The organism is Sediminibacterium ginsengisoli (assembly GCF_900167075.1).
GTDB classification, from domain to species: Bacteria; Bacteroidota; Bacteroidia; order Chitinophagales; family Chitinophagaceae; genus Sediminibacterium; species Sediminibacterium ginsengisoli.
The window spans coordinates 143,554-258,896 of sequence record NZ_FUWH01000002.1 but is presented as its reverse complement, the minus strand read 5'-3'; the positions used below and the strand labels follow the sequence as shown (position 1 = coordinate 258,896).

General features: G+C 46.6%; 95 protein-coding genes (2 of these 95 only partly in view). 31 read left to right on the top strand and 64 right to left on the bottom strand.

Features of this window, described 5'->3' with window-relative positions; genetic code table 11:
- A protein-coding gene (locus B5D42_RS04220; RefSeq protein ID WP_078830195.1) for an ABC-F family ATP-binding cassette domain-containing protein crosses the window boundary here: on the bottom strand, positions 1 to 1,667 show its 5' portion. Its footprint begins 229 nt before the window's first position; only the first 1,667 of its 1,896 coding nucleotides appear in the window; it begins with the start codon at positions 1,665 to 1,667; its stop codon lies beyond the left edge, outside the window.
- A gap of 107 nt (positions 1,668 to 1,774) precedes the next feature.
- Positions 1,775 to 2,179: a hypothetical protein gene (locus B5D42_RS04215; RefSeq protein ID WP_078830194.1), complete on the bottom strand. Its 405-nt coding sequence runs from the start codon at positions 2,177 to 2,179 to the stop codon at positions 1,775 to 1,777.
- A 240-nt stretch (positions 2,180 to 2,419) separates the two neighbouring features.
- Here B5D42_RS04215 and B5D42_RS04210 point away from each other — a divergent pair, with 240 nt between their 5' ends.
- On the top strand, positions 2,420 to 5,212 hold the full coding sequence (locus B5D42_RS04210) for a M14 family metallopeptidase (protein ID WP_245825545.1): 2,793 nt from the start codon (positions 2,420 to 2,422) through the stop codon (positions 5,210 to 5,212).
- Positions 5,213 to 5,272: 60 nt separating this feature from the next.
- On the opposite strand, the gene B5D42_RS04205 is transcribed toward B5D42_RS04210, so the two are convergent.
- Positions 5,273 to 5,791, bottom strand: coding sequence for a hypothetical protein (locus tag B5D42_RS04205; protein WP_139366979.1), 519 nt, complete (start codon positions 5,789 to 5,791; stop codon positions 5,273 to 5,275).
- Between the two features lie 408 nt (positions 5,792 to 6,199).
- On the opposite strand from B5D42_RS04205, the gene glmS reads away from it, so the two are divergent.
- Together glmS and B5D42_RS04195 are read left to right on the top strand one after the other, a co-directional pair.
- Positions 6,200 to 8,038: a glutamine--fructose-6-phosphate transaminase (isomerizing) gene (glmS, locus tag B5D42_RS04200; RefSeq protein WP_078830191.1), complete on the top strand. Its 1,839-nt coding sequence runs from the start codon at positions 6,200 to 6,202 to the stop codon at positions 8,036 to 8,038.
- 22 nt (positions 8,039 to 8,060) lie between these two features.
- Positions 8,061 to 10,277 carry a DUF4954 family protein gene (locus B5D42_RS04195; protein ID WP_078830190.1) on the top strand — a complete coding sequence of 739 codons (2,217 nt, stop codon included), beginning with the start codon at positions 8,061 to 8,063 and terminating at the stop codon, positions 10,275 to 10,277.
- Positions 10,278 to 10,338: 61 nt separating this feature from the next.
- Here the strand turns inward: B5D42_RS04195 and B5D42_RS04190 are convergent, their stop codons facing one another.
- Entirely contained in the window at positions 10,339 to 10,938 is a 600-nt protein-coding gene (locus B5D42_RS04190; protein ID WP_078830189.1) for a porin family protein, read from the bottom strand.
- Positions 10,939 to 11,008: 70 nt separating this feature from the next.
- Positions 11,009 to 12,262 carry a metallophosphoesterase gene (locus B5D42_RS04185; protein ID WP_078830188.1) on the bottom strand — a complete coding sequence of 418 codons (1,254 nt, stop codon included), beginning with the start codon at positions 12,260 to 12,262 and terminating at the stop codon, positions 11,009 to 11,011.
- 232 nt (positions 12,263 to 12,494) lie between these two features.
- Here B5D42_RS04185 and B5D42_RS04180 point away from each other — a divergent pair, with 232 nt between their 5' ends.
- The 5 genes from B5D42_RS04180 to dapB all read left to right on the top strand — a co-directional run bounded on the left by B5D42_RS04180 (position 12,495) and on the right by dapB (position 16,511).
- Positions 12,495 to 13,202, top strand: a complete 708-nt coding sequence (locus B5D42_RS04180) for a metal-dependent hydrolase (RefSeq protein WP_245825543.1) — start codon at positions 12,495 to 12,497, stop codon at positions 13,200 to 13,202.
- 58 nt (positions 13,203 to 13,260) lie between these two features.
- Complete coding sequence (locus tag B5D42_RS04175; RefSeq protein ID WP_078830187.1) at positions 13,261 to 14,061, top strand: ParA family protein; 801 nt, start codon at positions 13,261 to 13,263, stop codon at positions 14,059 to 14,061.
- A gap of 32 nt (positions 14,062 to 14,093) precedes the next feature.
- Positions 14,094 to 15,026 (top strand): ParB/RepB/Spo0J family partition protein, encoded by a 933-nt coding sequence (locus tag B5D42_RS04170; RefSeq protein WP_078830186.1) that lies wholly within the window; start codon positions 14,094 to 14,096, stop codon positions 15,024 to 15,026.
- A 94-nt stretch (positions 15,027 to 15,120) separates the two neighbouring features.
- The gene (locus B5D42_RS04165) at positions 15,121 to 15,723 is read left to right on the top strand and encodes a DUF5683 domain-containing protein (protein WP_139366978.1); all 603 of its coding nucleotides are present in this window, start codon (positions 15,121 to 15,123) and stop codon (positions 15,721 to 15,723) included.
- A gap of 71 nt (positions 15,724 to 15,794) precedes the next feature.
- Positions 15,795 to 16,511 (top strand): 4-hydroxy-tetrahydrodipicolinate reductase, encoded by a 717-nt coding sequence (dapB, locus tag B5D42_RS04160; RefSeq protein ID WP_078830184.1) that lies wholly within the window; start codon positions 15,795 to 15,797, stop codon positions 16,509 to 16,511.
- Between the two features lie 15 nt (positions 16,512 to 16,526).
- Here dapB and B5D42_RS04155 read toward each other — a convergent pair whose 3' ends face one another.
- Positions 16,527 to 17,069: a hypothetical protein gene (locus B5D42_RS04155; protein ID WP_139366977.1), complete on the bottom strand. Its 543-nt coding sequence runs from the start codon at positions 17,067 to 17,069 to the stop codon at positions 16,527 to 16,529.
- A gap of 176 nt (positions 17,070 to 17,245) precedes the next feature.
- Between B5D42_RS04155 and B5D42_RS04150 the strand changes: the two genes are divergently transcribed.
- Positions 17,246 to 19,546 carry a tetratricopeptide repeat protein gene (locus tag B5D42_RS04150; RefSeq protein WP_078830182.1) on the top strand — a complete coding sequence of 767 codons (2,301 nt, stop codon included), beginning with the start codon at positions 17,246 to 17,248 and terminating at the stop codon, positions 19,544 to 19,546.
- Here B5D42_RS04150 and B5D42_RS04145 read toward each other — a convergent pair.
- The gene (locus B5D42_RS04145) at positions 19,541 to 20,413 is read right to left on the bottom strand and encodes an MORN repeat-containing protein (protein WP_176112897.1); all 873 of its coding nucleotides are present in this window, start codon (positions 20,411 to 20,413) and stop codon (positions 19,541 to 19,543) included. The two genes, B5D42_RS04150 and B5D42_RS04145, sit on opposite strands and share 6 nt — an antisense overlap.
- Positions 20,414 to 20,444: 31 nt before the next feature.
- A complete protein-coding gene (locus B5D42_RS04140) occupies positions 20,445 to 21,635 on the bottom strand; it encodes a tetratricopeptide repeat protein (protein ID WP_176112896.1) in 1,191 nt (396 codons plus the stop codon).
- Positions 21,636 to 21,741: 106 nt separating this feature from the next.
- On the opposite strand from B5D42_RS04140, the gene B5D42_RS04135 reads away from it, so the two are divergent.
- Together B5D42_RS04135 and B5D42_RS04130 are read left to right on the top strand one after the other, a co-directional pair.
- Positions 21,742 to 22,767 carry a WD40 repeat domain-containing protein gene (locus B5D42_RS04135; protein WP_078830179.1) on the top strand — a complete coding sequence of 342 codons (1,026 nt, stop codon included), beginning with the start codon at positions 21,742 to 21,744 and terminating at the stop codon, positions 22,765 to 22,767.
- Positions 22,768 to 22,851: 84 nt separating this feature from the next.
- Positions 22,852 to 23,520 carry a response regulator gene (locus tag B5D42_RS04130; protein WP_078830178.1) on the top strand — a complete coding sequence of 223 codons (669 nt, stop codon included), beginning with the start codon at positions 22,852 to 22,854 and terminating at the stop codon, positions 23,518 to 23,520.
- Here B5D42_RS04130 and B5D42_RS04125 read toward each other — a convergent pair.
- The gene (locus B5D42_RS04125; protein ID WP_078830177.1) at positions 23,517 to 24,050 is read right to left on the bottom strand and encodes a hypothetical protein; all 534 of its coding nucleotides are present in this window, start codon (positions 24,048 to 24,050) and stop codon (positions 23,517 to 23,519) included. The two genes, B5D42_RS04130 and B5D42_RS04125, sit on opposite strands and share 4 nt — an antisense overlap.
- Before the next feature lie 164 nt (positions 24,051 to 24,214).
- Between B5D42_RS04125 and B5D42_RS04120 the strand changes: the two genes are divergently transcribed.
- Complete coding sequence (locus B5D42_RS04120) at positions 24,215 to 24,625, top strand: RrF2 family transcriptional regulator (RefSeq protein ID WP_078830176.1); 411 nt, start codon at positions 24,215 to 24,217, stop codon at positions 24,623 to 24,625.
- A gap of 34 nt (positions 24,626 to 24,659) precedes the next feature.
- Positions 24,660 to 25,394 (top strand): DUF3575 domain-containing protein, encoded by a 735-nt coding sequence (locus tag B5D42_RS04115; protein ID WP_078830175.1) that lies wholly within the window; start codon positions 24,660 to 24,662, stop codon positions 25,392 to 25,394.
- Between the two features lie 67 nt (positions 25,395 to 25,461).
- Here the strand turns inward: B5D42_RS04115 and B5D42_RS04110 are convergent, their stop codons facing one another.
- Positions 25,462 to 26,418, bottom strand: a complete 957-nt coding sequence (locus tag B5D42_RS04110; RefSeq protein ID WP_078830174.1) for an NAD-dependent epimerase/dehydratase family protein — start codon at positions 26,416 to 26,418, stop codon at positions 25,462 to 25,464.
- Between the two features lie 148 nt (positions 26,419 to 26,566).
- Here B5D42_RS04110 and kdsA point away from each other — a divergent pair, with 148 nt between their 5' ends.
- On the top strand, positions 26,567 to 27,391 hold the full coding sequence (gene kdsA, locus B5D42_RS04105; protein ID WP_139366976.1) for a 3-deoxy-8-phosphooctulonate synthase: 825 nt from the start codon (positions 26,567 to 26,569) through the stop codon (positions 27,389 to 27,391).
- Between the two features lie 11 nt (positions 27,392 to 27,402).
- Here the strand turns inward: kdsA and B5D42_RS04100 are convergent, their stop codons facing one another.
- The gene (locus B5D42_RS04100; RefSeq protein WP_078830173.1) at positions 27,403 to 27,624 is read right to left on the bottom strand and encodes a PspC domain-containing protein; all 222 of its coding nucleotides are present in this window, start codon (positions 27,622 to 27,624) and stop codon (positions 27,403 to 27,405) included.
- Positions 27,625 to 27,888: 264 nt separating this feature from the next.
- Between B5D42_RS04100 and B5D42_RS04095 the strand changes: the two genes are divergently transcribed.
- Positions 27,889 to 30,156 carry an aconitate hydratase gene (locus B5D42_RS04095; protein WP_078830491.1) on the top strand — a complete coding sequence of 756 codons (2,268 nt, stop codon included), beginning with the start codon at positions 27,889 to 27,891 and terminating at the stop codon, positions 30,154 to 30,156.
- Positions 30,157 to 30,330: 174 nt separating this feature from the next.
- Positions 30,331 to 30,759: a small multi-drug export protein gene (locus B5D42_RS04090; protein ID WP_078830172.1), complete on the top strand. Its 429-nt coding sequence runs from the start codon at positions 30,331 to 30,333 to the stop codon at positions 30,757 to 30,759.
- Between the two features lie 223 nt (positions 30,760 to 30,982).
- Here the strand turns inward: B5D42_RS04090 and B5D42_RS04085 are convergent, their stop codons facing one another.
- From B5D42_RS04085 to B5D42_RS04075, 3 genes are all read right to left on the bottom strand, one after another.
- Entirely contained in the window at positions 30,983 to 31,480 is a 498-nt protein-coding gene (locus B5D42_RS04085) for a DinB family protein (RefSeq protein ID WP_078830171.1), read from the bottom strand.
- Positions 31,481 to 31,564: 84 nt separating this feature from the next.
- Positions 31,565 to 32,254, bottom strand: a complete 690-nt coding sequence (locus B5D42_RS04080) for a helix-turn-helix transcriptional regulator (protein ID WP_078830170.1) — start codon at positions 32,252 to 32,254, stop codon at positions 31,565 to 31,567.
- 30 nt (positions 32,255 to 32,284) lie between these two features.
- Positions 32,285 to 32,959 carry a 3-keto-disaccharide hydrolase gene (locus tag B5D42_RS04075; RefSeq protein ID WP_139366975.1) on the bottom strand — a complete coding sequence of 225 codons (675 nt, stop codon included), beginning with the start codon at positions 32,957 to 32,959 and terminating at the stop codon, positions 32,285 to 32,287.
- A 101-nt stretch (positions 32,960 to 33,060) separates the two neighbouring features.
- Between B5D42_RS04075 and B5D42_RS04070 the strand changes: the two genes are divergently transcribed.
- The 5 genes from B5D42_RS04070 to B5D42_RS04050 all read left to right on the top strand — a co-directional run bounded on the left by B5D42_RS04070 (position 33,061) and on the right by B5D42_RS04050 (position 37,231).
- The gene (locus B5D42_RS04070) at positions 33,061 to 34,269 is read left to right on the top strand and encodes a 4-hydroxy-3-methylbut-2-enyl diphosphate reductase (RefSeq protein WP_078830168.1); all 1,209 of its coding nucleotides are present in this window, start codon (positions 33,061 to 33,063) and stop codon (positions 34,267 to 34,269) included.
- Positions 34,270 to 34,386: 117 nt separating this feature from the next.
- Positions 34,387 to 35,034, top strand: a complete 648-nt coding sequence (locus B5D42_RS04065; protein WP_078830167.1) for an MCP four helix bundle domain-containing protein — start codon at positions 34,387 to 34,389, stop codon at positions 35,032 to 35,034.
- An 81-nt stretch (positions 35,035 to 35,115) separates the two neighbouring features.
- Positions 35,116 to 35,367 (top strand): hypothetical protein, encoded by a 252-nt coding sequence (locus B5D42_RS04060; RefSeq protein WP_078830166.1) that lies wholly within the window; start codon positions 35,116 to 35,118, stop codon positions 35,365 to 35,367.
- Positions 35,368 to 35,450: 83 nt separating this feature from the next.
- The gene (locus B5D42_RS04055) at positions 35,451 to 36,542 is read left to right on the top strand and encodes a sensor histidine kinase (protein ID WP_078830165.1); all 1,092 of its coding nucleotides are present in this window, start codon (positions 35,451 to 35,453) and stop codon (positions 36,540 to 36,542) included.
- Positions 36,539 to 37,231 (top strand): LytR/AlgR family response regulator transcription factor, encoded by a 693-nt coding sequence (locus B5D42_RS04050; protein WP_078830164.1) that lies wholly within the window; start codon positions 36,539 to 36,541, stop codon positions 37,229 to 37,231. The genes B5D42_RS04055 and B5D42_RS04050 overlap by 4 nt, the downstream gene beginning before the upstream one ends.
- A 53-nt stretch (positions 37,232 to 37,284) precedes the next feature.
- On the opposite strand, the gene B5D42_RS04045 is transcribed toward B5D42_RS04050, so the two are convergent.
- The 9 genes from B5D42_RS04045 to B5D42_RS04005 all read right to left on the bottom strand — a co-directional run bounded on the left by B5D42_RS04045 (position 37,285) and on the right by B5D42_RS04005 (position 49,077).
- Positions 37,285 to 38,418, bottom strand: a complete 1,134-nt coding sequence (locus B5D42_RS04045) for an efflux RND transporter periplasmic adaptor subunit (protein WP_078830163.1) — start codon at positions 38,416 to 38,418, stop codon at positions 37,285 to 37,287.
- A 2-nt stretch (positions 38,419 to 38,420) separates the two neighbouring features.
- Positions 38,421 to 42,788 (bottom strand): CusA/CzcA family heavy metal efflux RND transporter, encoded by a 4,368-nt coding sequence (locus tag B5D42_RS04040; RefSeq protein WP_078830162.1) that lies wholly within the window; start codon positions 42,786 to 42,788, stop codon positions 38,421 to 38,423.
- Positions 42,789 to 42,932: 144 nt separating this feature from the next.
- Positions 42,933 to 43,316 carry a hypothetical protein gene (locus B5D42_RS04035; RefSeq protein ID WP_078830161.1) on the bottom strand — a complete coding sequence of 128 codons (384 nt, stop codon included), beginning with the start codon at positions 43,314 to 43,316 and terminating at the stop codon, positions 42,933 to 42,935.
- A gap of 114 nt (positions 43,317 to 43,430) precedes the next feature.
- Positions 43,431 to 44,246, bottom strand: coding sequence for a hypothetical protein (locus B5D42_RS04030; protein WP_078830160.1), 816 nt, complete (start codon positions 44,244 to 44,246; stop codon positions 43,431 to 43,433).
- A gap of 47 nt (positions 44,247 to 44,293) precedes the next feature.
- The gene (locus B5D42_RS04025) at positions 44,294 to 44,836 is read right to left on the bottom strand and encodes a heavy-metal-associated domain-containing protein (protein ID WP_078830159.1); all 543 of its coding nucleotides are present in this window, start codon (positions 44,834 to 44,836) and stop codon (positions 44,294 to 44,296) included.
- 31 nt (positions 44,837 to 44,867) lie between these two features.
- Positions 44,868 to 45,254 (bottom strand): heavy-metal-associated domain-containing protein, encoded by a 387-nt coding sequence (locus B5D42_RS04020; protein WP_078830158.1) that lies wholly within the window; start codon positions 45,252 to 45,254, stop codon positions 44,868 to 44,870.
- Between the two features lie 128 nt (positions 45,255 to 45,382).
- The gene (locus B5D42_RS04015; RefSeq protein ID WP_078830157.1) at positions 45,383 to 45,778 is read right to left on the bottom strand and encodes an HYC_CC_PP family protein; all 396 of its coding nucleotides are present in this window, start codon (positions 45,776 to 45,778) and stop codon (positions 45,383 to 45,385) included.
- A 336-nt stretch (positions 45,779 to 46,114) separates the two neighbouring features.
- On the bottom strand, positions 46,115 to 48,118 hold the full coding sequence (locus tag B5D42_RS04010) for a putative porin (protein WP_176112895.1): 2,004 nt from the start codon (positions 48,116 to 48,118) through the stop codon (positions 46,115 to 46,117).
- A gap of 137 nt (positions 48,119 to 48,255) precedes the next feature.
- Complete coding sequence (locus tag B5D42_RS04005; protein WP_078830155.1) at positions 48,256 to 49,077, bottom strand: purine-nucleoside phosphorylase; 822 nt, start codon at positions 49,075 to 49,077, stop codon at positions 48,256 to 48,258.
- 163 nt (positions 49,078 to 49,240) lie between these two features.
- Between B5D42_RS04005 and B5D42_RS04000 the strand changes: the two genes are divergently transcribed.
- The gene (locus B5D42_RS04000) at positions 49,241 to 50,437 is read left to right on the top strand and encodes a hypothetical protein (protein ID WP_078830154.1); all 1,197 of its coding nucleotides are present in this window, start codon (positions 49,241 to 49,243) and stop codon (positions 50,435 to 50,437) included.
- Positions 50,438 to 50,444: 7 nt separating this feature from the next.
- On the opposite strand, the gene B5D42_RS03995 is transcribed toward B5D42_RS04000, so the two are convergent.
- The 6 genes from B5D42_RS03995 to B5D42_RS03970 form a co-directional block, all read right to left on the bottom strand.
- On the bottom strand, positions 50,445 to 51,038 hold the full coding sequence (locus tag B5D42_RS03995) for an SMI1/KNR4 family protein (RefSeq protein WP_078830153.1): 594 nt from the start codon (positions 51,036 to 51,038) through the stop codon (positions 50,445 to 50,447).
- 52 nt (positions 51,039 to 51,090) lie between these two features.
- The gene (locus B5D42_RS03990; protein ID WP_078830490.1) at positions 51,091 to 52,656 is read right to left on the bottom strand and encodes a hypothetical protein; all 1,566 of its coding nucleotides are present in this window, start codon (positions 52,654 to 52,656) and stop codon (positions 51,091 to 51,093) included.
- A gap of 386 nt (positions 52,657 to 53,042) precedes the next feature.
- Positions 53,043 to 53,729 (bottom strand): (d)CMP kinase, encoded by a 687-nt coding sequence (gene cmk, locus B5D42_RS03985; RefSeq protein WP_078830152.1) that lies wholly within the window; start codon positions 53,727 to 53,729, stop codon positions 53,043 to 53,045.
- A gap of 85 nt (positions 53,730 to 53,814) precedes the next feature.
- On the bottom strand, positions 53,815 to 54,360 hold the full coding sequence (locus B5D42_RS03980; protein WP_078830151.1) for a fasciclin domain-containing protein: 546 nt from the start codon (positions 54,358 to 54,360) through the stop codon (positions 53,815 to 53,817).
- Positions 54,361 to 54,421: 61 nt separating this feature from the next.
- Positions 54,422 to 55,063: an FMN-binding negative transcriptional regulator gene (locus B5D42_RS03975; RefSeq protein WP_078830150.1), complete on the bottom strand. Its 642-nt coding sequence runs from the start codon at positions 55,061 to 55,063 to the stop codon at positions 54,422 to 54,424.
- A gap of 123 nt (positions 55,064 to 55,186) precedes the next feature.
- Positions 55,187 to 56,281, bottom strand: a complete 1,095-nt coding sequence (locus B5D42_RS03970; RefSeq protein WP_078830149.1) for an Mrp/NBP35 family ATP-binding protein — start codon at positions 56,279 to 56,281, stop codon at positions 55,187 to 55,189.
- 260 nt (positions 56,282 to 56,541) lie between these two features.
- On the opposite strand from B5D42_RS03970, the gene B5D42_RS03965 reads away from it, so the two are divergent.
- The 3 genes from B5D42_RS03965 (at position 56,542) to B5D42_RS03955 (ending at position 58,840) form a co-directional block, all read left to right on the top strand.
- Positions 56,542 to 57,072, top strand: coding sequence for a carboxypeptidase-like regulatory domain-containing protein (locus tag B5D42_RS03965; RefSeq protein WP_245825541.1), 531 nt, complete (start codon positions 56,542 to 56,544; stop codon positions 57,070 to 57,072).
- Between the two features lie 92 nt (positions 57,073 to 57,164).
- On the top strand, positions 57,165 to 58,061 hold the full coding sequence (locus tag B5D42_RS03960) for a 3-hydroxybutyryl-CoA dehydrogenase (protein ID WP_078830488.1): 897 nt from the start codon (positions 57,165 to 57,167) through the stop codon (positions 58,059 to 58,061).
- 23 nt (positions 58,062 to 58,084) lie between these two features.
- Entirely contained in the window at positions 58,085 to 58,840 is a 756-nt protein-coding gene (locus B5D42_RS03955) for a YdcF family protein (protein ID WP_078830148.1), read from the top strand.
- On the opposite strand, the gene B5D42_RS03950 is transcribed toward B5D42_RS03955, so the two are convergent.
- The 3 genes from B5D42_RS03950 to ribD are packed head-to-tail and all read right to left on the bottom strand — an operon-like array spanning position 58,837 to position 61,399.
- On the bottom strand, positions 58,837 to 59,451 hold the full coding sequence (locus tag B5D42_RS03950) for an IMPACT family protein (RefSeq protein ID WP_078830147.1): 615 nt from the start codon (positions 59,449 to 59,451) through the stop codon (positions 58,837 to 58,839). The two genes, B5D42_RS03955 and B5D42_RS03950, sit on opposite strands and share 4 nt — an antisense overlap.
- Entirely contained in the window at positions 59,448 to 60,335 is an 888-nt protein-coding gene (locus B5D42_RS03945) for an EamA family transporter (protein ID WP_078830146.1), read from the bottom strand. The genes B5D42_RS03950 and B5D42_RS03945 overlap by 4 nt, the downstream gene beginning before the upstream one ends.
- A complete protein-coding gene (gene ribD, locus B5D42_RS03940) occupies positions 60,335 to 61,399 on the bottom strand; it encodes a bifunctional diaminohydroxyphosphoribosylaminopyrimidine deaminase/5-amino-6-(5-phosphoribosylamino)uracil reductase RibD (protein WP_245825540.1) in 1,065 nt (354 codons plus the stop codon). Before ribD ends, B5D42_RS03945 begins: the two co-directional genes overlap by 1 nt.
- A gap of 43 nt (positions 61,400 to 61,442) precedes the next feature.
- Between ribD and prmC the strand changes: the two genes are divergently transcribed.
- The gene (prmC, locus tag B5D42_RS03935) at positions 61,443 to 62,288 is read left to right on the top strand and encodes a peptide chain release factor N(5)-glutamine methyltransferase (RefSeq protein ID WP_078830145.1); all 846 of its coding nucleotides are present in this window, start codon (positions 61,443 to 61,445) and stop codon (positions 62,286 to 62,288) included.
- Positions 62,289 to 62,292: 4 nt separating this feature from the next.
- Here prmC and B5D42_RS03930 read toward each other — a convergent pair whose 3' ends face one another.
- The 5 genes from B5D42_RS03930 to B5D42_RS03910 form a co-directional block, all read right to left on the bottom strand.
- Positions 62,293 to 62,697, bottom strand: coding sequence for an ExbD/TolR family protein (locus B5D42_RS03930; RefSeq protein ID WP_078830144.1), 405 nt, complete (start codon positions 62,695 to 62,697; stop codon positions 62,293 to 62,295).
- 38 nt (positions 62,698 to 62,735) lie between these two features.
- Positions 62,736 to 63,419, bottom strand: coding sequence for a MotA/TolQ/ExbB proton channel family protein (locus tag B5D42_RS03925; protein ID WP_078830143.1), 684 nt, complete (start codon positions 63,417 to 63,419; stop codon positions 62,736 to 62,738).
- Positions 63,420 to 63,684: 265 nt separating this feature from the next.
- Complete coding sequence (locus B5D42_RS17980; RefSeq protein ID WP_078830142.1) at positions 63,685 to 64,146, bottom strand: hypothetical protein; 462 nt, start codon at positions 64,144 to 64,146, stop codon at positions 63,685 to 63,687.
- 72 nt (positions 64,147 to 64,218) lie between these two features.
- A complete protein-coding gene (locus tag B5D42_RS03915) occupies positions 64,219 to 65,142 on the bottom strand; it encodes an SPFH domain-containing protein (protein WP_078830141.1) in 924 nt (307 codons plus the stop codon).
- 43 nt (positions 65,143 to 65,185) lie between these two features.
- Complete coding sequence (locus B5D42_RS03910; protein ID WP_176112894.1) at positions 65,186 to 65,605, bottom strand: response regulator; 420 nt, start codon at positions 65,603 to 65,605, stop codon at positions 65,186 to 65,188.
- 192 nt (positions 65,606 to 65,797) lie between these two features.
- Here B5D42_RS03910 and B5D42_RS18235 point away from each other — a divergent pair, with 192 nt between their 5' ends.
- Together B5D42_RS18235 and B5D42_RS03900 are read left to right on the top strand one after the other, a co-directional pair.
- On the top strand, positions 65,798 to 70,576 hold the full coding sequence (locus B5D42_RS18235) for a PKD domain-containing protein (protein ID WP_176112893.1): 4,779 nt from the start codon (positions 65,798 to 65,800) through the stop codon (positions 70,574 to 70,576).
- Positions 70,576 to 71,631 (top strand): PorP/SprF family type IX secretion system membrane protein, encoded by a 1,056-nt coding sequence (locus tag B5D42_RS03900; RefSeq protein WP_078830138.1) that lies wholly within the window; start codon positions 70,576 to 70,578, stop codon positions 71,629 to 71,631. Before B5D42_RS18235 ends, B5D42_RS03900 begins: the two co-directional genes overlap by 1 nt.
- A 56-nt stretch (positions 71,632 to 71,687) precedes the next feature.
- On the opposite strand, the gene B5D42_RS03895 is transcribed toward B5D42_RS03900, so the two are convergent.
- The 8 genes from B5D42_RS03895 to fucP are packed head-to-tail and all read right to left on the bottom strand — an operon-like array spanning position 71,688 to position 79,776.
- Complete coding sequence (locus B5D42_RS03895) at positions 71,688 to 72,476, bottom strand: SDR family oxidoreductase (RefSeq protein WP_078830137.1); 789 nt, start codon at positions 72,474 to 72,476, stop codon at positions 71,688 to 71,690.
- A gap of 28 nt (positions 72,477 to 72,504) precedes the next feature.
- Positions 72,505 to 73,356 carry a fumarylacetoacetate hydrolase family protein gene (locus tag B5D42_RS03890; RefSeq protein ID WP_078830136.1) on the bottom strand — a complete coding sequence of 284 codons (852 nt, stop codon included), beginning with the start codon at positions 73,354 to 73,356 and terminating at the stop codon, positions 72,505 to 72,507.
- 32 nt (positions 73,357 to 73,388) lie between these two features.
- Complete coding sequence (locus tag B5D42_RS03885; RefSeq protein WP_078830135.1) at positions 73,389 to 73,955, bottom strand: LutC/YkgG family protein; 567 nt, start codon at positions 73,953 to 73,955, stop codon at positions 73,389 to 73,391.
- Entirely contained in the window at positions 73,939 to 75,324 is a 1,386-nt protein-coding gene (locus B5D42_RS03880) for a lactate utilization protein B (RefSeq protein WP_078830134.1), read from the bottom strand. Before B5D42_RS03880 ends, B5D42_RS03885 begins: the two co-directional genes overlap by 17 nt.
- Positions 75,321 to 76,052, bottom strand: a complete 732-nt coding sequence (locus tag B5D42_RS03875) for a (Fe-S)-binding protein (RefSeq protein ID WP_078830133.1) — start codon at positions 76,050 to 76,052, stop codon at positions 75,321 to 75,323. Before B5D42_RS03875 ends, B5D42_RS03880 begins: the two co-directional genes overlap by 4 nt.
- Positions 76,052 to 76,816 (bottom strand): SDR family NAD(P)-dependent oxidoreductase, encoded by a 765-nt coding sequence (locus B5D42_RS03870; RefSeq protein ID WP_078830132.1) that lies wholly within the window; start codon positions 76,814 to 76,816, stop codon positions 76,052 to 76,054. Before B5D42_RS03870 ends, B5D42_RS03875 begins: the two co-directional genes overlap by 1 nt.
- Positions 76,817 to 76,854: 38 nt before the next feature.
- A complete protein-coding gene (locus B5D42_RS03865) occupies positions 76,855 to 78,516 on the bottom strand; it encodes a UxaA family hydrolase (RefSeq protein WP_078830131.1) in 1,662 nt (553 codons plus the stop codon).
- Positions 78,517 to 78,534: 18 nt separating this feature from the next.
- On the bottom strand, positions 78,535 to 79,776 hold the full coding sequence (fucP, locus tag B5D42_RS03860; RefSeq protein ID WP_078830130.1) for an L-fucose:H+ symporter permease: 1,242 nt from the start codon (positions 79,774 to 79,776) through the stop codon (positions 78,535 to 78,537).
- A 284-nt stretch (positions 79,777 to 80,060) separates the two neighbouring features.
- Here fucP and B5D42_RS03855 point away from each other — a divergent pair, with 284 nt between their 5' ends.
- Both B5D42_RS03855 and B5D42_RS03850 read left to right on the top strand, forming a co-directional pair.
- Positions 80,061 to 80,927, top strand: coding sequence for an AraC family transcriptional regulator (locus B5D42_RS03855; RefSeq protein ID WP_078830129.1), 867 nt, complete (start codon positions 80,061 to 80,063; stop codon positions 80,925 to 80,927).
- A 33-nt stretch (positions 80,928 to 80,960) separates the two neighbouring features.
- Complete coding sequence (locus B5D42_RS03850) at positions 80,961 to 83,120, top strand: alpha-galactosidase (RefSeq protein ID WP_078830128.1); 2,160 nt, start codon at positions 80,961 to 80,963, stop codon at positions 83,118 to 83,120.
- Between the two features lie 7 nt (positions 83,121 to 83,127).
- Here the strand turns inward: B5D42_RS03850 and B5D42_RS03845 are convergent, their stop codons facing one another.
- Positions 83,128 to 85,149 (bottom strand): glucosidase family protein, encoded by a 2,022-nt coding sequence (locus tag B5D42_RS03845; protein ID WP_078830127.1) that lies wholly within the window; start codon positions 85,147 to 85,149, stop codon positions 83,128 to 83,130.
- Positions 85,150 to 85,312: 163 nt separating this feature from the next.
- On the opposite strand from B5D42_RS03845, the gene B5D42_RS03840 reads away from it, so the two are divergent.
- The gene (locus B5D42_RS03840; protein ID WP_139366974.1) at positions 85,313 to 86,869 is read left to right on the top strand and encodes a hypothetical protein; all 1,557 of its coding nucleotides are present in this window, start codon (positions 85,313 to 85,315) and stop codon (positions 86,867 to 86,869) included.
- Between the two features lie 94 nt (positions 86,870 to 86,963).
- On the opposite strand, the gene B5D42_RS03835 is transcribed toward B5D42_RS03840, so the two are convergent.
- The 18 genes from B5D42_RS03835 to B5D42_RS03750 form a co-directional block, all read right to left on the bottom strand.
- On the bottom strand, positions 86,964 to 88,091 hold the full coding sequence (locus tag B5D42_RS03835) for a glycoside hydrolase family 88/105 protein (protein ID WP_078830126.1): 1,128 nt from the start codon (positions 88,089 to 88,091) through the stop codon (positions 86,964 to 86,966).
- 19 nt (positions 88,092 to 88,110) lie between these two features.
- A complete protein-coding gene (locus B5D42_RS03830; protein WP_139366973.1) occupies positions 88,111 to 89,091 on the bottom strand; it encodes a glycoside hydrolase family protein in 981 nt (326 codons plus the stop codon).
- Between the two features lie 19 nt (positions 89,092 to 89,110).
- Positions 89,111 to 90,631, bottom strand: a complete 1,521-nt coding sequence (locus tag B5D42_RS03825) for a sialate O-acetylesterase (protein ID WP_078830124.1) — start codon at positions 90,629 to 90,631, stop codon at positions 89,111 to 89,113.
- Between the two features lie 16 nt (positions 90,632 to 90,647).
- The gene (locus tag B5D42_RS03820) at positions 90,648 to 92,441 is read right to left on the bottom strand and encodes an alpha-L-fucosidase (RefSeq protein WP_078830485.1); all 1,794 of its coding nucleotides are present in this window, start codon (positions 92,439 to 92,441) and stop codon (positions 90,648 to 90,650) included.
- A complete protein-coding gene (locus B5D42_RS03815; RefSeq protein ID WP_217698784.1) occupies positions 92,441 to 94,720 on the bottom strand; it encodes a PDZ domain-containing protein in 2,280 nt (759 codons plus the stop codon). Before B5D42_RS03815 ends, B5D42_RS03820 begins: the two co-directional genes overlap by 1 nt.
- A 97-nt stretch (positions 94,721 to 94,817) precedes the next feature.
- On the bottom strand, positions 94,818 to 96,008 hold the full coding sequence (locus B5D42_RS03810; protein WP_078830122.1) for an SGNH/GDSL hydrolase family protein: 1,191 nt from the start codon (positions 96,006 to 96,008) through the stop codon (positions 94,818 to 94,820).
- Positions 96,009 to 96,020: 12 nt separating this feature from the next.
- The gene (locus B5D42_RS03805) at positions 96,021 to 97,559 is read right to left on the bottom strand and encodes a DUF4955 domain-containing protein (RefSeq protein WP_217698783.1); all 1,539 of its coding nucleotides are present in this window, start codon (positions 97,557 to 97,559) and stop codon (positions 96,021 to 96,023) included.
- A gap of 60 nt (positions 97,560 to 97,619) precedes the next feature.
- Positions 97,620 to 99,044, bottom strand: a complete 1,425-nt coding sequence (locus B5D42_RS03800) for an alpha-L-fucosidase (RefSeq protein ID WP_078830120.1) — start codon at positions 99,042 to 99,044, stop codon at positions 97,620 to 97,622.
- A 141-nt stretch (positions 99,045 to 99,185) separates the two neighbouring features.
- The gene (locus B5D42_RS03795; RefSeq protein ID WP_217698782.1) at positions 99,186 to 100,490 is read right to left on the bottom strand and encodes a polysaccharide lyase 6 family protein; all 1,305 of its coding nucleotides are present in this window, start codon (positions 100,488 to 100,490) and stop codon (positions 99,186 to 99,188) included.
- Between the two features lie 31 nt (positions 100,491 to 100,521).
- Positions 100,522 to 101,718, bottom strand: coding sequence for a glycoside hydrolase family 88 protein (locus tag B5D42_RS03790; RefSeq protein ID WP_078830484.1), 1,197 nt, complete (start codon positions 101,716 to 101,718; stop codon positions 100,522 to 100,524).
- A 10-nt stretch (positions 101,719 to 101,728) separates the two neighbouring features.
- The gene (locus B5D42_RS03785; protein WP_078830118.1) at positions 101,729 to 103,606 is read right to left on the bottom strand and encodes an alpha-L-fucosidase; all 1,878 of its coding nucleotides are present in this window, start codon (positions 103,604 to 103,606) and stop codon (positions 101,729 to 101,731) included.
- A 37-nt stretch (positions 103,607 to 103,643) separates the two neighbouring features.
- Complete coding sequence (locus B5D42_RS03780; RefSeq protein ID WP_078830117.1) at positions 103,644 to 104,807, bottom strand: alginate lyase family protein; 1,164 nt, start codon at positions 104,805 to 104,807, stop codon at positions 103,644 to 103,646.
- A gap of 9 nt (positions 104,808 to 104,816) precedes the next feature.
- The gene (locus tag B5D42_RS03775) at positions 104,817 to 106,961 is read right to left on the bottom strand and encodes a glycoside hydrolase family 31 protein (RefSeq protein WP_078830483.1); all 2,145 of its coding nucleotides are present in this window, start codon (positions 106,959 to 106,961) and stop codon (positions 104,817 to 104,819) included.
- Positions 106,962 to 106,965: 4 nt separating this feature from the next.
- Positions 106,966 to 109,527, bottom strand: a complete 2,562-nt coding sequence (locus tag B5D42_RS03770; RefSeq protein WP_078830116.1) for a glycoside hydrolase family 95 protein — start codon at positions 109,525 to 109,527, stop codon at positions 106,966 to 106,968.
- Positions 109,528 to 109,530: 3 nt separating this feature from the next.
- Positions 109,531 to 111,990, bottom strand: coding sequence for a glycoside hydrolase family 2 TIM barrel-domain containing protein (locus B5D42_RS03765; RefSeq protein WP_078830115.1), 2,460 nt, complete (start codon positions 111,988 to 111,990; stop codon positions 109,531 to 109,533).
- Between the two features lie 67 nt (positions 111,991 to 112,057).
- Positions 112,058 to 112,735: a hypothetical protein gene (locus B5D42_RS03760; protein ID WP_078830114.1), complete on the bottom strand. Its 678-nt coding sequence runs from the start codon at positions 112,733 to 112,735 to the stop codon at positions 112,058 to 112,060.
- Between the two features lie 4 nt (positions 112,736 to 112,739).
- Positions 112,740 to 114,251, bottom strand: coding sequence for a RagB/SusD family nutrient uptake outer membrane protein (locus tag B5D42_RS03755; protein ID WP_078830113.1), 1,512 nt, complete (start codon positions 114,249 to 114,251; stop codon positions 112,740 to 112,742).
- A 9-nt stretch (positions 114,252 to 114,260) separates the two neighbouring features.
- Positions 114,261 to 115,343 carry the 3' end of a SusC/RagA family TonB-linked outer membrane protein gene (locus B5D42_RS03750; protein ID WP_217698781.1) on the bottom strand. Its footprint extends 2,034 nt past the window's final position, so only the last 1,083 of its 3,117 coding nucleotides appear in the window; the start codon falls outside the window, past its right edge; its stop codon occupies positions 114,261 to 114,263.

Below are 115,343 nucleotides of genomic sequence, written 5' to 3'. Positions count from 1 at the left end.
GCCGGTGTTTCAGCAACAGCTTCTTTCACCGGCTGTTGCTGTTGTTTTACGGGAACGGCATTGCCTTTATCTTCCTGCTCCTTCAGCCAGATCCTGTATTGGGTATAGTTACCGGGAAAATCGCGCACAGCACCTTCGCCTTCAAATACAAAAAGATGATCTACAAGACGATCCATAAAATAACGGTCGTGCGAAACGATCAGCACACAACCCTGGTATTCGCTGAGGAAACTTTCCAGCACTGCCAGTGTAGGCAGATCGAGATCGTTTGTAGGCTCATCGAGGATCAGGAAGTTCGGGTTGCGGAAAAGGATGGTGAGTAATTGCAAACGCTTTTTTTCGCCGCCGCTGAGCGATGAGAGATAGGTATACTGTTTATCCGGCGGAAAAAGGAATAATTCCAGGAACTGTGCTGCACTGAGGCTGCCGCCTTTTGCCAGCGGGAAACTTTCTGCAAAAGTTTTTACATATTCTATCACCCGCATGTCTTCTTTGATCACCAGCCCCTGTTGTGAAAAGTTGCCGAACACAACTGTTTCACCCACGTTGATCTTGCCACTGTCTGCCGGCTCCAGTTGTTGTAATATGTTCAGGAAAGTTGATTTACCAACACCATTCTTACCAATGATCCCTACCCTTTCGCCTTTACTGAAAGTATGATCGAACCCTTTGAGGATCACCAGGTCTCCAAAGGATTTGTATACTTTTTTCATTTCGATGATCTTTCCGCCCAGCCTGTTCATTTTCATCTGCAGCTGCAACTGTGCATCTTCGATCTTCTGTTTGGCTTTGGCTTCTATATCATAGAAATTATCCTGCCTGCTTTTGCTTTTTGTGGTCCGCGCTTTGGGTTGCTTGCGCATCCACTCCAGTTCTTTGCGGTATTCGTTCCTTGCCTTGTCTATGCTGGCCTGTTCGCTTTCGATCCTTGCTGCTTTTTTTTCCATGTAGTTCTCGTAATCACCCTTGTACACATACATGTTCTCACGCTCCAGTTCCCAGATCTCATCGCAGACAGCGTCCAGGAAATAACGGTCGTGGGTTACCAGCAGCAGTGTTACATTCTCTGCGGAAAGATAATGCTCCAGCCACTCGATCATTTCCACATCGAGGTGGTTGGTCGGCTCATCCATCATCAGTAAGGTATGCTGGTGCTCAAAACCCAGGTCGATCAGTGTTTTTGCCAGCGCTACCCTTTTGCGCTGGCCGCCGCTCAGATCACTCACCCGGTGCTGCAGGTGATGAATATTCAGCCTGCCAAGGATCTGTTTTACTTTTGCTTCAAATTCCCAGGCACCGAGTTCATTCATTACATCGATCGTTTCAGCTATCCTTGCCCCGTCTTCCGCTTCTACCGCTGCTTCGTATGCGCGTATAGCTTTGATCACGGGATGCTGTAAATGAAAAATATTCTCAAGTACGGATTTATACTCATCGAACTTCGGGTCCTGCTCAAACAGTGCAACGGTTACATCTTTATGGATCCATAATTTACCTGAATCTGGTGTTTCGGCACCTGCCAGGATGCGCAGAAGCGTTGATTTTCCTACCCCATTCCGGGCGATCAGTGCAATCTTGTCGCCCTCGTTGATATGAAAAGAAATATTCTTGAAAAGCGGGTTGATGCCATAACTCTTGGTTAACCCTTCGGCAGAAACATAATGCATGCGGCAAAGATACTACTCTGCGGGCGTTCGGCAGGCCTCAAAATGAAGCAGGGCAGACCCTGAGGTCCACCCTGCCCGGGTTATTCTTAGGATAGGAGAGACAAAGATCACTGGTAAGCCAGCGGCGGTACGGCGGGAAGCTCGTTGGCCAGGCGACGTAACACTTTCCTGGAATACCAGCAGCGGAACACCCGCTGCAATACAACAGCCCCGGCAAAAAACACGATATATCCCCCGATAAACCATGCACGCGGATGGTCGGAAAGAGTAATGATGCCTGATACGATCAGCAGCACATATAACACAGTTACACCTAAACCGGTAGAGGCAGACAACAAAGCATGCTGCATGGCATATTGCTTTACGATCTTGCGTTCGATCAGCCTGTTCTCTTCTTCAGTAAACTGGTTCAGCTGCACGCTGATCATCCTGCGCCGGATATGGAACATGCCGATCTCGCCGGCAATATGCCTGATGTCCGAAACATTACTGATGGTAGTGCGTTGTTCCATTCCTGCTTACTGTTGTTTGATTACGAGGTCAAAAGTATAAAGGCATAAAAACGCCCGCAAGGTGAAAAACACCCATTTTTTGAAAAATGCCCTTTTGAATACACAGATCACCAATTGCCTCTTCACCCCTGCTTTTTGCTTTTTCATCCGTTCAGCATCTCCCCTTCCTTTGCAAAAGGCTCCGGGAACCGGTCTGTTTTTAATTAATCGTTACATTTAGCCAATAAACCATAACTACTTATGATGAGAACCAGACTTTGTTGCCTGGTGGCTGTGTTGTTGCTTACGACCCTGTCCGCCTCAGCCCAAAACATTCCTTCTCCGAAAGAACATTTCGGTTTTAACATCGGCGATGATTACCAGCTGGCTAATTATACGCAGACAGAAGCTTACTTTAAAAAGCTGGCTGCTGTGTCTGACCGCCTGAAACTGGTTGATATCGGCGCCACTGAAGAAGGCCGCTCGCAATACATGCTGGTGGTATCTTCTCCTGCCAATCTTAAAAATCTCGACAAGTACAAACAGATCTCGCAGAAACTGGCCCATGCCGAGAACCTGACCGATGACCAGGCACGTGCACTGGCTGCAGAAGGTAAAGTGATCGTATGGATCGATGGTGGTCTGCATGCTAATGAGGTAGTAGGTGCGCATCAGCTGATAGAAATGGCCTGGCAGCTATCAAGCCGTCAGGACGCTGAGACCAAAAAGATCCTCGATAATGCGATCATCCTGCTTACGCATGCAAACCCTGACGGGCAGGAGCTGATCTCCAACTGGTACATGCGTGAATCAAAGCCCGAAAAGAGATCTTTGCAGCAGGTACCGAGACTGTATGAAAAATATGCCGGCCACGATAACAACCGCGACTTTTTCATGCTTAACCTGAAAGAAACACAGAATATGGGTCGCCAGCTCTTTATTGAGTGGTTACCACAGATCATGTATAACCACCACCAGACCGGCCCTGCCGGAACTGTTGTAGCGGGTCCTCCTTTCCGTGATCCGTTCAACTATGTATTCGATCCGCTGGTGATGACAAGTCTGGATGCCGTTGGTGCGGCAATGATCAACAGGCTGAATGCAGAGAACAAGCCAGGCTATACCCAACGCGCCGGTTCGCCATATTCAACCTGGTATAATGGCGGTCTTCGTACGGTAACCTATTTCCATAATATGGTAGGTCTCCTGACGGAGATCATCGGTGGTCCGAACCCTACCACTATTCCGCTGGTGCCGCAAAGGCTGATCCCGAGCAGTGCAAACCCTAACCCTGTGTTACCACAGGTATGGCGTTTCAGGAATTCAATCGATTATTCCGTATCACTGAACTATGGGGTACTGCAATATGCGATCCGTCACAGTGATGAGTTGTTATACAACTTTTACAAAATGGGGCGCAACTCGATCGAGCGTGGCGAAAAAGATTACTGGACGCTCTATCCGAAGCGTGCCGCGGAAGTGACCGAGATGCAGCAACGTAATACAGCAGCCAACGCGGCACAACGCCCCGGCGGCAATGCAGAAGGGCCACGCGGCGGCGGAGGCAATGCAGCATCATCAGCCAAATTCTTCGATTCTGTTTACAAGAACCCGGAACTGCGTGATGCAAGAGGCTATATCCTGCCTTCCGACCAGGCAGATTTTCCTACAGCGGCACGTTTTATCAATGCCCTGATCCGTACCGGCGTACTCGTACATAAAGCCAGCAGCGACTTCACCGTTGCAGGAAAAAAATACCCTGCGGGTTCTTTCATTGTGAAGAACAACCAGGCATTCCGTCCGCACGTAATTGACCTGTTCGAGCCACAGGATCACCCGAACGATTTCCAGTATCCGGGAGGTCCGCCGATCGCACCATATGATGCGGCAGGATGGACACTGGCTTATGAAATGGGAATCCAGTTCGACAGGATCACAGAGAACTTCGATGGTCCGTTCGAGCGCATTCCTTACGGCGAACTGCAAAGTGTAAAAGGAAAAGTAACAGGTGCTCCTGTTGCCGCAGGTTACCTGCTGAACAGTGCAGCCAACAATTCATTCACCGCTGTGAACGACCTGCTCAAAGCAGGTGTGGAAGTATACCGTTCTGCAGATGTGGTTGCAGGCAGCAATTTCAGCCAGGGATCATTCTTCGTTCCGGCTTCGGCTAAAAACAAAACACTGGTTGAGCAGGCAGCGGGCACACTCGGAATCGAGATCAGTGCGCTGGCCAAACGCCCGGCAGCACTCACCCGCATCAACCCTGCACGCATTGCGCTCTGGGATACTTATGGCGGTTCAATGCCATCAGGCTGGATGCGTTATATCATGGAACAATTCCATTTCTCGGCAGAAGTGATCTATCCGAAAGATATCGACACCGGCAACCTGCGTTCCAAATATGATATTATCCTGTTTGTAGGAGGTGCTATTCCTTCTGTCAATACCGGCGCCAGCGGTCGTGGCGGTTTTGGAGGTGGTGCAAGACAGGAAGATATTCCTGCAGAGTTCCACAAAATGCTGGGCAGGATCACACCGGAGAAATCTATTCCTGAACTGAAAAAATTCCTGGAGCAGGGCGGTAATATCCTTACCATCGGAAGCAGCACCAACCTCGCTTATCACCTGGGTGTTCCGGTAAAGAACATGCTTACAGAAATGGTGAATGGCCAGGAGAAAAACCTGCCGGGTGAGAAATATTATATACCTGGAAGCATCCTGCGTATGAAAGTAGATTCAACACAACAGGCTGCATGGGGCATGGGTAGCAATGCAGATGTATATTTCGATGCAAGCCCGGTGTTCAACATCCTGCCTGAAGCACAATCAAAAGGCAATGTGAAACCACTGGCCTGGTTCCCGGATGCGAAACCATTGCGCAGCGGCTGGGCCTGGGGACAGTCCTATCTCGAAGGCGGCATCACCGCTTTTGAAGCCGGTATCGGTAACGGCAAGCTGATCGCGTTTGGTCCTGAGATCACATTCAGGGCGCAGACACACGGCACATTCAAGTTCATTTTTAACCAGTTATATACAGCATCCAAAGCAAAATAAAGCCGGAGGCTGAGCAACTTAAATCCGTCATGTGGTTCATCCTGCATGACGGATTTTCTTTTATGGCTTATTAACAGCGATCAGCCGGTAGCCTTCCGGGAACTGGCTGAACCAGAATGCACCGTTTACGATCATTGCGCCCTGGTAATTGCGGAAGATCTCATTGAGTGGCTGCGCAGCAATCTTTCTTTTCATCTCAGCAGAAAAAATAACCGGCCAGGCTTTCAGAAAACCCGCTTTGTCTTTATAGGCTGGTAAAGGAAATTTTGTGTATGCCACTATACTGTCTTTCATTCCGGCCTGAACCCATACTTTCCAGTTCGACAGAAAATTTTTGAATGCAGAAGGATCGGTAAACCCGGCAGAACTCCAGGAAGAAGGTCGCGTACCATCTGCAAACAGCGTATCGGGAGCAGACAGATCATCTGTATGTTCCGGCTCGCTGATCACTTCCGCAACAGTGTCGCTTATTACCACCGTTTCTGTACGCCGGCTTTGCGATTCACATGCAGTTAAACAGGAACCTGCCAGTACGGCACACAAAAGAATATGGCTGATATTGATGTGGTTTTTGTTCATAGTTTTATTTAACTGGTTAATATAAAGTTCCCCTTGCATGATCTGACCAATATAGAACGGTTACTGGCCACAGATTGTCTTTTCTGCTTTTCGGACACAAAAAACGGATAATCTTTTTTATTTTTTTTCGCTTCCGGCGCGGCTTCAATATATAACTACATTTTTCTTCACCTGCTGTTTTTTGCAGGGAGTATTGCGACAACCCAGGTTTATTCACGCTATAATTTAGCAGGTTCCTGCAACTGTCTGCTTTTAAAGAACGCAACAAAACGCAATCATCTTCCAATACCTATTCTCTTTAGGTATCAAACGGTGTTTTCATGGTCCGTGTTTATACGTTCCGGATGCTGATGCTCCATCTTTTGCTGCATTAAAATAATTAATCTTGCATACTAATTTATTAAAATCATGTGTGGAATTGTTGGTTATACAGGCCCGCGTCAGGCCTACCCTGTTATACTTAAAGGATTGAAAAGACTTGAATACAGGGGGTACGACAGTGCCGGTGTTGCATTGCTGAACGATGGACAATTAAACGTTTACAAGAAAAAAGGAAAGGTTGCCGAACTGGAAGAATTCTGTACCGGTCAGGATCTGAACTCTCATATCGGCATAGGACATACCCGCTGGGCAACGCATGGTGAGCCGAGCGACAGGAATGCACATCCGCATCGCTCACAAGGCGGTCATCTTGCCATGATCCATAATGGCATCATCGAGAACTATGCACAGATCAAAAAAGAACTGCTCGGAAAAGGCTATCACTTTACAAGTGATACCGATACCGAAGTGCTGCTGAATTTCATAGAAGACATCAAGACCAATAACAACTGTACACTTGAAGAAGCATTACGCATTGCCCTGAAAAGGATCGTGGGCGCCTATTGTATACTGCTCGTATCCGACGATGATCCCGAAACCATTATCGCCGCAAGAAAAGGAAGCCCGCTGGTAATCGGCATCGGCAAGGGCGAGCATTTCCTTGCAAGTGATGCCTCACCTATTATTGAATATACCAAGGAAGTGGTTTATGTAAACGATTATGAGATTGCGATTGTAAGACCCGACGAACTGATATTGAAAAATATCGGCAATGAAAAACAAACGCCTTTCATCACCAAGCTGGATCTGGAACTGGCTGCCATAGAGAAAGGCGGTTATGAACATTTCATGCTGAAAGAGATCCACGAACAACCCGACACCATTTTCGATTGTTTGCGCGGCAGGCTTTTACCGCAGTCCGGGCAGATCATCATGAGCGGCGTTGACAATCACATCGATGCATTGAAAAACGCGCAACGCATCATTATCGTAGCCTGCGGAACAAGCTGGCATGCAGGTCTTGTAGCCGAATACCAGATAGAAGAATTATGCCGCATACCGGTGGAAGTGGAATATGCGTCCGAGTTCCGTTACAGGAATCCCGTGATCAATGAAGGTGATGTGATCATTGCCATTTCGCAAAGCGGCGAAACGGCCGATACGCTGGTGGCACTCGAAAGCGCGAAAGAAAAAGGCGCATTCATATTCGGCGTCGTGAATGCCGTAGGCAGCAGTATTGCGAGACTCAGCAATGCAGGTGCTTATACACATGCCGGCCCGGAGATCGGAGTGGCAAGTACCAAAGCATTCACCGGCCAGCTTGCCGTACTCACCATGATGGCCCTCAAGATCGGTTATGCAAAAGGAACGATCAGTGAAGCCAGATATATGCAGCTGATGCATGAACTGCAGGCCGTTCCGGAAAAAGTAAAAGAAATCCTTGCCGACACTTCTGTGATACAGAATATCGCGGCGAAATACAAAGATGCACACGATTTCCTTTTCCTCGGACGCGGTTATAATTTCCCCGTAGCACTGGAAGGCGCACTGAAACTGAAAGAGATCTCTTACATACACGCAGAAGGATATCCTGCCGCAGAAATGAAACATGGCCCTATTGCACTGGTAGACGATCAGCTGCCGGTGGTATTTGTAGCTACAAAAGATTCTTATTATGAAAAGATCGTTTCCAATGTACAGGAGATCAAGGCACGCAAAGGAAAAGTGATCGCAGTGGCAACTGCCGCAGACGACGTGATCCCGGGCATGGCAGACGATGTAATGTTTGTACCGGATGCCGATGAAGTGATCGCTCCTTTATTAAGCACCATCCCGCTCCAACTGCTCAGTTATTATGTAGGGCTCGCCAAAGGCCTCGACGTAGACAAACCCCGTAACCTGGCAAAGAGCGTAACTGTTGAATAACCCCCAAACCCAAATGGTCCGCATGGCTCAGAACCTGATCTCAAAAACACCGCTCGCTGCGCTTGGTTATAATTTTATCGGAGCGCAATATATACCGAAAGGCAAGGATGAATATTATCTCCGGAATACACAGAACAGCAACGGCATCGTGTACCGGCAGCTGGGCGCTTTTGAAATTGAGATGCTGGTCAGGAACGGCAACATCAGCGACAACTGGAATAATATCCTTGTCTCCGATGCCTTCAATCCTGAACTGGTACGGAACTGCAAGTTCTACGGACTTGTACGCATCGGTAAACTTGAACCTTACTGCCTTGGCTTCAGCGATCTGAAAGCTGCTGTGGGATTATACAATTCAACCATCATCAGCTGCGACTTCGGCGACAATGTGGTGATCGACAATGTCAATTATCTCTCGCACTATATCATCGGAAGCGAAGTGATCATTACCAACGTAAACGAACTTGTTGCAACCAACCATGCCAAATTCGGTAACGGCATTATCAAAAAAGACGAGACAGAAGACGTACGGATCTGGCTGGAAATATGCAATGAGAATACAGGCAGAAAAGTATTACCCTTCAACGGTATGCTAGCGGGAGATGCTTTCCTCTGGAGTCGTTATAAAGACGATACGGTTCTGCAGGAAAAATTCAAACAGTTTACAGAAGCGAAGTTTGACAACAAACGCGGTTATTACGGAAAGATCGGCAACCGTACGGTGATCAAGAACTGCAATATTATCAAAGACGCGTGGATCGGATCGGATGCCTATTTCAAAGGTGCCAACAAACTGAAAAACCTCACCGTTAATTCCGGCCCGGAAGGGAAAACGCAGATTGGCGAAGGCTGTGAAATTGTGAACGGCATTATCGGCTATGGCTGCAGGTTGTTTTATGGTGTGAAAGCCGTTCGGTTTATCATGGCATCTCATTCTCAGCTGAAGTACGGTGCACGGCTCATCAATTCTTACCTTGGTCATAATGCAACTATTTCATGCTGCGAAGTTTTGAATTCACTGATCTTCCCGGCACATGAGCAGCATCATAATAATTCTTTTTTATGCGCCGCACTGGTGATGGGGCAAAGTAATATTGCCGCAGGTGCTACCATTGGTTCCAATCATAACAGCCGGGGCGCAGATGGCGAGATCATTATGGGCCGCGGATTCTGGCCAGGGCTATGTGTAAGTCTCAAACATAACTCAAGATTTGCGGGCTTCACTATTCTTACCAAAGGCGATTACCCTGCCGAACTCGATATCCCTATTCCGTTTTCGCTCGTAAGCAATGACGTCAGCAGAGACCAGCTGGTGATCATGCCTGGCTACTGGTTCATGTACAACATGTACGCACTGGCCAGGAATGCATGGAAATATGCCGACCGTGATAAACGTACGGAGCGTACACAATTTCTCGAATATGATTACCTCGCACCGGATACCATTAACGAATTGTTGAGTGCGCTCACCCTGCTGGAAGAAGCTACAGGAAAAGCCTATGAGCGGACACTGGATAGCAGGCAAAAATACACCCGCGAAGAGACAATTGCTACCGGCAAACAATTGCTGGCATCAGGCAATAAGATTGTCGACAGTCTTGAAATCTCGCTCACCAATGTTGAAAACAGCAAGCGGAAAGTCATTCTTATAAAAGTGTCTGCTGCTTATACATTGTTCCGGGATCTGGTTATCTATTATGGCATAACACAGGTATTGCAGTTCTGCCGGAGTAACGAGGTCAAAAATTTTGCATCGCTGAAAGAGCAGTTACCGGCTTTCAAAAAAAGAAACAACTGGCTGAATATAGGCGGACAAATGATCCCTGCAGAAGACATTGATATTTTAAAAGAAAGGATCAGGAACGGAAAGACAAAATCATGGGATGATGTACATGATTTCTACCGTAAACAGGCAGATAAATACCCGGACCAGAAACTGAAACACGCACTGGCTGCATTACAGGAGATCAGTGGTATTGATGTCAGGAAGACCGACGTCCATCGTTTCAATGCATTACTCGATGCCGCTTTGTCCACAAAGGAATGGATGACAAAAGCCATTCACGATTCACGCGCCAAAGATTACAGTAATCCTTACCGCAGAATGGTGTATGAAAGCTTTGCCGAGATGATCGCTGTTATCGGCAAACCGGAAGACAACAGCTTTATCAGAGAACAGCTGAAAGCGCTGGCACATTTCAAAAAAGAGATTGCAGCACTGAAGAAAAATATGAAATAAAAAAAACGCAGTCAATCATGACTGCGTTTTTTTTATGCTCAGGATTAAGTTCATGCAAAACTTACAATAACTTAAGACCGAGACCAAGCTGGATCTGCTGGTTCTTCCATTTATCCTGATTATCGATATCATTGATATTACTCAGGCCAATATTGTAACGACCATAGATGCGCAGCATGCTCAGGTTCAGTTGTATACCACCCACCATGGAGAAGTCGCCGCTTTTGAAAGCTTCTTTTCCGTTCTGCAGGAAATCCTTATCCTGGCTTAAAAGTATTCCGAACTGAGGGCCGGCATTCAGGGTAACCAGGTTACCGATATTATAACGGAGCAGGATGGGGATAGAAAGATAATTCAGCTTGATCTTACCATTCGGATCTGCAGAAGGATTTACATACGTGGGGTACAAAGTATTGAAACTGGAACGTTGTGTGGTTGACTGATTGAACAGCACTTCCGGCTGAACACCCCATTTCTTGTTGAAATCTATTTCCATCCAGCCTCCTGCGTGGTATGAAAAATCAAACCCGTCTTTAAAGGATACACCGTCAACCTTGTTCAGGTTGGCCCCCAGTTTGGCACCCAGGCGGAATCCGCCCTGCGCGTAGGAAGCACCGGTGAAAACTGCAATGGCAAAGCATGCCAGTAATAATCGTTTCATAAGTTTCGCTTTTGTTTGATTTAGATGAATTCAATGATTGTGCCAGAAATTACTTACCGCATCTCACCCGCTATTTCCTTTCCAGCTGTATCACCGTGATCTCAGGCAGGATACCTACGCGTCCCGGGTAACCAATAAAACCAAAACCTCTGTTAATATATAATTTCTGTTCTCCTTCCGCATACAATCCAGCCCATTGCTTGTACATCCATTGTACAGGGCTCCACCTGAAATAGGGGTTTTCCACGCCAAACTGCATGCCATGCGTATGACCTGCGAGCATGAGGTTAATGTCAGGATATTTAACCCGTACTTCAGCATCCCAGTGGCTCGGATCGTGGCTCATCAGCAGTTTGAAAGGCGCCTGTTCTGTTCCGGGATACGCAAGTTCCATTTTTCCGTATTTAGGGAAATTGCCTTTTGCACCCCAGTTCTCGATTCCGAGCAATGCAATCTGTGCGCCTTCTCTTTCAAATAAAATATGTTCATTCATCAGTAAGCGCCAGCCCATATCTGCGTGCACCTTTTTAAGCTGATCGAGGTTCTTATTCTTTTCTTCCTTCGACGGCCAGGCAACATAATCCCCGTAATCGTGATTACCCAGTGTACTGTATACACCCATCGGCGCTTTCAGTCTGCCAAAAACATCCAGGTAGTCTTTCATTTCGTCTGCACGATCATTCACAAGATCTCCGGTGAACAGGATCATATCCGGTTTTTCCTGCAGGATCATGTCGATACCATGTTCAACAGCCTGTTTGTTCTGAAAACTTCCGCTATGAATATCGCTGATATGAACGATCCTTAAGCCATTGAAAGCGGCCGGTAAATCCGGGAAACCCAGTTTCACTTTTTTGACCTGGTAATTATATTTATTGCCGAAGCCATAGATCAGCGTACCGAACAGGGTAGTGCCCATTCCAAGCCCAAGCCAGCTGAAAAAAGTGGACCGTGGTATTGCCTGTCCCGCCCCTACCCCGCTGCCTGCCGCATCGCGCGATAATTTCCCGATCAGCCATACGGCCACCCGCCGGAGATCATCGGCTGCAAAAAATACCGATGCCAGCAGTTTCGCAAAAAACAAACCTACCAGTATGGCAAATACATAATTGCGGAAGATCTTCGATGTCTGTAACGACATCAGGTACGGGAATGTTACAACCGTAAGGATCGTAAGAGCTGAAATGATCCAGAAAACAACCTGGATGGTCATTCTTGTTTTATCGCTCGCATTACTGGTAACTGTTTTTAAAGCCTGGTATACATATAAGTCGAGAGCCAGCATGATCGCTGCAATGATCCACCAGGTAGTAGCGTTTCGCATGAGTTGATTGAATTGATCTGAATCAGAGACGGATAACATGCAAATTTATTGTTTCCCGGTATCACTATCGTTTTACCACTAAACATATACAATATTTAATTATACATAAAACTTTCAGAAGCTGCTTGAACCAAAAATCAGTTCACAAAACCGGGCGGGAAAGCTTCCAAACCTGTCAAATTGCCTAATAACTCCCGGTCAATGATGAAATCCTAATTACAAACCCGTATTTTTGACCACTTTCAAAGTACCGTTCAGCATGAAACTGACCTTTTACGGACATTCCTGTTTTGCCGTTACCATTAACGGAGCAAAGATCCTCTTCGATCCGTTCATTACCTATAATGAACTGGCGAAAGGGATCGATATTAATACCATTGAGGCGGATTATATCTTTTTATCGCATGGTCATACCGATCATGTGGCAGACTGTATGGCGATCGCTACCCGCACGGGTGCCAAAGTGGTGAGTAATTTCGAGATCTGCGAATGGATCGGGAAGCAGGGACACGCCAATACGCACCCCATGAATACCGGCGGTAAATGGAAATTTGATTTCGGTACCGTGAAATGTACCGCCGCCCAGCACAGCAGCGGTTTACCGGATGGCAGTTATGGCGGCAACCCGATGGGATTCCTCTTCATGACAACAGAAACGGATTTCTATTACAGCGGCGACACTGCACTCACCCTGGACATGCAACTGGTACCGCTCTGGGCAAAACCGGCGTTTGCGGTATTGCCTATCGGGGATAATTTTACGATGGATGTGGCAGATGCGATCCGCTGCTGCGACATGATACAGTGCGACAGGATAGTGGGCGTACATTACGACACATTCGGTTTTATCAAGGTAGACCGTGATGCGGCCATTCAGGCATTTGAAGCGGCGGGAAAAACTTTGCTGCTGCCGCAGATCGGGGAAACCATCGAGATCTGAGACTGACAGGAAGATTTATCATATTCAGGAAAACATTAAAGCCAAGAAGGCCCATATTATGGCGAGAATTATCGGAGTAGCCAATCAGAAAGGCGGCGTTGGAAAGACAACAACAGCCATTAACGTTGCAGCAAGCCTTGCAGTACTGGAATTCAGAACACTGCTGGTAGATGCTGACCCGCAGGCGAACAGCACCACCGGTGTCGGATTCGATCTGCATAATATTACGAGCAGCCTGTACGATTGTATGGTGAACAATACGCCTGCGGCCGATGTGATCCTGAAAAGCGATGTACCGAACCTGGACGTGATCCCTTCCCATATCGACCTTGTAGGTGCGGAGATCGAAATGATCAATTACCCCAACCGCGAGAACGTGATGAAAGGTATCATCGATGCGGTGAGAGACAAATACGATTTCATCATCATCGACTGCTCTCCTTCACTGGGCCTGATCACCGTGAACTCACTTGTTGCTTCAGACAGCGTGATCGTGCCGGTGCAGTGTGAGTTCTTTGCACTGGAAGGTCTTGGTAAATTGCTGAACACCATCAAAATTGTACAAAGCAGGCTGAACCCTGAATTACAGATAGAAGGCATCCTGATGACTATGTACGACGGCCGTCTGCGTCTCTGTAACCAGGTGGTAAGCGAAGTACGCCGACATTTCGACGAAATGGTATTCGATACCATCATACATCGTAATACCCGCCTCAGTGAAGCGCCGAGCGTAGGAAAACCGGTTGTATTGTACGATGCGGAAAGCAAAGGTGCCATAAACTACCTCAACCTTGCCAAAGAGATCCTGCAGAAGAACGGTATGACCAAAATGTCGAACGAAGAAAGGATCATCGAATAACCGGAAGCCATCCGCCATAACTGATTATTATCATGAGTACACCCAAACAGAATAAACAGAGTAAGGAACTGATCGGTAAAGGTCTCAGATCCCTGTTGCAGAATATAGATGCAGACCTGAAAACAACAGCAGGAACCTTAAAGACCGATGTGGTAGACCAGGCTACATCCATGGTGCGGATCCCGATCGGCGATATCCAGGTAAACCCCAAACAGCCGCGCCGCGATTTCGACGAGCAGGCTTTGAATGAGCTTTCGGCATCGATCAAACTGCACGATATTATTCAGCCCATCACCGTTTCCAAACTTGCGAGCGGCAAATACCAGCTGATCGCGGGTGAGCGCCGTTTCAGGGCATCGAAACTGGCAGGTCTGAAAGATATGCCGGCCTATATCCGCCAGGCAAACGACAAAGAACTCCTGGAACTCGCCCTGCTGGAAAACCTCCAGCGTGAGAACCTGAATGCCATAGAAATTGCGCTGAGTTATAAACGCATGATGGAAGAGCTCAACCATACACAGGAACAAGTGGCTGAGCGTATGGGTAAGGAAAGGAGCACTGTAACCAACTATATCCGGTTACTGAAACTTCCGCCCGATATCCAGCTTGCCATCCGCAGCGGCTCACTCAGCATGGGCCATGCAAGGGCACTGATCAGCATTGAAACAGTAGACAAGCAATTGTTCGTTTTCAAAGAGATCCAGCAGAAAGGTCTGAGCGTAAGGCAGACGGAAGAACTGGTGCGCAATCTTTACAAGAATGAAAAAGGCCAAGCTGTTAAATCTGCTGTAAAGTCTGACCTCCCGCCCGCATATAAGAAGATTGAAGATAATTTAGCTTCACATTTCGGAACCAAAGTAAAATTGACCCATAATAAAAAAGGGTACGGGAACATCAGCATCGAGTATTATTCCCTTGAAGAATTCAACAAGATACTGGATGCAATGAATGTGACCGTGAGCTGATCTTCTGATGAAAAAATACAGGCATTTTATATGGCTCTTCCTTGGTTGCAGCCTCTGCAGCCTTTTGCATGCTCAGGACGATAAACAATCGCTGATGAATGCAAAGCTGCTGTCGCCGCGTACCGACACTACCCCAGCGCGGAAACCTGCGCCTGTTACTATTACAGATACATCTGCACTTAAAAAGAAAGACAGTCTTCCACCCGTTGCCCTGCACGATCCGCGTAAGGCAACCCGTCGTTCAGCCATCATACCGGGCTGGGGCCAGGCGTATAACAAGCAATACTGGAAGATCCCGATCGTTTACGGGATCATCGCCATACCCGTAGGTCTGTTCATCTATAACAATAACTGGTATAACAAGACCAAAACCGCCTACGATGCATTATATCGCGCCAGTCAGGGCGACAGCAGTGGCATGGCCCAGATCGCACCAGAATTACGCGGACTGAGTGCAGCATCCGTACAGAGTTACCGTAACGCTTTCAGGCGCGACCGTGATTATTCTATTCTCTGGTTTCTTGCGGCCTGGGGATTACAGGTTGCAGATGCTACAGTATTCGGTCACCTGAAGCAGTTTGATGTATCGGACGATCTTTCCCTGAACGTAAAGCCCATTCTCAATACGCAAAGCGCCGGCGTTGGTCTTACGCTGAGCATCAAGCCTGCGGTAAAGAAGCAGCCGATTGCACGTTAAATCAAACAAGTAAGCAGATTTCAACCTAAGTTTGCCCGGGATTTCATCTTACAATCATTAACACTTTTAATATGAAAATAGCGTTGATCGGTTATGGCAAAATGGGCCAGGCCATCGAACAGGTGGCCACCGGCAAAGGACATGAAGTGGTATTAAAGATCGATATTGACAATGCACACGAGCTGAACAGCGAAAATGCAGCAAAGATCGATGTGGCAATAGAATTCACCGGTCCGCACAGCGCTTTTAACAACGTTATGAAATGCCTGGAGCTTGGGATCCCTGTTGTATGCGGCTCCACAGGCTGGCTGGAACACTGGGATGAAGTGAAAACATACTGTGAAAAGCAGAACGGCACACTGATCTATGCCAGTAATTACAGCATCGGCGTTAACCTCTTCTTTGAAGTGAACAAATATCTCGCCGGACTGATGAAATCGCATGCAGACTACAGTGTTTCAATGGAAGAGATACACCATACACAGAAAAAAGATGCTCCGAGTGGCACCGCTATCACACTGGCAGAACAGATCATGGAGCAGATCGTCTCCAAAACAAAATGGGTGAACGGCGAAACAACAGCGGCAAACGAGTTGTCCATTATTTCAGAACGCACAGACCCCGCTCCGGGAACTCATAAAGTAAAGTACAGTTCCGCGGTAGATGATATCGAGATCATCCATACAGCACATAACCGCCAGGGTTTTGCCGGCGGTGCTGTGCTTGCCGCTGAATTCACAGCCGGCAAAAAGGGAATTTACAGTATGAAAGAAGTGCTGGGCCTGTAAAGACCCGGCATTTTATTAATTGATCGTTCCTTTGAATTGTCCCTGTTCTGCGAAAGCTTCTTTACCGTTGCTGTTGTAACATAAAACATAGAACGTTCCTTCCACATAATTACCATCGAGTTTGGTGATCACCACCTCACCGCCGGCTGTCATGGCTGTTCCTGAAGCGCCCCTGTTATCAGATGAATAATTAAGACTTCCGTCTGCTGGTTTGGTATAATCTTTCGTGATAACGATCCCGCCATTCGATGCAGAAGGCCCGAACTGGATTTTACCTGTTGCGGTCACTTTCTTGAGCAGTGTGATGGTAATCGCTTCCTTACCGCCATCGCGGATAGCTGAAATACCAAAAGTTGTTATCCCTGCCACGGTGGTCTGCACAATGCCCGCCTGAGTGGACTTGAAGTCTGTTCCGGCATTTCCATCAAAACCGTAACGGCATGTAACCGTTGCACCGGTGCCTGTTCCGCCTGAAGTTCCATCATCTTTTTTGCATGATACGGCCAGTGTAAACATTGCAATCATAACTACATAAGTCCTGGAGAAAAATTGTTTCATTGTTTGGTTGTTTTTATGCTGCAAATATGTCCGGATAACAAGGGCCATCCTATACCCGGCACAGGGTATTTATTCATTAGGTTCATAAATACCGCACAGAGGGTATGGCCGATCAGTGATTTTATTTTCATTTTTGAAAAAACTCGATACTTCTCATCTGCTTACGACTACTGATTATGAGAAATAGAACAGGCTCCTTCCTGCTTTTACTGTTTTTGTGCTGCGTGAATGATCTTACGGCACAGACTGTCATCAATGCCGACAGTCTCAGACAGGCGCTGCCTTTGGCCAGACATGATACGGTACGGCTTCGCATCCTTCAGCAATTGTCTGTTTATTATTACCGTGGCGCGCGAAACCTTGATTCTGCAGTTGCGTACACCAACAGGTATATTACAGGTGCCAAAGGTTTTCCCGCACTTGCCCGTCCTGTTGCAGAAGCTTATAACCGGCTCGGCATTATCCGTTACCAGCAGGGAGAATATGAAAAATCGCTCGAAGCTTTCAGGAACCAGTACCGGCATGCCTTGCAATACAAGGACAGTCTCAATATGTCGAATGGAATCAATAATCAGGGCAATGTATATATTGAGAAAAGAGACTATACCGAAGCGCTGAAATATTATAACGAAGCTTTACAGATCAGGAGGGCCATCAGAGATAACAATGCCGTGGCACAAAGTCTTGCCAATATAGGTTTCATTCATAAAGACCTTGGCAACTACGAAAAAGCAACAGATTATTTCCTGCAGGCATTAAGGGTATTTGAGCAGATGAATGATGAACCGCGCACCGCAGATGTGTACAATTATCTTGGCACTGTAGCCATTATGACCAAAAGGTTCGACAAAGCCATCGATTACAGCAAACAGGCGCTCCGGATACAGGACAAACTCAGCCTGCCCAATAAAGGGATCAGTCTGATTTCTTTGGGAACAGCTTATGCGGAAAAACAGGATTTTGAAACAGCCCTTGCTTACCTCCTCCGGGCCAGAACGCATTATACGCCTCTCAACGATAAAAGGCAGCTGCTTCATATTACCACCAATCTTGCAGAAGTATACTTCCGGAAAAAGGAATTCGGGCTCGCTGAAAAGCATTATCTCGAAGCGCTTCAGCTGGCAGGCAATATCGGCAACAGGCGTTCTGTATCTACCTATTACCTGGGGCTGGCACAAGCGTATATCGAACAGCAAAAATTTACTGCCGCCAGGACGGCTATCGACAGTGCCGCAGTAAGTAGCCTGAAAAGCGGGAATAATGCAGAGAAGAAGCAGTATTATGAGATAGAATCCAAATATTATGAAGCCATCGGCAACCTGAAGCAGGCACTGGAACAGTACAGGTTATTTGTAGAAGCAAAGGATTCTTTACTGAACACCGAGAACAGCAAAGCCATTGCAGATCTCAATATCAGGTATGAAACGGAAAAGAAGGAGCTGAAGATATTGTTACTGGGCAAAGCAGACTCCATCAAAAGCCTGCAGATCAGTAATCAGCAGCTGGAGCTCACCAGGAGCCGGCTGGTGCTGGCAGATGCACAACTTGCAATTGCCAATAACGAACTCGAAATAAAATCGCAGGAACAGCAGATCCTTCGCCAGCAGCTGGATTCCACCCAAAAGGAAAAAAGTATCCAGTCGCTGAAAGAGTTGTCACGCATCCAGTTGCTGGAACTTGACAACCAGAAGCTGCTCGTTGCCAAACGGAATATCTGGATCGGCATTATTGCGCTCATGTTCCTTTCCGCATTATTGCTGGGTTATAGTTTCTACAGCCGCTACAAACGCAGGCAGGAAGCAAGATTACAGGCCACGATCCTGCAGCAGCAGGAACTGGCATCGAAAGCCGTGATCGAAGCGGAAGAGAAAGAAAGAAGCAGGATAGCCACCGATCTGCACGACGGCGTAGGCCAGGTAATGAGTGCTGCAAAAATGAACCTCAGCGCCATGGAGGGAGACCTTGCTTTTGCAGACCCATCCCATCGCGCAGCTTTTGAAAAAGTAGTTGCCATGATCGATGAAAGCTGCAAGGAAGTGCGGGCAGTTTCTCACAACATGATGCCGAATGCCCTGCTCAAATCCGGGCTTGCCAGCGCCGTGCGTGAATTCATCAACCAGATCGATGACCGCATCATACAGATCAACCTGTATACGGAAGGCTTGCAAAACAAGCTGGACAGCAATACGGAAACCGTACTGTACAGGGTGATACAGGAATGTGTGAACAATGTGATCAAACACGCTCGTGCGAATCACCTCGATATTTCACTATTCAGAGATGAAGATGGATTATCCGCCACCATTGAAGACAACGGGGTCGGTTTTGATCCGCAGGTGCAGAGAGGTAATGAAGGCATCGGCATGAAGAATATCCAAACACGTATCAGTTACCTGAAAGGAACAGTAGAATGGAATTCTTCGCCCGGCCAGGGAACAGTGATTGCCATCCATGTACCGCTTGCAAATTCCTTATAGTTTTACTTTAACGCTGCCTGTACCGCTGCAGGCGAGACAACGGCTGTAGCTGCCGAAAGATAAAGAGCGGTTCCCGTATTTATCTCTTTCAACCTGGCCGCCATAAACTGTTGAGTGGATCTTTCCTGAACCAAAACACTGCATGCACATGGTACTGGCAGAACCGCTGTTACCCTGGGCAGAAGCTGACGCTCTTGCATTTGCGGTAGCAGATGCAGGTGCCGGCTTAATCACGGCTTTACCATTTACGATGGAAACACTGGCTCCGTTGGTAGCTGTATAAACGCCGTTGTATTCTTTATCGTTCAGATAAGTTCCGGTATACTTTGTGCCATTGGCAAATGTATATACGCCTTTGCTCTTTTCGTTGTTGGTGAAAACTCCTTCATAGCGGTCTCCGTCTGCAAAACGGAAAATGCCTTTTCCGTGTCTTGCCCTGTTCACAAATTCACCGGAGTAAGTATTACCGCTGCTGAACCGGTAAGTACCGTTACCCGTTACACAATCCCCGCTGATGCAGTCAGGATCATGGCCTGACACTTCCTTAAAATCCTTTGCATCTACTTTCGCTGCGGCGTAATCCACTTTCACACCATTGTTATAATATACCTGTTCTTCTTTGCCGTTTTTATATTTTACAATCCCCTTGCCATTTTCCACACCTTTGGTAAAGTGTCCTGTATAGGTATAATCGTCATAGACCATCACTCCTTCCCCATCGGGTTTCCCATCCGAAAAATCGCCTTCATATACGCACCAGCCGTAATCATATTTACCTTTTCCGTTCACACAATTGCCTGATTTGCACTGCGCGGAAAGGTGCAGCGTGCAGGAACATAATGCCAGGCATAAGAGATACGATTTCATCTGTAATATTTTATGTTTGAGATTCTCATTATTACGGCGTTTTAACTGCAAGTTCTTTCGCCTTCCTGTTATCAGCATCGGCAAGATCGTTTTTACCGGACTGTTTGTACATAAATGCGCGGAGGCCGTACATCACGGGATCCATGGCATATTCATTCACGGCAAGATTCAGTACCGCAATAGCTTCGCTGAACTTCTTAAGATTACCAAGCGCTGAAGCTTTTACGATCAGTCCGTCGTGATTGAGCTTTTCTACCGCCAGGCATTTTTCTGCTGCGGCAAGTGCTTCGGTTTCGCGATTCAGCTTCAACAGTACCGACCCTTTCAGCGCATAGCTGTTTGCATGGCTGCTGGTAACACCAAGCGCTTTATTCACGGCAGTTAATGCGGCTTCGTAGTTTTTGGCTGCATCCAGGCAAAGCGCCATTTCATAATAAGCGTCCATTATACCGGGCCCGATCTTTATAGCTGACTCGAAATCGGCCAATGCTTTGCGGCTGTCTGACTGATCTGCATATAAACGCCCCCTGTTATTATACGCGTAGTAATTCTTCGGATCGATCAGTATCGCTTGCGAATAATCGGCTTCAGCTTCAGGGTATTTTTTCATCGCATAATAGGCACGTCCGCGCATGTTATATGCTGGTGCAAACCGGTTATTCAAGGAGATGAATTTATCATAGTCTTTCAATGCCTGTTCATACCTGCCGAGGGAAAGAAAATCATTCGCCCGGTCATAGTAGCTCATCGCATAATCAGCATTCAACTGTATGCACTTTGAATAAGCACCAACAGCAAGCTGTATATTACCGATCAGGTCAAGTGCATTTCCTTTAATGGCATATACCTGGAAGAAGGACGGATCTTTCTCTATTGCTTTATCTGCCAATTGTAAAGCCTCAGCGCCTTTTTCCATAGCAAGTGTAGTCCGTGCCATTACCACCAGGAAATTCATATCCTCTTTACTTAACCGCAGACCTTTTATTCCTGCCGTATAGGCTTTACCGAGCTGCCCTTTATTGAGATAAAGATTGGCAAGTGCATTCAGGCTGTACAGGCTGTTGCTATCCTTTTCCACTGCTTTTTCAAAAAAGCCGATAGCATTGGAGAAATTGCCTTCACGGAAAGCCTGGGTGCCTTTATCTTCCAATTCATTCACGGTCTGGGCAGTCAGTATGAATCCTGTCAGCAGATTGCAGACAAACAGGGCAATAGATTTCATGTGATACATTTTGGTAAAAGTAGAGTCCTGCCACATGCCATAAATACCCAGTGCAGGGTATTCTGCAGCAGTCAGGCTCAGATACTTTTACACAAACAAAAGATCCATGAAATCGCTTACCGCCCTTTTTCTTTTAACCGTTCTGTTTGCAGTGAAAACACAGGCACAGCTGAAAAGCAGTACATTGGTCGACTCTTCGGGCAACTATATTGAAGAGATCGTGTACAACGCCGGCAGTTCACTGTTTGCCGTTTTAACCACCTGTAAGGGAGACAATAATTGTACAAATCTCCAGATCTACGATAAAAGCCTGGTACGCAAAGCCAGTCTTACCATCCCGGCCAGAGCAGACTGGATGGTATTCAACCCAGCGTCTACATTGCTGCTGGTTGGCGGCAGCGGTTATTCAAGCCGGAAAGGTTGTGTATACCTGTATGATATAACCAGCATTGATAACATCAAAACCATTTCAGGCCAGGTTGTAGACGACCAGATAGAAGCCGGTGCCTTTTCACCCGGTGGAGAAATGTATGCCATCAGCGCAGCGAAGGCAAAACAGATCCTGGTGTTCAACACTTATGATCAGTCGCTTTCTACAAGAATTGCGCTGGATGCAGCTGCGCCCAAAATCAGTTTTTTCAACAATGAGGAGATCCTGGCCAATATCGGCTATTCACAATTAGAACTGATCAATTTTAAAAAGCAGCAATCTCCGGTACGTTTCACTGCACCCAACGATCTCGGCATTAACGGTTTTTATATTGCCAGGCAGGGATACCGGATGTTAGTGAGCACCATGGCCAGAATCTACCTGTACGACCTGAAGCAGATGAAAGACATTGCGTATGAAAGAGTGGGGAAAAACAGGGATGCATCTTACAGAAGCACGTATGGAAAAGCCATTTCTCCCGACGGTAATACTGCCGTTATGATCTATGCGCATAAAGTGCTTGTGCTTTATAATGATTTCAAAAAAAACAGGGAGATAGATTTTAAACAAAGGCCGGGTATGAAAGACAGCTGGTACCGGTTCAGCAATATTACTTTCAGTCCGGATAACACCAAAGTGCTTTACAGTATCGGCAACCAGCTGTACGTATCAGATTATACTGACTGGGTTCCGGGTAAATAGCACCCGCAGGCAGGCATCATTTGTTCGAATAAAAAAACAGTCCGATTTAAAATAAGCGGTATTTTTATCCCGCTTATTTTAAACATGACCCCATTGATCCCCATTGCAATAGTTGATGATCACCAGATCGTGATAGACGGGATTGCGGCGCTGCTCGATAAACATCCAGCCATCGTTATCAAGGCCACGGCAACATCAGCAACAGATATGATCCGGCTGCTGAAACAGGAACAGGTATCGATCCTGCTTACGGATATCATGATGCCCGGCATGAGCGGCAGGGAACTTGCAAAACAGGTAAAGGAAGCATATCCGTCTATCCGTATACTGGCTCTCAGCATGAGCGGACAAGGAGATGTGGTGAATGAAATGATCAACGATGCCGATATTTCTGGTTATGTGCTCAAGAACATCAGCAAACATGAACTGATCCATGCGATCGAAAAGATCGCGGCAGGCGGTATTTATTTCAGTGATGAAGTATTGAATGAGCTGCAGAGATTCAGCAGTCAGCGCCAGGAACAGGAAGAAGTAAGGCTAACGAACCGCGAGATCGAGATCATTCAATTAATTGAAAAGGAGTTTTCCAATAAGGAAATAGCAGACACGCTTTTTATCAGCGAAAGAACGGTAGAGACCCATCGCAAGAATATCTTCCGGAAAACCCAGACAGGCAGCCTGCTGGGGCTTGTCAAATATGCTTATGAGCATAAGCTTATCAACAGGAGCAGCACTTCCCGTAAAGACGCTTAAAGTTTGAATGCGAGTCCGCCTTTGAAAAGCAGTGCACTTGAATTGGCAGAAGCTCCGGGTTGTTTCCAGCTGTTATGGGTAAGCTGGAATTCGAACAGGCCGAGTTTAAGACCGCCGCCCAGTTCATAAATGAAATTGCTGGATTTGGCATCGCTCTTAGAATAGCTCTGGATCGCTACCCCACCGTTACCCAGTACAAACAAAGGACCGATAATGTTCTGCCGGATCCCGATTTTTAAAGGATTTACTTTAAGTGTGCCGTTTGGAATACCGCTGAGGTTGCTGATATTACTGTAGGCCTGATAGCCGATGGTACCAACCAGCATGGTCTTTCCAAACCCGATACCGCCGCCGAATTCAACGGCAACGCCGTTTTTATAGGCTTTCTTCATTTCATCGTTGGAAGGCGATGCGTAAGCACCATTGGCAAACAGCAGTACCCTGGGGCGCTTCAGCAGCTGGGCGTTTGCAGTGGAAACAGAGTATATTCCGCAAAGTATAAGTATGGTTACTTTAATGATGTTCCGCATGACTATAAATTAGGATGTAAAGAAAATGATTTTCCGATAAAAATCAGGCCAGGCAAGATATTAAAAATAGGTCGAATATTTATAGCAGCTATAACCTTTAATCGTTACATGAAGCAAAATTCAACAGAAATGACTTATTTCGCAGAATAATCTGAATCTCAAATATGTTATCGAAAAAAACACAATATGCCTTTAAAGCGCTTACCTTTATGGCCGAGCGAAAGCAGGAAGGCCCTGTTTTGATAGCAGAGATCGCAGAAAAAAAGAGAATTCCCCTCAAATTTCTTGAAAATATATTGCTGGAACTGAAGAAAGCCGGATTACTGGAAAGCAAAAAAGGAAAAGGCGGCGGTTATTTCTTCAACCAGGAACCTCACAAGATCCCCCTAGCACTTGTGATGCGGCTCATAGAAGGTCCGATTGCCCTGCTGCCTTGTGTAAGCCTGAATTTTTACGAGAAATGCACCGACTGTAACGAAAAAAAGTGCGGACTCAACAGAGTGATGATCGAAGTAAGGGATAATACCCTGAAAGTGCTCGAGAACAAAACCGTTGCAGACTTAGTAGCTGTATAAAGATTTTACAAATATCAAACCAAACCCATCTGTTATGAAAAGAATAGCATTACTGCTGTTATGTTTGCCCTTTTTTAGTGATGCCCAGGTACTCGGCCTCGGCAAGAATGCTGTAAAAGTGAACCTGAGCTCACTCGTACTCAAAAATTACAGTTTCTCTTACGAAAGAAGTATCACCAAAAGAATATCGCTCGGGCTCGGTTTCCGAACACAACCAAAAGGAAGTGCGCCATTCCAGGGTACGCTTGAGAACATCATCAACAGCTCCGATGTAAATATCAGCCGTTTCCAGATGGGTAATACCGCCTGGACACCGGAAGTTCGTTTTTACCTCGGCAAAGGCAATATGAGAGGGTTTTATATCGCTCCTTATGCACGTTTCGCAACCTTCGACCTTACTGCCCCTGTAAAATACACAGCATCTCCGGGTGGCGGCGCTCCGGCAGTTACCAAGGAAGCTGATTTCACCGGTAAGATCAAATCAACCTCCGGCGGACTTATGATCGGAACCCAGCACAGGCTGTTCAAAGTGCTGGTACTGGATATCTGGATCATCGGTGGCCACTACGGAACCAGCAAGGGAGATCTGAACTTCGCTGCACCGCTGAATAACGATGAGCAGACAGCATTAAGGCAGAACCTGAACAAGATCGATCCTTCGCCATTCAAATTCACTTACAATGTGAACGCTTCCGGCGCACAGATCGCATCAGACGGTCCATGGGCAGGTATCCGTGGTGCAGGTATCAACATCGGTTTCCACTTCTAATTGCACCACATCATTGCATAAAAAAGCTGCGACAGTATCGCAGCTTTTTTATGCCTGTATCTTAGAGTTATTCCTGGTGTGGCAGGTTACGCAACATGTCTTCCGTCATTTTTGCAAGATTATATTCCGGTTTCCAGCCCCAGTCTTTACCGGCAACACTGTCGTCTATACTTTGCGGCCAGCTGTTGGCAATTTCCTGGCGGTAATCAGGTTTATAACTGATACTGAAGCCCGGGATATGTTTACCGATCTCTTCAGCGATCTCTTTAGGCGAGAAGCTCATGCCGGCAATATTATAAGATGTACGGACTTTGATCTTATCAGCCGGTGCTTCCATCAGTTCCATTGTTGCACGGATCGCGTCGGGCATGTACATCATGGGCAGGTAAGTATCTTCCTGCAGGAAACACTGGTATTTTTTATTTTCAAGCGCTTCATGATAGATTTCAACCGCATAATCGGTTGTACCGCCGCCTGGTGCCGATTTGTAACTGATCAGTCCGGGATAACGGATACTGCGCACATCCACGCCATAACGCTGGAAATAATAATTGCACCAGAATTCACCGGCATATTTACTGATACCGTATACCGTTGTAGGTTCAATGATCGTTTGCTGCGGACACATGATCTTGGGAGAGGTAGGACCAAATACCGCAATGCTGCTTGGCCAGTACACTTTATGCAGTTTCTCCTCCCTGGCAATATCGAGCACGTTCAGCAGCCCCTGCATATTCAGGTGCCAGGCCAGGTTAGGATTTTTTTCGCCGGTGGCGGATAAGATCGCGGCAAGCAGGTAGATCTGTGTAATGTTCTGGCGGATCACCTGAACGTGAAGCATCTCCTTATTCATCACATCGAGACTCACATAAGGTCCGGTGCCTTCCAGCAGCGGATTCTGTTCGCGGAGGTCGGAAGCGATCACATTATTGTTCCCGTATTGTTTCCGGAGCGCAAGCGTAAGCTCCACACCAATTTGCCCGGAAGCACCGATCACAAGTATTTTATCTTTCGTGACAGACATAAGCAATCATTTAATGAAGTGCAAAGAAACTTAAAAAAACGAGCACTTGTTAGCATCGTCCACCCGATCCTCACATAAAGGCGTGGCTAAGAGATTTAGACGTGAAGGCCATATAAAAAACTGTAATTTTGCATTTCAAATCAGACTTATGATCCCATCGTTTATAGCAGATCTGACACGTAACCAATCTTACGACCAGGACAATTTCTTCCTTATTGCCGGCCCCTGTGTGGTGGAAAGCGAAGACCTGGTAATGGAAGTAGCGGAGCGGGTATCAGGCATCTGCAAAAAGCTGGGCATTCCTTATATTTTTAAGGCGAGCTACCGTAAGGCAAACCGTACAAGTGCAGGATCATTTACCGGTATCGGGGATGATAACGGACTCGCGCTGATCAAAAAAGCAGGCGAGCGTTTTCAGCTCCCCACCACATCGGATATACATGCGCATGAAGAAGCGGCCATGGCAGCTCCTTATATCGATATTCTACAGATCCCGGCTTTTCTCTGCCGCCAGACCGATCTTCTCATTGCAGCGGCCGAAACAGGCAAGGTGGTGAATGTGAAAAAAGGCCAGTTCCTGAGCGGGCCATCCATGAAATTTGCAGTGGAAAAGATCCGCAAAGCGGGAAATGACAAGATCATCCTGACCGAGCGCGGTACCACTTTCGGTTACCAGGATCTCGTGGTAGATTATCGTAATATTCCATGGATGCAGGAGCAGGGTGTGCCGGTGGTGATGGATTGCACGCACTCACTGCAGCAGCCGAACCAGACAACAGGTGTAACCGGCGGAAACCCGCAGCTGATCGGCACTATTGCCAAAGCAGCGATTGCGGCGGGAGCAGACGGACTGTTCATAGAAACACATCCCAACCCGGCCGTAGCCAAAAGCGATGGCGCGAATATGCTGCAACTCGATCTGCTGGAGCCGTTACTGGAAAAACTGGTAAAACTGCGTAAAGCTGTTATCTGAGCAGACGTGGATCACAAATGGCGTAAAGGGTTACGGCGGCCGGCAAGGATATAATTCTTCATATTGATCCAGAAAGCAAGGATCATATAGATCACAACCGGCGATCCCATGGTCAGGAACGATATATAGATGAACCACATCCGTATACGCGAACTGGCAATACCCAGGCGGTCTCCTATTGCCGTACAAACGCCAAAGGCGCGCAATTCAAGAAATTCTCTGATTTTCTGCATAGTTGTACTGATAACGGGGAATTCACTTGCAAATTAGGAAATTTCCCTATTGAACCCGAATCCCCGGATTATTTAACATTCACTGCTATTTCCACGGGCAAACAGCATGACAAAAGTTTGACATTGTTGCTCCTTATCCTTCCTTTTTTTCGTAGATTTGCGCCTGTCAGAAACAGCATTGAGCGGCTCTGAATGATGGCGGGCTGATTCATGACGGGTAAAGACACATTAGAATTATTAAATACACAATTTCAACTTTTAGCTATGGCTTTTGACATTCAAATGATCAAGAAAGTGTACGCTGGGATGCCGGAAAAAGTGGATGCTGCGCGTAAGGCGCTGGGCAGACCGCTTACCCTGTCAGAAAAGATCCTGTTCGCGCATTTACATACCGACCAGCAACTGGCCGACTTTGAGAGAGGTAAATCATATGTAGACTTTGCACCGGACCGCGTAGCAATGCAGGATGCAACTGCACAGATGGCCCTGTTACAGTTTATGCAGGCAGGACGCCCAAAAGTGGCCGTTCCATCTTCCGTACACTGCGATCACCTGATCACAGCAAGAGTTGAAGCAGCAGCAGATTTAAAGGTAGCAACTACAGAAAGCAAAGAAGTTTATGACTTCCTCGCTTCTGTATCGGATAAATACGGTATTGGTTTCTGGAAACCAGGTGCCGGTATCATTCACCAGGTAGTACTCGAAAACTATGCATTTCCGGGTGGTATGATGATCGGAACCGATTCTCATACCGTAAATGCCGGCGGTCTCGGTATGATCGCGATCGGTGTGGGTGGCGCTGATGCCTGTGATGTAATGGCAGGTTTGCCATGGGAACTGAAATGGCCAAAGCTGATCGGTGTTAAACTGACCGGCAAACTGAACGGCTGGACCTCACCAAAAGACGTAATCCTCAAAGTGGCCGGAATCCTCACTGTAAAAGGCGGAACCGGCGCAATTGTTGAATATTTCGGAGAAGGTGCAACCAACATGAGCTGTACCGGTAAAGGAACCATCTGTAACATGGGTGCAGAGATCGGTGCAACCACTTCTACTTTTGGTTACGACGACAGCATGAGCCGTTACCTGAAAGCCACCGACCGCGCAGAAGTTGCGGCACTGGCAGATGGCATTAAAGAATACCTGAACGCAGATCCTGAAGTATATGCAGATCCTTCCAGATACTTCGACCAGATCATCGAGATCAACCTCAGCGAACTGGAACCACACCTGAACGGACCATTCACACCAGACCTGGCTACTCCTATCTCTAAAATGAAAGAAGTTGCTGCCGCCAACGGCTGGCCTACCAAAATTGAAGTAGGTCTGATCGGAAGCTGTACCAACAGTTCTTACGAAGATATCAGCAGGGCAGTAAGCCTGGCTAAACAGGTAGAAGCCAAAGGCCTCACTGTGAAAAGCGAATTCACCATCACACCGGGCAGCGAACAGGTACGTTACACCATCGAGCGCGACGGTTTCCTGGAAACTTTCAACAAGATCGGCGCCAAGGTGTTTGCCAATGCATGCGGACCTTGTATCGGTATGTGGGACCGTGTAGGTGCAGAGAAAAAAGAAAAGAACACCATCGTTCACTCTTTCAACAGGAACTTTGCAAAAAGAGCCGATGGCAACCCGAATACTTTTGCTTTCGTAGGTTCACCGGAACTGGTAACAGCAATGGCTATCGCAGGCGATCTGAACTTCAATCCGCTTACAGACACACTCACCAACGATAAGGGCGAACAGGTAATGCTGGATGCTCCATCAGGCGATGAACTGCCGGCAAAAGGTTTTGCAGTGGACGATGCCGGTTACCAGGCGCCATCTGCAGACGGCAGCGGTATCACCGTAGTAGTAGATCCTGCTTCCAAACGTCTGCAGTTGCTGGATCCTTTCGCGCCATGGGAAGGCACTGACCTCAAAGGTCTTCGCCTGCTTATCAAAGCAAAAGGAAAATGTACCACAGACCACATTTCTATGGCAGGTCCATGGCTGAAATTCCGCGGACACCTCGACAATATCAGCAACAACATGCTGATCGGTGCGCTGAACTTCTTCAACGATAAAACGGATAATGTAAAGAATCAGCTGGATGGCAAATACGAACCGGTTCCTGCAACACAACGGGCTTACAAGGCAGCCGGCATCGGCACTATCGTTGTGGGTGATGAGAACTACGGTGAAGGCTCATCAAGGGAACACGCAGCAATGGAACCACGTCACCTCGGCGTAAGGGCGATCCTCGTTAAATCTTTTGCAAGGATCCACGAGACCAACCTGAAAAAACAGGGCATGCTCGCGCTGACCTTCAACGACAAGAACGATTACGATAAAATACTGGAAGATGACACTATCGATATCGAAGGTCTGACCAGCTTTGCACCGGGACAGCCGTTAACACTGGCACTGCACCATGCAGACGGTACTACTGAAAAGATCGTTGTGAATCATACTTACAACCAGCAGCAGATCGAATGGTTTAAAGCCGGCGGCGCGCTGAACATCATCAGGAAACAGGTAGCAGGATAATTCATATTCCGGCTTCAATCATAAAAGGATAGCGATCAACGCTATCCTTTTTTATTTACATGTGCCGCATGATATGTAACTGACATTCACATTTTTTTATCCTTTGATAATCCGCCATCCGTCAAATACCCGCTATCTTCACTGCCTTTATTCACCCTGCTTTTTTCAAATCACATGACCCTCAAGATCGTAACTGTTGCAGCCCTCGCCACATTTGAAGTGTACGCCGCCATACCTGCCGGCTTTGCATTCGAACTTTCACCCTGGATCATTTTCCTTGCCAGTGTTACCGGCGGGCTCGTTGGCGTATATGTAGCTGCATTCCTAGGCGACAAAATCAAAAAATTCATTGCCAGATACCGCAAACCCAAACCCAAAGAAGAGAAACCACCAACCGGCCTCATCTACCGCATCTGGGATAAATACGGAACAATTGGCCTCGGCTTTATCGGAACCATGACCGTTGGCGCACCCGTAAGCATCGGTGTAGGTGTAGGCTTCAATGTACCGCTCAAAAAATTACTTGTCTGGTGTTGCCTCGGCGTTGTGGTCCGTTGCGCTTTGTTTACTACGTTGGGACATTATGGGATGAAGTTGTTGTAAAGTGTAGTGAGGGCGAAGTGAGGGACACCTGCGGCGTGGGGAGGGCGAAGTGAGGGACGCCTGCGGCGTGGGAGAGCGAAGTGAGGACCTTTGAAGCAAGTGCGGCTATAGAAAGATCGTCAACACTTCAGTAATCATCGCATCTTACAGCATCAACTTATCCATCCTCACTTCCACCTACCTCCTCCTCACTTCGCCCTCACTCCCCTCACCCCAAACCACCCTACATCGTCTGATCATCCGCACTCGGCCCGTAACTGCCAGGAATAGGAATATCAAGCAAACGAAGGTATACGCCCAACTGAGCACGGTGGTGAATGAGCTGCGAAAGGGAAATGCGAATGAAATCCTTTTTGGATGATGAGGAATAGATCTCTTCGCCATTACGCAGGATCCATTCAGGCCAGAGGTCGGCATCGGTAGCTTCCTGTAATGCTTTACGGCCATTTTCGAGTGACCTTTCAAAATAGGCGAGCAATTCTTCTGTGCTGTTGATCACTTCAGGCGTGTATGGATTGTTGGAGAAGTCGAGTTCGGTGGTGTGCAGTACCATATTTACCCATTCCGGCAGTTCTGCGATATGCGTTGCCAGACGGATCAATGTCATGCTTTTGGTATGCGGCTGCCAGTTAAATTTGGCAAGCGGCACCAGCGCCAGCATTTTACGGGTTGTTACAGCTTCTCTTTCAAGTTCTCCGAGGAAAGATTCAACAAATGTCATTGTGGTTGTTTTTGGTTAATACCACAAAGAAAAAAGGGGCCACTGACAGCCCTATGGCAGCCGGTTTTTCCTTTTGAAAAAAAATTAATAACTAACCGGAAGCTGTTTCATATAATCGCCCAACGGCATGTGCTCTTTGATGCGGAAAGGCTGCCCCGTTTCAGTAACGGTTGTGATCCGCTGTACTTTAAAATCGCGGTATTGATGACGCATGTGACACCAGCCGATGAGATGCCAGCTGAATGCATAAAAGATCAGTCCGATCGGCTCAACATTCCTTTTGCTGGCCTCTTCGCTGTTGTTGGTATAAGTAATATGTACGATCTGCCTGGCGGCAATAGCATGTTGCAAAGTGGCCAGGTGATCTGCATTATTATATATTCTGTCAGGCACCTGCAACCTGATATTTCCGGAAAGCGCTTCCATATTGTCTTTCTGACCGGTGCGCAATACGGCTTTCACTTTATGGAGCGCAGAAGAATAATGGGTTTTAATGGATCTGTCTGCAAAGCCGGCAACCAACGCCTCCGTCAGCAATAATGCATTCGCTTCTTCTGTTGTAAAAGCTACGGGCGGAAGAAAATATCCCTGCACAATAAAATAACCTTTCTGCTGCTCGAAGCTGACGGGAATACCCGATTCGCAGAGCGCCTTAATGTCGCGGTAGACTGTTCGCACGCTGATGTTGAACCTGTCCGCTATTTTCTCTGCCGGCACATATTTCTTCGCCTGCAATAACGTTAGCATGCTGAAGAGCCTGTCGATCCTGTTCATGGCTGTAACTGATTTTGATGATCCTTGCGCTTACAGTTTGCGGATGCGGATATTCCTGAACCAGGCCTGCCCACCATGATCCTGTAATGCAATATGCCCCTTTGCAGCCATGCCATATCCTGCTGTATTCTTCCACTTTCCGTTCATTTTCTGTTGTTTCCAGGCATCGCTGTGAAATTCATATTCAGCTACTTTTTTATTATTGAGCCAGTGTTCAACATGATTGCCTTTTACGATAATCCGGGTTTGATTCCATTCGCCTGCTTTATTGGCCGCAGGTTCCAGGGGTGGATTCATGGCATAGTTGGCACCGGTTTTCTGCCAGGCTTCCAGTTTCCCGGGGTAGCCTTCGTCATCAATCAGTTGGTATTCCGGTCCGCTTTCATAAGATGAAGGATATTCTTCGGTTACCCTGTAAAGTATCCCGCTGTTTGCGGCAGGTGCTATTTTCCATTCCAGTTCCAGTTCAAAACTGTCGAACTCTGCATCAGTGATCAGGTCGGCATGTGTTATTCCCGCCCCGGTATTTCCTTTACAATAAAGCGTTCCATCGCTGACGAGCCAGGATGTGGCAGGTTTATGCTGGTATGTACGCCAGCCGGCCAGGGTCTTTCCATCAAAAAGACTTGTCCATTCGCCTTTTTTCTGGGCATTCAGTCCGCATAACAGCAGAACAGACAGACATAAAAGGGAAAACTGTTTCATAAGGCTATTATTGAGGTAATGAAGATAAGGAAGCTTATGCGCCTGAGCATGGAAAAAATGCCTTCCTCCTACTATTGGGCACATTGTCATAATTTTGTGCTATGAAGCAATTCAATGTTCCCTCAGGTTACCGCAGTACGCTCATCAGCGGTATCAAGAACAGGCGTAAAGAGCAGGATAAGCTGAAAAAAGATTTTACGCCTACCCTGCTCAACCTGGGCCCGTTACAGATTTACCTGGCCAGGCATTTTGGTTTTTGCTACGGTGTGGAGAACGCGATTGAGATTGCATTCAGGACCATTGACGAGAATCCCGGCAAAAACATTTTTCTCCTGAGCGAAATGATCCACAACCCGCAGGTAAATGCGGACCTGCAGCAACGCGGGGTTAAATTTCTCCAGGATACTTATGGCCGGCAGCTGATCCCTTTTGAAGACCTTACCGGCAATGATGTGGTGATCATCCCCGCTTTCGGCACCACGCTCGAAATTGAAACGCTGCTGAAAGCCAAAGGCATTCCTACCGAGAAATATGATACCACCTGCCCTTTTGTTGAGAAAGTATGGAACAGGAGCGAGCAGATCGCCAGGAAAGGCTACAGCATCATTGTGCATGGCAAACCCAAACATGAAGAAACAAGGGCTACATTCTCACACGCGTCCAGCCATACGCCAACAGTTGTGGTAAACGATATGGAAGAAGCTGTTGAGCTGGCGCGATATATCACAGGCGAAAAACCTGCCGAAGCATTTTACACCGCTTTTGAAGGCCGTTATTCACAGGGCTTCTCCATTGAAAAAGATATGGAACGCATCGGAGTTGTAAACCAGACAACGCAACTGGCCAGTGATACCCAGGCCATTTCCGACTATCTCAAACAGGTTTTTATAGAAAAATATGAGCTCAGTCCTGCCAATATCAGCGACCGGTTTGCAGATACGCGTGACACACTCTGTTACGCCACAAACGATAACCAGACCGCTGTAACAGCCATGCTTGAAACACCGGCAGACCTTGCCATCATTATCGGCGGCTATAACAGCAGCAATTCCTCTCACCTGGTAGAGCTTTGCGAAAGCAGGTTACCGGCTTATTTTATTGATGCGGCGGATAAACTTATCAGCAGGGAAACCATTCTGCACCGCAACTGGCGCACCAAAGAACAGCTGCTCGTAAATGGTTATCTGCCGCAAAAGGAACCGCTCAGGATCCTCATGACCAGCGGCGCGAGCTGCCCGGATGCTGTAGTGGAATCCGTGATCCGTCAGCTGGCATCTTTTTATGGCGTGGAAGATCGTATACAGCCATAAATGATCTTATACCCGGAGATTTAAGCTTTTCTTACCAATAAGCTTCCCGGAAAATTTCCCTGCGGTGAATAATACAGTAAATTAGAGGTACATCTTCGAACCTGTTAATCTTGCTGTATGAAAAAAGCCGCAGTTCCGCAAAGGATAAAGATCGCTTTATTGCTTGCGATGGTGTTTATCCTGGTTTTTGCGAAAAACCGGATGGATACGAAAAATGTATCCGCACTCGGACATTCCTTTACTTCCGTTTATGAAGACAGGCTCGTGGTGGAAGGTTATATCTTCCGCATATCCCATCTTCTCTACCAGAAAAAGATCCATGCAGATGAGATCACAGCAGGTACGTACCCGTTAGATAAAGCCGGAACACAAAACCGTGAAATAGAAACGCTGCTGACCAGTTATGCCAAAACCAAACTGACGCCCGAAGAAGAAACGCATTTCAAAGCCCTGACCGACAATATTCATTTTGCCCTTGCAGCTGAAAAGCAGTTAGCTGACCGGAAAGACAATTCGGCAGGCATAACTTCAGTTTTCAACAAATCACTCGAACAGGCTGAATACCAGCTGCATCAGTTATCGGGCATACAGATCAAGGAGGGGCAGCTGATGAATGACCATTCCAAACGTGTAATTGCAGGTTCAACACTGCTGACACAGTTTGAGTTGGGTATGCTGGTGATCCTCGGCCTCACCATCCAGGTGATGATCTTTACGGGTAAGACTGCCAAACAGCCTTTTCCTGAAAATCCGCAGCTGAACTGATATTTTCAGCCGATTCGCTGTATCTTCACGCTATATAGCTGAAGCTATCGACCAATATCCGAACCGTCTATTCCCCTGCAAATGTTTCAGAAAGTTCTTTTTTCTCTTACTGTGGCCGTTTTTTCCGGCCTGATCATTTTTATCATTACTTATTTTATATCCTGCGAGATCTATCAGCCAAATGAAACGGGTCCGCGCAAAAGCCTGCTGTCAACACGCCAGATGCAGGTATCCCTTGCCGTATCCTTTGCCACACTCTGTTTAACTTGCTGGGGAATGATGGTAAGATTCGACAAGATCAAAGCCTGGCTCGGCTCCAAACTGCACGGCTGATTACCGGCAAATTCTGCCTGCTTACCTTGTGTTGCCACAAATGGCAGACCGCTTGCTTAATTTTGATCAAAAGCAATCGGGGCATGAAGAATAAGGCAAGTACGATACTGGCACATGTTACAGGATGTCTCGTGTTCCTGCTGTTACCCGTATTGTTTTCACCAGGGCCGCAAACATTCAGCGAAACCTTACAGAACTGGCATACCCGCCGCGACCTGCTGATCGGAGCTCTGTTCCTCGGGATCTTTTACCTGAACCTGCAGGTGCTGATCCCCCGATTCTACTTCAGAAAGCGGTATGTAGTGTTTGTACTGCTCCAGGTAATCTGTCTGCTGGCAGCAATCTTTATTGCCAGCAAACTGGTCCCGAACGAATTTGCCGTCATGCGCAAAGCAATGCCACCCGGCGGAAGGTTTATGCCTGGTAAAATGATGCGCAACCGGGAAATGATGCGCGGGTTCGGGCCGAGAAGAAATGACAGCTCCTGGCAGTCCCTGCTGTTTGAAATGTATCACCATCTTTTTCTTTACCTGGTGATGCTGTTCTTTGCAATGACCATCCGGATCAACCGGCAATGGGAAAAGGCAAGACAGGAAAAACTTTCTGCAGAACTGTCTTATCTTAAAGCACAGATCAACCCGCATTTCCTGTTCAATACGCTCAACAGCATTTATGCGCTTGCAATAGACAAATCAGATCAGACGGCCAATGCTGTTATCAAACTGTCTGAAATGATGCGGTATGTGTTGAATGAGGCTGACAAGGATAAAGTACCACTTGATAAGGAGCTGGCTTATATCCGTGATTATATCGAACTGCAGGAAACGCGGTTTGCAGGTTCTGTCCCCATCTCCTTTGTAATCTCGGGAGACACGGACAACAGGGTGATCGCTCCGCTGATACTGATCCCCTTCGTGGAAAATGCCTTCAAGCATGGTGTGAATGCGGAAGAAAATTCAGATATCAAAATCGATATCGCCATAACCGACAACAGCCTGCAGATGGTGGTCATCAACAATAAGGTGACCATCGCCAGGAACAGGGAAGAACACAGCGGACTGGGGATAGAGAATACAAAGAACAGGCTCGAACTTATCTATCCCGGATCCCATGTATTGAAGATCAGTGATGAAAAGGATCGTTTTATTGTTTCACTCATATTACTGCTCGCATGATAAAAGCTATCGCCGTAGACGATGAACCGCTGGCATTGAAAGTGCTTGAAATGTTCTGCTCAAAGACCGATTTTATCGATCTCCAGCGAACATTCCATATGCCCAACGAAGCGTTGCGTTTTGTTCAGCAATCTCCTGTAGACCTGATCTTCATGGATATTAATATGCCTTCTATTTCGGGTATAGATCTCTACAAAGCCATTGAAAAACAAACCATGGTGATCTTTACCACTGCTTACAGTGAATATGCTGTGGAGGGGTTTAATGTAAGCGCTATCGATTACCTGCTGAAACCTTTTACACAGGAGCGTTTCATGACCGCTGTTCAGAAGGCCAGAGATTACTTCAATTACCAGAACGAAAAAGGAAAAGGCCAGGATCAGCATATTTTTATACGTGCCGATTACCGCCTGGTAAAAATCAGCCTGAATGACATCCTTTTCATTGAAGGACTGGACGATTATCTCAAAATACATTTATTGGGCCAGAAACCGATTGTGGCACGTATGACGATGAAAACAATACTGGAAAAACTGCCTGCATCACAATTTATCCGTGTGCACAGGTCTTACATTGTTCCGTTGCAGCGTATAGAAAGCATCCGCAATAAAAACATCACTATCAATAATACAGAGATCCCGATCGGCAGCAGTTATGAAGAACAGTTCTTAAAATCATTCAACAGGTAATTCCTGTAACAGCGTAAATAAAAATGGCCTGCAGTGCAGGCCATTTTTATTTACTATTCTTCACTTGTATTCTTCAGTTTTCCGAGCAGGGAATAACCATTGCCGGTTACCAATTTTTGTTTCAGCCAGTCAATACCCGGCTGATCTTTCAGTTCTACATAACCATTTTGCCGCGAGCCGGTTTCCACCTGCTGCATCATAAAATGATGCGTGTCTTTCACCAGGAAAACATATTCCTTCCCTTCATAACGCAATACCGTTTCTTCCGGAACAGCTATGGTTGGCTTAGCCTCGAGCCGGAAAGTACCGGTAAGGAACATACCCGGCAGGAGATCGTGGTTTTCGTTCTCGAAATGACAATGCACCAGGCCGCTCCGGTCGTCTTCAACATTCCTTGTTACCATCAGCACTTCCACTTCATATTGTTTACCGGGCTTATCGGCTAAGGCTACCATTGCTTTCATGCCTTTCCTGATCTGGTTGATATCCTTTTCAAAAACGGTAAGCGCTGCATGTATATCGTCCGGGTTTACCAGTTCGAAAAGCACGTCCGACGGATTTACATATTTACCGATGTTCACATTCACCCTGCTCACAAAGCCGGTAATGGGCGACCTGAGACTAATGGTTCTTGAAATATTTCCTGTATTCAGTTTTTCGGGATCGAGCCCTACAATACGCAGTTCTTCATCCAGTGCTTTGATCATCACCTGTTGTGTCTTGAATTCACTGAGCACCTGCTGGTAACTTTTTTTGCTGGTGGCATCATTGTCGCTCAGCTCTTTCTGACGCTGTACATCACTGGCAAGGAATTCCATTTTGGCTTTTGCTACCAGGAAATCCTGCTGCAGCTGCACATAGGCTTTATCCTCCATGGTAGCGATCACTTCGCCTTTCTTTACTTCCATACCTGGCAGCAGGTGTGAGTTTTTAAGATAGCCTCCTAACGGGAAACTTACAGATACCATGCTTTGCGGCGGCACATCTACCTTACCATTCACACGTATGGTACCATGCAGGGCCTTCATTTCAGGAGAGGCGATAGTCAATGCTGCATTTTTAAGCTGTGCATCCGTTAATGTTACATTGTTCTCAATAACAGCTTCCGATCCGTTTGCAGATTCAGCTTTCTTTTTTGTACCGCATGCTGTGAGCACAATCAGTAAGCAGATAAATATATACTTCATAATTAGTTGGTTGTATCGTTGTTTAACAAATAATCCAGCTCGATCTCCGCCAGCTGTATTTCTTTTAAAGCTTCCAGGTACTGCGTCTCAATGCTGATTGCCTGACTGAACAGGTTGCCCCATTCGATATAGCTGATCTGTCCTGCGCGGTACTGTTGTTCAGCTGTGCTGATCATTATGGCAGATTGTTTCAGACCATCCCTTCTGTAATATGCTGCCACGCCTGCATATTTCTGTTTTTTCCGTAACGCATTGTTCATTGCTGTCTGTAATACCAGGGCAGCTTTACCGGTATTGGCTTCCTGCAGGGTTTCATTGGCTTTGGCCGCTTCTACCGCTGCTTTACGTGCTTTGCTGAATACCGGCAGCGACAATCCAAGGGTTACGGACGAAAAGCGGCTGCCTGCGTTGAAGTAGCGTTCACTCTGGTCTTTGTATGCCTGCCAGCCTATGATAGACTGATTATTATATCCGATTGTCCATTCCGGTTTCAGTCTGGTCTTTTCAAGTGCAGTTTCAGCCGCAGCCCTTGCTTCCAGCTGTTTCTGATATTGAAGCTCCGGATGAAGCCGGAGAAGTGCCGTATCATGCACACGTTCTTCAGCTGACAATGTTTCTGAAGGGACTACCGTTTTTCCCAACCTTGCGAGCAGCTCAAGTTCTGCCTGCACCATTGCAATATCGCCGGCATTCATATCCAGCTGCAGGCGGCTCTGGAATGCATAATGGTCCAGGGCAGTTTTTTCAAGCAGGTTACTTTCGCCTTTTTCAAAACGCAAGGCGGCAATCTGCTGGTAACGCTTATAAATACTGTCTGTTCTGTTCAGCAGTTTTTCGCGGGCAAACAGGTATTGCAGATCGAGATATAATTGCTGCACCAGTTTTTTAAGCTCTGCTTTTTTAAGCAGTGTTTCTGCCTGTGCCGATGCCAGCCAGGTTTGCAGTACAGACTTGTAACTTCTGTATGTACCAGCCGCATTCAAAGGTTGTACAACAGAAAACCGTGAATCGAAGTTGAAACTGTTATAGTTACCTAATTCCGTAGAGAACTGGGTTTTGGGTATTTGTCTTGCTGTTTGCTGCTGCAGAAGATAGTATTTTTCCTGAAGCCTGCTTACCTGCATGGTTTGTGCATTGGCGTATGCGCTGTTCAATACTTCTGTAAGACTTGTTCTGCCTGTTGCAGGAGCCTGACTGAAAGCAGCGCTGCCAGACAGCAGCAACAACAGTATTACCAGTGTTTGTTTCATGGGGATCCTATTTTTTCTTTTTTCAAAAAGCAGGTATAAGGCCGGCAATACAAATAAGGTGAGCAATGTAGCCGATACAAGTCCGCCAATCACTACTGTAGCCAGCGGCCGCTGCACTTCTGCACCGGGACCATTACTGATGGCCATAGGCAGAAATCCAAGCGAGGCTACAGCCGCCGTCATCAGTACCGGCCGCAGCCTTTCTTTTGCAGCGAGAAGTATAACATCTTTCAAGGAGAGTTCAGCATCGTCTTTTTTACGGTTCATTTCCATTACCAGTACAATCCCGTTCAATACAGCTACTCCGAACAAGGCGATAAATCCTACACCTGCGGAAATACTGAATGGCATACCACGCATCCACATCGAAAACACCCCTCCGATAGCCGATAAAGGAATGGCAGAAAAGATCAGCAGGCAATACCTCAGTTTCCGGAATGCGAAGAAGAGCATCAGGAAGATGAGCATCAGTGCAACGGGCAATGCAATGCTCAATCGTTTTGTAGCATGCTGCAGATTTTCATATTGTCCGCCATAGGTGATATGATAGCCCGGCGGCAGTTTCAATGATTTTGTTTTTTCGGTCAGTTCATTAACGATACTCTGCACATCACGCCCTCTTACGTTGAAACCCACGGTGATACGGCGTTGTGCATCTTCCCGCTGGATCTGGTAAGGACCATCTTCAGAAGATATGCTGGCCAGTATATCCAGCGGCACCTGGCCACCACCGGGCAAGCCAACCATCAGGTTGCCGATCTGCGCTGCATCTTTTTTCTGAGTGCTGTCGAGCCTGATCGCAAGATCAAATCGGCGATCGCCTTCAAACACCACACCTGCAACAGCGCCGGCATAAGCAGCCTGGACGGTATTGTTGATATCGGCAATATTTGCACCGTACCTGGCAATGGCTTCCCGGTTATAACGGATCACTACCTGCGGCACGCCCGTTACCGTTTCAACATACAGATCGCGCGCGCCATCAATTTTACCGATCAGCGTACCGAGCTGGGTGGAATAAAGCGCCAGGCTGTCGAGATTATCGCCGAAAATCTTGCAGACCACATCCTGTCTTGCACCCGTCATCAACTCATTAAAACGCATTTGCACCGGGAACTGGAAGCCTGTTGAAACTCCGGGAACTTCTTCCAGTTTACGGCTCATTTTTTCTGCCAGTTCATCATAGCTATCTGCATTCGTCCACTCTTTTTTGTCTTTCAGGATCACCATCATATCGGCCTGTTCCATCGGCATCGGATCTGTAGGGATTTCGCCTGAACCGATCTTTGTAACAACTTTCTCCACTTCGTGGAAATTATCCAGCAACACTTTGGCTGTCTGCTGTGTGGCATTGATGGTTTTAGTAAGTGATGATCCCGGCAGCAGTCTGGTTTCAACAGCAAAATCGCCTTCTGCCAGTTTAGGTATGAACTCCCCGCCGAACGTTGTCATCAGCGCAACAGATAATCCGAACAATACCATTGCCGAAGCAACGATAATGCGCGGCCTTTTCAGGCTGCGGCTCAATGCTGCGTGGTACCAGCGCTGTAATTGCTTCATTACGCGATCGGAAAGATTTTCCTTATGACCCGTTTTGCGGCTGAGACAAAGTGCGCTCATCATGGGAACATAAGTAATAGAGAGCAGGAACGCCCCGATGATGGCAAAAGAAATGGTCTGCGCCATCGGTCTGAACATTTTCCCTTCAATGCCCTGCAGCGTAAGTATCGGCAGGTAAACGATAAGAATGATCACCTGCCCGAAAACGGCCGCATTCATCATTTTACCCGCCGCATGTGTTACTTCACGGTCCATTTCTTTACGGTTCAGAAATGCAGCACCGAGTCTGCCGCTGAGGCTTAACCTGTGCATCACGGCTTCCACAATGATCACCGCACCATCTACCAGCAATCCGAAATCAAGAGCCCCGAGACTCATGAGGTTGCCGCTTACCCCGAAAAGGTTCATCATGATCACGGCAAAGAGCATGGCCAGCGGTATCACCGAAGCTACGATCAGCCCTGCACGAAGGTTTCCGAGGAACAGTACCAGCACAAATACTACGATCAAAGCACCTTCGATCAGGTTCTGCTTCACGGTTCCGATCGCGTTATCAACCATTTTGGTACGATCGAGGAATGCTTCAATGATCACACCTTCCGGCAGCGAACGTTCGATGGCTTTTATTTTTTCCTTGATGCTGGTGATCACTTTTCCGCTGTTCTCCCCTTTCAGCATCATTACAACAGCACCGGCAACTTCACCTTTGTCGTTATAAGCCGTAGCCCCGTAACGGATGGCACTGCCGGCCTTCACGGTTGCCACATCCCTTACCAGCACCGGTATGCCGCTTTTGCTTTTGCTTACCACTATATGTTCTATATCGGCCAGATTGCCCACAAGCCCTTCCGTACGGATGAACAATACCGACGGCCCTTTTTCAATATAGGCACCGCCGGTATTACTGTTGTTCTCATTCAATGCGCGGAATACATCGCTGATGGTAAGGCCGAAGCTCTTCAGCCTGTCGGTATTTACTCCTACTTCATATTGCTTCAGTGCGCCACCGAAGCTGCTTACTTCCGCTACGCCTTCCGTACCCAGCAGTTGTCTGCGTACGATCCAGTCCTGGATGGTTCGCAGGGTTGTGAGATCATATTTCCCTTCGTAACCCGGTTTGGTCCTTACTACATACTGGAATATTTCACCGAGCCCTGTTGTTACCGGCCCTAATTCGGGCGTGCCCATTCCCTGCGGGATCTGTTCTCGTGCCTGGGCCAGTCTTTCATTTACCTGGGTTCGGGCCCAGTAGATATCTGTTTCATCATTGAAAACAATGGTAACGAGGCTGAGCCCGAAGCGTGAAAAGCTCCGCTGCTCAATGATGCCCGGTATATTCCGGGTAACCTGTTCCACCGGGGCGGTAATAAACCGTTCCACATCCGGGGCACCGAGGCTTGGTGCCGGCGTAATAATAACAACCTGGTTATTGGTAATATCCGGCACTGCGTCGATAGGCAGTTTCATCAGATCCCTTATTCCCAGTATAATCAATACAAGTATAAACAGGCCCACCACCATTTTATTGGCAGCTGAGAACCTGATCAGTCTGTTCAGCATGTAAATTCAGTTAAAAGGTACAATGCATGACGTATTGCTCTCTTTTAAGGATATATAGACGCATGCAGCATTACAACGGCGTTGGCCGGTCAACATGCATGGGTTTCAGCCGGCGTCATATTCCGGTTGACAAAAATATCCTGATCATACCTGTCGGGGCGGCTGAAAGATATCATGAGTGGCAAACCTTGGAACGAATACAGTATTGATCACTGCGTGGGTCTGCTTATGGTATTGGGGTTGAAAAAACTCGATATTGATCCGTTGCGGCGGAAAACTGTTGAATGCGATCACGCAGCAGTCGTTCACCGTTTTGAACGGCAGCTGCATATCGCGCTGGTAATCGTTATCCCTGATATCGGGACCGATGTAGTGCATTTTAAGGAAGGCGGTAAGTGTAATGCTATGATCGAGCGCTTTATGTTCTATGTAATGTTGCATCAGAACAGGAAGCTTCAATAACTGGCTCGCCTCGGTAGTACCGAAGAGGTAAATGCTGAACAATAATATTGCAGCCAGTTTTCGCATCACTCAAAGATAAGGGGATTGGTCCATGCAAACAATGCGTTGCCGCATTGCCAAGCTAAACGGCTGTATGTGCCGCCACGACCGGCTAACACATACAACCGCTGCTATGTATCTCTATTTCAGGGCATTCAGGAAGGTCCATTCCACACCCAATAACCAGCTTCTGTCGGCCATCCGGTTCATATTCCCGGCTAACTGAAACCTGTAACCCAGGTTTGCCTTTACCGTGCTGTTAAAGATCAGCTGAACTGCCGGCGCGAGGTCGGTAGCGTACCGCTTCTTATCCAGGCTGCTTTGTCCCAGCAACTCGAGATAGAGGTTCAGGTTGGTTTGCCCGTAGCTGGTATACTTTTTCGGCAGCACCAGGTAACCGGCAGAAAGTGAATAATTGATCGCTTCATAAGGAACCGTGTTTGCGGCGCTTTTATCATTACGGCCACTTTGCAGCGATTCGGTTAAGCTTACTGTAGTTGATATGGCCAGCTTATGCAGCAATTGCGTTGCGATCACACCAAACTGAACACCCGACTGATCCCCTTCAAGACCCAGTTCATCATACGGTGATTTATTCCGGCTGTAAGCAGCTTCTGCAAAAGCGGCCAGCCTGAAATGGCTGTACATTTCATCACTTGTATAAAAACGGTATTTGGCATAGGTACGCACACTTTCCCAACGCTGAGACGTGCTGTACATATCCGAAAAAGTGGTGGCGGCATGGATCATCAGGTTCCGGTTCAGCCCAAACATCAGTTCTGTGGTATGCCTGCTTTCCGTTCGCGACAGCAAAGGATTACGTAACCATTTTGCAGATTGTTTGATGCTGACCGATCTGGCGGGCATATTGCTGGCCGGTTCGGTAAAGACATAGAGTTCCTGTGCCTGCAGTGAGCCTGCAAACAATGCCATTAAAGGCAGTAATATAATTCTCATAAAACTAAGGTGAATTCCGGCGGCAATACACCGCCGGAATGGTTTTATCAAATGGTTACATGGTATACACGCTTACCTGAGTCATTTCCTGACGGACAACAGGAAGCCATGGTGCCTGTCTGGTAACATTTCATGCTGGTAAGCTGACTGTACTTCTTAAATGCTTTTGCAGAGATGAAGTTTTTGTCTACCAGTGTGATCGTTTTCTCACCATTCAATGTCTGGTCTTTCACATCAACAAAATGAAAGGTTTTATTGCCGATCGTTACATGGGCATCTTTCTTCACTTTGGTATCTGAAAAATCAGTGGTGAGTTTAAGTACGGCAACAGAGAACCCCGCGCCGGTCACCGCTTTGCTCAATGCATCCGGGTCTACGCTGGCGCCATTCTTAAAAACAATATTATAGGTGGAGCCTTCGATATCGGGCGTTACTTTTTCAATAAAGGGAATGGCGGTAAGTGCTTTGTATATCGCTTTGGAGCACATGGCACAGGTTAATCCGCTGGCCTGCAGGCTGGCATTCTTTATCTGCGCCTGAACAGCTGCGGACATAACCAGCAGCGCCATTGCTAAAAACAGCTTTTTCATTGGTTATAATTTTTAGGATCAGTAATGAGGGTTAGTTCTTTTCAGACTGTGGCTTATCATCTTTTTTATCGGCTTTGCGCTCGTACTGGCAGCACTCGTCCAACTTCATGTAAGCTTCGGTATTACCTTTAAGATCCTGTGTATCATAACCGGCGTCGGCTATTTTCTGCTGGATTTGTTTGCTCCCGGTTTTTGCAGAAGGATATTTTACGCTGAGGATATGCGTATCCTTATTCCAGACAGCAGTTGTTGCGCCGCCTTCTTTTGCAGCTTTTTCAATGTTTGATTTGCACATGCCGCAGTTACCCCAAACTTTGATCTCTTCCGATGCTACGGCAGATTTTGTTTTTGACTGGGCCATTGAAACAGTTGCAAACAGTATAAAAGCAATGCTGAAGAATAATGATTTTGTTTTCATATTGATGTGTTTTGAAAATGATGAAGGTTAAAACTAAAGATAGACTGATCCGGCAAGGCAGAACGGGGCATACGCTTCATTACAAGGTATAAAACAGTGCTGGCTTTACTTTAGCCGGGTTAACCGTATCAGATTCTGAAAACACAATACTGCAGGTAGATATCCTGCTCTGAACGCAAGGGAGGTGCGTGGGCATCGGCATACAAATCTGTATTGCCGTTAAAAAGCGGTGCGTCTAACAGGTTCAGTTGCTGACCAATCAGAGCAACCGGCGCCTGGAAAACAAAATCAGCATAAGTGGCTTTATGACTGTCGGCCAGTTTTACCACTTTCTGTTCTGTTTTGCAACAACCATCTTTAGCAACTGTTTTTTTCTTTTTGCCGCATTTACAGGTTGCTTCGGAAGCAAGCTGCTCCATCTGTACGGAGCTCAGTTTACCCATGCAATAATGCATATTCATTACTACACCACTGCTGATGGTGAAGTAGATGAGTGCAATTACAGCTATGAGTATCCGCTTCATTACTGCAAAAATAATGAAGGCTTCCGGTAAAATGTAAAAAAATCTGTTAACTCATCAGTTTACCACAGGTGTTCAGAAGATTAAGTAGCGTTTGATCCGAAGAGTCTGTCTAATGTGTGGGCATTGCCCCGCAGAGCAGTACAATGTTCCTCTTCTTTCGCTGATGTCTCCCGAAGAGAACTCTGGCAGCACGCACTTACGATTTCTAAAGCTGCTTATAGATTTCAACCTTCAGACGGTGTGTTGCTCAGGCCGCCGGGACTCTTCTTTGCGCCTGCGCTTCTTTGGCCTCTGCAAACACTGGTAGATTTATTAAATTCTTCTGAACACCTGTGATCAGTTCACGAAGTTCCACCAGATCCCCAGCCTGGTCCAGAGACCGGGATAAGGGTAAAGTCCGGATGCGAAGTTGTACTTACTGAATTCAAAACCTTTTTTAAGGTTGAGGGTATTCAGGTTTTCGAGGCGTACAAAGCCTTTGAAGCTTTTGATCCGGAAATTGAGGAAAAGGTTGATGTCGGGCCTGTTACTGATGCTTTGCGTATTCTGATAAAGGAACTGGCCCATGAAAGGCGAGTAATTATCCATTTTATAGGGCGTATTGTAACGCAGTTCCACACCGGTTGACAGAAACAGGTTGGTATAAAAATTCCCTTCAAATGCGATCCTGTTCCGGGTGAACAGCAGGGGCAGGTTAACCGGTGGCTGACCTGTGGTCTGCTGCAGGTGTATTTCCGTATACCAGTTCCAGTGCCTGGATAAACGGATCTTTTTTTCCGCATTCAGATGCAGAACATTGAACAATGCTGCTTGTTGCGCAGCATGGAACATACTGTCGAAATAGATATAATTCGTTACTGCAAAATATTCTGCACCCGCTTTGAATGAAGCACCCGGATTTTCATAAATACCGAACAGGCGGATCACATTCTCTTTGTTGAAACCACCGGCATTGAGTACGGGAAAATCGCTTTTCGGGTCAAGGATAAAGGATGGGCTGCGGTTTACATTCTGGAAACCGATATTCAGGTAACCAAGCCTGCTGCCCAGCAGGCGCTTCATACTGATCAGTGCTGCATAATCTCCCGCATTCAGTCCGTTCAGGTACAATTGCCCGTTCGCTTCAATGTCCCAGACCTGGTTGCGGGTGCGGTTACGGTATTCGCCTAATGCATAAATATTATGGTATTTGCTTATCGTAGTAGTGATATCGCCGAATGTTCCTTTCAGGTTCTGCAGGGCAATACCCGCTTTGAGGAACTGGCTCTGGTTGTTTTTATCGGGGAAAGAGATCAGCGCAAACTCGTTGGTAACGCTGTTCCACCTGTCGCGGAAGCTCAATCTTGCGTTATTGGGTAATACCACATTATAATACGTACGGTATTTGATCGAATCCACGGCGTTATCCAGGAACTGGTAGTCTGCACCTGTAATATTGAGAGTATGTTCTATGCGGAAACGGGGGTAAAATAATTTGATGGTAACAGAATCCGTAACCAGCGAATCTTTCTTGCCCAGATCGAAATGATGCCTGAACAGGATCGTTGAATTGCTGTAAATATTTCCTGTGTTTACAGTTGTATTGAAAGGATTCCGCGTGAAGGTACTCCCCTGCCCCAGCCTTGTTTCCAGTTCATACGGATCATTCAGGGCAAGACTGTCGAGCTTCCTTACATCCTGTAAACCGCCGTTTTCTGAAGAAGCACTTTTGTTGGAGAGATAGATGAAAAAATATTCATACTGCCTGTTCCTGGTCTGGTAATGCATCGTGGCCCGCATATTACCCTGACTGGCATTCTGGTTTTTCAGGATGCCAGGCGCATTTCCGAACCGGTACTCGAAAGAAAAATTGAAGTTGCTTTTGCGGTTCTGGGTATGGGTAATATTGAGCAGTTGTTCCGCTTTGCTTCCGATCAGGTACGACAGTTCGGTATACGGCCTTGTTGTCTGGTAAAACTTTGTGTTCTCGATCGTAAACTGGTAAGGATCATATTGGTGAAACCCTGCGTCGAACCCTGGTTTCATGAGCGGATTGAACAGGAACGACTGGGCAGCGGTAGCATAGTTTCCCAGCGTATGATAATTAGCCGGTAATGGAAACCGGGTATAAAAATCATTGATCGAAGAATCGATGATGCGGTTACGTGTTGAATCGAAAAAACGGTAAAAGATCGTAATGGAATCAGCGAATGCATCACGATGTTGCAGGGAATCGCTTCCTTTCGCTTTTTTGATCGGTCTGCCGGCACGGTCGTAAGTGATGTCCGGGTCGATCGTTTTCTGGGTACCGGGCCGGATCTGCTGGTTCTGCGCCATAGCCTGCTGAGTGGCAGCAGCCATACCACAACACAATAAACAGATCAGTATTTTTTGCACCATCGTAACGGGCATACCTTTTAAATATGTTGCAAAATATAAGATAGTACAGGGTTTTACGCCCAGCAGATAGCTGTAATGTTGTTAAAATAAGAGGTCGCCTACAGTGTTTTTACCAGTTCAGTGAACAACAGGGTGAGCTTGGGTTCCGCCGCTGCTGCAGCTTCAAGTACTTCCTGGTGCGTGATCACATTTTCTTCCTCACGGATGCCGAGGTCGGTAATCACACTCATGGCAAATACTTCCATACCGCAATGAACAGCGGCAATTGTTTCCTGCACGGTGCTCATCCCTACTGCATCTCCACCTAAAACATGAATCAATTTATATTCGGCGCGGGTTTCAAATGTAGGACCTGTTACGCCAAGGTAAACCCCCTGCTTCAGTTCTATATTATTCGCTTGCGCAATTCCTTCAACAGAGCGGATCAGTTTTTTGCTGTAGGGCTCGCTCATGTCCGGGAAACGGGTACCGAGGGAATCATCGTTTTTACCCAGTAACGGATTAATGGTGAAAAGGCTGATATGATCGTTGATGATCATCAGATCGCCTACTTTAAACCCTGGTGTAACCCCACCGGCAGCATTGGACAGCAGCAATGTCTGCACACCCAGCAAACGCATGGTACGCACAGGGTAAACTACCTGCTGGGGCGTATAGCCTTCGTAGAAGTGGAAACGGCCGGCCATCACCCATACTTTTTTACCGCCCAGTTCTCCGAAAATGAGGCGGCCCTTATGCCCTTCAACAGTGCTTACAGGAAAATGCGGAATATCATTATAGGAGATCTCACGCTCCACTTTTATTTCATTGGCCAGGTTGCCGAGGCCGCTGCCGAGGATAATACCGATCGCAGCATCACCCGTTCCCAATCCTTTGATATAAGCTACTGTTTCCTGTAACTGTTGCATGGTTTCAGACATAAATACTTAATTAGTGGGCAAATATACGGAAAGGTTCACCGTAGCGGATAAAGGAATCAGTCAGGTTACAAAAGGCAGATGCCGGCTTCATCATGAATTCACATAAATTTCACCCTATTTTCAAAATCATTAGCTACTTTCAGGCGTAGCTAAATGATATCGCATGGTTCCAGCTTTAAGAGAAGCATTTAATAAAGCCTTTACAGAAGAAAAATACCAGGAATACCTGGCTGATCTGGACAGCAAACATCCGGGGGCCATCGACTTCAGGGTGGCCGAGACCCCTGTTTTTATAGATCGGGAGTTCAGGGACAAGATGCTTTCTGCCTGTGAGAGCATTATCGATGTAATTACACAGTTCAACTTCAAAACACTCACTTTACACGCTATTCCGCCCGAACTGAAAGTACCTGGCGACAGCGGCCATACACATTTTATCGCTTTCGATTTCGGTATCTGCGAAGACGGCCGGGGCGGTTACGATCCGCAGCTGGTTGAAATGCAGGGGTTCCCGTCTTTATTTGCTTACCAGGCATGGCAGGATGAGGTTTTACGCCGTTATTTCAGCATTCCCGGAAATTACAGCACTTACCTCAATGGTTATACGGAAGCCAGCTACCTGAAATTGCTGAAAGAGATCATACTGGGCGATCATACACCCGAAGAAGTGATCCTGCTGGAACTGTTCCCGCACAAACAAAAAACAAGGATCGATTTTTACTGTACGGCAGACGCTACGGGGATACCGGTTGTATGCCTTACCGAACTGGTTCAGAAAGGACAGCAGCTCTTCTACATCAAAGAAGGCAGGCAGGTGCTGGTTAAACGCATTTATAACCGCGTCATTTTCGATGAACTGAGCCAGCAACCGGAAGAGGTACGCGAAAAAGGACGTATCCTGCTGGAAGAGCTGGACGTGGAATGGGTAACGCATCCCGACTGGTTCTACCGCATCAGCAAATACACATTGCCTTTTATCGATCATCCGTATGTGCCTTATACCCGTTTCCTGGCAACCGAAGCCCCGTTGCCCGAAGACCTGGAGAATTATGTATTGAAACCCTTATTTTCATTCGCAGGTCAGGGTGTAGTGATCGATCTTACACAGGCCGATATCGATGCCGTCACCGACCCGCATAACTGGATACTGCAGCGTAAAGTGCAATATGCAGATGTGATCCAGACACCCGGCGATCCTGCCAAAGCCGAAATACGTATTTTCTATTTCTGGAAAGAAGGCTGGGATCGTCCTGTAGCCGTCAACAACCTGGCTCGTCTCAGCAAGGGAAAAATGATCGGTGTGCGGTACAATAAGGATAAAGACTGGGTAGGCGGCTCTATGGCTTATTTCGAGCAGTAACGGCCACTTACATGGCGCTGGTCATTTCTGTATACCAGTTGCTTAATGATGCATCCATTTCTTCTATCAGCTGTATAAAAGAAAACCGTCCCATGGCATAAGGTACGGGTGTTTCACTGTCGGCCGCCGTGATGTATACTATATCATATTCATTACCGGGGTAAATGGTATTGGAGTCAAAGCAATACATGCCGCCGTCATAGGCATCTGCAAAAGGCAGTAAGCCTTTGTCGAGCGTAATATCCCTGCCCCAGTTGCAGATACGTTGCATGTTGTCATCGATCCAGCTGCGGGTATGTTTGAAGAAAGAGGCTTCGTGTGCGAAAAAAAGATCTACAAAGTGCTTGTAGCTAAGGAACATGATATAGGTTTCGGGCAAAGCGATACCGGTCAGTTTTTCATATTTGTCGAAGTCGGCAGCACTGATCGCCGCGCGCTCCGGTTTCCAGAAACACATGTCCTGTGACAAATGGTCTTTGGAATGATCCATCATGTAATCCGGGACCATATACATCCGGTTGAACAGGCCGTTGATATCCGTACCTGCTACCGTTAGCGCATGATCGATGCATGAAGTGATATACCGGTATTCCTCTATCATATTAGTACTGTAAAGTTATGGGAATCGGCATGGAGAATAATTGCCGGGTTCCTTATCCGATCACATGAACCCGTTTTTTTCGCTGCAGGTACTTCTGGTGGATGATCTCACTCATCGGCTTTTCAAGCACTTTACTTTCCACCCACGAGATAACATCCAGGTAGGCGAATGCACGCGTTTCGAAACGGCTTTTTTCAAATTGTTTGATGGTTTCAAGAAAACTGCGCAGTTCCTGCTTGAGTTTATAGCCCGGCCGGTGAAAAGAGTGCCGGAGAAACTTGAACATTTCTTCCTCGATCACCGTCAGGTTCTCCATGCGGGCCATAAAACGATATACAGAACGGATCAGCGACCCTTCTATCAATTCCACATTCCCCAGTTCATAGTGTGCCATCATGTGCAGCAGTCGTGCATAGCATTGCAGATCGTTACGCAGATCCACATGATCATTGATGATACGGCGGAGATAATCGATCGACATTTCATAATCGCCATTACCGAAAAACAGTGTGGCCATTTTGTAATTGAATACAAGGATCCTGTGTTTGTCGATATAAATAGCATTTTCTTCAAGCTGTTCCTCAATATAAGGTACGAGCGACAAGCCTTCCCGGAAAGTACCCGTCATCAGGTGCCAGTTGATCTTGGCACTGGTGATATAGATAAAAGTGTGTACCCGGAAAATATCGTGCATATTCGCCACCGGCGTTTGGGCAAAAACCTCGAAACGGCCAAGCGTATGCTGGAAACCTTCAAAATTACGCAGGTCAAAATGAGCATTCAGCACATTATGCAGACCTTTGATATAATGACCGGTTTCCACGGCAATCATCGCCTCCTGTTCATCAAAAAGCCCTACCCATTTCTGGCTGTATTTGTAATACATGAGAAAATCCTGGCGGATAAATGCATACCAGCAATAACTCTGGTAGAGATATAAACGTTCGTAAAAGCCGGTAAGCGCCCCTGCATTTTCCGGAAGATGCGATTTGAAATAGGTTTTTATATCTGTTTCGTCTGTTTCGTTACGTGCATGACCGTTTTTCACATACCAGCTGTACAGCTGCAGGGCAAGGTTCGATAACTGCGTGATCACTTTCCGCTTTTCATTCACTTCTATGGCTTCCGCAGTAAGGCGTTCAGCCCTGTCCTGCATACTCCTGGTGATATGGAGGGTTTCAATCTTCTTTTCGAGTGAAATTACCTGGATCAAAAAACTGTCCTGGTTATAGGCGAGCGCCAGGTCTTTCACCTTATCCAGGATCTTCAGGCTTTGGTGGTATAACCCTTTGTTATACAATATCCTTGCATGATCCAGCTGTTCATGTAATTGAAGGTCAATACTTTCTGAAGTCTTAAGCAGGCGAAGACTGGCCAAAACCTGTTTGTAAAGATGTGTTTTGAGGTTTGCCAGCTGTGGTTTTTCCACAGAAGACAGTTTTTTCAGCAATAATTTCTCGTCGTATTCGGAAAGTTTGTCCAGCGCATCGAATAACTGGATGATTTTCAGGTCTTCTTTAGCGGAATTTCGTTTGATGTATAGCTTGAAATTTCTTTTTTCCGACTTCTGAAGGGATCTTATCAATTGAAATAAAGGATCAGTTGAACGGTTGGGCATCATAAACTTTTTAAGCAAAAACTCAATACTACAAAGGGTTTCAGCCTACAGCAACCACTTTCAGCATAATAAATCCTTTCCAAAGTTGTTTTTTTTACTGCCATACAGTACTCTACATTTGTGATAGAATAAAACGATAGCAACAGCAAAATAAAGGCAAGCAATCGTAAAGCAAACAATCGAAGAGAACTGCAAAAGCAGTTAAAAATATACAAGGTATCCTGACAGATACATCAAGAGTTTTCGTATGGCAAGCAATCGTAGAGGTCGTTCCGTTTCCACGGAGGGACCCTTTTTTTTGCAATAATAGCCCAAGAACCGATATTTTCCACTTTTTTGGCTTCTTTTTTCAGTTCCTCCCTGAATTATTTTACTGAAACAGGCGGTCAGGCATTGATTTTTTCATGCGCCCAGTCCAGCGCGATCCGTAACTGTTCTTCACGTGTGAGGTTGCTGTTATCGAGAATGATGGCATCGTCTGCTTTTCTCAGTGGGCTGAACTCGCGGTTACTGTCGATATAATCGCGCATTTCGAGGTTATTCCGTACTTCTTCGATCGTGATATTCGGGTTTTTCGCGTACAGTTCCTTAAATCTCCGTTCCACGCGTACGGCCGGATCAGCGGTAACAAATATTTTGAGTTCGGCCCGGGGGAATACGGCGGTGCCGATATCACGTCCATCCATTACAATCCCTTTTTTCCTGCCCATTTCCTGCTGCTGTGCAACGGCAAACTCCCGTACATCCTTCAGCGCAGATACTGCACTTACATGTTCGCTTACCAGCATGTCACGGATCAGCGCTTCCACGTTTTCATCATTCAGGTACATATCGCTGATGCCGGTATGTTCATTATACTGGAATGAAAGACTAATCTCTGTCAGCGCGTTTTTAACGGCATCCAGGTCTTCCCAGTTGATGTGATTACGCAGAAAATAAAGCGTAATGGCCCTGTACATAGCCCCGCTGTCAATAAACACATAATTCAGCTTATTGGCCAGTTGCCTTGCCAGCGTACTTTTCCCGCAGGAAGAATAGCCGTCGAGTGTAATGATAATCGCTTTTTTTTTCATGAGTCCGTTGCTATGATCAGACGGGGCAAAGTTGCATAAAAAAACCGGTGTTAGTAACACCGGTTTTAAAATTTGCCATATCTGATTAAGGCATCAGAACCGTATCGATCACATGAATTACGCCGTTGCTCTGGTAAACGTCTTTGATAGTAACCATAGCTGATCCGCCCTTTTCATCAGTAAGTACAAGTTTGCCGTTTTTCATGGTAGCTTTCAGCACACCGCCCTGTACTGTTTTGATTACCGCAGTTCCTTTTCCTTCTGCGATCAGTTTTGCGATAGCCGCTGCATCCCATTTTCCGGCTACCACATGATAGGTAAGTACGGTGGCAAGCATTGCCTTGTTCTCTGGTTTGAGCAGGTTTTCTACTGTTCCTTTCGGCAGTTTATCAAACGCTGCATTTGTTGGTGCGAACACGGTGAAAGGGCCTGCACTTTTCAATGTTTCAACCAGCCCTGCTGCTTTAACTGCGGCAACGAGCGTGGTGTGATCTTTTGAATTCACAGCATTCTCAACAATATTTTTTGATGGATACATTGCAGCCCCGCCAACCTCTACGGTCTTTTCTTTCTGGGCCATAGATGCATTGATAATAACTGCTGACAGCATCAGCATGATGAGCTTCTTCATACATGTTCGTTTTTATTTTTTCGCTTAAGTGTTTACAGGAACATGTACGGAGGCCGATGTATTATGGATTGCCAATACCGAAAAGATCTTTTTTTCTTTTCTCCATTTCAGCAGCTATGGCGCGGGAATCGGCATCGCGTTGCTGCAGTTGCTCAATAATATGCTCAAAACTTTTCTGATCCCGGTTCTGGCTCAATTTGAATACATGATCCAGCGAGGCAACCCTGATCTCGAATGCTATAATTGCTTTCAGCATACGTTCCAGATATGCTTGGGGTAATTCTTTATACAAGGATGGTGAAGCAGGGTTCTGCTCAAAATGAGCGGTGAGTTCATCAAGCATTCCGGGTAATGCAGCAGCATCGAGAAAGTTGATTTCTCCGGCGGCATGCACCGTCATATAATTCCAGGTAGAAGCCTGTTGTTTATTCTCGTACCAGCTGGCACTTACATACGCATGCGGACCGGAAAAAACAGCGAGTACCTGCCTGTTATTTTCAAAAGCTTTATGATGATCCGTTTGTTTCATGATATGCCCCTGCAGATATAACCCGTCTTCCCGCTCTTTGATCAGCAACGGAACATGTGTGGCAACGGGCGTACCCTGGGCACTGGTTCCGGTAATAATGGCAAATGGATAATTACGTATGAATTCATACACTACCTGCGGGTTATGCTCTTTGTGATTGGGAAGATTATACATGCTTTAAAATTAGCCGGTTCCTGCAGGTTGTGCAACAGTAAAACATACAAGTGGATAATGTTATTGTTAAACGGAAAAGCCACGGATTGGCTGTCCGTGGCTTTTCAATTATTTACATGAGCTTTAAACTACTACACTGATCGGTTCAGTGCGACTGATATTTGCATTACGAATCGCGATATTACGGATCGCCTGCGCTGCAAAGGATCTGAAAGCTTCCTGGCTGGCCGGCTCATCGCCTACCATTGCAGGTACACCGGCATCACCACCTTCGCGGATACCCTGCACCAGCGGTATCTGGCCTAAAAAGGAAAGATCATATTCTTCCGCCAGTTTTTTACCACCTTCTTTACCAAACAGGTAATACTTGTTTTCCGGCAGTTCTGCAGGCGTGAAATAAGCCATATTTTCTACCAGTCCGATGATCGGGACATTGATCTGCGCCTGTCCGAACATGGCAATCCCTTTTTTTGCATCAGCCAATGCCACATTCTGCGGCGTTGTTACAATCACCACACCTGTTACTGGCACAGTCTGCATGAGTGTAAGATGGATATCGCCTGTACCCGGCGGCATATCGATCACGAGATAATCCAGTTCGCCCCAGTCAACATCCGTTACAAACTGTTTGATCGCACTGCTTGCCATCGGTCCGCGCCAGACCACAGCATTCTTTTCGTCTACCAGCAGGCCGATGCTCATCAGTTTGATACCGTATTTCTCCAGCGGCACGATAACTCCTTTACCATCCATTTCCTTCATCATGGGCCGTTCTCCTCTTACACCGAACATAATAGGTACGCTCGGACCGTAGATATCGGCATCCATCAATCCTACAGATGCTCCGCCTTCGGCAAGTGCAAGCGCGAGGTTAGCGGATACGGTACTTTTCCCAACACCACCTTTTCCGCTCACGACCGCGATAATATTTTTAACCCCGCCCAGGATCTGCTGACCGTCTTTACGGTTGGTAGAAGTGTTTGCGGTAAAATGGATAGATACATTGGCATCTTTGTTCACCAGCAGTTTGATCGCATTTACGCTGGCTGTACGCATCATATCTTTCATCGGACATGCCGGCGTAGTGAGAACCAGTGTAAAATTGACATCATTACCGGAAATCTTGATATCCCTGATCATATTAAGTGTAACCAGATCCTTTCCCAGGTCCGGCTCCTGCACATTGCTCAACGCCTTTAAAATGGCTTCTTCTGTCATCACGCAAGTTTTTGTTAAAAAAGAAATCAGGCCGCAAAGTTAAACGCTTGCGGCCTTACTTTGTCTTTATTCGCGTCGTATTTAGCTACCCTGGCTTAATTTGTGTATAAACGCTTTGTATTTTTATGCCGATGAAGAGAACTTTACGATACTTTTTAATTATTGCGGTTCTGGGGGTTTCTGTCCATAAAACGGCAGTAGCCCAGCAAATTAATCCCAATCCTTACCGGGATTCTATTGTACAGCTGTTTGGAGTGGTTATGACAGCAGACAGCCTCCGGGGTGTCCCCTCTGCCAGCGTGATCGTGGAAGGCAAAGGCCGGGGTACCATTACCAGCCAGGACGGCGTATTCTCCATTGCCGTGCTGAAGGGCGACCGGATCACTTTTTCCAGCATAGGTTTTAAAGACAAAACGATAGTTATACCGGTTGATCTTAAAGAGAACCAGTACAGCGTGATCCAGCTGATGGTCAGTGACACCACATATCTCCCTGCCACCATCCTTAAACCCAGGCCAACCCGGGAGCAGTTTGAACGGGATTTTGTAAACAATACCGTGCCGGACGACCTGCTCGAAACCGCCCGTAAGAATACGGACGAGGCTCAGCGAAGGATTCTTGTGAACAGCCTGCCGGCCGATGGCAGAGAGGCAGTCAATTTCCAGCTTCGCCAGCAGGCTAACAAAGCCTATTACAGCGGCCAGGTTCCGCCGATGAACATTTTTAACCCGGCTGCATGGGCCGACTTCATCAAAGCGTGGAAAAGGGGCGACTTCAAGCGAAAAAAATAATATAGGTGGGATAATTGTACTCCGGCCGGCAACTTCCTGAGCAAGGAATGCAGGAAGGCTTTACATTTGCGGTAACTTACAAACGATTGTTTATGTCTTTGAAAAATATCGCAGTGATCGGCGCAGGAACTATGGGGAATGGTATCGCGCATGTATTTGCCCAGTCAGGATTTAGTGTAACGCTGATCGACGTCAACAGTGCACAGCTGGAAAAAGCTGTTCAGACCATCGGACGTAATCTCGACAGGCAGGTGAGCAAAGGCAGTTTGACAGAAGAACAGAAGACCGGGACATTACAGCGCCTCACTACTCAGACGGATCTCGCTGCGGGTGTCGCAAATGCATCACTGGTAGTAGAAGCCGCTACTGAAAATACGGAACTTAAACTCAAAATATTCCAGCAGCTCGATGCAGCAGCGCCTGCAGATGCTATCCTGGCAACAAATACCTCATCCATTTCCATCACCAGGATTGCTTCGGTAACAAAACGACCGGAACTGGTGATCGGTATGCATTTCATGAACCCTGTGCCGGTGATGAAACTGGTAGAGATCATTAATGGTTATGCTACATCCAAAGAAGTAACGGCAACCATTACCGAACTCAGCAAACAACTGGGCAAAGTGCCCTGCGTTGTGAATGACTACCCGGGATTCATAGCCAATAAAATACTGATGCCCATGATCAACGAGGCGATCTGTAGTCTGTATGAAGGCATTGCTGGTGTGGAAGCGATCGACAGCATCATGAAACTGGGTATGGCTCATCCGATGGGACCATTGCAGCTTGCAGACTTTATAGGGCTGGATGTTTGCCTGAGCATTCTGCAGGTATTGCACCAGGGCTTCGGCAATCCCAAATATGCACCTTGTCCGCTGCTGGTAAATATGGTTGCGGCAGGAAAGCTCGGTGTGAAGAGTGGTGAAGGTTTTTATACTTATACACCGGGAAGTAAAGAACTGGTAGTGAGCAGCAGGTTTGCCGGGTAAACTGCAGACGATTAACCGCTTATATGTTTTTCCTGTTATCCAAACTATTGTATTTTCTGCTGGCACCACTAACATGGATAGTGGTGTTGCTGGTATTGTATTGGTTTATTCCCGCAACGCGTATGAAGAAAAAGTACCTTATATCTGCAATTGTATTGCTCTTCCTGTTTACCAATACTTTTATCTATGAAACGGCTGTAAAAGCTTATCAGCCGGCTCAAAAAGAGATTCCGTCAGGCACATCTTATGATGCGGGTGTTTTACTCGGCGGGATGTCGGGTTATGACAAATTCGGGAAAGGGGTTTTCAATACAGCATCAGACAGATTTATACAGGCTGTCAAGTTATATTACAGTGGCATTATCCGCAAAATCATTGTAAGCGGAGGTGCAGGGCAATTAAGGAAATCCTTTCCGGAAGCCCCGTTCCTGAGGCAGGAACTCATTGCAAGCGGTGTGAAAGAAAATGATATCATTATTGAAGCGCAATCGAGGAATACTGCCGAGAATGGATTTTATACCAGGCAACTCATCGACACATTACATATCAGGATGCCTGTTGTGCTGATCACTTCTGCCATACATATGCCAAGAGCAGCGAGTGTATTTAAAAAAGCCGGGGTACAGTTTGTTCCCTTTCCCTGTAATTATTCAGTTATAGACTCAAGGGTAGAAATAAAGGATCTGATTATCCCATCTCCGAGACTACTGGATGAATGGACATTTTTCATAAAAGAAATCGTAGGCATCACGATTTATAAACTAACCGGGAAAGCTTAACTGCGGGCAGTTTTACGAACATCTACAAAAGGCATATCAGATAGTCTGTAAAGCACTTCCTCTACCCTTGACCTCGGGATCCCGATCTTCAAAAGACAGAACAATTGATTTTCCTGTGTGACCACGCTGCAGCCGCATTGCCTGATCACCAGCATCACTTCATTCATTCTTGTATAATCGAACTGAAGTTCATATTCTACCTCGATTGGTTTCTGGATGGTGGGCACCAATTGCAATGCCATTGAAGCAGCAGATCTGTACGCGTTGATCAGGCCGGGCACACCCAGCAAGGTTCCACCAAAATACCGCACTACGATAATGTTCACATTGGTAAGCTGCTTGCTGTCTATCTGGCCGAGTATCGGTCTGCCCGCACTTCCTGATGGCTCACCGTCATCACTTACCCGGAAATTATTGCCATCCAGACCGATGCGGTATGCAAAACAATGGTGTACAGCTTTATGATGTTCTTTTTTAAGCACCTGCAGCTGCTGTTTAAATGCGTCAGCAGAGGTCAGGGGCTGCGCGTAAGCAATAAAACGGCTGCCGCGGTCTTTGAACTCAGCCATGCCGGTTTTATCAATCGTCTGGTAATAATCTTCTGTTATCATAAATTATGTCCGAATGCAATGAGCCAGATCGCCAATATTGAAAGTACAATACCAATCCAGTTGATCTTTGCAAGTTTTTCTTTGAATAATATCCAGGCAGCCACGGAGCTGAACAAAACAATACCCATGTTATTCACCGGTATGCCCGCACTGCTTTGCCAGGGGCTGACTGCCAGGAACTGCATCAGGCACCAGATGGAGAAATAATTGGGAATACCAATCAATATTCCGGCTAATACACTTTTCCATGCAAATTGTTGTTTTCTTCTCAGCAATTGAACAAGCAGGATACAGCTTCCTATAAATGCAGCTGAGAAAAAGCCACTGATCAGGAATGCGTTTTTAGTTTCAGCGGTCACATATTGCTTCTGAACATGATTGATCAGCGCATCCAGCAGACCGCTTCCGATGAATAAAACCGCAGGCAGCAATATCAGCTGAAAGGAAATACCCTGGCCGGCAGCACTTTTATTTGCCGGGCGGTAACAGGTCAATATTACCGCAATAAGGGCAAGAATGATTCCGATTGTCTGCCAGAGAAAAAGATGTTCATCGTATAACCATACCGAAAAGAGTACGGGAATGATGAGTGAGAGTTTATTGGCAACGGATGCCACTGCAACACCGGCTTTTTGCGTGGTGATACCCACAACATTGAAAATGGACACAAATAATATCCCCATTACACCGGCCCACTGAAACCAGGGTGTTTTGAATGAACCGGCTGTTACAGGAAAAGACCCGTTAACAACGGTACCGGTAATCACGCAGGTGATATAATTAAAAATGATTGCCTGGAAAATACTGATCCTGTAGCGTTCGCAGACTTTAAACGCCAGGGTGAGGTAACTGGTTAATATGATGCTTCCGATAAGGTATACCATCAGGGTCGGTTTTGTTTTTGTTCTGCAGGCCGGTAACAGCGGATGCGGTCAGAGAGAGACTTTTCTTCTGATTCAAGCCATGCATCCGTGAGTTGAGGCGCTTTCAAGCCTTTGCCAATCACCAGTTGTTCATTGGTGATAATGCGGGCTTCATCCCATATTCCCTGTTTTATGAATTGCTGCAATAGAGTACTTCCACCCTCAACAATGAGGCTTGTCAGTTGCAGCTGGCAGCAGGCCTCTGCAATCTGCTCAACAATTCCAGGTGCAGGTTTCAGGCGGTAATAACTTAGCCCGGTCTCTTCCCGTTCCACCAGGTTGTTCAATACAATTGTTCTTTGTTCCCGGTTGAATAATTTGAGAGAAGCGGGCAGTTTCAACTGTCTGTCCAGCACCATTCTCACAGGGCTGTTGCCTGCCGCGTAACGATTGGTAAGCGCGGGGTCGTCGAGTTCTGCCGTACGGCTTCCAACCAGTATTGCCGCTTCTTCGCTGCGCCACCTGTGTACAATGCGATTGGTCAGCGAATTGCTGATCAGCAGCCTGTCAGTTTCGGTACCGGCCATATAACCATCTGCCGTCTGTGCCCATTTCAGTATAATGTAAGGCCTTTGTTTCAGATGAAATGTAAAAAAACGCTGGTTCAGCGCTATGCATTTTCCTTCCAGCATACCGCAGATGACTTCAATGCCGGCTTTCTGAAGCTTCTCAATGCCTTTACCATCTACCTGGGCAAACGGATCGCGGCAGCCTATAACCACAACCGGGATCCTATTCCGGATAATCAGATCACTGCAGGGTGGTGTTTTACCATAGTGGGCGCAGGGTTCCAGCGACACATACAATACAGATTGCGGGATCAATGCCCTGTCTGCATCAGCTACGCTGTTAATACAGTCTACTTCTGCATGCGGACCGCCATAAACCCGGTGCCATCCCTCTCCGATAATCCTGTCTCCATGTACCAGCACGGCCCCTACCATAGGATTGGGCGCAACGAAGCCTTTGCCCAGGAGGGCCAGATCGATACAACGGTACATATATTTTTCAGATACGCCAGACATGACAGAATTGGCAAAAATAGACAAATGATAGTAACATTGCAGCATGACCATCTCCCAGGCCAATCAATTACTCCTTAGTACTCTCAATATGAGTTATCCCGGCAATGAAGCTTCCGCAATTGCGAACCTGGTGATGGAAGAGCTTACCGGTAAGACGAAAGCATACCGGTTATTACACAGTCAGGACAACCTTTCCGAATCAGATCAGCAGCGCTTCAAACGCTATCTCGCAGGGCTTGAAAAAGGAAGCCCGGTACAATATGTTCTGGGCGAAGCATGGTTTGGCGGCCTGCGTTTTCATGTAACAGAAGCGACATTAATTCCCCGGCCGGAAACAGAAGAACTGGTGGAAGAAGTTATCGCCTATCAAACAAAGATCCGGAAGCTCCTGGATATAGGCACGGGAAGCGGTTGTATCCCGGTTACGATAAAAAAACGATTACCCGCTGTTTCAGTCAGCGCGATAGATGTCAGCACTCCTGCGCTTGCTGTAGCCAAAAGCAATGCGGAAAGACACCAGGCCGATGTCAATTTTATGCAGTTTGATTTTCTTCGTGAAGATACCTGGACAGAGCTGGGCATTTTCGATGCGATTGTAAGTAATCCGCCTTATGTAAAGGAATCGGAAAGCGTCACTATGCTGCATCATGTATTGAATCATGAGCCGCACCTGGCCCTGTTTGTTCCGGACGCGGATCCATTGCTTTTTTACCGGAAAATAGCCTTATTCGGGAAATCTCATCTTACTCCCGGGGGAATGCTTTTTCTCGAGATCAACGAAGCACTGGGAAGGGAGACTCAGGCACTGCTGGAGGAATACGGTTATACAACAACACTAAAAAAGGACTTTTACGGAAAAGACCGGATGATCCTTGCAACGCTTGCCTGATATATTATTGCGCCCCTGAATTATCTACTGCCATTACCGGTGTTGCACCCAGTCTTTTGATCACCTGCATTACTTTGATAGCCGTGCCGAGATGGGATGTACTGTCGCCATTGATCACCACGGAAGGTTTTTCCGTTTCTTTGGCCAGGAAGGTTTTCAATTCCGGCTCCAATTGCTCAAAGCTGATCTTCTGTGAGCCGATATAGATCTGCTGATCCTTATCCACAGTTATAACAACGGTTTGTTTGGATTTTGTATCGCTTTTGGCTTTAGGGTTCGACACTTTGATCACATTGGGATTAGCCAGCGTAGACACGATAAGGAAGAACAATAACAGGATGAACAAAATATCGTTCAATGCTCCTGTATGCATTTCCGGATGTGTTCTGAATCTTTTCCTGATATTCATGAGGTGGCCTGTTGTAATGTGATGTGAAGATATTCTGCTTACCTGGTTGGTTCCTGCAGGATATCAATAAATTCTGCGCTAGCAGCTTCCATACGGTTGGCAGTTTTATCGATCTGGGTACTCAGAAAGTTATGTCCCACATAAGCTATCAGACCGATGATCAGACCTGTAGCCGAAGTGATCATTTTGGTATAGATACCGCCTGCAATCGTATTTAACGTGTATTCACCTGTTGAAGCTATCCCATAGAAAAGCTGCACCATCCCTACAATGGTTCCGAGGAACCCGAACATCGGTGCAATCCCTGCAATCAGAGAAAGGATGGAGAGATTACGTTCCATACTATACATTTCAAGCTTTCCCACATTTTCCATGCTTTTTTCTATCGCATCTATCGGTTTTCCGATACGCTGTATGCCTTTGTCGATCATACGGGCAACCGGGTTATTGGTATTTTTAGCCAGGCTGCGGGCTGCAGATACGTTTCCGGTCATGATATTATCCCGTATAATGCTCATGAAATTGGGTTCGATCCGGGATGCCCGCCTGATTGCCAGTAATCTTTCAACAAATACGAAAATAGCAGCTATGAGCAGCATGTATAACGGATACATGATCCAGCCTCCCTTTTCGAGAAGGCTCCACATAGAGATCTTTTCCGGGGGAGCAACTACTGCAGTTACAGCTTTTTGCAAAGTATCTGACTGGAGAAGATAGAACATGCTGATTGGTTTATAGTTTGGCTAAAATTAACTGCTTCTACAAAAGAACAGTGCCGCTGTGAATAAAATTGTCTGCCTGCCTTTTTTTAGGAAAGCTTTTACACATGGAAGTTATTTTACATGACGGAAATAGCGCTTACAGGGTAAGCTGGCAAGTTTATCACTTGTTAAGCCTATCTCTTCTTCAAAAGAAGTTTTGGGGGAGAACACCCTAAATATTCTCCCCAAAACGTACAGGGACTTAAAATAATTTCCACCAAATGAATTACCCGCGCATTCTTTCCCAGTTTTTATGGAGTTCCATGTAACCGGTCACCCTCGCGATTTTGGCTGCTTCATCAGTCAGGCGGTCGATTCTGTACCCCAGTTCAGCAAAACCACGGGTAATCCTATCACCCTGGCAGGTAATTTTGCTGCCTTGTAAGGCTACCGTTTTTTCAAGCTTGTTCAGTCTTTCTTCCCCTTGGTCAAGACGCTCTTCAACCCTGGTTAACCGCGCCTCAACTCTGTCCAGACGAAGCTCAACTCGGTCCAAACGTTCTTCAACCCGGGTTAATCGTTCTTCAACTCTGTCCAAACGTTCTTCAACCCGGTCCATCCTTTCTTCCAGCCGGGTCAACCGCTCGTCAATCCTGGCAAACCCTGCAATAACCAATTCCGTAAGCGCTGTCAATTGCGCAGAGATCTTTGCTAATCCAGCTTCTAAAGCCGCTACCCTTTGTTCCATTTGCTGATAATTTTAGCAAAGTAAAGAGCGGGCGCTCCGGATAAACCGGAGTGGAATTAAAATATCGGCGATTTATTTTTCTTTCATTTTCATCATTGCCATGATCTGCTTCATCGTCCTGTCCATTCCGTCGGCACTGCCATCCAGGAAAATCACATTGCCTTTACCATATTCTGCAAAATTCTTCACTGCTTCCGTCCACATACTGAACAGGATCACATTCGTATCCAGGTTGGCCTGTTTCATCTGCTCTGCCGCATGACTCATACCTTTGGCCACTTCTTCCCTGAACAGCGCCACACCCTGACCACGCAGCCTGGCCGCTTCGCGCTCTGCCTCTGCCGCTATCTTGATCGCATTACCTTCCGCTTCTGCTGATTTGGTCTTAGTAATGAGCAATGCCTGGCCTTCATTCTCTGCTGCCGCTTTCAGGTTATTACTCGCAACCACTTTACTCATGCTGTCCATGATCTGCTGATCGAACGTGATATCATTGATCTGCAGATCCTGCAGATGATAGCCCCAGTCTTCCAGGGAATGATCGATCTGTTCCTTTACAAATTCCACAATTTCCCTGCGCAGCAGTAATATTTCCGCCTGTTTTTTTGTTGCTACAAATGCCCTGATACTCCCTTCCACCGTTCTGATCAGCGCCTGCATCAGGTCTTTATCGCTGATGAATTTGAACGCCACATTTTTTATGGTCTCTTCATCCTGGTTGATCACCGAATAAAGGAGCATACTTTTAAAATAAACATTAGCCTGATCTACGGTTACTGCCTGAAATTCAAGCTCTACAGAGCGGTTCTGTATGCTTACTGTCTTGTACACCTGTTCGATCAGCGGGATCTTGAAATTCAATCCGGGTCTTAAGATCCGCCTGTATTTTCCAAACATGGTAATAACAGCAATAGTACCCTGGTTTACAGTTACCAATCCGCTGAAGATAATAATGAGGATGACCAGCACCCACCAGTATGCTGCGAGAAATGCCATAAGCGTATGTTTTAAGAAAACAATTTAAGCAATACCGAGGCAATTATTCTACAATATTTTCATTACCGGCTTCATTTGCCAGCGAAACAATCACATCTACCACATTGCGTATGCCTGCAAGCGTGGTCGGCTTGATGAGATAACGGCTTGCGCCCTGATTGTAAGAGTAATTAATATCTTCAGTGGCTGAAGAAGTACTGAGAATCACGATCGGAACATGCTGAAAACCAGTTGCTGACCGGATATCCCTCAGGATTTCACGACCATGAATCTTCGGCAGATTGAAATCCATAACGATCACATCAGGTGCTTCCCGCACATTTCCAAGGTAACCCGCTACCTGGCCGCCGTCTTTGATCAGTTCCAGTTCATAATCAATACCATTCTCCCGCAAAGTTTCCTGCAGAAGCTCTATATCATCCTGATCATCTTCTATCAGCAATATTTTGATGGTATGGGGCATATGCAAGGCTAACTGATCTACACAAAGATACCTGCAAATTGCCTGAAAACAGCATGCTCTTTTCTTGGATACAGGGCATATAATTTGTATATTTAAAACAGAACAGGTTAAGATTTCCATTCATCCTGTTTGCCAATATTCCAATATAATGCAATCGTGAGCCCTGCAGCCCGATACAAATCTGTATCAGGATTGATACTATTTCTCGGTTTATCAATCCTGCCTTTGGACGCGCATGCCCAACCTGCTCCTCATTTTTCTGCCAATATCACTTCCGGATGTGCACCGCTTGTGGTTCAGTTCAGGGATTCTTCTACCGGCAATCCTTCTTCATGGAAATGGGACCTTGGTAATGGAACCACTTCTACCAGTCGTAATCCAGGTGTTATTTATGCTCAGCCCGGTCTATACACGGTAAAACTGGTTGTAACCAATGCTGCCGGCTCCGACTCACTGGTGAAAACCAATTACATCGAAGTTTACGCCAAACCGGAAATTGATTTCGTCCCGTCCGTTACTGCCGGATGCGCTCCGCTGCCCGTTACGTTCAGATTCACAGGCAGCCCCGGCTCCGGAACAGTTGCGGAAACGACCTGGGATTTTGGCGATGGTCGGATTTCCCGCGACACGCAACCCCGCAACGTTTATACCATTCCAAATACCTATGGCGTTACATTAACAGTAAAGAACAGCAAGGGTTGCGCTGCTTCCCTTCAAAAACCCGCGCTTGTTAATGCATCGGGCGTGAAAGCTTCATTCAACTATAACTTCATCAATACCTGTGAACCACCCGTTACCGTTTCTTTCACCAACACTTCCGCTTCACGCGACCAGCCAACTTATAAATGGGATTTTGGTGACGGCGGCTCCTCCGCCCAGACATCGCCGCTGCACCAGTTCGAAAGCCAGGGTTCTTATACAGTTTCACTGATAGCCATGACACAGGCGGGTTGTGCCGACAGTTTCAGACAGGTAATCCCCATCGGGGTACTTACTCCCGACTTTGCTATTCCCGTTATCTGTATCAACACACCTGCTGTATTTATCAGCACTTCATCACCCAGTCCTTCATCGATGGAATGGGATTTTGGCAATGGGTCTGTTGTAAATGGCGACAGTGCCGCAGTTACCTTTACATCTGCAGGCACTTATAACATAAGGCTTACTGCACATTTTGCAAACTGTGTAAGAACTGTCAGTAAGCGCATCAATATCGAAAACAAGCCTGTTGCATCATTTGTATTGCCGGGCGATGGATCATTCTGCAGAGCACCGGTTGGTGCAGGCTTTATCAATAAATCACAGGGCGCTTCATTGTACAAGTGGCTATTCGGCGATGGCAGCACTTCCTCTTCCGAACATCCTGATCATATCTATACTGCAGAAGGTTCATATGCCGTTACATTGATTGCCTATAACGTTAATCAATGTACCGACACTGCCCTGCAAACAAATGCAATACGTATTCAGCAACCCGTAATCGATACCATCACAGGAATACCGTTCCGCGGCTGTTTACCTGCAACATTGAATATGACACCCCTGATCCGTTCCGCAGAACCGATTGTGGGTTATGAATGGAATTTCGGCGATGGCACCACATCCTCAGATGCTTCACCCGCTCATACTTACACAACAACAGGCACCTATGATGTGTCACTTACTATTACTACTCGGAGCGGATGTAAAAAAACCTTAACCATACCCAAAGCTGTCATGGTGGATGTGTTACCTGTTCCGGCTTTCAGCGCTTCGCCGGTTGATGTATGCGCATCTGTGCCGATCCAGTTTACCGATGAATCTACCGGCAATATTCAATCCTGGCGCTGGGAATTTGGAAACGGCGGAACCTCGGGGCTGAAAAATCCAACCTACTATTACAATGATACCGGCTACTTCAATGTAACGTTAACCGTTATCAACAATGGCTGCCGCAACAATATCACCAGAAACAGGCTGATACACATACAGGCACCCGTGGCTAAGTTCTCATATACATTCAACTGCAACAATGATTACAGGCGTGTTTTCATTAATAATTCAATTGATGCAGGCAGCTCCACCTGGGATTTCGGTGACGGACAGACCAGTTCGGAACGTAATCCTATTCACATCTATACACAGCCCGGGCTTTACACCGTAACCCTTACCGTTACCAACGGCACCTGCACAGATGTTCAGAAACAGGAAGTCCGTATCATTGATGCGCGTCCCGCTTTTATATACAGTCTAGATAATGCCTTTTGTAAAAACCAATCAGGCATTTTTGTTGCCACACAGTTCGAGAGCGCTCTGGTGTCTGCTTTTACATGGTTCTATGGCGATGGAACGGCCAGCGAACGCAAGAAAGAATATGAAACCATTGAACATACTTATCAGCGTGCAGGATCTTATCAACCATTCCTTGTTGTTGAAAACATCCTTGGCTGCCGCGACACTGCGCGTATTTCAGCACCATTACAGGCTTATGGACCCATAGCAGCATTCCGTAATACGGCGGGCAGTTGCCTGAGCGACGGACTGATCACTTTCACTGATACATCAGTCAGCGATAAGATACATCCCGTTACCAAACGCGAATGGATGTACGGTGACGGATTTGGAGATACTTTCACAGTGCCCGGAGCCACTCATAAATATGAAAAAGCAGGAAGTTTTGTTGTAAAACTGAAAGTTACGGATTCTTATGGTTGCATGGATTCCGTCGTCAAAAACGCATCCGTCATCATCACCAACCCTAAAGCCGAATTCAATATTTCTGACACATTATTATGTTCAAAAAACAACCTGAAGTTTACCTCCGCATCAATAGGCAGTCCTTCATTTACGTATAGATGGGATTTTGGAGATGGCGGGTCATCAACAGCAGTGAATCCGGTGCACTTCTATAATCAGGAAGGAACGTATGCTGTCAGATTAAAAATAACCGACAATTACGGCTGCACTGATAGTGTTTTCAAACAAAACCTGGTCACCATTGCAGACCCGCATGCTTCATTTACACTTGCCGACACTTTCGCTGTTTGTCCGCCATTAATCATCAATCCTGAAAACACATCTGTAAATGCCCTGAATTATACATGGACTTTCAATGATGGAAATATTTCCGGGGAAAAGAACCCTGTTCACTATTACACCATGGGTGGGGAATATACACTCGAGCTTGTTGCAGGCGGCTTCGGTAATTGCAGAGATACCGCAAGAAAAAAACTGGTTGTGAAAGGGCCTTCCGGCAAGTTCACCTACGGAGACCTGAATGGCTGCGACACACTGACTGTCCGGTTCAAGGCTGTTGCGGCCAATACATCTTATGTTGTATGGGACATGAACGATGGTAACACCTTTGCTTTAGAAGATTCATTATTTAATTATACCTACGCACAGCCAGGCAACTATGTTCCCCAGGTATTACTTACCGATAATGCATCCTGCCAGGTCACCATCAAAGGCAAGGACACGATACGCATTGCTTCTGTAAAAGCCGGTGCTGCCAGTAGAATCACACAACTATGCGATTCTACTTATCTTTCCCTGACCGACTCTTCAACGGTTACAAACGCAAGGATCAATAATTACCTGTGGACATCCGTTACAAAAGGTATACGTACAGGATCCAACGCAGTCCTTACTTATACGGATACAGCCATGGAGCAGATCTCACTTGTGGTAACAACAAACGGCGGTTGTTCAGACAGTACCCGCTTTCCGGTTAGCATTCCTTTGAAAAGAAGCCCGGATATCCGGACGATGCATCCTGCAACAGCCTGTGCCAACACCGCGGTATCCTTTTTTGCAGCCGACTCTCTCACACATGTGATCACAAGCTGGCGCTGGGATTTCGGAGACGGATCCGGGGCCGGTACTGCCACCGCCACTCATCTGTATAATACAGCAGGTAATTACAAGGTTACCTTAACTGCCATTGATAATGCAGGCTGCGCAGATACGGTTGCCAAATCACTGCTCCTGTTTGAAGCGCCTGTTACCGAAGCCGGCAGGGATACCATTATCTGCCTCGGAAGCAGTTTAACGCTGAAACCTTCCGGCGCTGAACAATATAACTGGAGATCATCTGCAACATTAAGCTGTACTAACTGCAGCAACCCCGTAGCTACACCAGGTGGCCCCGCTACCTATTTTGTAACCGGCTCTAATCAATATGGCTGCCATTCTTCCGACTCCATACGTGTTGGTTTGAAATTTCCGGTTCGGGTTAATGTGCGGGGGAAAGACACGATCTGTATCGGCGAAAGTACCCAGTTGTTTGCAAGTCCTGCTGAAAGATACCAATGGACTCCTGCCATAGCTATCAGCAACAGTACAATTCCGAACCCGGTTGTAAGGCCACTTACCACAACAACGTACACTGTCCGTGCAGGCGATTCACTCAATTGTTTTTCTGATACTAAAAGCATTACAGTTAAAGTATACCCGATACCAGTTATCAGCATAGCGGATTCCGTGAAAGAAGTGCCCGCGGGCAACACTGTTCAGCTGCGAACTGTGAATTCATCAGACATCAACAACTGGCGATGGAGTCCCGCAATATGGCTAAGCTGCAATAATTGCCCGGAACCATTTATCAGTCCGAAAAACAATATCACTTATCGTGTGCTTGTTTCAAATGAAGGGCATTGTACGGCAGCCGACGAAGTGAAGATCATCGTTACCTGCTCAGGATCGAATGTTTTTATCCCCAATACATTTTCTCCCAATGGCGATGGCATGAACGATGTGTTCTACCCACGTGGCAAAGGTTTGTATAAGGTACGTTCATTCAATATTTATAACCGCGCCGGGCAGCTGGTCTATTCCGTAAGAGAATTTGATGCGAACGATGCCAGCAAGGGCTGGGATGGAAAATCAGGTGGCAGGGAAGCACCAGCAGATGTATATGTATATACCATTGAGATCGTTTGTGAAAACAATGCGGTCATCGCATCGCAGGGTAATATTTCATTGCTGAGATAATGATCAACAGCAAACACTATATATCAAACATAATTTACAGGGCGCGCCTCCTGTTGCTGGTGCTTGTAACAGGCTGTTCAGTGATCAAGGCACAGGATACACATTTTTCACAGTTTTTTGAAACACCTATATTACGTAATCCTGGTTTATCGGGCATATTCGATGGCGATGTAAGAGCACAGACAGTATTCAGATCTCAATGGGCCAGCGTTACCGTACCCTATACAACAGGAGCATTAAACGCAGAGTATAAATTTCCTGCGGGAAAGAATAATGATTTTGTAACTGCAGGACTTGCTGTTATGTACGACCGTGCAGGAACAATTAATTTCACCACTACCAACCTGATGCCTGCATTTAATTACCATAAGTCGCTCAGCGGCAATAAAACAAAATATCTCTCACTGGGTTTTATGGCGGGTCTCGTTCAACGTAATATCGACAGGACAAAGATCACCACGAATAACCAGTTCGATGGAAACGGTTATAATCCTTCACTTCCGGATGGCGAACTTTTCAGTCAGACCAAATACAGTTATTTTGATGCATCCGTGGGTATGTCATTCAACTCATCCATCGGCGATAATACCGGGAATTATTATGTGGGAGTTGCCTTTCATCATATCAACACCCCACAGAACTCCTTTTACAGAAACCCATTGGTTGAAACAAAACCAAAGTGGGTAATATCAGGTGGCTACAAAAGCAATATCAATGAAAACACGGCATTGACACTGCTCGGAGATTACAGTATGCAGGGAGATTTTTCAGAATGCGTATTCGGTGCCATGTATACCTACAAACCGGGCGGCGGCACTTATAAGCGCAGTTATTATATCCATTTCGGCAGTTTTTTCCGCTGGAACGATGCGATCATTCCCATTGTAAAACTGGATTACACACCTTTTTCTTTTGCGCTGAGTTACGATGTGAATATCTCCACGCTCAATAAAGCAAGCGGCGGCAGGGGTGCATTTGAATTATCGCTGACTTTTATTGGCTTTCTCGACAGGGAAAACAGTTCGCGAAATGCAGTATTATGCCCGAGGTTTTAGCCGACCAGCAGCGTTGCTGCACGCAACAGCCGTATGCAGCAACGCTGTATAATAAATTATCCATTTGCAATAGCACGGTCGAGATGCACATAACCGCCGTCCACGTGGATCAGCTGGCCTGTTGTATGACTTGATCTTTCGGATAAAAGAAAAGTGACCATAGATGCAATTTCTTCCGTTGTGGTCATCCTGTTGCCTAACGGAATATTCGCAGTGATTATTTTCAGTTTTTCTTCCGGGTTGGGTAGTGTCTGAATCCATTTTTCATACAGCGGCGTATAGCTTTCAGCAACGATAACTGCATTTACACGGATCCCGTACTTCAGTAATTCCACAGCCCATTCACGGGTGAGTGCATTCCTGCCGCCGTTTGAAGCCGCATAGGCAGAAGTTCCGCCCTGGCCAGTTTCTGCTGTCTTTGAACCTATATTCACAATAGCCCCCTGTGATCTTTTCAGCCAGGGAAGTGCATGATGAGCAATGAGATAATAATGCACAAGGTTCCTGTGCAGGGAAGCTATAAAGCCTTCATAACTGCCGTTCTCCAGCCCTACTCCATCATTTACGCCTGCATTATTCACAAGGCCGTCGATTCTTCCGAAAGCCGATGCAACTTTTGTCACCGCATCTGCACAAGCCTGGGGGTCTGTCAGTTCAGCCACTACCTGGAAAGCTTGGCCGCCCTTTGCTTCAATAGCCGAAACCGTATGTTTGTTATCAGTTTCGCTTCTTCCAATGATGCATGGGATAGCACCTTCAGCAGCCAGTGCCAGTGAAATGCCTTCGCCGATTCCCTTGGCACCGCCGGTTACGATAACCACTTTGTCTTTTAATTTCAGGTCCATAAAAATTCGTTTGATGTGAAGCTATTTATTACTGCCAGGCTTTTACCAGCTGACGTGAAGTCCCAAGTCCGTCAATACCGAGTTCCATTACGTCACCCGGTTTCAGGTAAATCTGCGGGTTAAAACCCAAACCAACGCCAGCCGGGGTTCCGGTAGATATCACATCACCCGGGAGCAGGGTCATGAAGTGGCTGAGGTAAGACACAAGATAAGGAATGTTGAAGATCAGGTTGGCTGTGGTTCCATCCTGCATCATTTTCCCGTTTACACTCAACCAGAGACGCAATGCGTCTACGTTTTCGATTTCATCACGCGTTGCCATAAAGGGACCAAGCGGCGCGAATGTATCACAGCTTTTCCCCTTCACCCACTGTCCGCCACGTTCCAGCTGGAATGCCCGTTCGCTGATATCATTGTGCAGGCAATACCCTGCCACGTAAGACAAGGCGTCCGCTTCTTCCACATAGCTCGCTTTCTTGCCGATCACCACCGCAAGCTCAACCTCCCAGTCTGTTTTTTCCGAGTTCTTAGGGATCATCACATCATCATTCGGCCCAACGATAGCCGTGGTTGATTTGAAGAAGACAATCGGTTCTTTTGGAATTGCAGCATTGGTTTCCTTTGCATGATCTGCATAGTTAAGCCCGATACAGATGATCTTGGAAGGACGTCCGAAAGGACAATCCAGTGAAACATCAGCAGGAACCACAGGCAATACGGCCCTATTCTCGTTTACAAATGCCTGCAACCGCACAAGCCCTTCCGTTTCAAAAAACCGCTCATTGTAATCTTCACCGAAGGATGATGTATCCAGGTATTTCTCCCCCTCGATCACACCGGTTTTCACCATTCCGTCCTGTCTGAATCTGATCAATTTCATAAGTTCTGCTTTTTATAATGATAGATTTATTGTTATTCGCCGACAAACCACACTTCCATAGCCAAAGGGCCATGCGCACCGATCACCAGCGATTGTTCTATATCTGCTGTTTTAGATGGCCCTGCGATAAAAACGCCGAACCCAGCTTCATCTATACGGATCTTCTTATAGGCACTATGCATATCGGGCACAAGATCCGTTAACTGCACAATGATTATAAGCTGCCGGCAGATAAAGGGCAGCAGCCTGTTTATCATATCTTTTTCATTTACCCATACCGCAGCATTTTCAGCGACCGCTATTATTCCGGGCACGATCACTGTATCTACGGCCTCAAGCTCCTGTGCTGTTGCGTGCCGGTATTTCGCAGCAGCCGAAAGGTCTGTTGTATTGATCACCCCGCCATGCTGCTGCTGTATTCTTGTTTCAACTTCGCCTGTATCTTTCAGGTGTACAACTTTTCCACCGATACCTGTAAGTGTTTCAGTAAACCATTCAGCCAGTGGCTTTTCATGTATAAAAACAGGAATTTCAGGCAATGGTGAAAAAGCCGGCCTGTTTTCCCTGATCATACTCAATATTTCATCCCTGCTGCTCATTTCGGTTCTTTTTATACCAGGTTTTAAAACTTTGCGCTGGTGCCGACGGCATTTCACGCTGGCGATACCACGGGTTGAGTTTATTGTTAAACAACCAGGGCACAGCCCGCATCAGTTTTCTTGCCGTATTAGCTGTTCTCACAAAAAGCCCTGGCTTTGAGAGTACCGCAGCCATCGTTTTCATCGCCGCTTCTTTTGCCTTGCCTCCATAGCCTTCTTTCATCAGCACCTGGCGCCAGCTCCATAATTGTTCGTGTATGTTGATCTTTACAGGACAAACATTGGTACAAGACCCGCAGAGCGTTGATGCAAACGGCAGGTCCGCATTATTCTTCATATCAAGATTCGGAGCCAGTATTGCACCGATCGGACCTGCAACTGCATTGTGATAACTATGTCCGCCACTTCTCCTGTAAACAGGACAAGTATTAAAACAGGCTGCGCAGCGGATGCATTTCAGGGAATTCCTGAATTCAGGTCTGCCGAGCTGTCTTGCGCGGCCATTGTTAACAAGTACAAGATGCAGTTCCTGTCCCGGGGCCGGCCGGTGAAAATGGCTTGAATAAGTAGTAACAGGTTGCCCTGTAGCGCTTCTTGCCAGCAATCTTAAAAAAATGCCCAGATCTTCCGCTCTTGGTATGATTTTCTCAAAACCCATACATGCGATATGCAGCTTTGAAGCATGCGCGCCCATGTCTGCATTGCCTTCATTGGTACATATCACAAAACCTCCCGTTTCTGCTACGGCAAAATTGACACCTGTTATTGCAGCATCTGCAGTGATAAAATGATTCCGTAACACTGTTCTAGCAGAACGTGTGAGGTAAACAGGATCGTTATTATTTTTCTCGGTGTGGAGGTGTTCATGAAAAGTGTCGCTCACGGCTTCCTTTTTCAGGTGAATAGCCGGCAGCACGATATGACTCGGATGTTCGTTACGCAACTGAACAATATATTCACCAAGATCAGTATCGATCACGGATATACCTCTCTCTGCCAGATAAGGATTCAACCCGCATTCTTCCGTCAGCATTGATTTGCTCTTCACTACCTTTTGCACATTGTGCGAACGAAGGATTTCAGTGATGATTGAATTGTGCTCTGCCGCATCATTGGCCCAGTGCACATGGATCCCGTTCTTTTTTGCGTTCGATTCAAATTGCACCAGGTATTCGTCCAGCCGCGACAAGGTATGCGCTTTTACAGCCGAAGCCAGTTCACGTAATGTTTCCCACTCCGGTACAGAACGTGCTGCCTTGTCGCGCTTTGAACGTACGAACCATAACGTCTCGTCATGCCAGGAAACATAAGGCTTATCCGCCAGGAATGCCTCAGCAGCTTTACTATGTGATACAGGCAGCGTACTCATTGCGCATTCAGGATTTGGGCAAGATGAATCACTTTTATATTGCTTCTCTGTCTTTTCAGAATGCCTTCCAGGTGCATCAGGCAGCTCATATCTCCGCCGGTTATATATTCAACATCATTAGCGGCATGTTCTTCTACGCGTGATTGCCCCATGGCAACAGAAACAGCTTCTTCCGTTACACAGAAAGTTCCGCCGAAACCACAGCATTCATCTGCACGCACTGGATCAATCAATTCAATCCCCGCCACTTTATGAAGCAATGACAACGCTTTTGAGAATGGTGGCAACATCCGCTCACTCATCGATGCGAGGTGTAGCATACGCTGTCCATGACAGCTCACATGCAGCCCGACTTTAAAAGGGAATGACGCATTCAGCTGCTCAACTTTCAGAATATCGGTAAGAAATTCAGTCAGTTCGTATACAGTGTTTCTGATTACAGAGGCTGTACTTTCGTCAGCGTCGTGCAAATGTTCTTTAACATGTAATACGCAGCTGCCCGAGGGGCATACCACATAATCAAATCCCCTGAACTGCTTAATAAAATTTGCATTACAACCCGCAGCATAAGATTCGAAGCCGGAATTAGCCATAGGCTGCCCGCAACAGGTTTGCGCTGCAGGATACACTACTTCACAACCCAGTTTCTCCAGCAGTTCCATGGTAGCGATCGCTACCTGCGGATAGAACTGGTCTACATAACAAGGTATAAACAACCCTACCCGCATCAGTTATTCAGTTTAATAAAACCGCCATCGATCGAATAATCGTTCCCGGTGATAAACGCGGCTTCATCCGAGCAGAGATAAAGGATCAGTTTAGCCACTTCATCCACTGTACCCATACGGCCAATGGGCTGCGACTTCGATAATTTATCGAACATTTCAGCTTCGCGTCCGGGGTAATTTTTAGTGATGAATCCATCCACGAACGGAGTATGTACACGGGCCGGGGAGATCGTATTACTGCGGATATGATCTTTGATATAATCCCTGGCCACTGAAAGACTCATTGCATGTACAGCACCTTTACTCATGCTGTAAGCAAATCGGTCTGCTATGCCTGTTACAGCAGCAATAGACGACAGGTTCAGAATCGCACCACCGCCATTTTGCTTCATCAGCGGAACTGCTGCGTGCAGGCAATTATACACGCCTTTTACATTTACATTGAATACACGGTCGAAGTCGGCTTCACCAGTATTCTCTACGTTCCCTACATGGGCAATGCCGGCATTATTAACAAGAATATCGAGCTTACCGATTTTAGCGAACAAGACATTCACCTGCTGCTGATCGCTTACATCGCAGGTGTGGGCCATACCTTTTCCGCCATTCTGCTGCAATTCATGCAGGCAGGCAGTTGCATTCGCTACAGACAAATCCACAATATGCACAAACGCCCCTTGTGCCGCGAACACCTGCGCCACAGCTTTTCCTATACCACTGCCGCCTCCTGTTACAACTGCTGTTTTTTCATCTAATCTGAACATACGATCGGTTTATTTTAAAGCATTTTCGTTTTTACTTATTAAAGACTTACGCCTCTTTTCCAGGGGATAAAGTCGTCCTGGCCGAGCAACACAGCTTTGGGTATCGTTTCTCCGTTCGCTACGCTGATACAGAATTCGAGAATTTCCTCACCCATTTCAGCGATGGTTTTCTCGCCGGTAATTACACCACCTGTATCGATATCAATAATATCGCTCATTCTTTTCGCCAGTGAAGTATTGGTAGCTACTTTGATCGTTTGTGCTACGGGGTTTCCTGTTGGAGTACCGAGGCCTGTCGTAAACAGGATGATGGTAGCGCCCGACGCTGCTTTACCGGTTGTTGCTTCCACATCATTACCTGGTGTACAGACCAGGCTCAGCCCGCTGCGGGTTGCCGGTTCTGTATAATCGAGCACATCAACAACTGGCGAAGTACCACCCTTTCTTGCCGCGCCGGTAGATTTGATCGCATCTGTGATCAGTCCGTCGCGGATATTGCCGGGCGAGGGATTCATGTGAAAACCGGAGCCTACTTTAACAGCAAGCTCATCGTAAGAACGCATCAGGTGCATGAATTTTTCAGCTGCGGCTTCTGTCACACACCTGTCGATCAGTTCCTGCTCAGCGCCGCATAATTCCGGGAACTCGGCCAGCAATACCTTCCCGCCCAATGCCACCAGCAGGTCTGAAGCATAACCTACAGCAGGATTTGCAGAAATACCGCTGAAACCATCACTCCCACCGCATTTCACACCCAGCGTAAGCGCACTCAATGGTGCTGGTTCACGGTGAATTTTATTTACCTCTACCAACCCTTTAAATGTTGCCCTGATTGCATCTGTGATCAGGCTTTCTTCACTCTCAGACTGCTGTTGCTCAAAAGTGAACAATGGCTTATCAAAAGCAGGATTGCGCTGTTTCAGATCCTTCAGGAAATACTCTGTCTGCAGGTGCTGACAACCCAGGCTGAGCACTGTTACGCCTGCCACATTGGGATGATCTGCATAGGCAGCCAGGAGGGAACTCAGTGTAGATGCATCCTGCCTTGTACCGCCGCAACCGCCGGTATGATTGAGGAATTTAATGCCATCTATATTTTTAAAAACCCTTTCGTTATTATGGTCAGGCGCCGGGGAGAAGTCAGCCGATTCGATATCGACACCCTGCTCATATGCTTCCAGCAACTGGCGGGTAAAGCGATTGTATTTATCCGAGCGCGCATAACCAAGTTCGGAATGCAGCGCTTCCCGGATCATGTCAAGGTTGCGGTTCTCGCAGAATACCATCGGGATGAACAACCAGTAATTGGCTGTACCGTAACGACCATCCGTTCTTTTATAACCCTGGAATGTTCTGTTAACAAAGCGGGAAGTATCGGGCGGGCTCCAGTGATATTCAGTGCCCCTGTAAGCATATTGCTCGGCCGCATGTTTGGTATTCCCTGTTGTCATCAGGCTACCCTCGTGTACATCGTGCTGTACTTTGCCCACCAGTACGCCATACATGCGGACTTCTGCCCCCTGTTCCATATCACTGATGAAGAATTTATGTTTGGCAGGTATCTTTTCTTTCAGCCTGATTTCAATATCACCAAACTGAACCACTGCCTCTGCCTGCAGATCACGTAGTGCAACCAGTACGTTATCTGCGGGGTGTATCTGTAAAAAATGTTTTGCTGAAACAGCTTGTATCAATTCCATAACAGGTGCATATTAGATTTATTGAACGGGACGGAGTTTATGTCCCTTCCATCCGAATAAGAAAACAACCGCGAAGCAAATCAGCGGTACGATATAACCGTTCTGGATATTGCCTGTACGATCGGCAATATAACCCAGCACCGGGGGCAGCACGGCGCCGCCAACAATAGACATAATGATCAGGCTTGAACCGATCTTGGTATCGCCGCCAAGGTCTTTTATTCCGAGTGCAAATATGGTCGGGAACATGATAGACATAAAGAATGCGATACCGATCAATGCATATATCGTGATCATTCCTTCCGCAGAAATAGCAATTCCACACAGTACCACGTTAACTGCTGCATATAAGGTAAGTAATTTTTCCGGTGCTATATAGCGCATAATAAAGGTGCCGATAAAACGGCCGCTCATGAATGCGAAACCACAGATTCCAAGGTAAGATGAAGCAGCCTGTTCTCCGATACCCGCCGCACGCGTTGCGATGAGTATGAAAAAGCTCGACACACAAACCTGCGCGCCCACATAAAAGAACTGTGCAATCACCGCCCAGCTCAGGTGCCTGTGTCTGAGTGCGTGCCATACCTTCTTTTTCTCACCCGCTTCTTCTTTAACATCCGGTAAACGCGTGAACCAGAAGAACAGGGCTACAAGCAGGATGATACTTCCAAGGATGATATACGGCATTTTAACGCTGTCCGACTCCGACTGCAGATAAGCATTTCTTGCCTGCTCCGTCATTGCCGCCAGTTCAGCATCGGTCAGGTTTTTTCCCGACAGGATAAAACGTCCGCCGATCAGTGGTGCTATTGTTGCCGCGAGACCGTTAAAGGATTGAACGAAGTTGAGCCGCTGCGTTGCCGTTTCCGGTGCTCCCAGTATGGTGGCGTACGGATTGGCTGCCGTTTCAAGTATGGTAAGTCCGCACGCGATGATGAACAAAGCGCCGAGGAAAAACAGGTATTGCCGGGTATCTGCTGCCGGCACAAAAAGAAAGGAACCAAAAGCAAAAAGCGTGAGGCCGATGATAATACCGGATTTGTAACCATATTTCCGCATGATGAATCCGGCAGGCAAGGCCATGATGAAGTAAGCAATAAATACCGCAGAGTCCACCAGCGATGACTGCAAGGTACTCAGGCGGAATGCTTTCCGCAGGTGCGGGATCAGGATCGGATCCAGGTTATGTACAAAGCCCCATAAAAAAAAGAGCGATGTTACCAGGATAAATGGCAGGAGGTAATTGTTTTTCTTTTCCATAAGCAAGCGTTACTGCACATAAAAGAAGCTTCAAATCATATGAGAAGTAGTCATCTATGTACCGGGAACTTCTTTCCAGAAGCGTTTTTCAGCCAACAAATAACGAGTGAAAGCGCTTGCACGCAATGCAGCCGCTTTACCTTCTATTCAACTATTTTAACACTCAAATAATTCAGTTTTTTAATATAAGTAGCAGGGCGATGAAAAAAAATGATTTCATAAAAAGATAACCTATATTTACATCGAATCGATTGTTTTAGCCAAATACTTGTCAAAATAGCTCAATGCGCCCCCAGTTATTAAAAATATCGAAAGGTCCTGGGCATTCATTCAGTGTCCGCCAGGATCTCTACCCGATCAACAACCGCTGGCATTACCACGGCGAGGTAGAACTCATTCATATCAAGAAAGGTGAAGGCACCCAGTTCATCGGTGATAATATCAGCCGTTTCAAATCGGGTGATGTGATGATCATCGGAAGTAACCTGCCCCATTACTGGCGTTTCGATGATATCTATTACGAAGAGAATTCGCCCAAGACAGCGGATGTGCATGTTGCGCATTTTCATGAAAAATTCTGGGGCGATCATTTCCTTCACCTGCCTGAGAATCTCAGCATAAAAAACGCACTTGAAAAAGGCAAACGGGGTTTACAGGTTACCGGCAGTACGCGTGAAAAAGTTGCGGAAATCCTCGAATGCCTGATGAAAGCCGAAGGCGCCAACCGTATCGTATTGCTGATGGAAGCCTTATCTGCCATCGGTAGTTGCCCTACCGTGTCTACCATGTCATCTATCGGTTTCAAACATGATTTTGTAGAATCGGAAAATGACAGGATCAACACCATTTATGAGTATTCCATGCGCAATTTCAAGAATAAGATCCAGCTGGACGAGATTGCTGCCATGGCCAATATCAGCCCTAATTCTTTTTGCAGGTATTTCAAGTCGCGCACCAGAAAAACCTATTCGCAGTTCCTGATAGAGTTACGTGTGGGCCATGCCTGTAAACTGCTGATCGAAAACAATTTCAGCATCAAGCAGATCTGTTATGAAAGCGGGTTCAATAATTTTACCAGTTTCCATAAATATTTCAAGCTGATCACTGGCAAAAGTCCGCTCACTTATCAGAAAGAATTTACAGCCAACTAACAGAACACACATCCATATCCACCAGAACCGATTATGAGAAAACCACTTGCTTTTTTCGTTTGCACAATACTGTGCCTGGAACTGATTGCGCAAAACACCAGGCAGATCATCCTGGAAACAAATAAAACAGCACTGGTACTTACTGTTGGCAGCAACCAGCGGCTTGTACAATCTTATCTTGGCAAAAAAACGGATACAAGTGTTTACAGGCAGTTAAAAACAGGCAGGGAAGTTTACCTCACCGCTGGTATGGAAAACCAGAATGAAGCGGCGATCAGGGTTGTGCACGGAGACGGCAATCCTTCTCTCGAACTGCAATACGTTTCTCACCGCGTTTCTCCAGGCGATGACAAAAACATCAGTACAACGGAAATCCTTTTGAAAGACCCCGTTTACCCGGTAGAAGTTACGCTTTATTACCAGCTCTTTTACAACGAGAATATTATCAAGACCTGGAGCGCTATCAGGAACCTTGAGCAAAAACCTGTTCAGCTTTACCAGTATGCCTCTTCCATGCTGCACTTCAATGCAGGTCAGTACTGGCTTACGCAGTTTCACGGTGATTGGGCAAGAGAGGTTGAAATGGTGGAAGAGCAACTCACGCCCGGTATCAAAGCCCTTGAAAGCAAACTTGGCACCCGCACCAACTTTTACCAGACACAGACCTTTTTCGTTTCGCTCAATGAGCGCTCCACGGAAACAACCGGCGAACTGATTGCCGGCACGCTCAACTGGACCGGTAATTTCAAATACAGTTTCGAGATTGACCAGCGTAACGGGCTACGTGTTATTTCCGGCATTAATCCGTATGCATCCGAATACAAACTGATGCCATCGGAAACCTTCACCACACCTGAATTCCTTTTTACCTGGTCCGGCAATGGCAAGGGTGAAGCCAGCCGCAACCTGCACCAGTGGGCCCGCAATTATGGTGTACTCGATGGTAAAGGCAACCGCCATATCCTGCTTAATAACTGGGAAGCAACCCGTATGGCTTTCAATGAGAATAAACTCGTTGAACTTTTCGATGAAGCCAAAAAACTCGGCGCAGACCTGTTCCTGCTGGATGATGGCTGGTTTGGAAACAAATACCCACGTAACGATGACAAAACCGCCCTGGGCGACTGGCAGGAAGACAAATTAAAATTACCCGGTGGAATCGCCTACCTGGTTAAAGAAGCAGAACAAAAAGGCATTCATTTCGGAATCTGGCTGGAGCCGGAAATGGTTAGTCCTAAAAGCGAACTCTATGAAAAGCATCCGGACTGGATACTGAAACTTCCGAATCGCCCCGAACATTATGGCCGCAACCAACTCGTGCTCGACCTTGCCAATCCGAAGGTGCAGGACTTTATTTACAACCTGGTGGATGATATGCTTACGCGCTACCCCGGGCTCGCATTTATCAAATGGGATTGCAACAGAAGCATGACAAATGCGTACTCAACATACCTCGGCGAAAAGCAGTCTCATTTATATATCGAATACACCCGTGGCTTTTATAAAGTGATGGAACGCATCAGGAAGAAATATGCAACGCTTCCGATCATGCTTTGTTCTGGCGGCGGCGGCAGGACCGATTATGGCGCGATGAAATATTTTACCGAGTTCTGGCCAAGTGATAATACAGACCCGCTCGACAGGATCTATATCCAGTGGGGTTATTCCTATTTCTTCCCCGCAAATACCATTACGGCACATATAACAGGCATGGGTAAACAGCCATTGAAGTTTAAAACCGACGTGGCAATGATGGGTAAAATGGGTTATGACATCCGTACCAACACGTTCACACCGCAGGAAATGCAATTCAGCGCGGAAGCGGTAAAAACGTACAAGCGTATCAGTCCCGTGATCTGGTATGGAGACCAGTTCAGGCTGATATCGCCTTATGAAAGCAACCGTGCTGTGTTAATGTATGTTTCTGCAGATAAAAGTTCGGCCATCCTGTTCAATTATAACCTGAACAGCAGCCGGAAAGATATTTTCGGAAAAGTATTACTCGAGGGACTCGATGCCAGGAAGAAATACCTGCTGAAAGAGATCAACCTGTTCCCGGGTACAAAATCCGCCCAGGCCGATAATGACAAAATTTTTACAGGTGAATACCTGATGCAGATCGGATTGAATCTTTCAGGCAACAGGGCATTGCCTCAAACCAGCAACGTATTTGAACTGACAGAACAGAAATAGCAATGATCTAATCCAGTTTTACCTGGCAGGTTTCTCCTTTACGGATCGTATATTCTTTGGTACCTGAACCCGATGCGATACTGATGAGCAGCTGATCCTTCTTGTTCGTACTGCTTACTTTGATATCAAATACGCCGCCGAAAGCATGGATCTTTCGAAGCATCATGTTTTGCCAGCCTTCGGGCAGCCGTGGAGTCATATTAAACGTGCGGAAACCGGTTGGTCTTATCCCGAACATGCCTTCGGTATAAATGCGGCAATACAAACCACTTTCAGCTGAAAGATGACGCTGGTTGCCTTCGGGATAAGCTTCTACTGCATAAGGCACATGCTCGCCCAGCAACCTGCGGCGGGAAAAATAAGTGAGGTAACGCATGGCTTTTTCTGTGGCTCCCGCGGCAAAAGCACCACGCAGGCCATATAGGGTTGAACGATCCCAGAAGGTCTTATCTCCTGCCAGCGTAGCCAAACCGTCCTCTGTCCATAATCTTGGCGAAAACAATGCCTCCAGTGTTCCTTCTCTCCGATTGAACATATCCATCACCAGCGGTGTTGCGATCCAGGCACGCAAGGTATCATTCCCTTCGTAATAACGGTAAGTATTATAGCCTTCTACCGTTGCCCCGAAATATTTTTCAATAGCTATGTTCAGACGTGCAGCTTTGTCTTCATAGGCTTTCAGCTGAGCAGCAGGTTTTCCCAACAATTTACCGAGCATCACCGCCGAACGTAATGCGTCATAATAAAGACAGCTTGTATTCAGATTGGCTTTCCCGGCAGGGAAACGGCCTTCCAGCTCGTCGCTGTTACTCTCTGCCACGCCCCGGCTGTTCAGTTTGCGGTCGAGATATTCAAGGCACCACTCTATCAATGGCCATAATACAAGTGCGCTGTCTTTACTTCCGTAAGCAAGTCCGTACCTGCCGGCACCGTAAGCGATCATAGCCATATCCCCCCTGTCTTTCGCGCCCTGCCATACCGATTTACCTTCCGCAATAATTGAACTCGGAATCGGTTTGTACTCGTCATTCATATAACGTGCGAACAATCGGAAAGAATTCATTGCAGATCTGTTTCCTAGTGTATCCCCCAGGAATGCAAAAAAAGGGTTGATGTACTCAGCCTGGTCATTGGCCCAGATCGCGGCATAATATCTTAGCCCGCCCGGACCGTGCATGTAACCGCCTTTTGTATTGTAGATACTTTCGGCTGCACGGATCTTTGCAAATGCGAAAGTTGTATTCAGTAAAACGTCTGGAGTTTCCAGTACCAGCTTAGACAGGAGTCCGTTGATCCGGTCTTTCCTTTTCTGCTCTTCCTGTTCTGGAACGAGGGGCAGGCTGTTTTCACTGCCTGTACGTGCTTCATAAAGTATAGCGAAAATGGCGCTGTCTCCCGGCTGCACCTGTTTCACACCATCACCGATCGTTGAGATAACAAAGCTATGCGGGCCACCATCGGTTCTTTCAGTTGCAGGTCTGGTCTCTCTTTTCAGGTATTCCATTTCAAATCTCACCGGCTTCTGTGTACCGTTGATGAAGACCATTTTTTCAATCGCTACAGGTTTGTCTACAGAAGGAAAATAACTGCGTATCAGTCTCACACCTTCATTTCCGATCAAACTTTCTACTTTCATAATGCCATGATGTGTGATTCGGATCGCTTTTTCAGGCAAGGATGACTGAACGGCTGCATTGTATACACCGGCTTTAAGTATCTTATCGTTGATGAAGAACCGCGGCAGGTCGTTATCCTCTGCGTTATAGGTCATATGTGCAATGGTGCGGACCGGCAATAAGCGGTAGGAAGGATATACCATCGTTCGCGAAAAAGAAGGCGTTGCATTGCTGTCGATCGTATATCGCATCCACATTGCTACTTTCTCGCCCCCCATTTCTATATGATCACTGTGTGGCAGCCGGCCGTTGATCAGCCATTCGATACTGCCGTCGTCTTTTATACGCCAGCGATCGGTTTGCGCAATAACCACAAAAGGCAACAGGAGCAAGACAAGCAATCTTATACGCATAGACAAGTTTTGAAACTTAAACTACAAATCAACTATTTTGCCTTTCGTTTTATCTTCCGGAATTGGCTAACCATTCACTTATTCTACCATTCCATCCACGCCAGTTGAATTACTGTTTAAATTAGGTTCTGAAACAGATTCCGATTACTTTAAAAACCGCCATATGATTACCAGGCATATCGTTGCCGTTGCACTCGCATGCAGCGTTTCCGCAGCAGCTATTCTGCAATTATCTTCAGATTCTTCATCCGTTAAGAACCAGCCTGTAGCAGGTTCTTATGCCGGCAGCAAATTTGTAACCGCAAACAGCGATGGTTCGCTTACCTACACACCTGATGAAAAAGGAAATATTATCCCGGATTTCAGCAGGGTTGGTTTTTACTGGGGCGACAAAGAAATCCCCGACATTGCTGTTGTGAAAACAATCAGCCCAACCGGAACAGAAGCCGATCAGCAGCTGCTGCAGGATGCAATCGATGAAGTAAGCAAACGTCCGCTCGACAATAACGGATACAGGGGCGCCATATTGTTGAAAAAAGGTGTTTACAAACTCAGCAACTCCATCAAGATTGAAGCTTCTGGCGTTATTCTGCGTGGCGAGGGCGATACTGAAAAAGGAACAAAATTATTACTCACCGCCACGCAGCAGATGCCATTGCTCATCGCTGCCGGAAGCGGGAATATCCAGGAAATAAAAGGATCCAAAGTACAGGTAACCGATGCTTATGTGCCTGTAGGTGCTCATTCCTTCAGCGTTTCCTCCGGCACAGGCTTCAAAGCGGGCGATAAAGTGATCCTGCATACCACCACCAACGACCAGTGGATCAGTGATCTCCGTATGGATAAAATTGAAGGACGTGAAGGCACCAAGCAGTGGAAAGCCAGTGAATACAATTTCTCTTTTGAAAGGGTTATTACCCGCGTGGAGGGGAATAAAGTGTTTATCGATAATCCTGTTGTAATGGCTATCGATTCCAAATACGGCAATGCAGAATTGTACAAATATGATTTTGCAGGCAGAATCAGCCAGGTAGGAATTGAAAACATTTTCTTCCAGAGCGATTACCAGACCGATACTTCCGAAAATCACGGGTGGGATGCGATCTCGTTCAGAAAAATTGAACACAGCTGGATCAGGAATGTCACTTCTCGTTATTTCGGCTACTCCTGCGTGAACCTCAGCGGACAGGCAAAAAATATTTCCGTTCTGAATTCAAATTGTTTCGACGCCAAATCAGTGATCACCGGCGGACGCAGGTATTCTTTCAATAACGACGGGCAGCTGAATCTTTTTATCAATTGTCACACAACCGAAGGCAGGCACGACTTTGTGACCGGTGCACGTGTATGCGGACCCAATGTGTTTTATAATTGTACAGCTAAAAGAACACATGCCGACATAGGCCCTCACCACCGCTGGGCAATGGGTACACTGTACGACAACATTACCACCGACGGTGAAATCAATATCCAGGACAGGGGTAACTGGGGCAGCGGACATGGCTGGGCTGGTATTACACAGGTATTGTGGAACTGTTCTGTAAAAGCCGCTACTGTACAAAACCCATGGGCCGGCGGCAAAAATTACAGTATCGGGTTGCAGGGCGTGAAAAAAGATGGGCGTTTTAAAGAGAGAAATGACGGCGAATGGGAACTGCAACATAAAAAAGCAGATCCGCCATCTTTATACATGGCACAATTGAAAGCCCGGAAGAAATAAAACATATGTTATACGAACTGTATAACTGATTGATCCTTAAGAAACAAAAATGCCTGCTATTTGCAGGCATTTTTGTTTAAGTATCTAGCTGTTATCAGCGTAATAAAGCCGTTGCACACCAGAGCAGTGGTGCCTGCCCGTGCTGATCTCCGGTAAGTCGCTTTCTGTCGAGATAATATTGACGATCGTTCTTTTTATTGGTGCCTTCGCATACATCCGTAATGTCGTTATCTGCATTGATATAACCGGTCAATGCCAGCCAGCCTTTACGGGCAGCAGGTCCATATACCTGTTTATCGAGCCAGCCTTCTTTAACGCCTGTTATGAAAGCAAATGTGAACATACCACTGCCCGAAGTTTCTTCCCATGAAGCGGGGTCATCCACCAGCTGGCGCCACATTCCTTTTTCATTCTGAAACTGAAGCAGTGATGCCATCATCTTTTTATATCCGTCCATGATCCTGGGCCTGTCCGGATTGTCTTTGGGCAAAGAACGAAGCAGTTCACTCATACCCGCAGCCATCCAGCCATTACCCCGCCCCCAGTAAAAAGGAACATCCGGCGCATGATAGAAAAGTCCGTTGGGACGCTGAAGCGAATCCAGGTAGAATACCATTTCCTTTGCGGCTTTATCAATATAGCTCCTGTCGCCGGTAGCACGATATGCCTGTGCCTGTACACAGGTGATCATAAACATATCATCTATCCATAAACGTGTTTGCCAGGTAAGGCCTTTCCCGTAGAACCGGTGCGACTCTGCTGTTACACGCGGCCCTTCCGGTGGCCCCCATTGTTTATCGGCGATTCTTTTTCCCAGATCGAGGTAACGCTGTTCTTTGGTCTGGCGGTAAAGTTCCAGCGGAACAGAACCGAATACTGTATAGTCTACGTGATCAGGTTTGGGGATCAATGTATCCCTTGATCCGAACAATGGCTCGAACCTTTGTGCAAGCTGGGCTGTAAGGGTTTTATCTCCTGTAACAGCAGCAAAATTCAATGCACCGTACCATGTACATGTTTCTGCATAAGTGATTACGCGGGGAGGTGTTGGCTTGCCGAAATTCGTATGCGGCGTTGCGATGAATCTCGCCGCTATTCTTTTCCCGACCTCAGCAGGTCCGGCCCCTGCAGGGAACTTTTTAAGATCCTGGGCACTGATTTTCATGGCAAGCGGTATTGCTGCCAGTGCCAGTGCTGCATGTTTCAGGTAAATGCGTTTCATATTTTAATTCAGGTTTTGGTTATTTATCATGAGATTCAGGTACATAATTTTTGACGGGCTGCGCTTCTATCCATGACCTGTCTTTGTCCGTCAGGCATGATGTGAAGAATGCCGTTACCTCGCCTTTTTCATTGGTGAAAACAAAAGGACGTTCGCGACGACGGAATGTATAACTCGTCCCGTCATCATAATTCACCGTTTTTGTATACACAGGGTCCTTCGACAATAACTGATAATGCACTCCATCTTTGGAATAATACTGTGCGCCGTTCTTATTAACGCCTGTCGCATCGCCTTTGAGATCACTGAGGATCACATTATATTGCCCTGAAGCCCACCAGATCGTCGGATCTTCCAGCTGATTTACGCCGGGTAAAAGATTGTTGCCTTCATTGAGCAGTTTGTATTTAGAGCTAAACGATGTTGCTGTATATCCCTGTGCTATGCGGATATCATTCACAGCCTTTCTTCCAAACACATAAATACTTCCATCCGCCCGCACAAGCGGTGCAGGGTTCGAGAAAGGCATAGCTGTACTGTCGCAGCGTGTCCAAGGGCCATTTATGGATGAAGCATATGCATAGCCCGTTTCGTTGGCGGACGAGATATAATATAACACATACCTATCACCCGCTTTCACGATCTTGGGATTATGGGCTCTGTCATTATCCCAGTACCCTTCGCGCTTTTGAACCACTACTTCCTGAAAAGTATAAGGCCCCAGTAACTGATCTGAAGTAGCTCTTACGATCTCTGAATATTTCGTCCAGCCTGCCAACCCATACTCTTCAGGCCAGCGGGATGCGAACATATGATATGTATTTCCCACTTTGATAACAGAAGGACACCATAAAATATAACCGTCCATCCTGAAACCACCGTTTTTAACTGCAGGTCCGATCGATTCTTTCATAGTTGTTTGTGCATGAGCACCACAGGCCAGGTATACCGCAACCAGTAAATGGAAGAACTGCACTGCATATTTTTTCCTTTGTTTCATAACGTACATTTTACTGCGATCAATATTTTCCTTCTGTTTCACCCGGCCAGTCATCTGTTCTGAAAGGCGAAGCCGGCAGACCTGCTTTGTTGAACAAGGCGGGTCTTGAAAAAGGTTTCCACGCAAACCGGACTGCTGCCGGCTTTATTACTTCATCACTCCACACTTCGATCGTATTGCCAACGATCTTCGCGTTCGCTTTTACAAACTTCTTGTCCGTGCCGGCAATAACAAATTCGCCCAGTAAAGCTTCCGGACTGTTCAAGCCTTCGGCATGATCGAATGCGAGGATCATTTTATTTCCTTTTTGTTCCGCGCTTTTATACAACGGGCCTGAATAAACCAGGTCTTTCCTGCCATATTGTTTTGCGAGTGCCCAACGTGCAAGCCGTTCTCCGACCGGCTGCTTGTTTCGCGGATGTATATCTGTACTGTCTCCGAGGTCCGTGATCACCACTATACCAGTATTTGGCACGGAGCGGTAAGTCATCAGCTGTGCCTCCCTGATCTCGGGGTGCTGCTTGTAATGTGTTGCGATCTGCACAAAATAGAAAGGTAAAGATGCCTGCCATTCTTTGCGCCAGCTGTTGATCAGCGCAGGGAATAATGTGCGGTATTGATAAGCACGCGCCGAGTTTGATTCGCCCTGGTACCAGATCACACCTTTTAAGGTATAAGGTACCAGCGGATGAATCATCGCATTATAAAGTTTAGTGGGCGATTTGGAATCCTTCATGGGATCGACCGGCTTTTTAGGTTCAGGTTTTGCAGTATCCTTCGGGGCTTTTTTCCATGCATCCAGATCTGCAGCATATTTTTTTTGTACTTCGGGATAAGCAGTCACAGCATTATCATAACGCGTAAGAACAGGCTGGAGTATTTCATTGCTTTCCAGTACTTCTCTGGATACCCAGGATTCCGCAGGAGTTCCGCCCCAGGAACTGTGGATCATTCCTACGGGAATACCCGTTTCCTGTATCAGTTTACGGGCAAAGAAATAGGCTACCGCAGAAAAACCAGCTGCCGTTCCAGGTGTACATGCGCCCCAGCTTCCTTCCACATTCTTCAACGGCTCGCCGGAAACAGCCTGCTTAACAGTAAACAAGCGCATCTCCGGATAATTTGCAGCAGCTGTTTCTTTTTCATAATCATTGATGCCTGTCCGCCAGCCCTGTCCTTTCGCCAGCGGAAATTCCATATTGGACTGACCGGAACATAGCCATACTTCACCAAGAAGCACATTGCTTACCCGGATACTGTTATGCCCTTTGAATTCGAGGGTATAGGGGCCGCCTGCTTTTATGGTATTCATACGAACCAGCCAGTTCCCGTTTGCATTGGCTGTAACTTTTGCAACCTGGTTATTCCAGCCCGCTGTTACCTGAATCTCTTCACCCGGATCTGCCCAGCCCCATAATGCCACTGTTGTTTGCTGCTGCAGCACCATATTGTCTGCAATAACAGCCGGCAATTTTACATTTGCCTGCAGCTGCTGCAGCAAAAGCAGCAGGACAATTAAAAAACTAACTTGCTTTTTCATGCTTATGATTTGATCATTATTTTACGGGTTCAAGGATCACACTCCTGAGTTTGAATAATTCTTTTCCATCCTGATAAGGATGAATGCTCAATGTATATTCACCCGGCTGCTGCACTGTTGCAATACTTACTGCGTGTTTAATAAACAGCAACGGTGTGTTCTTCTCAAATTCCCCGGTTTTCAATGTCCTGAACAGGTATTGCTGACCGGCGAAACCGATCACTCCTTCCTGCTTAAAGCCTTCCTGTCCGCAGCTGTATTCCAGTACGATCCTGTAATCACCGGGCTCTGTCACACGTAACTGAAAGGAGATGCTATCTTTTTTCTGCTGCATATCTATAACACAGGTCTCATGTTTCCAATCGCCGAAATAATGACTGAACGTAAAGCTTTTTGTTTTGGGATTACCGGACAATCGCGCTGTATGTGCGTCGAGAACAGTTGTTGCATATTGACCGGATACTATCTGCGCTGACTTATTATCATAACCTGGTTGCGCGCCCGTGTACTCAACTACAAATACAGTGTTGGGAGCATCCTGTGCAAAAGCGGGTAACTGCAGTTCAAGATCATTCCCTGCTTTTTTCCAGCTAACGGACTGCCGGTTTCCTAATGCATATACAGCTTTAACGGCATTACTGAATCCGGGTACCAGCAATTTTCCGTTGCCCGGCCTGCTGAATACATGAAGGAAAAGTTTGCCCGGTTTTGCAGTGGTTACGCCCCAGGGCTGTTGCGGTATAAAACCGTAAGTAGTGCCATAGATCGCTTCGCCGTTTTTCTTTAGCCACTTACCAGTTTCCCGGAGATATTTTACAGAATGATAAGGGATCCGGCCATTCCCATCAGGTCCAACATTCAACATCAGGTTGCCGCCTTTGGATGCCACTTTTGCCAGCAGCTGTATAATAGCAGCAGGTGATTTGAAATTCAGGTCATGTTCGATATAACCCCACGAATCATTATGTGTGTAAATGGATTCCCATGCGCCTTTCACAGGCGCGTCAGGTATTTCAGAATCTCCGAAATCCTTGTAATCACCGAGGCCTTGCCCCACCCTGCTGCTGAAAAGGCTTTGCGGTTGTAAGGCATGCAGACTGTCTACAAGTTTTTGCGTTTCTTCTTTCGTTAAACCACCCGGAAGATCAAACCATACAATACCGAGCGGACCATAATTGGTAAGCAGTTCTTTTAATTGCGGTATTGCTTTCTGGCTGTAATAGCTGGCGTAATTCTTTTTGCTTTCATCAAAATCCCAGCTGTTGCGTCCGCCATTCGGTTCATGCCAATCCACAAACTGTGAATAATAAAATCCGAACCTGATATTTTTTTTCGCTGTTGCAGTTGCAAGCGCTTTCATGGGGTCTTTGCCATAAGGCGTTGCTTTTACGATATTGAAATCAGAAGCCTTTGAATCGAACATCGCGAAACCTTCATGATGTTTCGCTGTAATAACAAGATATTTAATGCCCGCATCCGAAGCCAGCTGCGCCCATTCGTCTGCGTTGAAGTTCACAGGATTAAATGTTGATGCTACTTTAGCGTACTCTGCAGCCGGTATTTTTGCCTGGTTCATGATCCACTCGCCGCTGCCATAATAATTTTTCCCGTTCCACTTACCCGCAAGCTTTGAGTATAATCCCCAGTGAATGAACAGACCAAACTTTGCATCTTTGAACCAACCAACATTGGGGTGTTCTTTCAAACCTGTTCCTTTATCCCACATCTCTTCCATTACCTGTGCATAACTACTGGTTTTGGCAAAGAAAACCAGACAAAGAAGTAACCTTATATATTTCTGTTTTTTCATCATCGGATGGTTATTTGAATGAGTTGTTCCTGCTGATCTCGGAATAACTTGATGGTAAATGTGTTCCGTAGCCTTTTCCCGATTTTGGCCTCCCGCAAAGCACGCAGATCCGGCGTTGCTGTTTCATTGAATTCAAGGATCACATCATTCGGCCTGATATAAGCCCGCAAAGGGCTTGAAGCATCCACTTCCTTAACTAACACACCCGTTTCTGCATGCATGCCTGTGGCAGATCGTTCAGCGAGTGTATTCAGGTTCTTCACTTTTAAACCCATGAACTCTGAAAGTGCCTGGTCGTTTTGTTCATTGAATAACAGTAATTCCGGCAATGGCGGTTCCATTGCCCGGGCTTTCAACGGCGGTGAGATCACGCCAAAATTATCCATCGGGAAATTTTGAAATCCCGTGGAGAAGGCTGCCGATCCGGGTTTCAGCCTGTAATCACCTTTGGACGCATCCATGAAAGCCGGCGCTGCATAAACGGAATGCTGATCGTGTCCTGCCTGCTGCTCTTTGATCAGCGACAGGGAATCAAGGAAAACATTTTTATCTACTTGCTTACCCCACACATTGATGCGTACGGGTTTATAAGAGGTTGCAATCACATTTTTCACAAATACATCTTCACTGTTACGGAACCATACGTGCGGATGAAAGGAATTATTAAGGATGATATTGTTCTCTGCCTTCCTGAAAAATCCTTCACGAAGTTTAAGTCCTCCGTTCAGCAGCACGTTATTGTAAATCTCGTAATTGGTTGAACCGTCATCAAGATCTATATCCCAGCCATGATCGCAGCGGAACCTGTTATACCTGATAATATTAGTATGAACTGCATCCAGCAATACCAGCTCATCACGTAATTTATCCGTACGGGCATTCATGCTGTCGCGCACAGGGTGCCAGAACCGATCCCGCCCCCAGGAATTGAATGCACCGTGATCTCCTGTTTCCAGCACTGTGTTGAACACATCGTTGTATTCAATCACATGGCCACCCCAGGTTCCGTCGTTGATATTAATACCTGCACGCGGAACATTATAGATCGTATTATGCTTAACGAGGATATCCTGCGACATGGAGATCTGTACACCAGCCACCTGTTTCTCCTCCAGCCCGATATCATGTATCAGGTTGTCGTACACCGTGCAGGCTGCCGGATAATTAACACCAATCGGGCCTGGCGTTCTGTCGATCTTTTCCAAAGGCAATGATTCGTGATATTCATAAAGCGGCGACCGGACAGCTGCAGGATCGCCTGCAAAGCATACCGCACTTGCACCGATATTGATAAAGGAACATCCTGAAACATCATCGTTACGGTTATAATTGCTGAAGAATACGCCGTTACCTCCCAGATCATAAAAAGAAGCCCCTCGCACCGAACAATGCTCTGTACCGGTGAAGAATACTGCAGCACCACGGTATACAGCCCAGTCACTGCGCAGCAATGGTTCATTCGTCTGCATGAAAGTCCTGGTTGTTTGCGTAAATGACAATCCTTCAAGAGAAATATTCCTGACCGGATCTGCCGCAGTTCCCCTGAACTCCGCAAGATGCGCCAGTTGCGGAACTTCAATTACCGCTCTGCTAAGACTCGTTGGTGTGGCAGGATAATACAATAGCAGTCCTTTATTCTTATCCGCATACCACTCTCCCGCAGTATCTAGTTCTTCCCTGACATTTTCTACAAACCGGAAATCTTTGTGCATTCCCATCTTACGGTTATTCTGCCAGCCCCCTTCCATTTTCAGCGCACCGGTATCATCCTTGCCAAGAACCCGGTAATGAAAATCGCCCCATTCACTTCTGTGTAAAGCATGTACGTATGCGCCTTCCGGATGGTTCCATTTTTTTATCCGTTCAGGACTGATTGCATCCGGAGCTGTGCCCTTGAATATTTTTGCAGCTGGATTATAATTAGGATAACGCGCCATCTGCTGTAATTTCCCGTTAATGAACAGCCGGTCCCAGGTGAGATCTTCGGGTATCGAGGCCCGCCAGGTTGTTCCGTTGTTCTTTTCCCATTTCAGTTGTAACTGCCTTGCACCACTGAATACAACCTGCTCGTCATGATACGCTGTGAATACCAGAGGTTCATTGTCTTTCCTGCTATCGGCAGGAGTAAATACCAATGGCTTTTGCAGATAATAAGTACCGCCACGCAGGTATACTGTTAATTTCCCACGAATAGTCCTGGCTTTAAGCTTAGCCTGTTCTGGTGTTGCGAATGGTTTTTCCTTCGTGCCTTCATTTGCATCATTTCCAGATACCGACACATAAAGAACAGATTGTGCTGACAGTTTTATTCCTGTGCATACCATTAAAAGCATGCTTAAAAAAATGTAAAGACAGTTCCGTCTGATCATGTGTGGATTATTTACCATTCACCAGGAAATAAACGATCCGGCAGGCATTGCCTTTTGAATCCGGATCTTTTTTGTCCGCTATGCGAATGCTGAGTGTATGTTTTCCTTCCGGCAATCCGTCTGCAAGAACCTGGTACCAGGGAAGATGTAACGACTTGCTCCATTGGGTGTACAGGTTCATTTCTTTTTCTTCTTTGCCATCTATGCTGTAACTAATAATGCCTGCATCTGGTCCTGCCAGCACTGCAATACCTGCAGCGTTTCCTGTAAATGAAAATGAAAGTGATGCGCCGGGCTTCTCCGCTGTCAGCACAGGTACATTTACAAAGCCTGGCCTCGTCCTAACGCTGTCCGATGGCTTCCATGAAGTATGAAGCGCAAAGCCTTTGCTTTCAGCCTGGCCTACTTCAACATAATGACCTTGCGTATAACTGGTTTTATCTTTGGGTGCAGGCAATGTATATGCCAATGGTTGTTTCAGTTCTTTCTGCTTAGCGCCTGCCAGCATTGTCCGGATAGTTGCCGCATACAGTTCCTGCCCGAATGGCGACGGATGCAGGTTCTTAAAATCATCCTTCCAGTTGAATTCACCGGCACCGATCCGCCTGGTAATTTCTTCCGCCAGGTTGATAAAAGGCAATTTGTAATAAGCTGCCAGGTCATGATGCAAGGTTACTTCTGCCGGCACTTTACCGTTGTTATAATCTGCGATCTTGTCTTCGTCAACAAATGCCATGAGTACAATATCCATGTAAGGATTTGTGCTACGGGCATGACGAATGATTCCTTCCAGTGCTCTTTGCTGCTGTATTGCCGCCGTTCCGTTTACATGGTCATTTACGGCGCTTTCCACAAAAAGCAGGTCAATCTTTCCCTTGTCGAGCACATCCCGTTGCAGCCGGAATACATGCGGCACACTTCCCAAAGAAGGTATGCCTGCATTGATAAATGTAAACGCTATATCCGGGTATTGCATTTTCAGGTATGCCTCCGTCTGATCACGCCAGCCTTTCATGTTGGTGATGGAACCACCGAGAAAAGCCACTGTGGCCTTATGATCTTTGATCATGTAATAATGAAAATTATCCAGGTTTCCGTAACGCCTGATAAACCCTTCACTCTGGAGCTTTTGCTGTGCGATCGCAGTGAGGCATTGCAATAGCAACAGTCCGGGCAATATTTTTCTGAAAATGTTCATTTTCTCCTGCTTTTATTTTCCCGCTGTTATGTCTTTTCCGGTGAGCCTCAGGGTCAGTTGTGCTTCAAACAGCGACAGCGGACCAACCTGTTTTCCCTGCAGCTGGTTTACGCCTTCATGTGCAAATGTTACTTTACGGTCAGACTGAAAACCAACCAGTACCGGATCTGCAATTGTATAATTGCGTCTCTTCGTCATGTCCCAGAAATCATAGTGCTGGTCTTTTGCGGAGCTGTGATGGAAATTCCACAATACCAGGTTACGGCCATGGTGCGGATGTCCGGGTTCCGGCCCACCGAGGTTATAGAATACACCTCCGGTAATATCATCGTATAAAGTGGCATAAGGCTGTCCTGAGTGAATATCAAAATTCTGATCCGTTCCAAGACTGCAATGAGTAACAACTGTACCTGCCGCGCTGTAACCGGTGCCCGCACCGTGGTGTTGTGCATTATTAAAACTGCAATCGCGTATCAGTACACCATAACCGGTGCGTGCATGTACGGATGCATGTCCTTTCTTGCCACGGAAATTTGTTTGCTGAACAGTTACCTGGTATCCGGAGCGGATATATATTCCTTCATTCCAATCGTGGAACTCGCAGTTTCTTACCCAGCTGTTCTTTACATATTCCATACCGATTGCTTCCCAGGCATAATCGTGTATTTCATTTTTATGATGTATAAATTCTTCAGGGTAGGTTTTCCAGTTACTGGTGAACAGGATATCTTCAACGCCACACTCTTCCATGTGCGGATAAGTAACCACATCCCAGGAAGCATCAGGCACCATGCGGATATCGAGATGTAACGGATTTTTAAACCGGACCTTATTCCCTTCTATTTTCTCAATCGTATGAATTTCATAAATCTGCATTCCGCCATTCGCGCCAAAGAGTCTTGTCCATTCGGGCTTCAGTTCCAGCGGGGCAAAATACTGGCGTGTGAAAGCCTCGCTCCTGTTACGGATCACGATATCCTGCCCTTCTCTCAGCCCGCTTACATCCGCTACTTCTACTGAAAAAGTTTCACGGCTGGCGTTCTTTGTAATTGTGGTCAGTTTTTTTGATTGAACGTCTGCAGGTTTGAAATAGATCTGTCTGCCGTTGATGCGCATCTGGTGCTGGTATATTTCGGTTCCGCCGGGGCCACTTCCAGCGCCTTTCAGCACAATGTTGCTTTTAGAGATCCGGATCTGTTTTTCATGCATCGTATCTGCCGCGATCATGTATTTCCCTGCAGGAAAATAAACGACGCCACCGCCGGGATTTGCTTCTGCTGCAAGGATCGCCTTCTGGATTGCATCATCGTCATAACCTGCGTCGTTCGGTATAGCGCCATAATCTGTTACCTTGAAATATTTTCTGCCACTCACATCAGGGATCTGTTTTTCAGACCAGTGATAACCGGCATAAGAAAAATCAGGCAATACCGGCACCTGACCTGATTGTTTTGCTTTTACAAAATCTTTCCATAAAGGTGCAATGGTCTGGGCCTGTGGTTTCAGAGAAGCCAGGCAAATACCAGCGGCGAACAGGAACATTCTTTTCATCGGATATGCGTTGATTAGCGGAAGAGTTTTATTTGTAATTACATGAAAGGAAAATACTCATTAGTCTATTTCACCTGTTTTCATTTTCCCCTTACCCCATGGATTCTGGTTTTCAACCTGGCCGTTCAGTACAAGTTTAACAACTGATGCGATCGTATCCGGTGCTGTTGCCGGTACTGTGATGATCAGGCCGTCTTTTGTACTTTCTGTTTTAAGCGTTGCATTTCCGGCCAGAAGGTTCGCCTGCTGCGCTGTATTTTTTACGCCTGGCAATAATAATTTACCATCGGCTGGCCAGTCAAATACCGAAAGGTATAAAGTGGTCTGTCCTGGTTTTTCTTTCATGGTGCACCGTCCCCAGGCCAATGGCAGCAGCGGGCTTGCTTTTGTTGCATAAATCGCTTCGCTGTTCACTTTCATCCAGTTGCCGATGGCCTGTAAGCTTTCAATACTTTGCTGGGGGAATGCGCCATCAGGTTTGGGACCTACGTTCAGCAGGTAATTCCCGCCTTTGGATGCGATATCGCAGAGATTCCTGATCAGGGTCTCTTTGCTCTTCCACTTATTGTCTGATGTTCTGAAGCCCCAGGTTCCGTTCATCGTCATACATGTTTCCCAATCAAGGCCATCGAGTTCACTCAGGTTAGGGATTTTCTGTTCCGGGGTTTTGGTATCACCGGGAAAGTTGGGGCGTTTCAGCCTGTCGTTGGTAATGATCTGTGGCTGCAGCTTCAGGAGGTTTTGTAATTTAAGCGCAGCATCGTCAGTCATGTTCGTAGGCGTATCCCACCACAAAACAGCCACATCGCCATAATTGGTAAGCAACTCTTTCACCTGCGGAACGGAAACCTTATCTATATAATCTGCAAAACTTGCTGTTTCCTGTGCAGGATCCCAATGGCCATTATGTTCTTTAGTGTAGGCATCTATGCGAGCGCTGTCGGGATTCAGCCAACCTTCGCTCATCACTTTGCGTGCCGCTGATCCCCCGGGATTGTTCCAGTCCTGCGCCTGTGAATAATAAAAGCCCAGTTTCATGCCCTGCTTTTTACAGGCAGCGGCCAGTTCTTTCAGGATATCTCTGCCATAAGGTGTGGCATCAACAATGTTCCAGCTGCTGGCTGCCGATTTGAACATGGCAAAACCATCGTGGTGCTTGGCTGTGATGACGATGTATTTCATCCCTGCGTCTTTCGCCATCTTTACCCAGTCATTGGCATTGAATTTTACCGGGTTGAACTGTTTGGCATATTCGCGGTATTCTGCAACCGGTATCTTGGAACGGTTCATGATCCATTCTGCACCACCTCTCAGTTGCTCATGGTCTTTATATACACCAGCCAGCTGTGCGTAAACACCCCAGTGAATGAACATCCCGAAGCGGGCTTCACGCCACCATTTCATGCGTTCGTCTTTTGACTGTTGCTGACTGAAGCCCTGCTGCAGTATTGCGCAGCTTACAAGCAGAAGGAATAACTTTTTCATATATGCGTGAATCGTTTAGGTAATCAAAGACTACGATGCAACTAAGCAAGAATTCCTTGCCTGCGTTGCAGTACAATTAACCTGTTGTTCAGCAATTTTATCCCTTTATGTATATGCAGGCTGTAAAAGATATAACGAGGACTACCTGGCTCCCAGAACAGGGCTTGTCCAGGCAGGACCAACTTTTGTATTTTTCCAGAAAAGATCAGGTTTTACGCCTGGCACCTGCCAGATGCCGTCTTTGTCTTTAGCAGTTCCGGTAGCTTTTACAGCAAACCCTTCGGGAAGCTTTGTTCCTGCGGGCACATCTGCGATATTGCCGGAGAACTGCATCACTACGCTCTCATCAACCCAGTTTACAGGTTGCCTGTCTGTGATAATCGTATTGTTATTAAAAACAGTATTAAGCGCGGGCAGGTAACGGTCTGCATTTTTACCGGCACCGATACTCAGCGATTCTTTACAATGAACGATCGTGTTTTTGCTGATCACCGCATTCTTCACCTGCCAGTGGCTGGTTAGTATGGGGTTCGGCAATCCATCCATAATGGAAATAGCGGCGCTGAGCCCTGTACCCGTCAACTCCTGGAAAAAATTGTCATGCACCTGCTGGTTTTCACCTATGATGCGGATACCGCCTGTATTAGGTTTGTTATTTCCGATAAAGATATTCCCATATGCTTCATTGTTGTTGCCATGCCTGAGGGTCAGTGTTGCACTGCACTCGTAAAAAAGGTTATTGCGTAATATATTGCGGCACGACTTATTCGAGATGGCTTCAATTTCCCCGTCGCAACGGTTGAAGATGTTGTTTTCGACGATAGTATAAGAATCGTGCATGGACCAGGTGCTGGTGCCGATCCTGATCGTTTCACCACCATTGACGCCAAGTTCAGGACGCTGACCGAAATAATTATGATCGATACGGTGATAATTGGGCTGATCGGAAAGCCAAACTACCAGCGTAGTGCCCTGGTGTGATTTTCCTTCCAGCCAGCAATGATCCACGCGGTTATGATGACCATAAAGCGAAAGCCACTTGTAGTCTTTTTTGATATCCGGCGCGTTATAATTAACAATGGCAGTGTTCGTAACCCTTGAATAAGATGTTTTTGCAGAAAGCACGATCACATCTTCTTTCTCCGAATGACCATCTGTAAAATACAGGCCGTCCACTACCAGCCAGGTTCCTTCAACAAGTAATGTGGAAGTACCGGTAAGTTTTGTTACGCCAGGTTTTTCCGTTGTTAATACAATCGGTGCCGCTTCCGTGCCTTTTCCTGAGAAGACCAAACGCTGATCTTTCCACTGGCCGTCTGCGAGAACTACCTTATCACCGGGAGCAAGTTTCAAAGCCTGCAATTCAACAGCACTGTGGATCTTGTATTCAGTTGCATTTACTGCAAATGATATTGCAGAACAGATCAATAACAGGATTCTTTTCACACCGATCGTATTTAAATGATTCAGAAATTATTTACCACAACTTTTTTTCTTTCAGTTTCTTGCTGCGCAGTAATGCTTCGAGATAGTAATAGTCTGCATAATTGAGCGGCACATCCACTTCACTGTTTGATGGTTTGGAGCCTGTGCTGTGCATCAGGATAAAACCCTTATTGGCACCGACCGGAGATGTATAAGCCGGTGTAGAAAGGCTCTCCAGGATCTTATCTGCAGCGGTACGGTACTTTTTACTTTTGCTGCTGTACAGGCTCAATTCATACAGCCCCGATGCGATCACGGCTGCAGCCGACACATCTCTTGGCTCATTGGGAATATTGGGCGCATTGAAATCCCAGTATGGAACCAGGTCTTTCGGCATATTCGGATGACCGAGGATATAATCTGCGATATGCTCTGCCTGTGCCAAATATGCTCTGTTCTTTGTTTCCCTGTAACACATTGTGTAACCATACACGCCCCATGCCTGCCCGCGCGACCATGCCGACTCATTTGCATAGCCCTGGTGTGTGGTTTTCTTCACCACATTTCCTGTAAGTGTATCATAATCCACCACATGATAAGAACTGTAATCAGGCCTGAAATGATTTTTCATCGTCGTGTTTGCGTGTGTAACAGCGATGCGGTAAAAAGAACTGTCGCCGGTGAGTTTTGTTGCAGCGAAAAGCAGTTCAAGATTCATCATGTTATCGATGATCACCGGGAAACCCCATTTGTCGCGGCTGTGATCCCATGAACGGATGATACCGATGGTTTTGTTGAACCGTGTGGACAATGTACGCGCCGACTGTATAATTACGTCTTTATAATGCGGATCCTTTGTAAGTCTGTAGCCCGTTCCGAAACTGCAATAGATCTTGAACCCCATATCATGCGTGCCGCCGTTCAGTTTCTCTTTTTCAATATTGGCAGTAAATACTTCCGCTTCCTTTTTCCATTCAGGTTTACCGGTGTATTCTTCCAGGAACCATAATACGCCCGGGAAGAACCCACTTGTCCAGTCTTTGGACGCAACCATTTTAAGCTGACCGTTCTCCAGCGTTCTCGGTGTTACGAGTTCTGGTTTGCCTGCATTCGCTTTCGGAATTTCCTGCAGCATCACTTTTGTCTGCGCTTCTGCAGCACTGAATATAGCCGGCAGGTTGATTTTTTGCGCTTTCAGCGAATATCCTGCTACAACAAGCAGGCTGGTAAGCATCAGTCTGTATTTCATTTTCCTCATTTTATTTTTTTACCGGCACCAATTGTACCTCAAATAATTTCATCAGTTCTTTACCGCCGATAGCTTCGGGGGTAATGGTCAGTGTATGGGTTCCTGCAGGCAATGTAACCTGGCCTGCTTCTTTCAGGATCGTATTACTTCCTTTGTTTAATGCTTCTACCTGGTCTTTGAAAGTAAAAGATCCGAGTGTCAATACATAACTTCCGGCAGATTCAGCTGAAACAGCATACCTGATATTCACTTTATAAGTGGCCGGCGCAACGGATTTAAATGTCCAGCTGATCGTCTGCGCCGCATTTTTCCAGCCTTCTACATAGTAGCTTCCCGACTTACCATCCCCGAAAGAAAATCCTTTTCCCTTCAGCGTGGCGTCGAAAGCCAGAAGCCTTGTTGTTGTATTGGAAGTAATATAGCGCGTGCTGTCAGTTGTTCCTGTTTTAGGATCCAGTTCCATCACGATCACAGTGTTGCTTGTATCTGCTGCTTTCAACGGAACAGTCAGCTCGATGTAGCCGGTATTTTTCTGAACCTGCAGTGACTTTTTATCTGCATCCGTAAGCAGATATGCTTTGGCCACACTGCTCAATCCGCCCACCAGTAATTTCCCGTTGGATGGCCATTCGAATACATGCAGATAAATACGATTGTCTTTTTTTGTTGTCACACCCCAGCTTTGTAATGGCAGACCGGAAGGGTGTGTTTTAAAAATACTTTCCCTGTTCTTATCTGTCCATGCGCCAATTCCATTTAAGATATCCAGGTCTTTCTGATCAAACGAACCATCACCTTCCGGGCCGATATTCAGCAACAGGTTACCATCTCTTGAAGCAGCTTTGGCTAATAACCTGATGAAGAAAGAGGCAGGTTTATGGCTGTCGTCAAATTTTGAATAACCATAACTTTCATTGGTGGTAGGGATCGCTTCCCAGTCTCCGGTTACCGGTGCAAATTCTGCGGGTCTGTCGCCGGTATTTTTATAGTCACCGAAATTAGCTGCGGCAGTTCTTACCAGTCTGCCATTCACCACTACATTCGGATCAGTAGCGCGGATGGCTTCCAGGATGCGGATATTTTCAGAGAGTGGCAATTTATGCGGTGTATCAAACCAGATAATATCCGGATGATATTGTAGCAATAATTCCCTGATCTGCGGGATTGCTTTTTCGTCTACATATTTGACCGCTTTTGGAAGGAGTTCGGGATGTACATCAAACCAGTCGCGGCCCCCATATAAGTTCTGATCGCCGCCGGGATTCTTGTATTCCCAGTCGTTACCAGGAGCATCCGGATGCTCCCAGTCGAACGCGTGTGAATAATAAAACCCGAATTTGAGTCCGTATTTTTTGCAGGCCGCGGCAAGTTCAGCCATCGGGTCTCTTTTAAAAGGCGTTTGTTTCAGCAGGCCGAATTCTGAAACCTTTGTATCATACATGGCAAATCCATCGTGGTGCTTGGCAGTGATAATGAAATAACTCATCCCCGCAGCTTTTGCATCACGAACCCATTTGTCTGCATCAAAATGTACAGGATTGAACTGGTGTGCCAGTTCCAGGTATTCTGCTCTTGTGATTCTTTCTTTGCGCATCAGGTGTTCCGCATAACCACCTACTTTCTTTCCCTTCCATTCGCCGCCGGGTAAAGAATAAACACCCCAGTGTATGAACATACCGAACTTTGCATCGCGCCACCACTGGATGCGCTGTTCATGCGTTTTCATGGATTCTTTCCACCAGCCGTTCATGGCCTTATCTATCGCCTGCTGATCGCGCTGCTTTGTTTTGTTGGTCATGTCCTTGTCCTCATCGCCCTTCACCTGCGCGTCTATGCCCGACGACAATAACAATGCTGCAGCAAATAACCCGATATATCTGTTCTTCATTATCTTATAAGATTGATCAATCAATATAAAGTTTAAACTATAGCCAGATTAATGGATGTCTTACCGGCAGGTTGCGGATCACTTCTTCGCCTGAAGGTGCATGCTCCAGCTTCTTCCAGGTATCCAGCCATTTATTTTCACTGAAGGCAAGAGCGCCCATGAAAAGGAACGGCTGTGCAACAGGCCATTCATCCCAATACATCACATCTTTCTGGTAAGGCCAGCTCTTCTTATCCGCTACATAGGGATACAGAAAAGTGATTCCTTTTTTGATGTTCCTGCCATCAGCGGTTGTAAACTCCCAGAGGTTATTGTCTTTGGCTGATAACAATCTGCAAATAGTTGTCATCGCATCCAGGTTGAATAATGAGTAACCATACGGTTTGGTTCGTTTGATCTCTCTTGGAAAACCACCGGCAGCGTCCATCTGGTTAGGCAACAAGATTTCCCGGTAACGTTTACTGCAGAAATCCTGCAAAGCCATATCGCCGGTAAATTTTGCAAACGCTGCCACCTGCATTACCCAGCAGGTACCATGATTATTCTCGGCGTTCATTTCATCTTTACCGTACTTGTGGGTGGTAAGCCATTGCAGGTATTCCCCGAACCAATGCTTCACCTGCCGCAATGCTGTTTGATCCATTGCACGGGCATCCTGCATTACCATCAGTCCCTGCACTACTTCTACCAGGTGAATAGTATCGATAATGCCGATTCCCCTGCCTGTATACCGGCCTTTGATTGCCTGTGCATACAACAGGTTAGGATTCATTTTTGTTGCATCGTTCACAAACCATGCCATACAATGCAGCATCGCCTGTTTAACATATTTTTCGTCTCCCGTAAGTTTATATGCAGATGCCAGTGCGCCTATGATCCTGCTGAACCGGATCATTGCATGACGGTGCGCCACAAAATTGTCGGGATTGGTCATGCCGTCTTTCTGTATATATGGGCTATCTGCACTTGCCGGATTGGGCCACCAGTAATCTCCTTCCGAAAAGAAATCATGTTTACCTCCGGCGCTCCTGGGTGATGATGCGGCCGTAACAGTTTCAGGCTGTTGCTGCATGGCCCAGGCGGCTTCTTTCAACACACCTGCCCTTAATGTTTCCGTGATCTCCAGCCGCATATCTTTTGGACGATATGCTGTCAGTATTCCGGAGCTAAGCAGTAAAACACAAAACATCAGTCGCTTCATATGTTCATTTTAACGGGTCATGAATTTCCAGGTTATACGACCTATATTATCGGGTTTACCCGGCACAGCATCACTGACACTGCCGCGGAAACTGCCTTTTGTTCCTTCCACCCTGATTTCCCTGAAGATGTAATCACCTTTTTCATAATTGAAGGTTTCACCATCGTCATCATATAACTTATATACAGCAGGCTTTTCGCCATAATGCCTGATCTCAATATCTATCTTTTGCCCCGCAGCAGGCGCGTGCATCAATGGCGGCATGAATGGTATAATTCCGCCATCTCTGACGTATACAGGGATCCGGTTCAATCCGGGTTCTACCGTGATCACATTACCATCCCCCGCCAGCTCTCCTGTATAGAAATCGTACCATTTGCCTTTGGGAAAAACAACCTTACGGGTTTTCTGGCCGGCGAAAAGTGGTGCTACCAGCAAGCAGTCGCCTGCCATATACTGATCCTTGATCTCTTTGGAAACAGCTTCTGCATAAGGGTTCTCCTCGAGATTACTATTGGCTGCTTCCTTTTTGGCTTCTGCCCTGAATCCTTCTTCCATGGCCATACCTCTGAACGGCGGTATTCCTTCAAAATGATAACGTGCAAACGCCGAATACCAATAGGGCATCATCTGCATCCGCAATAAAGCCAGCTCCCTTACCTGTTCTGCCACTTCGGGATACGACCATGGCTTTGTTCCGCTCGACCATGCATTGATCATTGCCATGGGTGAAAAGATCACAGTCTGAAAACGGCGTAACCATTCTTCTGCGGTTTTAGACGCACGTACTTCCGGTGTCCATAATACACCCGCAGTACCACTGTTGATCAGTGCAGTTATGAAATCTTCGTGATTGTAATAATCGTTATAGAGCACATATGGAAAAGATACCGCACCGGCATTGGAAGCACGAACCAGTCCGTAAGTGCGGCGGTTCTGTTGTTTGAATAATTCCGCGCTGTAACGTTGTGCCAGTACGCCATAAGTCTGCCGCATCTGTTCTGCAGCTTTGCCCGAAGGGAATGTAGCTACATCGGGCCAGAGATAATGATCATAGCCGTCTACCTCATCTATCTTGTAACCGCTTACACCAATGTTTACCTGGTTCTTCTGCAGTTGCCCGAAAAAGATCTTACGTGCTTCCGGCATTGTAAAGTCTGGCACTTCGCCCGTCCAGACGGTATGTGAGCCCGTGTAATTTTTAATCGCTTCAAAAAAAGATGCATCTTTCGATATGTATGGATTGATCCACAGGTTCAACCTGATCCCTTTGCCCAGCATCGATTGCACAAATTTTTCAGGGTTCGGGTAGCGTCGGGGATCCCAGGTGAATGTGCCGGGATAGGCCTTGCTCTGCCAGCCGGGTTCCAGGCCGATATAATCGAGCGGAAATCCTTTTTCAGCAAATGCTTCTGCCTCTTTTTCTACTTCGTCTGCCGTGTATAATGATTTTACGCGTTGTGTAAAACCCAGTCCCCAGCGTGGTGGCAATACACCTCCTCCGTTAAACAGGTTAAACCTGCGAACCGCATCCAGCATGGTTGGCCCTGCAAATACATAGACCTCCACACCTGTTGCCGGCACCAGCATTTCCACACCATCCGAATAAGGTCTTGAGCTCCAGCTTTTATCTGTATTCCTGTCTTTTGATACAGGTGGATTTTTGCTATCCTTACGTACCGCTGTTCCTGCATATACGTTGATATATCTTGCAGAATTGACAAACACTCCATATCCTGCCGATGATACATAAAAAGGCGTTGGCGCATGCGTGCGGCCGTTGTCCTTACCGCCATAATGATCTACATGCAATTGCAGGATCTTGCCGCGCTGGTGAACGGTCTGAAAATTCAATCCGAAACCATACAACTGTTCTTCTTTCTGCAGCGGGAACAGCAGCATTGTTTTACCGTCGGTTTGTTTACCGGCACGGAAATCTTTCTCAAACGGGAAACTGCCTTTGCTCATTTTCTGCAACGCAGCTTTATCGGGAGTTGCTCCTGAAGCTTTAATCAGATCGTACGCTTCGGGCTTACCTATAATTGTTTTCCATACACCCGGAGCTACTTCTTCCCAGGCAGGCTGTTGTGCAGCAGCCCCTCCGGACAGAACAACAAACAGAATAAAACATGGTATAATACGTATCAGCTTCATAACATTATAATGGAACGATCCTGTATGATTTTCCCTTTTCTGTTTTGAAATCAAGTTCATAACCTCTTGCAAGTGAAAGTTCAGGCAGAACAGCATTTCCGTTTTTGCGGTATGGCGGCACTCCGTATACCGTATTCAGCGGATTATCATTGATACCTTTTACCTCAGTTCCTTTTACTTCCACCACACGAACCGGGATGGCAGCGCGGATGCGGCAGTTGCCGCCATTGGCTGAATAAACCGCAGCTTCTTTCAGCTTGTGATCATTCCATTCTATAGAGACAGTGAAATTACCGCGTGCTTTGATCCCCTTTACATGACCATCTTTCCAGGCGGATGGCAGTGCAGGCAGTAAAGACAAAAATCCTTCATGACTTTGCAGCAGCATTTCTGTAATACCCGCTGTAGCCCCAAAGTTCCCGTCGATCTGGAAGGGAGGATGCGCATCGAACAGGTTGGGGTAAGTTCCGCCACCGCCCATTGTTTCGCGTTTTTCGCGCGGGTCGATGTAATTGAATGCTGCGCCCAGTATCCTGTATGCATGTTCTCCGTCCTGCAGCCTGGCCCACCAGTTGATCTTCCAGGCCATCGACCATCCTGTACTCACATCACCGCGATGGATCAATGATTGTTTAGCTGCTGCTGCCAATTCCGGTGTTAATGTTGTCGTTACCTGGCTTCCGGGGTATAATCCAAACAGCTGTGATATATGCCTGTGTTTATCATTGGGATCATCCCAGTCTTTGAACCATTCCTGCAGTTGTCCGTACTGACCGATATGATAAGGATACAGTTTCTCTTTTTCTGCAGCCAGTTTCGTGCGAAGTTCCTTGTCAACCTGTAATATATCCATCGCCTTGATCACTGCAGTATATAATTCACGGATGATCGACATATCCATCGTCGATGCTTTGCTCAGCTGGTATTCTTTCTTGTTGATCTTAACTGTATTCTCGGGAGAAGTTGAAGGACTTGTTACCAGATAGCCGCTTTCTTTATCAGTGATCAGCCAGTGGCGCATGAATTTTGCTGCGCCAAGCATCAGCGGGTATGCTTTTTCTTTGAGGAATTTTTTATCTCCTGTGAACAGGTAATGCTCCCACAAGTGTGTGCTGAACCAGGCGCCGGCCATGGGCCAGGCAGACCAGCGTGGCATGCCCTTGGGATCCCATTCATATCCACCCGGAGGTGAAGTTTTTGCCCAGAGATCGGAGTTATGATGCACGGTCCAGCCTTCTGTAATTCCATAATTTGTTTTAGCCGTTATTGCACCGTTTACTGCAAGCTCTTCCATGAAATCAAATAATGGCTGATGGCATTCCGAAAGATTCGTGTTCTCCGCCAGCCAGTAATTCATCTCGGTATTGATATTGGTGGTATAGTTACTTCCCCATGGCGGCTGCACATGATCATTCCATATCCCCTGGAGATTTCCCGGTCTTGATCCTGGCCTTGAACTCGCGATCAGGAGATAACGTCCAAACTGGTAGTACAGCGTCTGTAACTGACGGTCAGTTCCGCTCTTTCCAAAATCACGCAAACGCTGATCTGTCGTTTTCTGCATCGCAGCAGCATCCTTACCCAGGTCCAGTTCCACACGGTTGAATAATGCGCCATAATCTGCAATATGCGCCTGCTTCAATGCCGCATAACCTTTCGCCGCAGCGTTGCGGAGATTAGCTGCCGCTTCAATGGCAGGATTTTTTCCTTCCAATCCGGGCGACTTGTTATAACCATTAAAACTTGTAGCCCCGGACACATAAATCGTAACCGCATTGGCACCACTCACACAAAGTGCAGTATCTAGCTTTTCAACTTTCCCACCTTCTGCCTGTAACTTCACATGAACCTCGAATGTCATTCCTTCGCCCTTCGGGTTCTCATCATAAGTAACCTGTTGCGGCTCTATATCCCTGTTGGCAACATGTTTCGGCGCCTTACCATACAACACCATTTCATTTCCAGGCTGCGTATTTACATGGTATCTTAATTTACTGGTCAGCGCAGTTGTGAAACCGATTGCATTCTTTTTATCAGCGGTGAGTCTTATTACCATGATCTTATCCGGGTGACTGATAAATGTCTCCCTGGTATAAGTTATTCCGTCCTGAGTATAACGAACGGTAGATACAGCCGTGTTCAGATCCAGGCCACGATAATAACCAGCAGGATTTGTATGGCCAGTTCTTAACCACAGATCGCCCATCGGCAGGTAACGTGCAGAATAAGGACCCTGCAATTTTTTCCAGAGAACAGCAGCGCTGTCATAATTACCAAGATCTATCTGCGCGCGGACCAGCGGTAATATTTCCGGTCCATGTGCTACATTTCCAGGGTTGGGGGCACCAGACCACAGTGTGTTATCATTGAGCTGAAATCGTTCTTCTGCCGTTCCGCCAAATACCATGGCTCCCGTTTTGGCATTACCCAACGGCAGCGCTTCTTCCCAGATTGATGCGGGTTTGTTATACCAGAGCTTGAGATCAGGATCTGTTTTGCGAACCTGCGCGTTGACGACACTGCATAAAAGAACCGATGCAGTAAACAGGATATGGATTCGTTTCATGTGTTACAGGTTTAAGAACGCAGTCGGCAATTTATCCGCAGCAACACTTACCACGCTTTTGCCTCCTTTTAATTCCACTTTTATGATTGCCGTACCATTGTACATCTGCACATACCTGGAGCCTGAAGATGTTCCCTGGTTGTCGATCAGCTTACCATCTCCGGCCAGTCCGAAACGAACAAAATTGGCCGCATCGAGACATTGTATTCCTTTTGCATCGAACAGTTTTACCTGTACGGTTGCAATGCCATCCTGTTCAGAAAGCTTTTCCAGTACCAGTTTTGCAGGCGCTGCCCATTTTTCTGTCTGATAGCGGAAAGAGACATTATCTTCCACCTGAACTTTTCCTTTACGCGCCACCACACGAACAGTATTATTGCCGGCATTGAATTTCAGATTCCAGCGAAGTCCTGCAGCAGGGAAATCCTGGCTGTTCCTTTTTTTAATACCCATGCTTTTCCCGTTCAGGAAGAGTTCGGCTTCATCGCAGTTTGAATATACTTTGACCATCTTCTCTTCATCAGCATCTCCCCAGCGAACAGGCATAGTATGGCCGTAAATATGGACCATCGGAGTATTTGTCCAGTACGACTGGAATACATAGTAAGATTCTTTTTTGGTCAGATCTCGTTCCACCACACCTTTCTGGTTCATGTACGGGACAGGATTATCAGGTCTTACCGGTGTTGAAAAATCTTTAAATGGCCATTGAGCTGTTCCGGTAAGCCAGGGCATGGTCTCCTGTTCTTTGAGATGCCAGTCTACAAGATTGCAGATATAGCTCTCACTCCAGTCACCATCTTTGGAAACCCTTGCCGCGCCGCCAAAAAGAGAAGCATCACCTGCGCGTTCATCGGCAGCTTTTGCCGCGGTTATCCCCTGCAGGGCTTTATCTGGATTTTCGGAATGACGTCTTGCGTGACTGTCCCCACCCCATTCCACATGCAGGAAATGATCTACTTTTTCAAACTCGGCCCTGCTTACATCTTTGTATTCGGTGTAGATGCCGCGATACCAGCCTGCCCAGATTGAAGGCGAGTATACATCTACAATATCTTTACAGAAATCACAGCGTCTGATGGCTGTTTTTCTCGTTGGATCCAGTTTATGTGAAAGATCATTCAATTCTTTCATGAACGCCCTGATCTTTTGCTGATCGAATTCAGGAAAATCTCCCGGCCAGTCGTTTTCATTACCCAGTCCCCAGATGATCACCGAGGCGTGATTGTAATGCTGGTTGATCATATTGGTAAGCATCCTGCGCGCCTGTTCTTTATAAACATCGCCACCCAGACCGCCGCGGCACCATGGAATTTCTTCCCAGACAACAATCCCAAGGCTATCGCACAATTCCAGTATGGTGCGTGATTGCTGGTAATGACCGAGCCTGATGAAATTGACGCCCATTTCTTTCATCATCACCATTTCTTCGCGCATCATCTGGTCTGTCATGGCCTGTGCCACACCTGCATGATCTTCGTGGCGGTGTGTGCCCCTGAGCAACAGTCTTTTTCCATTCAGCATGAATGGCCCTTTCTTCACAAATTCAAAATAGCGGAAACCGATCTTTTCTGTGTGTACAGCCTGATCAGTTCCGGTTCCTACCGTTACACGTACCGTATACAGTAAAGGATCTTCTGTAGACCACAGTGCGGGAGATGTTACCTGGATGGTTCCCAGATCTGTACGCCCGCCTGTAAGGTTGATATTTTTGGTGAACCTGTTTACTTCTTTTCCTTTCGGATCCACGAGCTGCACCGTTACGGCTGTATTTGTTTTTCCCGAAGGATTATACAGGTCTGCGCTGATCTGTACAGTTCCGTTTTTGTTCGCTGCATTTACTTCTGCTTTTGCAAACAATTGCTGTACCGACAACTGAGGAGTATAAACAAGATTGAGATAACGGTAAATACCACCGTAAAGATTAAAATCTGAAAGATCAGAAGGGATCAGTTCAAGATCGCGGCTATTATCCGTACGGATGGAAACCGGAATCTTTCCTTTAAACTGTTTCTGATACACATCTGTTTTGCGGAAAGCCTCTACAGCATCTGTGATATCCACTGTCCATTCATCATAGCCACCTGTATGCGACCCCACCTTCGTGGTATACACATATACATCTGATTTCTGTCCGGCACCTTCAAAATGAAGTAGTGTTCTTCCGCCTGCATAAGGATTACTGATGTCAAGCTGCGCGCGGTACCAGGACGGCCCCTGGTAATAATTCACATCAGGATCAACAGCATCTTGCGCGTTCACACAATGGGGCAGTGTGACCGTTTGCCAAAGGGGCACACTTTCAGGATTACCTTTCCCAACCGGTCTTACCGCTTCCCAGATACCACCGAGATCCTGTTTCAGGAATTCCCAGTTATTACTGAGCCTTATCTTCTGTTGTGCCACTGCCTGCACTGTGAATCCCAGCAGGAATAATGCCGTAAAAATCTTTCTGATCACCATTGAAAAAAAATGAAGGATTATTGCAGCAATATAGCATTACTGCAATAATCCTTTGGATACATTTAAATTATTGTGTGTTCGTTGTCAGGAACCCGTTGATCACATGCACGGATCCATTGGTTGCAAGGATACTGCTGGTCTGTACATTCAACACCGTATTCAGCTGGATCGGGTAATCCGAAGTATTGCTGGGTGAAGAATTCAGCACCTGCATCTGCATGATCGAATTCGGATTTGTAACGAAGTTCGGGATCGCAAAACCTGTTGGCGCCGTTGTGAAGGAACCGGCCGGAGCTGTTGTTTTCACTTCTACGTTACTTTGCGCAGGCAATGTATAGTGATCATACACGCCCTGAACGATCAGGTATTGCAGGTACTTTTTCACTGCATCTTTCGGATAGTCTTCCCATCTTTTTCCTGCAACATTGGTAGCTGTTTTCACATTGGTCCATACAGCTTTCGCTGAATTATTATTCATGAGAATGAAAGTCCTGTTCGGAACCTTGTATTCGTTACTATCCATCCCGCTGTAAATGATCGCATTGTACATCACCCTGAAAATGGTATCTGTATTGTTTGCTACAGAACGGTCTACAATGTATTGCCAGGCGGTTCTGTTGATATGCGGATCTACGGTATGTGGTGTTCTGTTATAATCTGTCTGAAGTTTATAGCAACCCGATAACATGGTTACCATGCCAATGGCCAGCAGAAAACCTTTCGTTTTTATATTGATCTTTTTCATGGTATTAGTTATAAGAAGGGTTTTGAACTAATTTCTTGTTGTACTCGAGCACATTCCTGTGCAGCGGGAAGAGGATCTTGTTCAGATCAGATCCAAAGCCGTCTGGTGCGCTTCCATACTTGGTCTGCCTGATCTTCAGGATCGGGTCCATCACCTCTTTCACTTTTCCGGTACGTACCAGGTCGAACCAGCGTTTACCTTCTGCGAAGAACTCGTAACGCCTTTCATTGAGGATCACATCTTCCATCTTATCCTGTGTTGAGATAGAAGGATCTGTTGCCAGCAGAGCAGGCAGGCCGGCACGAACGCGGATGTAATTCAGGTAACGTAAAGAGTTAACAGGGTCTCCGCTCCTGTTCAATGCTTCCGCATAGTTGAGGTAAACATCTGCGAGGCGGTACATGGTCAGGTACACATTATAGGTATTAGCAAGTGCCGCGCCGGTTCCTGTTGGGATCACATTACCGGCAATGTTATGGAACTTGATCACCTTATCCCAGTGACCTAAACCTGGCAGGGTATCATAAGAGAATTTAACCCGGATATCCGCCGTATTCTTCTTCCAGTTGGTATGCAATACCGAATCCATTGCCACAGGGTTATTAGACAGTCCCATAGAGATCGGCAGACATGCACAACCATTGAAGTTATAATCCCAGCTGATGCTCCACATAGCTTCGTTGGTGTTAGCCGGATTGATGAACAGGTTTTTCCAGGTTGCCGCTGGCTCCAGTGTGGTTCCGGTGCTTCCGTAATCAACCGCTTTCGAACCTTTTGAAGTGAATACATTGGCAGTCCAGGTGATCGCCTTAGGGTAATCTTTCTTCCAGAGATATACATCTGCGAGCATCGCTGCAATTGTTCCTTCATTGATGTTCCAGATCACAGCAGTCTGTTTTTTCTGGATCATGTTGTAGGCTTTTGTCAGATCCGAAACAATTGTATCGAGGATCTCTGCTTTCGGATTACGTGGCTTGGACGCCTGTTGTGTAATGTCCAGATACGGCTCTGTCCATAATGGCGCATCACCCCATAATCTTACAATGTAGAAATAGCACATAGCACGCATGGCATATGCCTGGGCGAGGTTATTATTCACCACATTGGTTGTTACAGCATTATCGAAAGCAGCTGCCTGCGGAATGTATTTGATACAGGTGTTCGCACGTCCGATGGTACGGTAAAGACCTGTCCAGTCTGCCACCGAGTTACCTGAAGTCATCTGGTTCAGTGCTTCTTCGGTGATAGTGGTGTTGTTGTACTGAGACCTGTCGAAGTTGTCCGAACGGCCCTCGCCCCAATAGTGATATTTACCGGAGAACCCATTACCATCGCCGGTCATTTCCTGCTGGAAAGATCCGTACATACCGGCCATGCCCGCAGTTACGTCTTTCAGTGATTTGAAATAGTTCTCGGTTGGAACCTGCGTCAGCGGTTTTTCATCGAGGAACTTTTTACAGCCCCCGGCAAACACTACGAGGACTAATATTGAAATGATATTAACTAACTTTTTCATGATACTGTTTTAGAAATTAACATTGATACCAACACCCAGTTCCCTGCGTTTGGGATACTTTCCATTATCCTCTCCGATGTTCAGACCATTCGAGCTGAACTCAGGATCGTACCATGTATAATTTGTCCAGGTAAGGAGGTTATTACCATACACATATACGGATGCATTTTTCAGTTTCAGCTTGCTTGCAAGGTTAGAACCGAGTGTGTAAGCAACCCTTACACTGCTCAGCCTGAGGAATGAACCATCTTCGATATACAGGCTGTTATAACCATTGCTGATACTGCCTCTTGTGTCTTTCAGCGGGAAATAAGGATACTGTGAGACATCTCCCTGCTTCTGCCAGGAGTACAGTGCTGCATCCCAGATCGGCGGCGTATAAGTTGAGCTGAATGTGTTCTGCGCATTACGTACTGCGTTATAGATCTTGTTGCCCGATTGTCCGTTGAAGAGGAAGTTCAGGCTCCAGTTCTTGTATTTAACAGTTGCTCCGAAACCATAGAAATAATCAGGCTGTGCATTACCTGCGATCACTTTATCTTTCTCGTCGATGATACCATCGTTATTCGCATCATACCACTCGGTATCGCCACCCTGTAATTTGAATCCGTTCCTTGATTTGTAGTTGATGGTTCCTGTATATGGTTTTCCATCGAGTGTATAAGTACCGTTTGGTTTACCGTTCTGATCCAGCACTACTGTAAGCCTGGTGCCGTTTGCATCATATGCATTCGACTCGTTCCACTGGTAAACACCCAGGTTTTTCCATACATAGAAATCACCGATCATTCCACCTTCCTGGATCAGCCATTTGTTACCTGAAATGAATGAGGTATGGTTCGCCAGTTCAGTGATCTTGCTTCTCTGGAATGTAATGTTACCCATCACTTCCACACGCAGGTCTTTCTTAACGATCGGGGTTGCGATCATTGAAAGCTCAAGACCTTTATTCTGGATAGATCCCAGGTTGATGTTCACGTTACGTTTGCCGGTTTCGCCTGGCAGTGCGCTGTTGTACAGCAGGTCGTTGGTATTCTTGGTGTAATAATCCACTGTGATGGTTACCCTGTTCTTGAAGAGGCTCAGATCCAG

Coding starts and splice junctions, on each gene's coding strand:
- B5D42_RS03810 (WP_078830122.1), bottom strand. CDS start 96,008: ATGAACATTTTCAGAAAAATATTGCCCGGACTGTTGCTATTGCAATGC.
- B5D42_RS03845 (WP_078830127.1), bottom strand. CDS start 85,149: ATGCGTATAAGATTGCTTGTCTTGCTCCTGTTGCCTTTTGTGGTTATT.
- B5D42_RS03755 (WP_078830113.1), bottom strand. CDS start 114,251: ATGAAAAAGTTAGTTAATATCATTTCAATATTAGTCCTCGTAGTGTTT.
- B5D42_RS04170 (WP_078830186.1), top strand. CDS start 14,094: ATGAGTACACCCAAACAGAATAAACAGAGTAAGGAACTGATCGGTAAA.
- B5D42_RS04025 (WP_078830159.1), bottom strand. CDS start 44,836: ATGAAAAAGCTGTTTTTAGCAATGGCGCTGCTGGTTATGTCCGCAGCT.
- B5D42_RS03880 (WP_078830134.1), bottom strand. CDS start 75,324: ATGAGTACGCTGCCTGTATCACATAGTAAAGCTGCTGAGGCATTCCTG.
- B5D42_RS04085 (WP_078830171.1), bottom strand. CDS start 31,480: ATGACATTTGTTGAATCTTTCCTCGGAGAACTTGAAAGAGAAGCTGTA.
- B5D42_RS04095 (WP_078830491.1), top strand. CDS start 27,889: ATGGCTTTTGACATTCAAATGATCAAGAAAGTGTACGCTGGGATGCCG.
- B5D42_RS04055 (WP_078830165.1), top strand. CDS start 35,451: ATGAAGAATAAGGCAAGTACGATACTGGCACATGTTACAGGATGTCTC.
- B5D42_RS04045 (WP_078830163.1), bottom strand. CDS start 38,418: ATGAAGTATATATTTATCTGCTTACTGATTGTGCTCACAGCATGCGGT.
- B5D42_RS04120 (WP_078830176.1), top strand. CDS start 24,215: ATGTTATCGAAAAAAACACAATATGCCTTTAAAGCGCTTACCTTTATG.
- B5D42_RS03950 (WP_078830147.1), bottom strand. CDS start 59,451: ATGATAACAGAAGATTATTACCAGACGATTGATAAAACCGGCATGGCT.
- B5D42_RS03910 (WP_176112894.1), bottom strand. CDS start 65,605: ATGCCCCATACCATCAAAATATTGCTGATAGAAGATGATCAGGATGAT.
- B5D42_RS03830 (WP_139366973.1), bottom strand. CDS start 89,091: ATGAAACAAAGGAAAAAATATGCAGTGCAGTTCTTCCATTTACTGGTT.
- B5D42_RS04135 (WP_078830179.1), top strand. CDS start 21,742: ATGAAATCGCTTACCGCCCTTTTTCTTTTAACCGTTCTGTTTGCAGTG.
- B5D42_RS03805 (WP_217698783.1), bottom strand. CDS start 97,559: ATGAAAAGAATGTTCCTGTTCGCCGCTGGTATTTGCCTGGCTTCTCTG.
- B5D42_RS03895 (WP_078830137.1), bottom strand. CDS start 72,476: ATGGACCTGAAATTAAAAGACAAAGTGGTTATCGTAACCGGCGGTGCC.
- B5D42_RS03890 (WP_078830136.1), bottom strand. CDS start 73,356: ATGAAATTGATCAGATTCAGACAGGACGGAATGGTGAAAACCGGTGTG.
- B5D42_RS03995 (WP_078830153.1), bottom strand. CDS start 51,038: ATGATAGAGGAATACCGGTATATCACTTCATGCATCGATCATGCGCTA.
- B5D42_RS03765 (WP_078830115.1), bottom strand. CDS start 111,990: ATGGTGATCAGAAAGATTTTTACGGCATTATTCCTGCTGGGATTCACA.
- B5D42_RS03790 (WP_078830484.1), bottom strand. CDS start 101,718: ATGAAATACAGACTGATGCTTACCAGCCTGCTTGTTGTAGCAGGATAT.
- B5D42_RS03825 (WP_078830124.1), bottom strand. CDS start 90,631: ATGAAAAAGCAAGTTAGTTTTTTAATTGTCCTGCTGCTTTTGCTGCAG.
- B5D42_RS04110 (WP_078830174.1), bottom strand. CDS start 26,418: ATGTCTGTCACGAAAGATAAAATACTTGTGATCGGTGCTTCCGGGCAA.
- ribD (WP_245825540.1), bottom strand. CDS start 61,399: ATGTCTGGCGTATCTGAAAAATATATGTACCGTTGTATCGATCTGGCC.
- B5D42_RS03865 (WP_078830131.1), bottom strand. CDS start 78,516: ATGGAATTGATACAAGCTGTTTCAGCAAAACATTTTTTACAGATACAC.
- B5D42_RS03780 (WP_078830117.1), bottom strand. CDS start 104,807: ATGAAGCGACTGATGTTTTGTGTTTTACTGCTTAGCTCCGGAATACTG.
- glmS (WP_078830191.1), top strand. CDS start 6,200: ATGTGTGGAATTGTTGGTTATACAGGCCCGCGTCAGGCCTACCCTGTT.
- B5D42_RS04210 (WP_245825545.1), top strand. CDS start 2,420: ATGATGAGAACCAGACTTTGTTGCCTGGTGGCTGTGTTGTTGCTTACG.
- B5D42_RS04140 (WP_176112896.1), bottom strand. CDS start 21,635: ATGAAATCTATTGCCCTGTTTGTCTGCAATCTGCTGACAGGATTCATA.
- B5D42_RS04075 (WP_139366975.1), bottom strand. CDS start 32,959: ATGAAACAGTTTTCCCTTTTATGTCTGTCTGTTCTGCTGTTATGCGGA.
- B5D42_RS03955 (WP_078830148.1), top strand. CDS start 58,085: ATGTTTTTCCTGTTATCCAAACTATTGTATTTTCTGCTGGCACCACTA.
- B5D42_RS03925 (WP_078830143.1), bottom strand. CDS start 63,419: ATGTTCTATCTTCTCCAGTCAGATACTTTGCAAAAAGCTGTAACTGCA.
- B5D42_RS04175 (WP_078830187.1), top strand. CDS start 13,261: ATGGCGAGAATTATCGGAGTAGCCAATCAGAAAGGCGGCGTTGGAAAG.
- B5D42_RS03775 (WP_078830483.1), bottom strand. CDS start 106,961: ATGAAGCTGATACGTATTATACCATGTTTTATTCTGTTTGTTGTTCTG.
- B5D42_RS04155 (WP_139366977.1), bottom strand. CDS start 17,069: ATGAAACAATTTTTCTCCAGGACTTATGTAGTTATGATTGCAATGTTT.
- B5D42_RS03980 (WP_078830151.1), bottom strand. CDS start 54,360: ATGAAGAAGCTCATCATGCTGATGCTGTCAGCAGTTATTATCAATGCA.
- B5D42_RS04185 (WP_078830188.1), bottom strand. CDS start 12,262: ATGCGAAACGCTACTACCTGGTGGATCATTGCAGCGATCATGCTGGCT.
- B5D42_RS17980 (WP_078830142.1), bottom strand. CDS start 64,146: ATGGAACAAAGGGTAGCGGCTTTAGAAGCTGGATTAGCAAAGATCTCT.
- B5D42_RS03760 (WP_078830114.1), bottom strand. CDS start 112,735: ATGAAAAAGATCAATATAAAAACGAAAGGTTTTCTGCTGGCCATTGGC.
- B5D42_RS04080 (WP_078830170.1), bottom strand. CDS start 32,254: ATGAACAGGATCGACAGGCTCTTCAGCATGCTAACGTTATTGCAGGCG.
- B5D42_RS03900 (WP_078830138.1), top strand. CDS start 70,576: ATGATCAACAGCAAACACTATATATCAAACATAATTTACAGGGCGCGC.
- fucP (WP_078830130.1), bottom strand. CDS start 79,776: ATGGAAAAGAAAAACAATTACCTCCTGCCATTTATCCTGGTAACATCG.
- B5D42_RS03875 (WP_078830133.1), bottom strand. CDS start 76,052: ATGCGGGTAGGGTTGTTTATACCTTGTTATGTAGACCAGTTCTATCCG.
- B5D42_RS04000 (WP_078830154.1), top strand. CDS start 49,241: ATGGTTCCAGCTTTAAGAGAAGCATTTAATAAAGCCTTTACAGAAGAA.
- B5D42_RS03840 (WP_139366974.1), top strand. CDS start 85,313: ATGATTACCAGGCATATCGTTGCCGTTGCACTCGCATGCAGCGTTTCC.
- B5D42_RS04205 (WP_139366979.1), bottom strand. CDS start 5,791: ATGAACAAAAACCACATCAATATCAGCCATATTCTTTTGTGTGCCGTA.
- B5D42_RS03945 (WP_078830146.1), bottom strand. CDS start 60,335: ATGGTATACCTTATCGGAAGCATCATATTAACCAGTTACCTCACCCTG.
- dapB (WP_078830184.1), top strand. CDS start 15,795: ATGAAAATAGCGTTGATCGGTTATGGCAAAATGGGCCAGGCCATCGAA.
- cmk (WP_078830152.1), bottom strand. CDS start 53,729: ATGAAAAAAAAAGCGATTATCATTACACTCGACGGCTATTCTTCCTGC.
- B5D42_RS03970 (WP_078830149.1), bottom strand. CDS start 56,281: ATGACAGAAGAAGCCATTTTAAAGGCGTTGAGCAATGTGCAGGAGCCG.
- B5D42_RS04015 (WP_078830157.1), bottom strand. CDS start 45,778: ATGAAGCGGATACTCATAGCTGTAATTGCACTCATCTACTTCACCATC.
- B5D42_RS04190 (WP_078830189.1), bottom strand. CDS start 10,938: ATGAAACGATTATTACTGGCATGCTTTGCCATTGCAGTTTTCACCGGT.
- B5D42_RS04100 (WP_078830173.1), bottom strand. CDS start 27,624: ATGCAGAAAATCAGAGAATTTCTTGAATTGCGCGCCTTTGGCGTTTGT.
- B5D42_RS03975 (WP_078830150.1), bottom strand. CDS start 55,063: ATGTATAATCTTCCCAATCACAAAGAGCATAACCCGCAGGTAGTGTAT.
- B5D42_RS04040 (WP_078830162.1), bottom strand. CDS start 42,788: ATGCTGAACAGACTGATCAGGTTCTCAGCTGCCAATAAAATGGTGGTG.
- B5D42_RS04130 (WP_078830178.1), top strand. CDS start 22,852: ATGACCCCATTGATCCCCATTGCAATAGTTGATGATCACCAGATCGTG.
- B5D42_RS03820 (WP_078830485.1), bottom strand. CDS start 92,441: ATGAAAAAACAGAAATATATAAGGTTACTTCTTTGTCTGGTTTTCTTT.
- B5D42_RS03960 (WP_078830488.1), top strand. CDS start 57,165: ATGTCTTTGAAAAATATCGCAGTGATCGGCGCAGGAACTATGGGGAAT.
- B5D42_RS03915 (WP_078830141.1), bottom strand. CDS start 65,142: ATGGCATTTCTCGCAGCATACTGGTGGGTGCTGGTCATCCTCATTATT.
- B5D42_RS04005 (WP_078830155.1), bottom strand. CDS start 49,077: ATGTCTGAAACCATGCAACAGTTACAGGAAACAGTAGCTTATATCAAA.
- B5D42_RS04165 (WP_139366978.1), top strand. CDS start 15,121: ATGAATGCAAAGCTGCTGTCGCCGCGTACCGACACTACCCCAGCGCGG.
- B5D42_RS03855 (WP_078830129.1), top strand. CDS start 80,061: ATGCGCCCCCAGTTATTAAAAATATCGAAAGGTCCTGGGCATTCATTC.
- B5D42_RS03770 (WP_078830116.1), bottom strand. CDS start 109,527: ATGAAACGAATCCATATCCTGTTTACTGCATCGGTTCTTTTATGCAGT.
- B5D42_RS04070 (WP_078830168.1), top strand. CDS start 33,061: ATGAAGCAATTCAATGTTCCCTCAGGTTACCGCAGTACGCTCATCAGC.
- B5D42_RS04215 (WP_078830194.1), bottom strand. CDS start 2,179: ATGGAACAACGCACTACCATCAGTAATGTTTCGGACATCAGGCATATT.
- B5D42_RS04150 (WP_078830182.1), top strand. CDS start 17,246: ATGAGAAATAGAACAGGCTCCTTCCTGCTTTTACTGTTTTTGTGCTGC.
- B5D42_RS03835 (WP_078830126.1), bottom strand. CDS start 88,091: ATGAAACGCATTTACCTGAAACATGCAGCACTGGCACTGGCAGCAATA.
- B5D42_RS04115 (WP_078830175.1), top strand. CDS start 24,660: ATGAAAAGAATAGCATTACTGCTGTTATGTTTGCCCTTTTTTAGTGAT.
- B5D42_RS04065 (WP_078830167.1), top strand. CDS start 34,387: ATGAAAAAAGCCGCAGTTCCGCAAAGGATAAAGATCGCTTTATTGCTT.
- kdsA (WP_139366976.1), top strand. CDS start 26,567: ATGATCCCATCGTTTATAGCAGATCTGACACGTAACCAATCTTACGAC.
- B5D42_RS04090 (WP_078830172.1), top strand. CDS start 30,331: ATGACCCTCAAGATCGTAACTGTTGCAGCCCTCGCCACATTTGAAGTG.
- B5D42_RS04020 (WP_078830158.1), bottom strand. CDS start 45,254: ATGAAAACAAAATCATTATTCTTCAGCATTGCTTTTATACTGTTTGCA.
- B5D42_RS04010 (WP_176112895.1), bottom strand. CDS start 48,118: ATGGCTGCTGCCACTCAGCAGGCTATGGCGCAGAACCAGCAGATCCGG.
- B5D42_RS04125 (WP_078830177.1), bottom strand. CDS start 24,050: ATGCGGAACATCATTAAAGTAACCATACTTATACTTTGCGGAATATAC.
- B5D42_RS03870 (WP_078830132.1), bottom strand. CDS start 76,816: ATGTTCAGATTAGATGAAAAAACAGCAGTTGTAACAGGAGGCGGCAGT.
- B5D42_RS04060 (WP_078830166.1), top strand. CDS start 35,116: ATGTTTCAGAAAGTTCTTTTTTCTCTTACTGTGGCCGTTTTTTCCGGC.
- B5D42_RS04050 (WP_078830164.1), top strand. CDS start 36,539: ATGATAAAAGCTATCGCCGTAGACGATGAACCGCTGGCATTGAAAGTG.
- B5D42_RS03990 (WP_078830490.1), bottom strand. CDS start 52,656: ATGCCCAACCGTTCAACTGATCCTTTATTTCAATTGATAAGATCCCTT.
- B5D42_RS04145 (WP_176112897.1), bottom strand. CDS start 20,413: ATGAAATCGTATCTCTTATGCCTGGCATTATGTTCCTGCACGCTGCAC.
- B5D42_RS04030 (WP_078830160.1), bottom strand. CDS start 44,246: ATGAGAATTATATTACTGCCTTTAATGGCATTGTTTGCAGGCTCACTG.
- B5D42_RS04035 (WP_078830161.1), bottom strand. CDS start 43,316: ATGCGAAAACTGGCTGCAATATTATTGTTCAGCATTTACCTCTTCGGT.
- B5D42_RS03885 (WP_078830135.1), bottom strand. CDS start 73,955: ATGAGCAGCAGGGATGAAATATTGAGTATGATCAGGGAAAACAGGCCG.
- B5D42_RS04195 (WP_078830190.1), top strand. CDS start 8,061: ATGGCTCAGAACCTGATCTCAAAAACACCGCTCGCTGCGCTTGGTTAT.
- B5D42_RS03850 (WP_078830128.1), top strand. CDS start 80,961: ATGAGAAAACCACTTGCTTTTTTCGTTTGCACAATACTGTGCCTGGAA.
- B5D42_RS03930 (WP_078830144.1), bottom strand. CDS start 62,697: ATGAATATCAGGAAAAGATTCAGAACACATCCGGAAATGCATACAGGA.
- B5D42_RS03965 (WP_245825541.1), top strand. CDS start 56,542: ATGACAGCAGACAGCCTCCGGGGTGTCCCCTCTGCCAGCGTGATCGTG.
- B5D42_RS03785 (WP_078830118.1), bottom strand. CDS start 103,606: ATGAAGAACAGATATATCGGGTTATTTGCTGCAGCATTGTTATTGTCG.
- B5D42_RS03800 (WP_078830120.1), bottom strand. CDS start 99,044: ATGAAAAAGTTATTCCTTCTGCTTGTAAGCTGCGCAATACTGCAGCAG.
- prmC (WP_078830145.1), top strand. CDS start 61,443: ATGACCATCTCCCAGGCCAATCAATTACTCCTTAGTACTCTCAATATG.